At 66.5% G+C, this 94,509-nt stretch carries 84 protein-coding genes and 10 pseudogenes; 54 read left to right on the top strand and 40 right to left on the bottom strand.

Features of this window, described 5'->3' with window-relative positions; all coding sequences use genetic code 11:
- Positions 1-360, bottom strand: a 360-nt coding sequence (locus ACIBG0_RS26800; RefSeq protein WP_397035853.1) for an alpha/beta fold hydrolase, incomplete at its 3' end; no start/stop codon positions are given.
- A gap of 359 nt (positions 361-719) precedes the next feature.
- Between ACIBG0_RS26800 and ACIBG0_RS26795 the strand changes: the two genes are divergently transcribed.
- Positions 720-1,136, top strand: coding sequence for a hypothetical protein (locus tag ACIBG0_RS26795; protein ID WP_397035851.1), 417 nt, complete (start codon positions 720-722; stop codon positions 1,134-1,136).
- Between the two features lie 387 nt (positions 1,137-1,523).
- Here ACIBG0_RS26795 and ACIBG0_RS26790 read toward each other — a convergent pair whose 3' ends face one another.
- A complete protein-coding gene (locus ACIBG0_RS26790) occupies positions 1,524-3,398 on the bottom strand; it encodes a potassium transporter Kup (RefSeq protein ID WP_397035875.1) in 1,875 nt (624 codons plus the stop codon).
- A gap of 645 nt (positions 3,399-4,043) precedes the next feature.
- Between ACIBG0_RS26790 and ACIBG0_RS26785 the strand changes: the two genes are divergently transcribed.
- From ACIBG0_RS26785 to ACIBG0_RS26745, 9 genes and pseudogenes are all read left to right on the top strand, one after another.
- Positions 4,044-4,193 carry a hypothetical protein gene (locus tag ACIBG0_RS26785; RefSeq protein ID WP_397035849.1) on the top strand — a complete coding sequence of 50 codons (150 nt, stop codon included), beginning with the start codon at positions 4,044-4,046 and terminating at the stop codon, positions 4,191-4,193.
- A 796-nt stretch (positions 4,194-4,989) separates the two neighbouring features.
- Positions 4,990-5,298: a PadR family transcriptional regulator gene (locus tag ACIBG0_RS26780; RefSeq protein WP_397035848.1), complete on the top strand. Its 309-nt coding sequence runs from the start codon at positions 4,990-4,992 to the stop codon at positions 5,296-5,298.
- On the top strand, positions 5,295-5,651 hold the full coding sequence (locus ACIBG0_RS26775; RefSeq protein WP_397035846.1) for a DUF1048 domain-containing protein: 357 nt from the start codon (positions 5,295-5,297) through the stop codon (positions 5,649-5,651). Before ACIBG0_RS26780 ends, ACIBG0_RS26775 begins: the two co-directional genes overlap by 4 nt.
- A gap of 1 nt (position 5,652) precedes the next feature.
- Positions 5,653-5,976 carry a DUF1048 domain-containing protein gene (locus ACIBG0_RS26770; protein ID WP_397035844.1) on the top strand — a complete coding sequence of 108 codons (324 nt, stop codon included), beginning with the start codon at positions 5,653-5,655 and terminating at the stop codon, positions 5,974-5,976.
- Positions 5,977-6,502: 526 nt separating this feature from the next.
- Complete coding sequence (locus ACIBG0_RS26765) at positions 6,503-6,955, top strand: CBS domain-containing protein (protein WP_397035843.1); 453 nt, start codon at positions 6,503-6,505, stop codon at positions 6,953-6,955.
- A 12-nt stretch (positions 6,956-6,967) separates the two neighbouring features.
- Positions 6,968-7,225, top strand: a pseudogene (locus ACIBG0_RS26760) (hypothetical protein); the annotation flags it as partial.
- Between the two features lie 28 nt (positions 7,226-7,253).
- On the top strand, positions 7,254-7,796 hold the full coding sequence (locus ACIBG0_RS26755) for a TerD family protein (protein ID WP_397035873.1): 543 nt from the start codon (positions 7,254-7,256) through the stop codon (positions 7,794-7,796).
- 575 nt (positions 7,797-8,371) lie between these two features.
- Entirely contained in the window at positions 8,372-9,052 is a 681-nt protein-coding gene (locus ACIBG0_RS26750; RefSeq protein WP_397035841.1) for a hypothetical protein, read from the top strand.
- Positions 9,025-9,669, top strand: coding sequence for a hypothetical protein (locus ACIBG0_RS26745; RefSeq protein ID WP_397035839.1), 645 nt, complete (start codon positions 9,025-9,027; stop codon positions 9,667-9,669). Before ACIBG0_RS26750 ends, ACIBG0_RS26745 begins: the two co-directional genes overlap by 28 nt.
- A gap of 311 nt (positions 9,670-9,980) precedes the next feature.
- On the opposite strand, the gene ACIBG0_RS26740 is transcribed toward ACIBG0_RS26745, so the two are convergent.
- The 3 genes and pseudogenes from ACIBG0_RS26740 to ACIBG0_RS26730 all read right to left on the bottom strand — a co-directional run bounded on the left by ACIBG0_RS26740 (position 9,981) and on the right by ACIBG0_RS26730 (position 11,498).
- Complete coding sequence (locus ACIBG0_RS26740) at positions 9,981-10,922, bottom strand: RNA polymerase sigma factor (protein WP_397035838.1); 942 nt, start codon at positions 10,920-10,922, stop codon at positions 9,981-9,983.
- Between the two features lie 103 nt (positions 10,923-11,025).
- A pseudogene (locus tag ACIBG0_RS26735) lies at positions 11,026-11,163 on the bottom strand (RNA polymerase subunit sigma-24); the annotation flags it as partial.
- Positions 11,160-11,498, bottom strand: coding sequence for a YciI family protein (locus ACIBG0_RS26730; RefSeq protein ID WP_364359915.1), 339 nt, complete (start codon positions 11,496-11,498; stop codon positions 11,160-11,162). The gene ACIBG0_RS26730 and the pseudogene ACIBG0_RS26735, both read right to left, overlap by 4 nt.
- A gap of 334 nt (positions 11,499-11,832) precedes the next feature.
- Between ACIBG0_RS26730 and ACIBG0_RS26725 the strand changes: the two genes are divergently transcribed.
- The 7 genes and pseudogenes from ACIBG0_RS26725 to ACIBG0_RS26695 all read left to right on the top strand — a co-directional run bounded on the left by ACIBG0_RS26725 (position 11,833) and on the right by ACIBG0_RS26695 (position 23,472).
- Positions 11,833-12,276 carry a CocE/NonD family hydrolase gene (locus ACIBG0_RS26725; RefSeq protein ID WP_397035871.1) on the top strand — a complete coding sequence of 148 codons (444 nt, stop codon included), beginning with the start codon at positions 11,833-11,835 and terminating at the stop codon, positions 12,274-12,276.
- A gap of 760 nt (positions 12,277-13,036) precedes the next feature.
- Positions 13,037-16,324, top strand: coding sequence for a protein kinase (locus tag ACIBG0_RS26720; RefSeq protein ID WP_397035869.1), 3,288 nt, complete (start codon positions 13,037-13,039; stop codon positions 16,322-16,324).
- Positions 16,325-16,865: 541 nt separating this feature from the next.
- Positions 16,866-17,106, top strand: a pseudogene (locus ACIBG0_RS26715) (helix-turn-helix transcriptional regulator); the annotation flags it as partial.
- 57 nt (positions 17,107-17,163) lie between these two features.
- Positions 17,164-18,849, top strand: a complete 1,686-nt coding sequence (locus tag ACIBG0_RS26710; RefSeq protein WP_397035836.1) for a sigma-54-dependent Fis family transcriptional regulator — start codon at positions 17,164-17,166, stop codon at positions 18,847-18,849.
- Between the two features lie 85 nt (positions 18,850-18,934).
- Positions 18,935-20,035, top strand: a complete 1,101-nt coding sequence (locus tag ACIBG0_RS26705) for an NAD(P)-dependent alcohol dehydrogenase (RefSeq protein ID WP_397035834.1) — start codon at positions 18,935-18,937, stop codon at positions 20,033-20,035.
- 48 nt (positions 20,036-20,083) lie between these two features.
- Positions 20,084-21,553, top strand: coding sequence for an aldehyde dehydrogenase (locus ACIBG0_RS26700; RefSeq protein ID WP_397035832.1), 1,470 nt, complete (start codon positions 20,084-20,086; stop codon positions 21,551-21,553).
- 392 nt (positions 21,554-21,945) lie between these two features.
- Entirely contained in the window at positions 21,946-23,472 is a 1,527-nt protein-coding gene (locus ACIBG0_RS26695; RefSeq protein ID WP_397035830.1) for a carboxylesterase/lipase family protein, read from the top strand.
- A gap of 143 nt (positions 23,473-23,615) precedes the next feature.
- Here ACIBG0_RS26695 and ACIBG0_RS26690 read toward each other — a convergent pair whose 3' ends face one another.
- Genes ACIBG0_RS26690 through ACIBG0_RS26680 form a run of 3 tightly spaced genes read right to left on the bottom strand, consistent with a single transcriptional unit; the run spans position 23,616 to position 26,466 of the window.
- Positions 23,616-24,668: a maleylacetate reductase gene (locus ACIBG0_RS26690; protein WP_397035828.1), complete on the bottom strand. Its 1,053-nt coding sequence runs from the start codon at positions 24,666-24,668 to the stop codon at positions 23,616-23,618.
- Positions 24,658-25,527 (bottom strand): dioxygenase, encoded by an 870-nt coding sequence (locus ACIBG0_RS26685; RefSeq protein ID WP_397035826.1) that lies wholly within the window; start codon positions 25,525-25,527, stop codon positions 24,658-24,660. Before ACIBG0_RS26685 ends, ACIBG0_RS26690 begins: the two co-directional genes overlap by 11 nt.
- Before the next feature lie 9 nt (positions 25,528-25,536).
- Positions 25,537-26,466: an amidohydrolase family protein gene (locus ACIBG0_RS26680; RefSeq protein ID WP_397035824.1), complete on the bottom strand. Its 930-nt coding sequence runs from the start codon at positions 26,464-26,466 to the stop codon at positions 25,537-25,539.
- A gap of 90 nt (positions 26,467-26,556) precedes the next feature.
- Between ACIBG0_RS26680 and ACIBG0_RS26675 the strand changes: the two genes are divergently transcribed.
- From ACIBG0_RS26675 to ACIBG0_RS26665, 3 genes are read left to right on the top strand one after another with little or no spacing between them, the layout of a single operon-like run.
- A complete protein-coding gene (locus ACIBG0_RS26675; RefSeq protein WP_397035822.1) occupies positions 26,557-28,074 on the top strand; it encodes a bifunctional 3-(3-hydroxy-phenyl)propionate/3-hydroxycinnamic acid hydroxylase in 1,518 nt (505 codons plus the stop codon).
- Between the two features lie 42 nt (positions 28,075-28,116).
- Positions 28,117-29,346, top strand: a complete 1,230-nt coding sequence (locus ACIBG0_RS26670; RefSeq protein ID WP_397035820.1) for an MFS transporter — start codon at positions 28,117-28,119, stop codon at positions 29,344-29,346.
- 7 nt (positions 29,347-29,353) lie between these two features.
- The gene (locus tag ACIBG0_RS26665) at positions 29,354-30,148 is read left to right on the top strand and encodes an IclR family transcriptional regulator (protein WP_397035818.1); all 795 of its coding nucleotides are present in this window, start codon (positions 29,354-29,356) and stop codon (positions 30,146-30,148) included.
- 112 nt (positions 30,149-30,260) lie between these two features.
- On the opposite strand, the gene ACIBG0_RS26660 is transcribed toward ACIBG0_RS26665, so the two are convergent.
- Positions 30,261-30,992, bottom strand: a complete 732-nt coding sequence (locus tag ACIBG0_RS26660; RefSeq protein WP_397035816.1) for an alpha/beta fold hydrolase — start codon at positions 30,990-30,992, stop codon at positions 30,261-30,263.
- Between the two features lie 206 nt (positions 30,993-31,198).
- Between ACIBG0_RS26660 and ACIBG0_RS26655 the strand changes: the two genes are divergently transcribed.
- The 9 genes and pseudogenes from ACIBG0_RS26655 to ACIBG0_RS26615 all read left to right on the top strand — a co-directional run bounded on the left by ACIBG0_RS26655 (position 31,199) and on the right by ACIBG0_RS26615 (position 41,225).
- Positions 31,199-32,008, top strand: coding sequence for a PaaX family transcriptional regulator C-terminal domain-containing protein (locus ACIBG0_RS26655; protein WP_397035814.1), 810 nt, complete (start codon positions 31,199-31,201; stop codon positions 32,006-32,008).
- Between the two features lie 90 nt (positions 32,009-32,098).
- The gene (locus tag ACIBG0_RS26650) at positions 32,099-33,784 is read left to right on the top strand and encodes an FAD-dependent monooxygenase (RefSeq protein WP_397035812.1); all 1,686 of its coding nucleotides are present in this window, start codon (positions 32,099-32,101) and stop codon (positions 33,782-33,784) included.
- The gene (locus ACIBG0_RS26645) at positions 33,781-35,886 is read left to right on the top strand and encodes an acetate--CoA ligase family protein (RefSeq protein ID WP_397035810.1); all 2,106 of its coding nucleotides are present in this window, start codon (positions 33,781-33,783) and stop codon (positions 35,884-35,886) included. The genes ACIBG0_RS26650 and ACIBG0_RS26645 overlap by 4 nt, the downstream gene beginning before the upstream one ends.
- Positions 35,883-37,601 carry a (2,3-dihydroxybenzoyl)adenylate synthase gene (locus ACIBG0_RS26640; RefSeq protein ID WP_397035808.1) on the top strand — a complete coding sequence of 573 codons (1,719 nt, stop codon included), beginning with the start codon at positions 35,883-35,885 and terminating at the stop codon, positions 37,599-37,601. Before ACIBG0_RS26645 ends, ACIBG0_RS26640 begins: the two co-directional genes overlap by 4 nt.
- A gap of 36 nt (positions 37,602-37,637) precedes the next feature.
- The gene (locus tag ACIBG0_RS26635) at positions 37,638-38,714 is read left to right on the top strand and encodes a cupin domain-containing protein (protein ID WP_397035807.1); all 1,077 of its coding nucleotides are present in this window, start codon (positions 37,638-37,640) and stop codon (positions 38,712-38,714) included.
- Between the two features lie 6 nt (positions 38,715-38,720).
- Complete coding sequence (locus tag ACIBG0_RS26630; RefSeq protein WP_397035805.1) at positions 38,721-39,542, top strand: fumarylacetoacetate hydrolase family protein; 822 nt, start codon at positions 38,721-38,723, stop codon at positions 39,540-39,542.
- Between the two features lie 11 nt (positions 39,543-39,553).
- Positions 39,554-39,775, top strand: a pseudogene (locus ACIBG0_RS26625) (maleylpyruvate isomerase N-terminal domain-containing protein); the annotation flags it as partial.
- Positions 39,776-39,857: 82 nt separating this feature from the next.
- Positions 39,858-40,460: a TetR family transcriptional regulator gene (locus ACIBG0_RS26620; protein ID WP_397035803.1), complete on the top strand. Its 603-nt coding sequence runs from the start codon at positions 39,858-39,860 to the stop codon at positions 40,458-40,460.
- A 507-nt stretch (positions 40,461-40,967) separates the two neighbouring features.
- A complete protein-coding gene (locus ACIBG0_RS26615; protein ID WP_397035801.1) occupies positions 40,968-41,225 on the top strand; it encodes a hypothetical protein in 258 nt (85 codons plus the stop codon).
- Between the two features lie 79 nt (positions 41,226-41,304).
- Here the strand turns inward: ACIBG0_RS26615 and ACIBG0_RS26610 are convergent, their stop codons facing one another.
- The gene (locus tag ACIBG0_RS26610; RefSeq protein WP_397035799.1) at positions 41,305-41,868 is read right to left on the bottom strand and encodes a PadR family transcriptional regulator; all 564 of its coding nucleotides are present in this window, start codon (positions 41,866-41,868) and stop codon (positions 41,305-41,307) included.
- A 125-nt stretch (positions 41,869-41,993) separates the two neighbouring features.
- Between ACIBG0_RS26610 and ACIBG0_RS26605 the strand changes: the two genes are divergently transcribed.
- The 5 genes and pseudogenes from ACIBG0_RS26605 (at position 41,994) to ACIBG0_RS26585 (ending at position 46,981) form a co-directional block, all read left to right on the top strand.
- Entirely contained in the window at positions 41,994-42,413 is a 420-nt protein-coding gene (locus ACIBG0_RS26605; RefSeq protein ID WP_397035797.1) for a nuclear transport factor 2 family protein, read from the top strand.
- Positions 42,406-43,893: a phytoene desaturase family protein gene (locus ACIBG0_RS26600; protein WP_397035795.1), complete on the top strand. Its 1,488-nt coding sequence runs from the start codon at positions 42,406-42,408 to the stop codon at positions 43,891-43,893. The genes ACIBG0_RS26605 and ACIBG0_RS26600 overlap by 8 nt, the downstream gene beginning before the upstream one ends.
- A gap of 12 nt (positions 43,894-43,905) precedes the next feature.
- On the top strand, positions 43,906-45,042 hold the full coding sequence (locus tag ACIBG0_RS26595; protein ID WP_397035793.1) for a 2Fe-2S iron-sulfur cluster-binding protein: 1,137 nt from the start codon (positions 43,906-43,908) through the stop codon (positions 45,040-45,042).
- Positions 45,039-46,478: pseudogene (locus ACIBG0_RS26590) on the top strand (acyl-CoA dehydrogenase family protein); the annotation flags it as partial. The gene ACIBG0_RS26595 and the pseudogene ACIBG0_RS26590, both read left to right, overlap by 4 nt.
- Positions 46,479-46,492: 14 nt before the next feature.
- The gene (locus ACIBG0_RS26585; protein WP_397035791.1) at positions 46,493-46,981 is read left to right on the top strand and encodes an SGNH/GDSL hydrolase family protein; all 489 of its coding nucleotides are present in this window, start codon (positions 46,493-46,495) and stop codon (positions 46,979-46,981) included.
- Between the two features lie 102 nt (positions 46,982-47,083).
- Here ACIBG0_RS26585 and ACIBG0_RS26580 read toward each other — a convergent pair whose 3' ends face one another.
- Genes ACIBG0_RS26580 through ACIBG0_RS26570 form a run of 3 tightly spaced genes read right to left on the bottom strand, consistent with a single transcriptional unit; the run spans position 47,084 to position 48,563 of the window.
- The gene (locus tag ACIBG0_RS26580; RefSeq protein ID WP_397035789.1) at positions 47,084-47,752 is read right to left on the bottom strand and encodes a GPP34 family phosphoprotein; all 669 of its coding nucleotides are present in this window, start codon (positions 47,750-47,752) and stop codon (positions 47,084-47,086) included.
- Positions 47,752-48,288, bottom strand: a complete 537-nt coding sequence (locus ACIBG0_RS26575) for a hypothetical protein (protein WP_397035787.1) — start codon at positions 48,286-48,288, stop codon at positions 47,752-47,754. Before ACIBG0_RS26575 ends, ACIBG0_RS26580 begins: the two co-directional genes overlap by 1 nt.
- Positions 48,285-48,563 (bottom strand): helix-turn-helix transcriptional regulator, encoded by a 279-nt coding sequence (locus tag ACIBG0_RS26570; RefSeq protein WP_397035785.1) that lies wholly within the window; start codon positions 48,561-48,563, stop codon positions 48,285-48,287. Before ACIBG0_RS26570 ends, ACIBG0_RS26575 begins: the two co-directional genes overlap by 4 nt.
- Before the next feature lie 120 nt (positions 48,564-48,683).
- Here ACIBG0_RS26570 and ACIBG0_RS26565 point away from each other — a divergent pair, with 120 nt between their 5' ends.
- The gene (locus ACIBG0_RS26565) at positions 48,684-48,950 is read left to right on the top strand and encodes a lipopolysaccharide assembly LapA domain-containing protein (RefSeq protein ID WP_397035784.1); all 267 of its coding nucleotides are present in this window, start codon (positions 48,684-48,686) and stop codon (positions 48,948-48,950) included.
- A gap of 11 nt (positions 48,951-48,961) precedes the next feature.
- Here ACIBG0_RS26565 and ACIBG0_RS26560 read toward each other — a convergent pair whose 3' ends face one another.
- Together ACIBG0_RS26560 and ACIBG0_RS26555 are read right to left on the bottom strand one after the other, a co-directional pair.
- Positions 48,962-49,906: a YihY/virulence factor BrkB family protein gene (locus tag ACIBG0_RS26560; protein ID WP_397035782.1), complete on the bottom strand. Its 945-nt coding sequence runs from the start codon at positions 49,904-49,906 to the stop codon at positions 48,962-48,964.
- Between the two features lie 199 nt (positions 49,907-50,105).
- The gene (locus tag ACIBG0_RS26555) at positions 50,106-50,537 is read right to left on the bottom strand and encodes a hypothetical protein (RefSeq protein WP_397035780.1); all 432 of its coding nucleotides are present in this window, start codon (positions 50,535-50,537) and stop codon (positions 50,106-50,108) included.
- A 57-nt stretch (positions 50,538-50,594) separates the two neighbouring features.
- Here ACIBG0_RS26555 and ACIBG0_RS26550 point away from each other — a divergent pair, with 57 nt between their 5' ends.
- Entirely contained in the window at positions 50,595-50,963 is a 369-nt protein-coding gene (locus ACIBG0_RS26550; protein WP_397035778.1) for a hypothetical protein, read from the top strand.
- A gap of 82 nt (positions 50,964-51,045) precedes the next feature.
- Here the strand turns inward: ACIBG0_RS26550 and ACIBG0_RS26545 are convergent, their stop codons facing one another.
- The 9 genes and pseudogenes from ACIBG0_RS26545 to ACIBG0_RS26505 form a co-directional block, all read right to left on the bottom strand.
- A complete protein-coding gene (locus tag ACIBG0_RS26545) occupies positions 51,046-52,293 on the bottom strand; it encodes an FAD-dependent oxidoreductase (RefSeq protein WP_397035776.1) in 1,248 nt (415 codons plus the stop codon).
- A gap of 43 nt (positions 52,294-52,336) precedes the next feature.
- Entirely contained in the window at positions 52,337-53,041 is a 705-nt protein-coding gene (locus tag ACIBG0_RS26540) for a maleylpyruvate isomerase family mycothiol-dependent enzyme (protein WP_397035774.1), read from the bottom strand.
- A complete protein-coding gene (locus ACIBG0_RS26535) occupies positions 53,041-53,871 on the bottom strand; it encodes a fumarylacetoacetate hydrolase family protein (RefSeq protein WP_397035772.1) in 831 nt (276 codons plus the stop codon). The genes ACIBG0_RS26540 and ACIBG0_RS26535 overlap by 1 nt, the downstream gene beginning before the upstream one ends.
- The gene (locus tag ACIBG0_RS26530; RefSeq protein ID WP_397035770.1) at positions 53,868-55,004 is read right to left on the bottom strand and encodes a cupin domain-containing protein; all 1,137 of its coding nucleotides are present in this window, start codon (positions 55,002-55,004) and stop codon (positions 53,868-53,870) included. Before ACIBG0_RS26530 ends, ACIBG0_RS26535 begins: the two co-directional genes overlap by 4 nt.
- 84 nt (positions 55,005-55,088) lie before the next feature.
- A complete protein-coding gene (locus ACIBG0_RS26525) occupies positions 55,089-55,748 on the bottom strand; it encodes a PadR family transcriptional regulator (protein WP_397035768.1) in 660 nt (219 codons plus the stop codon).
- Between the two features lie 37 nt (positions 55,749-55,785).
- Positions 55,786-56,490, bottom strand: coding sequence for a flavin reductase family protein (locus tag ACIBG0_RS26520; RefSeq protein ID WP_397035766.1), 705 nt, complete (start codon positions 56,488-56,490; stop codon positions 55,786-55,788).
- Positions 56,491-56,530: 40 nt separating this feature from the next.
- Positions 56,531-57,076, bottom strand: a pseudogene (locus ACIBG0_RS26515) (Rieske 2Fe-2S domain-containing protein); the annotation flags it as partial.
- A 101-nt stretch (positions 57,077-57,177) separates the two neighbouring features.
- Entirely contained in the window at positions 57,178-57,912 is a 735-nt protein-coding gene (locus ACIBG0_RS26510) for an IclR family transcriptional regulator (protein WP_397035764.1), read from the bottom strand.
- A 9-nt stretch (positions 57,913-57,921) separates the two neighbouring features.
- Positions 57,922-58,878 (bottom strand): amidohydrolase family protein, encoded by a 957-nt coding sequence (locus ACIBG0_RS26505; RefSeq protein WP_397035762.1) that lies wholly within the window; start codon positions 58,876-58,878, stop codon positions 57,922-57,924.
- A 266-nt stretch (positions 58,879-59,144) separates the two neighbouring features.
- Between ACIBG0_RS26505 and ACIBG0_RS26500 the strand changes: the two genes are divergently transcribed.
- Entirely contained in the window at positions 59,145-60,134 is a 990-nt protein-coding gene (locus tag ACIBG0_RS26500; protein ID WP_397035760.1) for a response regulator transcription factor, read from the top strand.
- Positions 60,135-60,224: 90 nt separating this feature from the next.
- Here ACIBG0_RS26500 and ACIBG0_RS26495 read toward each other — a convergent pair whose 3' ends face one another.
- The 7 genes from ACIBG0_RS26495 to ACIBG0_RS26465 form a co-directional block, all read right to left on the bottom strand.
- Positions 60,225-60,605 carry a YybH family protein gene (locus ACIBG0_RS26495; protein WP_397035758.1) on the bottom strand — a complete coding sequence of 127 codons (381 nt, stop codon included), beginning with the start codon at positions 60,603-60,605 and terminating at the stop codon, positions 60,225-60,227.
- A gap of 74 nt (positions 60,606-60,679) precedes the next feature.
- Positions 60,680-62,113, bottom strand: coding sequence for an amidase (locus ACIBG0_RS26490; RefSeq protein ID WP_397035757.1), 1,434 nt, complete (start codon positions 62,111-62,113; stop codon positions 60,680-60,682).
- Positions 62,114-62,541: 428 nt separating this feature from the next.
- Entirely contained in the window at positions 62,542-63,384 is an 843-nt protein-coding gene (locus ACIBG0_RS26485) for an alpha/beta fold hydrolase (RefSeq protein WP_397035755.1), read from the bottom strand.
- A gap of 19 nt (positions 63,385-63,403) precedes the next feature.
- Positions 63,404-63,679, bottom strand: coding sequence for a muconolactone Delta-isomerase (catC, locus tag ACIBG0_RS26480; protein WP_397035753.1), 276 nt, complete (start codon positions 63,677-63,679; stop codon positions 63,404-63,406).
- Between the two features lie 44 nt (positions 63,680-63,723).
- Entirely contained in the window at positions 63,724-64,575 is an 852-nt protein-coding gene (gene catA, locus ACIBG0_RS26475) for a catechol 1,2-dioxygenase (protein WP_397035751.1), read from the bottom strand.
- Positions 64,576-64,624: 49 nt separating this feature from the next.
- A complete protein-coding gene (locus ACIBG0_RS26470; RefSeq protein WP_397035749.1) occupies positions 64,625-65,728 on the bottom strand; it encodes a mandelate racemase/muconate lactonizing enzyme family protein in 1,104 nt (367 codons plus the stop codon).
- Positions 65,725-66,633 (bottom strand): LysR substrate-binding domain-containing protein, encoded by a 909-nt coding sequence (locus ACIBG0_RS26465; RefSeq protein WP_397035747.1) that lies wholly within the window; start codon positions 66,631-66,633, stop codon positions 65,725-65,727. Before ACIBG0_RS26465 ends, ACIBG0_RS26470 begins: the two co-directional genes overlap by 4 nt.
- Positions 66,634-66,898: 265 nt before the next feature.
- Between ACIBG0_RS26465 and benA the strand changes: the two genes are divergently transcribed.
- The 4 genes from benA to ACIBG0_RS26445 all read left to right on the top strand — a co-directional run bounded on the left by benA (position 66,899) and on the right by ACIBG0_RS26445 (position 73,827).
- Positions 66,899-68,290: a benzoate 1,2-dioxygenase large subunit gene (gene benA, locus ACIBG0_RS26460; protein ID WP_397035746.1), complete on the top strand. Its 1,392-nt coding sequence runs from the start codon at positions 66,899-66,901 to the stop codon at positions 68,288-68,290.
- Positions 68,291-68,302: 12 nt separating this feature from the next.
- The gene (gene benB / locus ACIBG0_RS26455; RefSeq protein WP_397035744.1) at positions 68,303-68,824 is read left to right on the top strand and encodes a benzoate 1,2-dioxygenase small subunit; all 522 of its coding nucleotides are present in this window, start codon (positions 68,303-68,305) and stop codon (positions 68,822-68,824) included.
- Between the two features lie 20 nt (positions 68,825-68,844).
- Positions 68,845-71,037, top strand: a complete 2,193-nt coding sequence (benC, locus tag ACIBG0_RS26450; protein ID WP_397035742.1) for a benzoate 1,2-dioxygenase electron transfer component BenC — start codon at positions 68,845-68,847, stop codon at positions 71,035-71,037.
- Between the two features lie 108 nt (positions 71,038-71,145).
- Positions 71,146-73,827, top strand: coding sequence for a LuxR C-terminal-related transcriptional regulator (locus ACIBG0_RS26445; RefSeq protein ID WP_397035740.1), 2,682 nt, complete (start codon positions 71,146-71,148; stop codon positions 73,825-73,827).
- A 10-nt stretch (positions 73,828-73,837) separates the two neighbouring features.
- Here the strand turns inward: ACIBG0_RS26445 and ACIBG0_RS26440 are convergent, their stop codons facing one another.
- The 3 genes and pseudogenes from ACIBG0_RS26440 to ACIBG0_RS26430 all read right to left on the bottom strand — a co-directional run.
- Complete coding sequence (locus ACIBG0_RS26440; RefSeq protein ID WP_397035739.1) at positions 73,838-74,287, bottom strand: LysR substrate-binding domain-containing protein; 450 nt, start codon at positions 74,285-74,287, stop codon at positions 73,838-73,840.
- Positions 74,284-74,427 (bottom strand): annotated as a pseudogene (locus ACIBG0_RS26435) (fumarylacetoacetase); the annotation flags it as partial. The pseudogene ACIBG0_RS26435 and the gene ACIBG0_RS26440, both read right to left, overlap by 4 nt.
- A 93-nt stretch (positions 74,428-74,520) precedes the next feature.
- Positions 74,521-74,697 (bottom strand): annotated as a pseudogene (locus ACIBG0_RS26430) (homogentisate 1,2-dioxygenase); the annotation flags it as partial.
- A 1-nt stretch (position 74,698) separates the two neighbouring features.
- Here ACIBG0_RS26430 and ACIBG0_RS26425 point away from each other — a divergent pair.
- The 3 genes and pseudogenes from ACIBG0_RS26425 to ACIBG0_RS26415 all read left to right on the top strand — a co-directional run.
- A pseudogene (locus tag ACIBG0_RS26425) lies at positions 74,699-76,033 on the top strand (cytochrome P450); the annotation flags it as partial.
- Positions 76,034-76,157: 124 nt separating this feature from the next.
- Positions 76,158-76,817 carry an IclR family transcriptional regulator gene (locus ACIBG0_RS26420; RefSeq protein ID WP_397035737.1) on the top strand — a complete coding sequence of 220 codons (660 nt, stop codon included), beginning with the start codon at positions 76,158-76,160 and terminating at the stop codon, positions 76,815-76,817.
- 54 nt (positions 76,818-76,871) lie between these two features.
- A pseudogene (locus ACIBG0_RS26415) lies at positions 76,872-77,075 on the top strand (amidohydrolase family protein); the annotation flags it as partial.
- Positions 77,076-77,111: 36 nt separating this feature from the next.
- Here ACIBG0_RS26415 and ACIBG0_RS26410 read toward each other — a convergent pair.
- Positions 77,112-77,762: a GntR family transcriptional regulator gene (locus ACIBG0_RS26410; RefSeq protein WP_397035735.1), complete on the bottom strand. Its 651-nt coding sequence runs from the start codon at positions 77,760-77,762 to the stop codon at positions 77,112-77,114.
- Positions 77,763-77,917: 155 nt separating this feature from the next.
- On the opposite strand from ACIBG0_RS26410, the gene ACIBG0_RS26405 reads away from it, so the two are divergent.
- Both ACIBG0_RS26405 and ACIBG0_RS26400 read left to right on the top strand, forming a co-directional pair.
- Positions 77,918-78,844 (top strand): malate dehydrogenase, encoded by a 927-nt coding sequence (locus tag ACIBG0_RS26405; protein ID WP_397035734.1) that lies wholly within the window; start codon positions 77,918-77,920, stop codon positions 78,842-78,844.
- A 34-nt stretch (positions 78,845-78,878) separates the two neighbouring features.
- Complete coding sequence (locus tag ACIBG0_RS26400) at positions 78,879-80,048, top strand: alpha-hydroxy-acid oxidizing protein (protein ID WP_397035732.1); 1,170 nt, start codon at positions 78,879-78,881, stop codon at positions 80,046-80,048.
- 439 nt (positions 80,049-80,487) lie between these two features.
- Here ACIBG0_RS26400 and ACIBG0_RS26395 read toward each other — a convergent pair whose 3' ends face one another.
- Positions 80,488-82,239, bottom strand: coding sequence for an FUSC family protein (locus ACIBG0_RS26395; protein ID WP_397035731.1), 1,752 nt, complete (start codon positions 82,237-82,239; stop codon positions 80,488-80,490).
- A gap of 251 nt (positions 82,240-82,490) precedes the next feature.
- Complete coding sequence (locus tag ACIBG0_RS26390; RefSeq protein ID WP_397035730.1) at positions 82,491-85,280, bottom strand: AAA family ATPase; 2,790 nt, start codon at positions 85,278-85,280, stop codon at positions 82,491-82,493.
- Positions 85,281-85,459: 179 nt separating this feature from the next.
- Between ACIBG0_RS26390 and ACIBG0_RS26385 the strand changes: the two genes are divergently transcribed.
- From ACIBG0_RS26385 to ACIBG0_RS26360, 6 genes are all read left to right on the top strand, one after another.
- Positions 85,460-86,374, top strand: a complete 915-nt coding sequence (locus tag ACIBG0_RS26385; RefSeq protein ID WP_397035728.1) for an MBL fold metallo-hydrolase — start codon at positions 85,460-85,462, stop codon at positions 86,372-86,374.
- A 22-nt stretch (positions 86,375-86,396) separates the two neighbouring features.
- Complete coding sequence (locus ACIBG0_RS26380) at positions 86,397-87,890, top strand: carboxylesterase/lipase family protein (RefSeq protein WP_397035726.1); 1,494 nt, start codon at positions 86,397-86,399, stop codon at positions 87,888-87,890.
- Positions 87,891-87,951: 61 nt separating this feature from the next.
- Entirely contained in the window at positions 87,952-88,335 is a 384-nt protein-coding gene (locus ACIBG0_RS26375) for a RidA family protein (RefSeq protein WP_397035724.1), read from the top strand.
- 161 nt (positions 88,336-88,496) lie between these two features.
- Positions 88,497-89,192 carry a hypothetical protein gene (locus ACIBG0_RS26370; protein ID WP_397035722.1) on the top strand — a complete coding sequence of 232 codons (696 nt, stop codon included), beginning with the start codon at positions 88,497-88,499 and terminating at the stop codon, positions 89,190-89,192.
- A gap of 58 nt (positions 89,193-89,250) precedes the next feature.
- Positions 89,251-89,367 (top strand): Tn3 family transposase, encoded by a 117-nt coding sequence (locus ACIBG0_RS26365; RefSeq protein WP_397035720.1) that lies wholly within the window; start codon positions 89,251-89,253, stop codon positions 89,365-89,367.
- The gene (locus tag ACIBG0_RS26360) at positions 89,364-89,555 is read left to right on the top strand and encodes a hypothetical protein (protein ID WP_397035719.1); all 192 of its coding nucleotides are present in this window, start codon (positions 89,364-89,366) and stop codon (positions 89,553-89,555) included. The genes ACIBG0_RS26365 and ACIBG0_RS26360 overlap by 4 nt, the downstream gene beginning before the upstream one ends.
- A gap of 250 nt (positions 89,556-89,805) precedes the next feature.
- Here ACIBG0_RS26360 and ACIBG0_RS26355 read toward each other — a convergent pair whose 3' ends face one another.
- The gene (locus tag ACIBG0_RS26355; protein WP_397035717.1) at positions 89,806-90,213 is read right to left on the bottom strand and encodes a PaaI family thioesterase; all 408 of its coding nucleotides are present in this window, start codon (positions 90,211-90,213) and stop codon (positions 89,806-89,808) included.
- A gap of 65 nt (positions 90,214-90,278) precedes the next feature.
- Between ACIBG0_RS26355 and ACIBG0_RS26350 the strand changes: the two genes are divergently transcribed.
- Positions 90,279-90,887 (top strand): TetR/AcrR family transcriptional regulator, encoded by a 609-nt coding sequence (locus ACIBG0_RS26350; RefSeq protein WP_397035715.1) that lies wholly within the window; start codon positions 90,279-90,281, stop codon positions 90,885-90,887.
- A 97-nt stretch (positions 90,888-90,984) separates the two neighbouring features.
- Here ACIBG0_RS26350 and ACIBG0_RS26345 read toward each other — a convergent pair whose 3' ends face one another.
- A complete protein-coding gene (locus tag ACIBG0_RS26345; RefSeq protein WP_397035714.1) occupies positions 90,985-92,142 on the bottom strand; it encodes a hypothetical protein in 1,158 nt (385 codons plus the stop codon).
- Positions 92,143-92,652: 510 nt separating this feature from the next.
- Positions 92,653-93,219, bottom strand: coding sequence for a nicotinamidase (locus tag ACIBG0_RS26340; protein WP_397035712.1), 567 nt, complete (start codon positions 93,217-93,219; stop codon positions 92,653-92,655).
- Between the two features lie 632 nt (positions 93,220-93,851).
- On the opposite strand from ACIBG0_RS26340, the gene ACIBG0_RS26335 reads away from it, so the two are divergent.
- Positions 93,852-94,472 carry a hypothetical protein gene (locus ACIBG0_RS26335; protein WP_397035711.1) on the top strand — a complete coding sequence of 207 codons (621 nt, stop codon included), beginning with the start codon at positions 93,852-93,854 and terminating at the stop codon, positions 94,470-94,472.
- Positions 94,473-94,509 lie beyond the last annotated feature (37 nt).

The following is a 94,509-nucleotide window of genomic DNA, read 5'->3' as shown; positions in this document are numbered from 1 at the left end:
ATTGCGGTCGGCCCAATGCCACCCCAGCACGCCACCGTAGGACCAGCCCACCACGATCGCCGGCTGCTGCACCCCCCGCGCCGCGAGGACGGCATCGACATCGCGCAAGCACGCCTCGAAGGAGTAGTCCGCGGACTGCTTGGATTTCCCGCGGGCCCGCTCGTCGTAGGTGATGTGCCGGAACCCAGGGCCAAGGTCGGCGATCACCCGCCGCCAGTGCGACTGATCAGCGTAGGCGCCGTTGAGATAGACCACAGGCTGGCCAGGACCACCGGTGTCGGTCACAGCCAGGGCCGTGTCATCCACCGCCACCATGCCGGTCCAAGTCGAAGTGGTCGAAGAGGTGCTGTTGTTCGTCATGGCAACCACTTTGGCCGTCTGACCTGACACCACCCTGACACCTGCCTGACACGGCCACTGATACGGTGTTCCACCTGCTCGCACAGGGCCACGGGGCGCAGCGGCGCCTCCTGACGGCCACCCAAGACCGTCTCATGTCGCCGATTTCGCCTTCGCCACCTGCCTGCGCCCTGCGGGCGCGGGGTGAACTTCGGCAGCAACGGCTCGGTCAGTGCCCACAGCTCGTCCGGCACAAGACGTGACGGCAGTTCATCGGTCACGAGTCGAACATCGTGGAGCACAAACGATTCCGGCGCGCCGCAAACGAATCACAGCCACGGACGAGGCGGTCTCGGGGCCGAGGTGGTATGAATTTGTGAGTGACGAGCAGCCCCGAACCGGATCGTCCGGCGCCATTCGAACCGCGGCAGGACCTGGTAGAGCGTTCGGCACCGCTACTTCCCGCAGGCAGTGAAATCCGGCAGGTGTTCATCTGTCAGACCGCGCCGAGCTTCATCTTCTTCCTCATCACATATCTCACTGGTCTCACGATGTTCTGGAACAAGTATCGGTGCGTGGCAGTCACTGCGAACGCCATATACGTGCTGGAGAGCAGCAAGCTGTCGGGCGGCGCCAAGCCGCAGCAGCTGGTGGGCACCATGCCACGACACACCCGGCTCGGTCCGGTCTCCGGCCGATGGGGGCAGGTGAACATCCTGGGCCAGCGCCATTGGGTCCACAAGCGTTTTCACGACGCAATCGCTGCCGCCGACCATGAGGCTGGCCTTACCCGCTGAAGCGCGGGGCCGGTCAACCAGTTCCCGTACTCGACCTGTTCGGACACCCGCCAGTGACACGAGCCTCACTCGCCGCCACACTCACCTGCTACCAGAAAGAAGGTCGCGGAGGCGAAATCAGCGACAGGAGACGCTGTCTAAAGTACTGCGAGCGGTGCGGAGTTGATCATCAATTGGTCCGGGAAGGAACCCAGAAATGGGCCCACTACGCCCGAGCCAGTTGGGCCGAATACCTCGCCCACGCCCGCCCGTGCCCCGATCCAGACTCACCAACCTCACCCAATATTGCAGACGCTAACGCACGAACGTGCTGGGGTTCGGCAGGCTCAATATTGATGGCGTCCTTACGGTTTCGACGGATGTCGGCGAGGGCAGATTCGATCGTGTTCACACCTCGACGCGCGAACCCATGATCACTGTCCGCTCGCCCGGCAGGCCGAAGTATTCGGCGGCGTCGGCGGTGATGTAGGAGGTGGCGATGAACAGTCGCTTGCGCCATGCCGCCATGGTCGGTGCCGCGCCCTTCTTCAACTCGATCTTCGATAGGTAGTAGGAGGCACCATCGACCGAGATCCGGCCTTCGGTTTGCGTCGGATTGAGCAGCCGCAGCGTGTGCGGGACGTTCGGTGTCTCCATATACCCGAAATGCGCTGTCACGTGGATGATTCCGTCGTCGCCGTAGCCGAGGGAATCGATCTCGGTGCGCTCAGCGTCCGGGACACGCGGCACCGGCACCGTGTCGATCGCCAGGATGACCACGTGCTCATGCAGCACCAGATTGTGTTCGACATTGGCGCGCATCGCCAGCGGCGTGGTCTGTTTGCCGCGGTTCAAAAACACCGCGGTACCGGGGATCCGCAGCAGCGGTGGCCGCTGATCACGCAATTGATCGATGAAGCCGCGCAGGGGCCCCTCCTTCTCCTCCCGCGCCCGAGTGACGACCGCACGCCCCCGCGCCCACGTGGTCATCACGGTGAACGCCGTGACCCCGATCAACAGCGGCAACCACGCCCCGTGCACCAGCTTGGTCATATTCGCCGCCAAAAACAGCAGGTCAACCGCCAGCAACGGAACGGCACCGAGCAGGACCAGCCACAGCGGGGCACCCCACTTGACCCGAGCGATGTAGAAGAACAACAGCGTCGTGATCGTAATCGTCGCGACCACCGCCATACCGAACGCATACGCCAACGCCGCCGAACTCCGGAACGCGAACACCAGAGTGATCACCGAAACCATCAGCACCCAGTTGATCCATGGGACATAGATCTGCCCGATCGTCGACTCCGAGGTGTGCGCCACCCGCAACCGCGGCAGATAACCGAGCTGAGCGGCCTGCGACGCCACCGAATACGCACCCGTGATCACCGCCTGGGAAGCGATCACCGTGGCAACGGTCGCGATCAACACCATCGGCAGCCGCGCCCACCCAGGCGCCAACAGGAAGAACGGACTACTCACCGCACTCTCATCACCGAGCAGCAACGCGCCCTGCCCGAGATAGCTCAGCGTGCACGCCGGCAGCACCAACCCCAACCAGCCGCGCGTGATCGCCTTGCGACCGAAATGGCCCATATCCGCGTACAACGCCTCCGCGCCGGTGACCGCGAGCACCACAGCCGCCAACGCGAAGAAAGCGATACCGAAATGCCCGACCATGAAACTCACCGCATACGTCGGCGAGAGCGCGCGCAGGATTTCCGGATGCCCGGCGATGCCACCTACCCCGCAAGCACCGATCGAGACGAACCAGACGATCATCACCGGCCCGAATAACCGACCGACCACCGCGGTCCCATGGCGCTGCACCGCGAACAGACCCACGATGATCACGACCGTGAGCGGCACGATCAGATCTTCCAACCCCGACTCGACGACCTTCACACCTTCCACCGCCGACAGCACCGAAATCGCGGGGGTGATCATGCTGTCACCGAAAAACAGTGCGGCACCGAAGATCCCGAGTGCCGCCAGCGCCGTAGCGGCACGACCACGCGCCCCACCCATCCGGCGCAGCAGCGTGATCAACGCCATGATCCCGCCTTCACCGTCGTTGTCGGCGCGCATCACCAGGATCACGTAGGTCAGCGTGACGATCAGCATCACCGACCAGAAAATCAGCGACACGATGCCGTACACATTCGCCGAACTGATCGGCACCGGATGCGGATCATCCGGGTTGAACACCGTCTGCAGGGTGTAGATCGGGCTAGTACCGATATCACCGAAAACCACCCCGAGAGCACCGACCACCACCGCCATCCCAGCCGAATGCGGACCATTCGCTGCGCGCGCCGACTCGGCGACCAGAGACTCCGTGCTCATGCCCTAACTCCTCGTTTGCTGGTCCGCACCCGATCACGGCGGGGACCACGGCGATGCCACGGTAACCGACTCGGTGGTCTGTCACATCTCATCGATCACAGGCGTGTGTCGCCACGTTATCGGGCGGTTTGGGTTGCCAGTTAAGAGAGCCTGAGCCTCTGCGCAGCGAAGTCGCTGCGGATCCGCCGGATGGCCGTATTTCACGCGAGGCTGGACCCGGCGCAGGCTGAGGTCGTCGTAGTTCGGGACCCTTCATCGACCTGTGCACGCGCACACCCCTGTGCTATCGGGTTCGGCCGCGGCCCTGGCGATTCCGAGCGGGACCCATTGATCAACCGCGCGGCCGCGGTGAGCGCCCACAGTCCGGCGGCGGAATTCGGGACCAGCGTCTTCCCCACCCGCGGACCTCACCCATACGATCATTTTCCCCGCCGCGTCGGATCGACGCATCGCCGCCGTGGCAACACCGGCGCTCGACGCCGCCCGGCTCTGACCTCGGGCTTCGAAGGTTTCTTAGCGATATCTCAACGGCCGAGCCCGCTAACAGCGGCCTACGCTCGAAATATCGCAAAGGGGGAAGCAATGAACATCGGACGCGTGGTGCTGCTCGCCACCGAATCGGGGGATCTCCCCAGCTACAGCACGAACGCGGTCATGATCGGCTCCGCCATCCTGGTGATGATCATCCTCGTGGTCACCGCCTACGTGATCCTCAGCCGATGGCGAGGCTGACCCTTGGCAGCTTCCACGTGCAGAAGTCCCTAGCCACTTGTTGCGGCGGAGATTCACCACCGACCGGTGCAGATTGTCACCATCACGATCGGGACCTGCGGATACCCCCCACTATCCACGGCGGATTCGGCATGTGCTCGAAATTCATCTTGCAGTAGTACGGCGAAGACCTGCTCCGCCCGCGCATGGGGTCGGGAGTGCTTCCGAACCCTCCACCCCCAGCCTGATCCGCTAACCCACGACCTCGACGACCCACGTGCGCCGAGCATCAAAACAATCAGTTACCAGGTGTTTTCGCAGCATTCCAACCGGAAGGGAACATTCGCACCTTGGCCGAAAGCGATTGTCAACGCCAACCGACGATCCCGGTCAACATCGGAAACCGATTGAGGGTAGCTATTCGGTCCTTGCGCTATTCCTCCGCATGATCGGAGATGCCTGACGAGCGCCGGTCGGTGCAACCACTGGAAGCACTCCGGCTGGCGCGGTCTCGGAGGTATGCGGGCCGCAAGCGCTGTTCCGGGCTGATCTTTGGAGGCTGGAAGGTGTTTGGCCGGCACGCCGATCGGGGTGTGGGATCGAGCTCGCCCAGGGTGCCCGATGAGTGCTGTCCCGACGACTGTCGCGAGCATCGCTGCCCACACGCGACCGCGACCCACGGCCGCTCCGCGACGACCTCTCCGATCCGGGCGCGAGGTGTCTCGGCACCTACTCTGTGATACAGTCTAGTGGTAGTCAGTATCACTGAGTAGCCTACTTCTATCGAAAGGGGGCTTCTACGGACAATTTGACGGAAATGCTGAAAGGCACGCTCGAAGGCTGCGTCCTCGAGATCATCGGGGCCGAGGAGACATATGGTTATGCCATCACGCGTCGGCTGAATGAACTCGGTTTCGCGGACGTCATCGAAGGGACAGTCTACGCCATCCTGCTGCGGTTGGAGAAAAATAGACTGGTCGATGTTTCGAAAAGACCTTCCGACGTCGGTCCACCGCGCAAATTTTACGCACTCAACGACGCGGGACGCAAAGAGCTCGCGACATTCTGGACGAAATGGGAATACGTCTCATCACGCATCAATGAGCTCAAGGGAAGCGAGAAATGAACTTCTGGGAGACGATCACAGGCAGCGATCTCACCAAGGAATACACGGCCTTCGAAGTTCGAGCCAAGGCTCTCCCGCCAGAGTATGCAGCGGCGTGGGAGGAGATCAAGATTCATATCTCCCCCTATGCGGGCTTCACGGGTCGCAACTTGATGCCGATCCTCGACGGCGCGCTAGGACTGCTCGAGGAAACGGCGTCGGATGGTCAGAGTGTCCACGAGGCGCTGGGCAACGACATCAAAGGCTTCTGTGCGGCGATTGCTGGCGAAGAAGGAGCCAAGAGTTATCGCGACAAGTGGCGCGACCAGCTGAACAAGAACGTTGCAAGGAAACTGGGCCGGCTAGGAGGATAAAGTGGGCATCCGCGACATTATCGAAGGTAAGAGAGAGTGGCGGGCGCACATGGCGCGGGTCAAAGCGCTCCCAACCGATTACCAGATTGTATACAAGGAAATTCAAAAATACTTTTTCAAGATCGGGCCAGTCGAGCTGGTCGACGGGAGCTTGCTCTCGGGGCTTCTCGATTTCCTCGAGGAAGGGGTCGCATCCGACAAAGGAGTCATGGAACTCATCGGCAATGATGTCGCGGCTTTCTGCGATCACCTGATAAAAGACTCACGGACCTATGCCGATATCTATCAAGAGTCTGTCGCAGCAAGGAAGTCGATAAGGGAGTGAAATGATCTCCGTTGTCTCGCTGACCGTCTGTGATCGAGAGAAAGCCTGCCCCTGACCGCGAATTTTTCCCGTTGGTGCGGTTCGCCTCACCCATCGCTCACCTCCCGGTCGGCATCCAACATCACCGCCATCCACGGCGATATCGACTGCACCGTTTCCCCGGACCAGAGTCGCCGCTACATCACCGCGGCTACTCCGGCTCCGGCTTGATCCGAGCAACCTCACCGGCCCTTCACAGCGACCGCCGCACCCACACCACGGCACCGTTCACCGCCCGATCCGCCACCACACAGGCCGAGCAACGACATATCCCCGGTTTGCCCAACCGACGTTTTTACGGCATCTTTACCGGTGGTGCGCCGGGAAGTCTGGGTCGGCAACCCGACCCGGTCGGCGAGTCGGGCGGTCCGGCGAAGGGGTGGCTCAATGGTGCTCACACAGGCATGCGCTACGACAATGGTTGGTCGTGGCGATGTCGTCGGCAAATACGTGACGGTGGGGGCTCGGGCAGTCGTATCGTGCTGGTGTGCACGCAAGTCAAAGGGCGGAGGACTATCCGTCGGTGACCAAGGATTCCGAGGCGTTGGCCGCGGCGAGGCTGCTGGCCGAGCATCGGCTGCCGGGCATCGTGGTGACCGACGCCGCCCAAGTGCCCCTTGCGGTGCTACCGGCGGCGCAGGTGGTGTGGTTCCTGGTGCCGGGATATGTTCAAGACGACCCGTCGCTGGCCGGGGTATTGTCGGAATCGGTGGCCGATCGGGTCGCGGAAGCGTTGCGCGGCAAGACCGTCGGCGGACTGCTCCCGGAATCGAAACCCAAGCCCATCCTGCCGGTGGCCAGCGCCGACGACACCGTGATCGAAGTCGCCGCGCTGATGGCCCGCTGCCGATGCCCGTTGATCGCGGTGGTCGACGGAACCCGGATGATCGGCGTGATCACCGCCTCGCGGTTACTACAGGTGGCGCTCGCCACAATCTGATCGGTGAGCCGGGTCGCCGACCTCGCGGCCGGAATCGACAACCCCGGGCACACCGGCGCCCTGTGGTGGTCGCTGACCCTGGGTTCGGGCTTCGGCGGCAACCTGACCGCGGTCGGCGCCAGCGCGAACGTGGTGATGCTCGGCATCGCCGCTCGCGCCGGGGCGCCGATCTCGTTCTGGGAGTTCACCCGCAAGGGTGCGGTCGTCACCGCGATCACCATCGCGGTCGCCGCACCGTATCTGTGGCTGCGCTACTTCGTATTCGCCTGACAACACCAGGGAGAAACCATTGTTCGCAATGTTGCGCGACGAGAGTGGAGCGGCGCTCGCCCATGTCACCATGGCGCTGGGTTGGGATCCGGTCCGCGCCCGTCGCTGGCTGCGGTCGCGGTCGGACGACATCGACCTGAACGCGGCGGCACTGCTGTTCGCCGCCGACCAGATCGTCGATGTCGTCTACCACGAACAACTCAGCTCCCGCGACGGATCGGTACGACACCTCGGCGACAGCACAACCGGAGAAGGCAAGGGCGACAACGAAATAATCACCGTCGACCTGACCCGACTACCCCCGGAGGTCACCACCGTCGTCTTCATCGTCACCTCCTACTCCGGCCAGACCTTCGACCAGATCGAGAACGCGTTCTGCCGCCTGGTCGACGGCGTGTCCGGTACTGAAATCGCCCGCTACGACCTGACCGGCGGTGGAACGCACACCGGACTGGTCATGGGCAAACTGTCCCGCATGAATGGGGTGTGGCAGTTCGACCCGATCGGCGAAGCCATCCGCGCACAACATCCCGTCGAGGCCATCCCCCAACTGCGGGCGTTCTTGACATAGTCGCGAACACCGGACGAGGCGTTTGGCAGTTCGAGTCGATCAGCGAAGGCGTCCGGGCACGGCCTCTCGTCGAGGAGATCCCACTACTCAGAGCTTTGTTGACCTAACAGCTCAGGCGAGTTCGTGGACGCATCGACGATGGCAGGGTTTGATGCCAGGTAACCACCGGTCCCGCAACCGAATAGGCGAATCCCGACAGGACCAGGGGCCCATCCCGGCCGCTGCGAGCACGGCGGTCACTACGCGAAGAGGCCGGTGGAAATCACCCACCAACAATGCCCATCGTATCCACACAGCCACTGCTCGCTGGCGTCCGCGCGGTCCGCACCTCGACCGACCGTAGCGTGCAACGTCCTTCGATATCGGCAGCAGGGCGTCATGCACTGGGGTAATTTGGGTTCTGGTGTGCCGGGAAGATCTGGTCGGCGATCCCGCAGTGCTGTCGACCGGAGGGAACCGCGCTCGTGCCCGTATCACAGGACCTGCCCGCAGCACCGCCTCGATCCGCGACCGCCCGATTCCGGTCGTTGTTTCATTCGCGGCCAGTATTGTTGACGGCTTTCGCCTTTGCTGTGATGGCCGACCCGGTGTCATCGGTCGCCTACGCCATCGAAGCCGCCCTGCGCGCACTGCACGGTGATCTCGGGTTGCTGCTGGTCACGATGGGCTTGGTCGTCGCCATCATCGGGGTGATCATCGTCAACTACCAGCAGCTGGTGGCCCGCTACCCCCAAGGCGGAGGCGCCGCCGCGGCAGCCGGTGAGGCGTTCGGAGAGGCGTGGGCGTTCATCCCGATCGGCGCACTGATCGTCGATTTCGTGTTGACCATCGCGATCAGCGTGTCCGCGGGGTCCTCTGCGGTAATCGCCTACATCCCCGGCCTCACGCACTGGCGGATACCCCTAGCTCTGGGGTTGCTGATGTTCGTCGCCGCCATCACCTGGTTCGGGCACCTCGGTCGCACCCTCTTCGCAGTGCTGACCATGTTGTTCATCATCGGCGGCACCATCGTCATCATCGACGGCTTCACCACCGGAACACCGCACATACCGCCATCACCGACCACACCGACCGCGCTCCGGTGCTGGCTGTCGCCTTGGCGTTCCCGGTCGCCATGGCGCTGGCCACCGGTGTCGAAGCCCCCTCCTCCGCAATCGCCCAACTCGGCCAACTCGACGATCGAGGACGACGCCGGTTCGGGCGAATCACCCTGTGGCTCACCCTCGGTGTGGTCGGCGGACTCACCCTCGGGCTGACCGGTGCCGCAGTCCACCTGCACATCGGTGTCCCCAGCACCGACTCCACCCAACTCGCCGACCTCGCCCAAGCCGCCACCTCACCGGCCGTCTACGCCTTCTTCCAAGCCGCCACCGCCCTACTACTGCTGTCTGCGGCATCGTCATCATTCCAAGCCGGACCCGGGCTCCTCAAAGCCCTCGCCCGATACATCGACACGACTGGCCGCGAAGGCGGGATCCTGCCCGCAGTGCTGGGCCATATCAACACCCACCACACCCCCTACTGGGGAGTCGCTGTGTTCACCACCGTCTCGGCAGCAGTCACCGTGGCCGCCGACGGCCAAGACCAGCGCCTCGTGCTGTTCTACGCCGTCGCGGTCTTCGTCAGCTTCCTCACCGGCCTGATCGCCATGGCCCACTTCTCCCATCAAGCCAGGCAACGAAAGTGGCTCACCGTCAACCTCTTCGGCGCCACCGTCGTCACCTTCACCCTCATCGTCAACCTCGCCCGCGGCGAACCGCTCGCCTCCCTCGCCGCGGCCCTGCTCCTCGCCGCGCTGCTCTACTGGGGCTGGACCCGAGCCGGACGACCCCGCGGCATCGCCCACGCAACCATCGAAGCCGAGGCCGCATAAACCGACACACGCGCAGCGGCCGAACTCCTCGGGCAACTCATACACAACCAGCCTGAATGCGATGACGCCGAGACCGCCGACGAGGCACGCGAAATGCCAGCACCCACCCCCGTCCCTCGAGCCACCGTGCAGGTGCCGCGTACGGCGACGGCTTGTAGGAAGTCGGTGCCGATGCCCGGTGGTGGCCCGAGTGTTGTGCCGGTCGTGTCGGTGTCGTCGGCAGGCGGGTGTCCGACAGCGTGATCGCCATTGCCGGTCCCAGGTCGGTGAGCAGGATGACCACCATGTGCGGCCAACAGACGATGCAATCCTCATTGCTCCAGGTCGGCTATGCGTCTACGCAGGAGGCGGCGTTCCGGCTCGGTGGTGAGGAGTTCGAGTGCTCGCCGGTAGGCGGCGATGGCCTCCTCGGGATGACCGAGCCGACGCAGTAGTTCGGCACGTGTCGAATGCAGGTACGGGTAGTTGTCCAGACCCAACGCCTCGGTGATGCGTAATGCTGCCTGTGGTGCGCCTGCCTGTGCGACCGCGACCGCACGGTTGAGCTCGGCCACCGGTGAACCCGTGAGCCGGACCAATTCGAGGTAGAGGGCGGCCACTTGCGCCCAATCGGTTTCGGGTTCGGTGTGCAGGACAGCAATCGCGGCTTGTACGACGTAGGGACCGCAGGACCGCGCGATGGCCCGATCGAGCAAAGCTCGACCTTCCGCGATCAGCGCACTGTCCCACTCGGTACGGTCCTGCTGGTCCAGCAGAACGATCTCGCCCTCGCGGTGACGTGCGGAGCGCCGGGCGTGGTGGCACACCATGAGCGCAAGCAACCCGAGCACTTCCGGCTCGTCGGGCATCAGCGTGGCCAGCATCCTGCCTAATCGCACGGCCTCATCGGCCAGTTCGTCCCGTCCGCCGTATCCTTCGTTGAAGATCAGGTAGATCACCTTCAGCACCGCGCCGACGCGCTCGGGCAGTGCATGATCCGGTGGCACCCGGAACGGAATTCCCGCCAGCTTGATCTTGGCTTTGGCCCGGGTCAATCGCCGTTTCATGGCGCTCGGTGCGACCAGGAAAGCCTGGGCGATCTCCTCGGTGGACAGGCCACCCAGTGCCCGCAGTGTCAGTGCCACCTGCGCATCGACCGCGAACGCAGGGTGGCAGCACATGAACACCAGCTCGAGTCGTTCGTCGCCGATCGCAGTCTCGACCATGTCGACCTCCTCGGCCTCGGGGGCGGCGAACAGGGTCGCCTTGGCCACAAAGGCACGGTCGCGGCGCAGCCGGTCGATTGCCCGGCGGCGGGCGGTCGATTGCCCGGCGGCGGGCGGGCGTGGTCAACCACGCGCCCGGGTTGTCCGGCACGCCATCGACCGGCCATTTCTCCGCAGCAATCGCGAAAGCCTCCTGAGTGGCTTCCTCGGCGAGATCGACATCGCCGAGGAAGCCACTCGAGTAGGCCCATACGCGCCCCCACTCGGCGCGGAATACCTCGTCGATCACGCCTTCACGATCGGCCGGATCTCCACCGACCCACCGAGCCGCGCAGCCGGGATCTTCGTGGCGACCTCGATCGCGGCGTCTAGATCATCGGCCTCGACCAGGAAATACCCACCGAACACCTCCTTGGTGTCGGCGAACGGCCCGTCGGTCACCAGCGCATCACCCTCCTTCACCCGCACTGTCGACGCGGTGTGTGCGGGCGCGAGATGAGCACCGTCCACCACCCGCGGGTCCGACCTGATCGCGATGTACTCGGCGGACACCGACTCCTGCTCGGCGGCACCTAGGGCCTCGAACACACCGGGCAACTCGTTGATCAGCAATGCGTACCGCATGACTCTCCTCCAAGCTCGAATTTCACCGACACCTACCCGACGAACACGACTGGCCTGAGGGGACACGCAACCGCGAAACCGTGCAAGATTTCGCGCCGAGAACCATCGCAAGCACCTGCGCCCCTGGCAGTCGCTACGAGACCGCTCAGGATAACTGCAGGTCGGCGGCGAATGCGAGGTTGGGGATGTGGGTCAGCTCCCCCTCCGGACACCTAACTGTGGCATTTATGCCCCAAAAATCGGGTCCGGGCATCGCCTGGACACCCTGTCCTGGCCGTACACCCCTACCTGCGGGTTTGCTCCGTTCGGCGGTGGTCGATGTAACCGATGACACATTACCTCCGCTGATCCCTTCCTTCTCCACCATCGGGCTCGTCGGCGACGATGGCTGCGGAATCGGTGCCGGTCTGCCGATGGCGAGCATCGAGCAACCACCAGCACACACCGCTGTGTACAGGTGCGCCTCTGCGACGTCGACATCCAAGGCATCTCACGCAACATCGTCGACGGCATCGTGCGCGCGGTGGCGACCCCGGGCGAATTCACCGAACAGGTCATCGACCTGTGGTCGACCAGTCACGTGTTCTGCGCCGGTCACCGCATCCGAGTGCACGTCACATCCAGCAACTTCCCGCGCTGGGACCGGAACCTGAACACGGGCGAACCCATCGAGCAGGGCACGCGCTCACGCCCGGCCCGGCAGGAAATCGCCCACAACGCCACCCAGCCGTCCCGCATCGTGCTCCCCGTGATTCCGGCTCCCACGAAGGGGCAGTAAGCGTGAATGGCAGCCAACACACCCCGGCAGCGCCGGTGCGGTCGTCCTACGCCTCCGGCACCTGCGATGTGCCATTGCTGATTACCAGCCATTTCGCCACTTTCGATGTCAGCGATCAGTGTGCCGAGAGCTCAGTTCCCGTACTTCTGCGGAATCAGATCATCGGAAACCGTTGATCTCGTTGCTCTTCACATCGGAACTTTCGTAGCCGCCGCAGTCAAATACGGCGGCTCATCGAGTGCCTGACCGGCGACGTAAGCGATCGTTCACAAGATCTCCACCTGCGGCTTGGTGACACTGTGCCGATTCCGTCTCGCAGATGACGCCTCCACATTGTTTTTGAAAGGTCCATAGCTGCGTTATTGATGTGTAATCAATAACGGGCGCCAATTGCCATGAAATGACATGAAATGGCGCGAAACGGGGTGAAATTCGAATGAACCGTCCCCATCGAGATGCGTGGGCGTTGTAGGACATTATCTCGGCGGGCGACCACCGTACGGTTATCTTCTCGCCGACGCCGGTCCTCATCCCGACCCCGGCAAGGCCACCGAGGGAAGACGGCTTCATCGACTCGAAGCCGACCCACAAACGGCTCCGGTCGTACGACGCATCTACAGCGACTTCCTCTCCGGTATAAGCATCTTCGCCATCGGTCAGGACAGACCCTCAGTTGGCTCCGGATACGGGGGCCAAGGACGAGGCCACCGCACTGGTACGGCGCTATATGCTGAGGTACACCATCAAGCAGGACCTGTATATGGGCGAAATCGACTCGTTCAAAACTCAGCGCGACCCGATCTCCACGGTCCCGATGGAGCTGGCGGAAGCTGGATTCGCCGAAGCCGAGGAGATCGGTCGCGGCGGATTCGGCGTGGTGTATCGGTGCACCCAGACGGCCTTGGATCGGACTGTGGCGGTAAAAGTTCTGACCGCCGACCTCGCCGAGGATAACCGGGAACGGTTTGTTCGGGAGCAGCGGGCGATGGGCCGGCTGACCGGGCACCCGAACATCGTGGAAGTACTGCAGGTAGGCACCACCGCATCCGGTCTGCCCTATCTGGTGATGCCCTACTACCCACAGGATTCCCTCGACGCCCGAATCCGTCGTCACGGTCCCCTGTCGGTGGCCGAGACCCTGCGAGTGGGAGTGAAACTCGCCGGGGCGCTGGAGACCGCGCATCGGCTCGGCATCGTGCACCGGGACGTCAAACCCGCCAACATCCTGATCACCGATTACGGTGAGCCGGCACTGACCGATTTCGGGATCGCGCGTATCGCCGACGGATTCCGCACCACCACCGGCACGATAACGGGTTCGCCGGCATTCACCGCACCGGAGGTGCTCGCGGGAGAACAGCCGACCGCGGCGGCCGATGTCTATGGTCTGGGCGCTACCTTGTTCGCGGCGTTGACCGGGCATGCGGCGTTCGAGCGACGCAGCGGCGAGCAGATGGTGGCCCAGTTTCTGCGGATCACCACGCAGCCGACTCCGAATCTGTGCGAGCAGGGCATCGATGAGGACCTCTCGCAGGTGATCGAACGTGCCATGGCCAGCGTTCGGGAGCAGCGGCCCGCCATGGCGGCCTTGGGCGAGCAGCTGCAGCAGTTGCAGGTCAGGCACGGGTGGCCGGTCGATGAGATGGCGGTGCGGGCCGCAGCGGGTTCCGAGCAGCAAGAGAGCACCCCGGTTCCATTGACCACCGGCCCCTCGCCGGTGCGGGGGCCCGTGCCGTCCGGTTCTTCGGCCAGCGAACAGACGTCTCTTCCTCTGGAGCTGACAAGCTTCGTCGGTCGCCGTGTCGAATTGACCGAGGCCAAGAGTCTGCTGGCGAGCTGGCGGCTGGTGACACTGACCGGGATCGGTGGGGTGGGCAAGACCCGACTGGCGTTGCGGGTCGCGACCGGTGTGCGACGCGACTTCACTGACGGGGTGTGGCTGGTCGAGCTCAGCGAACTACACGACGGTGGCCTGCTGCCGGGGGTGATCGCTGCCGCTGTGGGGTTGCGTCCGCGGGGACAGTCGGTGCTCGACGTACTGATCGAATATCTGGCGCCAAAGCAGTTGCTGCTGGTGCTCGACAATTGCGAACAAATCGTGGATGCGGCAGCGAAGGTCGCCGACACTCTGCTGCGCGCGTGCCCGGGACTGCGGATCCTCGCCACCAGCCGCGAGCCTCTGGGCATCGGCGGGGAATCCGCGTTGCGGGTGCGGCCGCTGGCCGTTCCCGATCCAGATCGAGAACCGTCGCTGCGGGGTGCGCCCCGCTATGACGCGGTCACCCTGTTCGTCGAACGGGCCGCCGCCGCGGTGCCCGGCTTTGCGCTCACCGAGGACAACCTCGCCACGGTAGCCGAGATCTGCCGCCACCTCGACGGGCTGCCGCTGGCCATCGAGTTGGCGGCAGCCCGGCTGCGCGCACTGTCACCCGAACAGATCCTGCAACGGCTCACCGACCGGTACGCACTGCTGACCCGCGGCAGCCGCAACGCGCCGAGCCGCCAGCAGACCCTGCGGTGGTGCATCGACTGGAGTTACTCGCTGTGCACCCCGGCCGAACAAGCGGTCTGGGTACAGCTGTCGGTGTTCGCCGGCAGCTTCGAACTCGACGCCGCCGAGCAGGTGTGCCGAGACGACCTCGGAGCGGAGGATCTGCTCAATGTGCTCACCGCGCTGGTCGACAAGTCCATCCTGATCCGCGAAGAGTCGGACTCGGTGGTGCGGTTCCGGCTGCTCGAGACGGTCCGTGACTACGGCCGCGACAAACTCGACGAAGCCGGCGAATACCTGGAATTGCGGCGCCGGCACCGGGACTGGTACCGGCAGCTCGCCGAGGACGCCGAGGGCGACTGGATCAGCCCTCGACAACTCGACTGGATCGCCCGCCTCGACCGCGAACAACCGAACCTGCGCGAGGCATTGGACTTCTGCCTGACCGACACCCGAGCAGGATCCGACGCCGCGTTGTCGTTCGCGGCAGCCCTGCAACTGTTCTGGTTCTCCCGAAGCCAGCTCGGTGAGGCTCGGCACTGGCTCGACCGCGCCCTCGCCAGCGCACCCGCCACTGCCACGCCGGCACGCGCCAAGGCACTGTGGCGAGCCAGTCTGGTGACCGAATCCCAGGACGATCTCCCCGCGGCATCCGCACTGGTCAGGCAGGCGCGGGCGCTCGCCGAACAGACCGAGCATCCGATCGTGCACGCGTTCGCGAACCTCACCCAAGGTCTGCACGCGGTCCGCATCGCCGATGCTGCGCGCGCCTGCGCTCCCCTGGAGGCCGCCCTCGAGACGTTCGATGCGCAGGGCGACGTCTACGGGCAGGTCTGGGCCCTGCTCGGGCTCGGCTGGGTGCACGCATTGCGGGAGGACAGCGCACCAGCTTTCTCCTACTTCGAGAAGGCCCTCGCGATAATCGAATCCCACGGCGAAGCCGTGCATCGGTCAATCGCCTTGTGGGGGGCGGCGGTCGCCGCGTTGCTTCGGGGTGATCGCGATCGTGCGCTAGGGCTGCTGCGGCAGCAGTTGCAGCTGGCCAGGCGACAGAAAGATCTGCTCCTGGCTGCGTTAGCCCTGGAAGCACTGGCATGGATTGTGGGAATCGAGGGCAGCGCGCGGCGCGCCGCCGTCTTGTTGGGCGCCGCGCACGCACTGGCTCAGGCGATCGGCGGCTCTGCCATATTGTTCCCGGACCTGGCCGTCCACCATGAGGACTGCGAGCGAGCCGTCCGTCGCACGCTTGGCCAGCGATCCTTCGAGGCTGCCTACCGCGAAGGCGTCGCACTGGATCTCGACGCCGCGACCGACTACGCCCTAGGAGAGCAACCAAAGGCCACGGCTGTCGGCCCGGCGGAGCTGACCAGACGGGAGCAGGAGGTCGCCGACCTCGTCGCCGACGGCCTGACCAACAGGGCAATCGCCACCCGCCTGAGCATCTCGCTGCGCACCGCTGAGGGACACATCGAACACATCCTGACCAAACTCGGATTCACCTCGCGTGCCCAGATCGCCGCCTGGGTCGCCGAGCGGAGCCGACTCGCACACAGTTGAAGGTGTCAGACCGGGTCATCCCTTTGATCGATCGGCGAGATCGCCCCACGCCGCCCAGGTGATCCGGCCACTCTGTACGCGTCCTTGGAGCAGGCGAAGCGCGAGGTTGGGTCCCGGAGAAGACGGCCATCATCGATATTGTGCGATGCTTGGAGATTCCACGAACAGCACTCAGTTGTTGTGTCTCGCAATGACATTGATCGATCAGCCCGTGAAGCGGGTAGCTCCTGCGTCCTGTCGCCGTGGCGACTCCAACAGGTGATCGGTGGCAGAGTCAGCTGCTGGGGAAGTGGCAGACTCCCACCGATTCCGGCCGACCGTTGCACGACGCCGCCACCGGTTCGGAGATAGTCCGCATCTCCAATATCGAGTCTGTACAAATACTATTTTCGCTCCTATTGATACCTAGGACTTATCAATAAGGCCTGGGTGGGGACTAGGCATTTGTCTGGGGTGATCGGCGTCACAGGCTGACACCATCGACGGATATGCCAAGGCGGCGAGTGCCCGCCGCACGCCGGAGCGTAGGCGCTCGACGCGGCGGTGCGATCGAGAACTCGAGGCCGGCGGGGTGCGCATCCCGCGGGTGGACCGTCGGGACAACGAATTGACCCCGCAGGAGGACGCCGTCGCGCAACTGGTGGCCCAGGGTTTGTCGACCCGCGAGGTCGCGGCCTAGCTCATCTCCCCCGAAGACCGTCCAATATCACCTGACCCGTATCTACACCAAACGCGGCATCCGTTCGCGGGCCGAGCTGGCCGCCAAGCGCGGCCCACGCTGAAGCTGCATCCGCGGGGTCGACGGATACGCCGCCACCGCAACGACATCGGAGCAAGCAATGACCGCCACCGAAAACGCCGTCACGGCGCTGGACATCGAATACGGGTCCGGCCGCTCCACGCACGACCGTGTCGCCGATCCGTTGCGTCCGGAGATCGCCCTGTCCTGGCGGCGTTCCCGGGTCAGCGGCTTGGATCCCGGCGCACCGAACATGCGTTTCGAGGCCGATGCCGTCCGCCGGCGCACACGCATGCTTGCTGCGGCGGCGCCGGTGCTGGCCCGGTTGGCCGATGAGCTGTCCGACACCCCCTACTGCGTGCTGCTCGCCGACCGGGAGGCGCGCATTGCCGAGGATCCGGCAGGCTCGGCCGTACTGCGAAAACGGCTGGCGGGCATCGGCGTAATCGCCGGTGGGGTGTTCCTGGAGGAGACCACCGGCACGAATTCCCTTGCCACCGCGCACGAATTGCGGCATGGCGTCGTTGTCCACGGCGACGAGCACTATCTCGAGCCGTTCAAGGCGTTCAGCTGCTACGGCCATCCGGTCATCCACCCGGTCACCCACCGGCTCGAGGGCGTACTCGATATCACCTGCCTGTCCGAGAACGCTTCCCCACTGCTGAAACCGCTGGTGGCGCAGGCGGTCCGGGATATCGAGTCCAATCTCCTCGAGATCGGCCGCCGGACCGAGCGGCGGCTACTGGCCGAGTTCCAGATCGCCACGAGCGGGCACGACCGGCCGGTGGTCGGGCTTGCGGCCGGAGCGGTGCTAGCGAACCGGGCCGCGACCGAACTGCTCGCCCCCGCCGATCACCTGCGGCTGGGCGAACTTGCCGCCGAACTTACCGTCCGCCGTGGCCGCCGGGTGATCGAGCGGACGGAGACGATCACCCTCGCGACGGGGTCGACAATCATCGCGCGTATGCGAGTCGTGGAGCCCGGATTGGACGCGGTGCTCGTCGAACTCGCCCCGGAAGCGCTAGGCGCACAATCGAACCGGATGGCGTCGGTGGGCGGGGAACTGGTGGCGGGCCGACCGGTGTATGTCGGCGGAGCGCCGGGCACCGGCCGTAGCAGCACCGCACGCGCATTGACCGGCGACGGTCCGGTCGTCGTCTTGGACGGCGCGGGCGACGACCGGGCATGGTCGGCGCTGCCGCGAATGCTCGCCGTCGAGCGCGCCTCTGTGCTGATCGCCGAGAACATCCATCTGCTGCCGGAATCACGCGCCGTGCAGCTACACCGCATCCTGGAATCGACCCAGGTGCGCGCCGTACTTACCGGCCCGGCGCCGGATAATCTGAGCTGCTATCCGGCCATACTCGCCGCCTCGTGCGCCACCCACATCGAACTTCGAGATCTGGCGGAGCGACCAGCGGAGATTCCTGATCTGGTGCACGGCATACTCGACAAGCTCGGCCTCGCCGGGCACGTCCGCTTCACCGCAGCCGCACTGGCCGCGCTCGCCCAGCAGCCGTGGCCGGGCAACCTGCGCGAACTCGAGACGGTTGTGGGCACGGCGGTCGAACACCGCTCGGTCGGCGACATCGTGCCGAGCGACCTGCCCGAGCGATATCGCATCGGTCAACGGCGTTCGCTGAATCCGTTGGAGCGCGCGGAATTCGACGCGATCGTCGGCACCCTGCGAGCGTGCGGCGGCAACAAACAGCGGGCCGCCCAGCAGCTCGGCATCAGCCGGACAACGCTCTACAACCGAATGCGGACACTGCGCATCCCTGGATGAGCGGTGTCCAGGATTTGAACACAGTTCCATAGCGACCGGTCCCTACCGTGACCTGTGCAACATTCACAGGCGAAGGAGCCGTAGCATGCAGATCACCGCAGCCCTGACCGAAGACAAGGGCGCAGAATTCACTCTCACCCCGCTCGAGCTGGACGCGCCGCGGCCGGGTGAAGTCCTGGTCCGGTTGGTCGGTTCGGGCGTTTGCCATACCGATCTCATCGTCCGCGATCAGTGGTACCCCGTGCCGCTGCCGGCGGTGCTCGGGCACGAGGGCGCAGGTGTCGTCGAGGCGGTCGGCGCGAACGTCACCGCTGTCGCACCCGGCGATCACGTCGTGATGACATTCAACTCCTGCGGCGGCTGCCGGACGTGTGTGTCGGGCCGGCCGGCATACTGCGACCAGTTCTTCGCCTACAACTTCGCCGGTACCCGCATCGACGGCAGCACCCCCTTGCACCGCGACTCCGCGGATATACACGCTGTGTTCTTCGGGCAGTCCGCCTTCGCCACGCACGCGGTGGCCACCGAAACCAATGTGGTGAAGGTGGATCGGTCGGTTCCGCTGGAGCTGCTCGGCCCGCTCGGCTGCGGCATCCAGACCGGCGCCGGGGCCGTGCTCAACACCTTGCACCCGCCCGCCGGCAGCAGCCTTGCCATCTTCGGCGCCGGGTCGGTGGGCCTGAGCGCCGTTATGGCCGCGGTAGTCGCGGGGTGCACCACCATCATCGCCGTCGACCTCAACCCACAGCGCCTCGAGCTGGCCCGGGAACTGGGCGCCACCCATATGATCAACGGCGGTGAGGGCGACACCGTGGCCCGCATCCAGGAGCTCACCAGCGGCCTCGGCGTGGACTATTCAATCGAAACCACCGCTGTCCCAACGGTTCTGCGGCAGGCGGTGGACGCGCTCAACCAAGGCGGCACCTGCGGGCTCATCGGCGCGGCCGCGGTCGGTACCGAGGCCGCGATCGACATGTCGGTGCTGCTGTTCGGGCGCACCGTGCGCGGCATCGTCGAGGGCGACAGCGTCCCGCGAACCTTCATCCCGAAGCTCGTTGAGCTGTACAAGCAGGGCCGGTTCCCGTTCGACAAGCTGATCAAGACCTACCCGTTCAGCGAAATCAATACCGCCGTCGCCGATTCGGAGAAGGGCGTCACGCTCAAGCCCGTGCTCACTTTCGACTGAGCCGACTGAGCCGACCCTCACTCCCCGTCAAAGAATCCGGAGCCACTGATGACTACGACCGTCGATACCGACACCTTCCTGACCTACGACACCTTCTTCATCGGCGGTGGCTGGGTCCGCCCCAGCACGGGGCGCGTGATCACCCCGATAAACGCCAGCACCGAACAGCCCCTCGGCCGCGTGCCCGAAGGCGCCGAACCCGATATCGACGCCGCCGTGGCCGCCGCGCGCGCCGCCTTCGACACTCCGGATGGCTGGTCGGGCTGGGCGCCGGCCCGCCGCGCCGAGGTGATGGATCGGCTCGCGGACGCCATCGACAAGCGTGCCACCGAGTTCATCGCTCGGGTGGGTGCTCAGAACGGCATGCCGGCAGCAGTGGCGCAGCAGCTCGAAACCGGTTATCCCACAGCGGTTTTGCGGTACTACGCCGGGCTGGCGCGCGAGCTCTCGCTGGTCGAGACTCGAGAAGGCTTGTTCGGCGGGCCGATCGACGTGCGCAGGACGCCCGTCGGTGTGGTGGCCGCCATTGTGCCGTGGAACTTCCCGCAGGCGCTGACCATGTTCAAGGTCGCCCCCGCCCTGGCCGCCGGGTGCACCATGGTGATCAAGCCGTCACCGGAGACGGTGCTGGACGCCTATCTGCTGGCGGAGGCTATCGAGGAAGCCCAAGTGCCCGCAGGCGTAATCAATATCGTCCCGGCCGGACGGGAGGTGGGCGCGTATCTGGTGGCGCATCCGGGCGTCGACAAGGTCGCCTTCACCGGTTCGACCCCTGCCGGCCGCTCGATCGCGGAGGTGTGCGGGCGGCTGCTGCGGCCGGTCACTTTGGAACTCGGTGGCAAGTCGGCGGCGATCGTACTCGATGACGCAGAGCTGGATCTGGCGAAAATCGGCGCGGGACTGTTCACCTCGACGCTGCTCAACAACGGCCAGACCTGTTTCCTCGGTACCCGGGTATTGGCGCCGCGCAGCCGCTACTTCGAAGTGGTGGACGCGTTCACCGCCTTCGCGGGGTCGCTGGCCGTCGGCGCCGCCGCCGATCCGACCACTCAGATCGGCCCGATGGCCACTGCGCGGCAACGAGATCGGGTCGAGTCCTACATCGCCAAGGGCCGTGCCGAAGGCGCCCGGCTGACCGTCGGCGGTGGTCGGCCCGCCGACCTCGACAAGGGCTGGTTCGTGCAGCCCACGGTATTCGCCGACGTGGACAACGACACCACCATCGCGCGGGAGGAGATCTTCGGCCCGGTGCTGTCTGTCATCGCCTACGACGACCTCGACCACGCGATCCGCATCGCCAATGACACCGACTACGGTCTCGGCGGCACGGTCTGGACATCCGATCCGAACCGCGGCGCGGCGGTGGCCGCTCGCGTCCGCACCGGAACCATCGGCGTCAACCGCTACATCCCGGATCCCGCCGCGCCGTTCGGCGGTGTGAAAGCCAGCGGCCTCGGCCGGGAACTCGGTCCGGAGGGTCTCGCGAGCTACCTACAGTTCCAAACCATCTACCGCTGATCGCCACCCCACCTTCAGCGAACGCCAGCTCGGCTCGCGCAGCGGTCGATGCGGTCATGGGCGGCATCGCCGACACCACCGATTCCCGTGTACGCGAGCTGATCACCGGCCTGGTGCGGCACCTCCACGCGAGGTGCGCCCGGCCGCCGCGGAGCGGGAACGCGCGATCGGATCCCGGACCGCCTTCGGGCAGAAAAGCGACGACACCCGCCAGGGTTCGCGCTGCTGTCCGACATCCCTCGGACTCCAATAGAGGCCACGCACATCTGGGACGTGGTGTCCCGGAGGCCTGCCGTGCCGCGCGTGCACAGACCCGGCAGCGCCGATCACAGCGTCCCCGACAGCGGGCTGAGCACTCGCCAGATCTGAGAAGTAGAACCTAGGAGCAACAGATGACCACAACTGAATTTCCGGAGACCCGCACGGCCACAGGCTTAGTGCGCGGTCGCCGGGAGGAAGGGCTCGCGGTCTTCCGCGGCATTCCGTTCGCGCAGCCGCCGGTGGGCGAGCTGCGCTTCACCGCGCCGAAGCCGGTCGAGGGCTGGGACGGGGTGCGGGAGGCGTTCGCGTTCGGGCCGCCGCCCCCGCAGGAACCGATGCTGCCGCCGACCGACGCTCCCGCCGATGTGCCGGCCGGTGACGACTGGCTGACCATCAACGTCTGGTCGCCGGAGGCCGACCCGGCCGCGCGCCGCCCGGTAATGGTGTGGATCCACGGCGGTGCCTGCAAGTTCGGCTCCGCCGATGACCCCACTTACGACGCCAGCCGCCTCGCCCGTGACGGCGAGCTGGTCGTCGTGACCTTCAACTATCGCGTCGGCATGGAGGGCTTCGCGCAGCTGGAGGGCGCACCGGCCAACCGCGGCCTGCTCGATCAGGTCGCTGCCCTGGAGTGGGTGCGGGAGAACATCGCCGCCTTCGGTGGCGATCCCAACCAGGTCACCCTCTTCGGCGAGTCCGCCGGCGCCGCGACCATCGCCGCGCTGATGGCCATGCCGCGCGCCCGGGGCCTGTTCAGCCGCGCCATCGCGCAGAGCGTGCCCGGCACCTTCCTCTCCCCGGAGCTGGCCGCCGACATCGCCGGTGTGCTGGCGGGCGAGCTCGGGCTGGGCCCGACGGTGTCCGGCCTGGCCGGCGTGGATCCGCACAAGCTAGCCGCCGGGGTGGCCGCCGTGAGCACCCGGATGCCCCAGTACGCCGGCCGCTGGGGCACGCTGGCGCACACTCCCACGGCATACGCGCACGTTATCGACGGCGACGTCCTGCCCGTCGCGCCCTGGCAGGCCCTCGCCGAGGGTGCCGCTCGCGAGGTGGACCTACTCGTCGGGCACACCCGGGACGAGTTCCGCACCTTCCTCGGCCTCGGCGGGCTGTTCGGCCAGATCGGCGACGACCTCGCGGCCATGGCACTGAACGCCCTGGCGCCGGTGCCCGATGCCGTACAGGCGTACCGTGCCGCCTACCCGGGGGTCTCGGCGGAGGGCCTGTTCGAACTCGTGCACTCCGACTGGCTCTTCCGCATGCCGTCGCTGCACCTCGCCCAGGCCCACGCGGCCGGCGGCGGACGCGCTCACCTCTACGAGATCACCTGGTCCACCCCGGTGAGCGGCGGTGCCCTGGGCGCCTGCCACGGCGTGGACCTGCCCCTGGTCTTCGGCAGCTACAGCGGTGGTTTCGGACAGCTGCTGATCGGGGAGCCCACGCCTGAGACCGAAGCCCTTTCCTCCCGCTTCCGCTCCATCTGGACCACCTTCGCCGCCACAGGCGATCCGGGCTGGCCCGCATACGACGCCGAAAGCCGCCTCACGCAGCTAATCGACACGGATCTGACGGTCACCCGCTACCCGGAGGAGGCCTCCCACCGGCTCTGGCAGAACCACACCTTTGCCGCCCTGCCCCTGGTGGCGGACGCCGGGTAGGCCGATCCGACACCTTTACAACACGCACCGAACCATAAAATCAACGATCCTCGGCTGGAGTACTTCACGAGCGGCACGGTCCCGCTCGGCTGTAACCGCACTGGGCTGGGCAACCGGTACGTAGCCCCGACAGCACCAGCGCATCAGGGGCGGTCGCCGTGCTGGGCCTTGGCGAGCAGTGTCTGCAACGCCTCCGCCTCCACCGGGCGCGGGTTGGCGTAGGGGGCACCCAGTACCGCCTCGACGACCTTCGGCAGATCGCGCTCGTCCATCCCGAGGTCGGCGAGCGCCGTCGGGGCGCCCAGTGATCCGGCCAGGTCCCACAACGCGCCCGCCGGGTCGCCCGTGCCGAGCACCCGTTCGAGCGCGTCGCGCATCGCTTCCGCGGCGGGGGCGTTGAACGCCACCACATGCGGCAGCACAACGGTGTGCACCTCCGCGTGCGGCAGGTCGAACGTGCCGCCGAGTACGTGACAAAGCTTGTGGTGCAACGACATTGTCGTCGCACCCAGCACCGCGCCGCACAGCCACGAACCGTACAGCGCACGGGTACGCGCCTCGTGCCCATCGGTGCCCAGTCTGGGCAGCGCGTCCACCATCGCTCGCGCGCCTTCCTCCGCCATCAGCGACACGATCGGCGACGCGTCCGGCGCGTATAAACCCTCCACGGCATGTGCGAGCGCGTTCATCCCGCTCGTCACCGCCAGCCCGACCGGCAGTGTCGCCGTCAGCTCCGGGTCGTACACCACACTCCGCGGCAGGACCGCCGCATCCCGCCCGGTGCGTTTCACCCCGTTCTCGGTCAGGCCCCACACGGGCGTCATCTCCGACCCGGCGTATGTCGTCGGCACGGCGACAACCGGCAGTCCGTGCGCCAACGCGATCGCCTTGCCCAGGCCGATCGTCGAACCACCACCGACCGCCACGCACCCGTCCGCGCCCCGCTCCCGCGCCGTCGCACGAGCCGCGTGCGCGACCTCGACCGGCACGTGCATTCGGGCTTTCGGGTACACCCCGGCCGAACGCTCGCCCAGCATCCCGGCGACGCGCATGGCCAGCTCCTCCTGCCCGGGTGTGGACAACACCAGCACACGCCCCAGCCCCAGCGCCTCGACCTCGCCGGCCAGCTGCCGCACCCGACCCGGGCCGAACGTGACGCGCATGGGCTGTGCCTGGTACGCGAACTCAGTCCACATGTGCTGCCTCCATGGGTTCGACGACAAGATCGAAGGTCGCCAGGCGGAACGGTTCCGCCAGGCCATAGCGCCCGGCAATGTCCATGTCGGACACCCACGCGAAGTCCGCCACCAGCGACCGCTTGACCGCGAACACCGCGTCCGAGTCGATATGGGGACTGTCCGCGACGAAGATATGCGTGGTCAGTTCCCGGTACCCCGGAGCCGCCACGATGAAATGGATGTGCGCGGGCCGGTACGGATGCCGCCCCAGCGCCGCGAGCAATTCCCCCACCGGCCCGTCCGTGGGGATCGGATAGTGGCTCGGCACGACGGTCCGGAACCACACCCGCCCGTCGTCATCCGCGTGGAAAAGACCGCGTCCGTTGCCCGTGGGCTGCAGGTCCGGCTGCTGCACGTCGTAGAAGCCGTCCTCGGTGCACTGCCACACATCGACCACCGCGCCCGGCAGCGCCCGGCCGTCCGGATCGAGCACCCGCAGGTCCACCACGCACGGCGCCCCACCGAGCGCGTCGATCGACGCGCCGATCGCGCGTTCGGGTGAGGCGGTCATATGGAAGGGACCCAGCACGGTGCTCTCGGTGCCGGTGCCCTGCCCGTTGATCGTCTCGACAAGCATCGACACGCCCAGCACGTCCGACAGCAGCACGAACTCCTGGCGCGTGTCGTCGCATTTCTGCCCCACCGCGGTCAGGAACCCGATCGCCCGCTCCCATTCCGCGACGGTGAGACGCGTCTCGCGTACATATCTGTGCAGGTGCCCGACAAGCCCGGTGACGAGCTCCCGCAACCGCGGATCGGTCTCGGCACCAATACTGTCGACGACGGCTTCGGCCGCCGACTCTTCCGTGAAATCCATGACCGGCTCTCAGAAGTGCAGCAGCTTCTCGGCATTGAGGTGGCTGATTTTAGCCCGGTCGGCCTGGCTCAACGGAGCCGAGGCGAGGAACTCCGTCGCCGTCCCCATCTCCTCGAACGGGTAGTCGGTGCCGAACAGGATGTGGTCGGCTCCCAGCGCCAGGAGCGCGCACAGCAGCGGCGGCGCGTCACAGACCCCGCTGGTCGTGATGTAGAGGTTGTGCCGCAGGTATTCCGATGGGTTGCCACGCTTCAGTTCGATGCCGTGATGGTTGTGGAAACCCCACCGGGAATCCAGCCGCCACAGCGCGTACGGCAGCCCCTCGCCCATGTGGCCGAGCAGGAGTTTGGCGTCCGGGAAGTCGTCGAACACGCCGCCGAAGATCAGCCGCAGCGCGTGTGTGGCTGTGTCGGTGCCCCAGCTCCACATCGGCCCGGTCAACTCGGGGTGACCGGATAGGACGTGCGAGGCATCGAACCCGTTCGCCGGGTGCAGATACAGCGGCACATCGAGCCCTTCGGCGTACTCCCACACCACCCGCAACGAGGGGTCATCGAGGTATTTTCCCTGGGTGTGGGCATTGACGAGCGCGCCGCGCAGGCCGAGCTGACGCACCGCCCGATCGAGCTCCTTGGCTGCGGCTTCACCGTCTTGCAGCGGTAGCGCGGCGAACCCGGAGTACCGGTCGGGATGCTCAGCGATCAACCCGGCGAGCAGGTCGTTGACCGCCGCCGCCCGGGCCACTGCGAGCTGCGGATCGGGCTCGGCCTGGATACCGGGCGAGTTCAGCGACAGCACCGCGACGTCGACGCCCGCCGCGTCCATCTCGGGAAGGCGCTGCTCCGCCAGGTCGGCCAGCCGCCTGCTCGCCTCCGCCCACACGTGCGGCTGCGCGATGGTGCTGGTTGAGGCGCCGTAGCCGGCCAGCTCGGCGGTCACGAAGTGCTCTTCCAACGCGATGGTCCGCATCAACATCTCCATTTCACTAATATGCATTGACTTCACTCATAGTGGAAGCTAGCGTTTCCGATGTCAAGGAAAGGGGTTGAATCGCCAATGGATGCCGATGTCGCCGTTGTGGGATACGGACCAGTCGGGATGAGCACGGCCGCACTACTGGCCGCCGGGGGTCACCGGGTCGTCGTGCTGGAGCGCTACCCGGGGCTGTACAGCCTGCCGCGGGCCGCGATCTTCGACGACGAGACAATGCGCACGTTCGCCCGCCTGGGCATCGCCGAGCGCCTGCTGCCGAAGCTGCACGTGCAGCGCAATTACGAATGGCGCAACGGCGCCGGGGATCTACTCATCGACGTCGAGTACGCCGAGAGGGGCCGCAGCGGCTGGGCCGAGTGGTACATGATGTACCAGCCGGATCTGGAGGACGCGCTCCACGAGGTATGCAGCGAATCGTCCCTGGTGGACGTCCGATTGGGACACGCGGTGACCGGTATCGCCGAGGACCGGGACGGGGTCGAACTCACCCTCGACGGGGCCGCCCCGGTGCGAGCCCGCTACGTCGTCGCATGCGACGGCGGAAACAGCTTCGTCCGCCAGGCACTGGACATCGGCCAGTTCGACTACGGCTTCTCCGAGCCCTGGCTGGTGTGCGACTTCCGGTTCCGTCGCGAGGTTTTCGTGCCGCCCGCGCTGCAGGTCGGCGATCCGCGCCAGCCGGTCTCGATCATCTCGCTGGGCCCGGACCACCACCGGTTCAGCTTCATGCTCGACTCAGCCGAGGACTTCGCGACCGAGCGCCAGCCCGACCGCGTTTGGCGGCGCGTCGCGAAGTACCTCAGCCCCGACGACGCCGAGCTGATCCGCCCCGCGACGTACACGTTCCGCTCGCTCATCGCCGACCACTGGCGCCTCGGCCGGGTCCTGCTCGCGGGCGACGCGGCACATCAGATGCCGCCCTTTCTCGGGCAGGGCATGTGCTCCGGCGTGCGCGACGCACAGAACCTCGCCTTCAAACTCGATCTCGTGCTCACCGGCCGCGCGGGCGACGAGCTACTCGACACGTACCAGACCGAGCGCGAGCCGCACGTGCGCGCGGTCACCGAGAAGGGCATCGAACTCGGACAGGTGCAGACCCTGCGCGATCCGGCCGCCGCGGCCGAACGCGACCGGCGCCTGCTCGCCCAGCGGGCCGCGAGCCAGGCGCCGGAGAAGATCCGTTTTCCCGGTCTGGGCCCCGGTTTCCACGCGAACGGCCCCGGGCACGGCGAGCTGTCACCGCAGGGCGTGGTCGGCGAGGGGGCGCGGCGTGGACTGCTCGACGAGGTCATCGGCGGTGGATTCCATTTGCTGACAACGGAAACCGACGTGGCCGACCTATCCGTCGCGGACGTGCGGGTCGCGGTGCTGAGTCGCACCCCCGGCGCCGGGCTGCTCCACGACGTGGACGGCACCTACCACGACTGGCTCGCCGGCCTCGGCTGCACGGCCGCGCTCGTGCGCCCCGACTTCTACGTCTACGGCACCGGCACGGCCCGCGAACTCGTGGCCGCGTTCCACGAAAACCTCGAAACCACAACAGTTTCCGTCTGAAGCCCCACCGTGGGGTGTTTCTGCAACGAGGCATGAATAGCAATGCACACCAACCTTCCCCAAGCCCAGGCGGGCACCCGTCCCAGACTGCCCGAACGGCGTATGCTCGTCCTCGCGGGCTTCTTCGCCGCGCTCGAGGGCTACGACCTCGCTTGCTACGGCGCGACCGTGCCGTCCCTGCTGCACGACCACGCGATGGCCGCGACCAAGGCCAGCGCCGGCACCGTCGGTTCGCTGGTCGCGGTCGGCATGATGGTCGGCGCGGGACTCGCCGGGGCGCTGGTCAACCGGTTCGGCGCGCGGAAACTGTTGCTCGCCGGGACGATCGCGTTCTCGGCCGGGATGCTGGTCTGCGCGGTCGTGCTATCGATCGCGGTGTTCGGCACGGCCCGGCTGATCGTCGGCGTCGGGCTCGGTGCGGTGCTGCCCACGTTGACCACCTACGTCGCGGAACTGTCCGCGCCGACGCGCCGTAGCCGCAATATCGGACTCATGATGGCCGGGTACGCGATGGGTGCACTGGCCGCTCCGCTGCTCGCGACGGTGCTCCTGCCCGTCGCGAGCTGGCGGTGGATCTACGTCATCGGCGCGGCCCCGGCGCTGGTGATCCTGCCCATCGCGGCACGGCGACTGAGCGAAAGCCCCGTCCAGCGGCCCGAATCGCGGCCGGGCCGCGAACTATTCGGGCTGCGGCCACTGCTCTCGCGCGGTGTGTTCGCCGCGACGCTGCTGTTCTGGTGTATGTCGTTCTGCGGGCTGCTGCTCGTGTTCGCGGTCGGCACCTGGCTGCCGACGATCATGCAGGCCAACGGGTATTCGCTCGGCTCATCGCTGCTGCAGACCGCGGCGATGTGGCTGGGCGCGGGACTCGGCATGGTCGTGGGCGGGCGGATCGGCGACAAGATCGGCGTGCAGCGGGTCGTCGTCGTGGCCTTCGCGGTCGGTGCGCTGAGCCTGCTCGGCATGAGCGTGCGGCCGCCGCTGGTGTTGCTATTCCTGCTGATGTTCGCCAGCGGCCTCGGATTCATCGGCTCGCAAGTCCTCACCAACGCGCTGGTCGTCACGCGCTATCCGGACGAGTTGCGCGGCCCCGGCATCGGCTGGGCGCTGTCGGTCGGGCGGCTCGGCGCGATCGTCGGCCCATCGCTGGGTGGCGTGATCCTGTCGTCGCAACTGGACGCGCGCTGGAACTTCTACCTGTTCGCGATCCCCGGCGTGCTCGGCGCGGTGCTGGCCGCGTGCGTGCCAGCGATCCGCCGACGGTCCGTATAGTGCATCCGTGTCAGCAGAACCAGGTGAGACGCCCGCGCGGCAAGGCATCCAGTCGGTCGAGATCGCGATGACGGTGCTGCGGGCCATGGAGCAGTTCGCCGGGCCGGCCAGCCTGACCCAACTCGCCGCGGCGTCGGGCATGCAGCCCAGCAAGATCCACCGCTATCTGGTGAGCCTCGGCCGGATCGGGCTGCTGTCGCAGTCGCCCAGCTCCGGCCTGTACGACTTCGGCCCCGCCATGCGGCGTCTCGGAGCGGAAGCGCTGCGCCGCATGGACGAGGTCGGGCTGGCCTCGGAATACCTGCCCGGCCTGCGAGATCGCACGCGCCATGCGGTCAACCTCGCGGTATGGGGAGATCATGGGCCGGTCGTGGTGCGTTGGGACTACGGGTCCTACGCCCTACCGATCACCGTCCGCATCGGGGCGACACTGCCACTGCTGACCTCGTCGGTCGGACGCGTCTACCTCGCGCACCTGCCGGCCACGCTGACCGACCCGATCGCCGCCACCCAGCCCGCCGCCCTCACGGCCGCGGAAATCGAACAGATAAAACAGGACGTGCACCGCGACGGCTACGCCGTCACATCCGGCGGCGTCATCCCCGGCGTCACATCGGTGGCCGCCCCGGTGTTCACCACCGGCGAATCGCTGCCGCTGGCCGTCGCGCTCGCCCTGCCCGAGCAGCACGCGACCCCAGACGTGCTACGAGACATCTCCGCCGAACTGCTCGAAACGACGAAGGCCATGTCGGCCGAGATCGGGCACCAGCCCGAGCCAGCCCGGCCGCGGCGGCGTCGGTAACTTCGGTCGGCATCGCCGGTCCTTGCCTACGCGCTAGCGCTCGGTGGCGAACACGGCGCGATCCGATCCGAGATCCACTGCACCCCAGTGGATCTCGGCTCAGGCGTTGGCGTTATCCGTTCGCCGCTTGGATGAGTGCGTCGGCCAAGGCCTCGGGCTGAGTGAGTTGTGATTCGTGGCTGCCCGGGGTGTAGATGAGCGGGGCATCGGGCAGGCGCTCGGGAAAGCGTGGCGCCCAAGCGAATTCGCCGGGCGGAAGCGCGAGGTCGTCCTTGGACAGGACGTAGGTCGAGGGCAGTCGCAGGTGTGCCCATTCGTCCAGGTCGAGGGATTCGTTCATGGTGTGGAAGGGCTGACGCTCCAGCAATGGGTAGAAGAGGCGCTGGGTTTCGGGTGACGCGTCCTGCATGAATCCGGCGCTGAAGACGTCGAATGGGAACATGACCGAGTTGTCGCTCGACGCTGCGGCGGAGGCGCGGAACATCTCGCCGTAGGCGGGCGGGCACAGATCGATCAACGTTTCGCCGCTGTGGGGGACGAAGGCGCTCCAATACACCAGCCGGGCGATGCGGGTGGCCAGCCGGACCGACGCGCCCGACACCGGGAAGCCGCCCCAGCTGTGGCCGACCAGCACGATGTTCGTCAGACCGGCCCGCTCGACGTAGTCGACCAGATAGTCGACCACGTCGGACAGGTGCACATCGGCGCGCTGGTCATCGGGATTCAGTCCGGGCAGCGTGGGCGTGTAGACGGCGTGGCCGCGGGTGCGCAGGTGTTCGGCGACCGGGCGCCAGGTCCACCCGCCGTGGCAGGCACCGTGTACGAGGACGAAGGTGTGGGACATCGCTGTCTCCTCCTTGGTTTGGTGATGAATGACCGGCGGGCACGGCGGGAGAATTCCGGCGGCCGGTTTACTGGATCTCGGTGCAGACGACAGACTGACCGACTGGTTGACAACGCTCCACGTGAGCCCAGTCACTATGTGACATTTCAAGGTACGATGTCAATAGATTTGAAACATTTATCCGGCGACGAGGCAGGAGGAGCGGGATGAGACCACGCGCTCTGGTGTTCGACCTCTACGGCGAGTACTTCCGCTACACCGGCGGGGCCGCCAAGCTCGGCGCCCTGACTAGCCTGATGGGTGTCTTCGGTGTCGAAGCGGCCACGGTTCGGGTGGTGATGACCCGGCTGCGCAAGGAGGGCTGGTTCGACTCGGAGAAGTCCGGGCGCGAGGTCACCTACCTGCTCAACGACAAGAGCTGGCGACTGCTCGACGACGGCCGCACCCGCATCTTCGGCCGGCATTTCGACGAGTGGGAGCGCGGTTGGATCCAGGCACTCGTCGACGATTCGGTGTTGGACCGAGACCAGCGCAAGCGCATCGACAAGGCGCTGACCTGGTGGGGTTTCGGAAATTACGGTGGTCCGGTCTGGTTCTCGCCGCACGACCGGGAGAAACAGCTGCGCGAGATGCTCTCCGGCGACGACGAGCGGTGCATCCAGTTTCTGCGCAGCGCCAGCGCGGGACTGTCGAGTGATCGGCTGATCGCGGAGCGCTGCTGGGATCTGCGCGAACTCGGCGCCGACTATCAGGGCTTCATCGAGGAATATCGGCCGCGGCTGGCCCGGTTCCGTCGCGAGCGGGACGGCGCTAACGCGCTGATCGAGCGCATGCGGCTGATTCAGCACTACCGACGCTATCCATTCCGCGATCCCGACCTGCCCGAGATGCTGTTGCCTGCCGGATGGCGCGGCCGCGACGCCCATGCGGTGTTCACCGAGTGTCACGACATTCTGCGTGCGCCCGCCGAAGCCTTCGTCGCCTCGGTCGCGGCCGAGGGATCGACTGATATGTAACAGACATATTGACTTCCTTGTCATTTCTGTCACATACTTTCGGCAGTTCGCCCGAGATCCGGGTCATAGTCACCAAAAGGGCCGGCCACGATGTCACTCCCAGATCCCCAGCACACCCCGCCACGACCGTTGCGCGTCGCCTGTATCGGCGGCGGGCCTGGCGGGTTGTTCGCCGCGATCGCGCTGGCGCACACGACGCCGGGCACGGTCATCGATGTGTTCGAACGCAACAGCGCCGAGGACGTGTTCGGTTTCGGGGTGGTGTTCTCCGACGCGACACTGGACAACGTCGACGCGATCGATCCGGTGCTGCGGGATACCCTGGCCGAGCACGGTCGACGCTGGGACGCGATCGAAGTTCACCTCAAGGGCGCCACCGTGGCGGCGGGCGGCAACGGGATGTCGGCGGTGCATCGGCGGGTGCTGCTGGACGCACTGCGACGGCGCGCGGCCGAACTCGGTGCCCGGCTGCACTTTTCGGCCAGCGTGACCGTCGACGAACTCGACGCCCGCGGCGACTACGACCTGATCATCGCCGCGGACGGCACGAATTCGGCGGTGCGGCAGCGCTTTCTGGATGAGCTTGGGCATTCGGTGGAGACGGCGGCGGTCAAATTCATCTGGTTCGGCACCACCTACCAGTTCGACCGGCTGACCTTCCTGCACGAGCGGTCCGACCACGGCAATTTCGCCGTGCACGGGTATCCGATCGGGTCCGGGCTGAGCACCTTCATCGTCGAGGCCGACGAATCAACGTGGCGCCGTGCGGGTCTGGACGGGTTCGACACCACTGCCGCACCGGGTACATCCGATCTGGTCACCCAGCAGTACCTCGAGAGCCTGTTCAAGGAGCGGATCGACGGGCACCCGCTGGTCGCCAACAACTCGCGCTGGTCCAACTTCCGCACTCGCCGCACGCGGCGCTGGCACGCCCGGACTGCGAACGGCACGCCGGTGGTGCTGCTCGGCGACGCCGTGCATACCGCGCATTTCTCGGTGGGCTCGGGCACCAAGATGGCGATGGAGGATGCCGCGGTCCTGGCCACGGAGGTGGCCAAGGATCCCCGCGACCTGGACGCGGCACTGCGACGCTTCGAGCAGGTGCGAATCCCTCAGGTAGCCAAGATTCAGAATTCGTCGCAGCCGAGCCTGTCATGGTGGGACCACTTCGGTGAGTACTACCAGGCCTTCGAGCCGTGGCAGTTCGGATTCCACTTCTTCAGCCGCGCGATCTCGGCGGAGAAGATCCGGGTACGCGATCCGCGATTCATGGCCGACACCGAATCGGCCTGGTACGCGAAATATGGCGCGGCACCACTTGATACGCCATTGCAGATAGGCGATCGCGTCCTGCGGTCACGGCTGGTGCGGGTACTCGACCATGATGCCGACCGGCTTCGGTTCGGCGATGACGTCACGGTGCTGACCGCCGCGGTCGACACGCACGCGCTTCCTCTGGTGGCCGCGCCGGACACCGACGGCACCGCACTCACCGCCGCTGTCCGCGAGCAGCTCGATGAGGTGTGCGCGCGGCGACCGGATGCGGTCGTGGTGCGCGGGGGCACCTCGTTGTCTCGTGCCCTGTGCTCGGAGTACACGCGGTTGCGCCACGGCACGGCGACCGTCCTCCTCGAACAGCCCGCCGCCGTGCGGGCCCGCCGCGCGGTCGATGAAAATGACTGCGCCGCAACACTTGTCCTGTCCGGCCGAGCCGACGCCGTGGCGTTCGAACCGGCCCGAGCCCCCGCCCGAACCGACGCGGAGGTCTCGCGATGAACCGGCCAGCCCTGAACTCCGATGCCTTGCCCGGCGTGCGTCCGCGGCTCGATCGGTTGTTCCGCCCGTCTTCGATCGCCGTCGTCGGCGCGTCGGAATCTCCCGGCAAGCTCGGGGCGGTGATGCTGCAGGCGGTCCGCCGCGGTGCCGCGCATGCGGTATACGGCATCAACCCCAAGGCCGGCGGCGATGGTTTCCTCCCCACGCTGCGTGCCGCCACCGACGCTCACGGCGACGCCATCGACCTTGCGGTGCTGTGCGTTCCGGCCGCGACCACCCCGGACGCACTCAGCGAGGCCGCCGAGTACGGCGTCGGTGCCGCCGTGATCTGCTCCGGCGGTTTCGCCGAGATCGGCGGCGACGGACTCGGATTGCAGGAGCAGGTGGCGAAAATCGTTGCCACCGCCGGCATTCGGGTGCTGGGTCCGAATACCTCCGGATTCTTCCGGCCCGGTGTCACCACGGTGAGCTTCGTGCCGACCGTCACCGAGCTTCGCCGCGGTTCCGTCGCCGTGGTGGCGGCCAGCGGCGGCATGAACCACGCGCTGTCGTTCCTGCTGTCCGAGCGCGGGGTCGGCGTGGGCTTCGGTGTGGGACTGGGCAACTGTGTGGATGTGAGCACGATCGACGTGCTCACCTATCTGAGCGGCGATCCAGGGATCTCGGCCATCGCCCTGCATATCGAATCCGTCGACGAGGGGGAGGCGCTGCTGTCGGCGGTGCGGACGGTGAGCGCGACCAAGCCGATCGTGGCGATCGTGGTCGGGCGTAGTGACGTATCAGCCTTCGCCGCCTCACATACCGGCGCATTGGCGACCTCGTGGCGGACCACACGGGCACTGCTGGCCCAAGCCGGTGCGGTCGTGGTGGAATCGGAAACCGAACTCGTCGACGCCCTCGCCGCGCTCAGCCGGACCCGGCTGCCCGCGCGCGCCAACCCGGGCATCGGGGTGGTCACCGCACAGGCCGGTCCCGGACTGATGCTGCTGGATCACCTACTGGCGCACGGGCTTCAGGTACCGGCGCTGACGTCTGGAACCCAGGATCGCCTCGGTGAATTGCTACCGCCGATGACCTTCCAGGCCAATCCCGTCGATACCGGCCGCCCAGGTCCCGGCTTCGCCGAGGTGCTCGCCGCGACCGCCGCCGATCCCGGTATCGACGCCCTGGCGGTGTACGCGCTCGCCGAACCCGACGCCGTCGATCTGGCCGATGCCGTACACCGTTCCGGTGTCAGCGGGAAGTTGCCCGTGCTGCTCGGTATCAGCGGTCCCGCCGCCGCGGTCGGTGAAACGTATACCACCGCAGACGAACTCGGTATCCCGGTCCTACCCGGCCCGAGCGCGGTCGGTACCGCGATCCGGGCGCTGGTCCTCGACGCGAAGTCCCGGTACCTGAACATCGGCGACGGGGACTGGGACCCGGTCGAAGCGTCGTCGATCGCCTTGCCCGCCGACGAGGCCGCCGCGAAAGATCTGCTGGACCTGCTCGGCATCGCGACTCCGCCGCGGCGAGCGTGCGCCGATCGCGCCGCCGCCCACCAGGCTCTCGCTGAGCTGCCGACGCCGGTGGCGGTCAAGATCCTCGACCCCGCGGTGCTGCACAAAACCGAGATCGGCGGCGTGCATCTGAATGTGCGCACCGCTGAGGAACTCGATCACGCGCTGCATGCGCTCGATGCCATTGGTGCCCCGGCGTATCTGGTCGAGTCCATGGCCACCGCAGGTGTCGACCTGTTCCTTGGCGTGCGTCGTGACCCGGTGTTCGGCCCGATCGTGGTCGCAGGACTCGGCGGCACAGCGGCCGAGGCGATCGGCGATGTAGCGATCCGCGGTCACCACCTCACCCCCGCGGGCGCCGCCGCCATGCTGGACGACCTGCAATGCGCGCCACTGCTCGACGGATGGCGCGGCGGGCCGGTGCTCGACCGGACCGAATTCGCCCGTATCGCACTCGCACTCACGGCCTACCTCACCGACCACCCGGAGATCGGGGACCTCGAGATCAACCCGCTACGCCTCACCGCTACCGGACTCATAGCCCTCGACGCGGTCATCGTCGCGCAGCCCGCACCTCTCGCGCTCGAAGGAGAGCCCCAATGACAGCACCGCACACCGACTCCATCGGGGGTCGCAGGCAGGCGCGGACACCGGTGCCCATCGACGGCGTCGTGCCCTGGCCCGAGGACGTCGCCGACCGGTATTGCAAGGCTGGGTACTGGCAGGGCAGGTCGCTGACCTCCTATATCGCCGACCAGGTGGCCCGCCGCCCGGACGACGAGGCCATCATCGATGGAACCACCCGGCTCACCTATCGGCAACTATGGAGCCGCGCCCGGGCGAGCGCGCAGGCCCTGCTCGATCAGGGGATCGGACCCGGCGACCGGATCGTGCTGCAACTGCCCAACGGTTGGGAGTTCGTCGCATTGACGCTGGGCTGTATGCGTATCGGCGTCGTCCCGGTGATGGCGTTGCCCGCGCACCGCAAGCACGAACTCACCCACCTGGCGGCGCTGTCGGAGGCGGTGGCGATCGTGGTCACCGACCTCGACCGCGACACCGATCTGCGCCAGATCGCCCAGCAGGTGTCCGCCGCGGTGCCCAGCATCCGATCTGTGCTCGTGCACGGCGAATTATCTTCCGGCCCCACCGAATACGCGCGAGAGCACAGCCTCGCCGCGAGCCTGGAGACCGTCGCCCGCTTCGCCGACGCCGACTACGAGCCCGGCGGCTCCGACGTCGCCTGCCTGCTGCTCTCCGGCGGCACCACCGGACTGCCGAAACTGATCGTACGAACCAACGACGACTACGCCTACAACATACTGCGCTGCAACGAAGTCTCCGAATTCGATTCCAGCACCGTGTATCTGGGCACGCTGCCGAGCAGCCACAATTTCCCGCTGGCCTGTCCCGGCATCCTGGGAGCACTGTTCGCCGGTGGCCGTGCGGTGATGCTGCCCAGCCCCGCCGCCGAACGCGCGCTGCGCACCATCGACGCCGAGGGCGTGACCGTGGCCGCGGTCGTGCCCGCGGTCGCGCAGAGCTGGATCGAGCACCAGCGTGAGCACCACACCTTGCGCGGCAGCACCCTGCGCGCCCTGCAAGTGGGTGGCTCCCGCATGCCCGACGAGCTGGCCGCGCGAGTCGAACCCGTGCTGGGCGCACGACTGCAACAGGTGTTCGGCATGGCCGAGGGACTGATCAACATGACCCGCCTCAACGACACACCCGAGATCATCCTCAATACCCAGGGCCGTCCAGTCAGTCCCGCCGACGAGATCTTGGTGGTGGACGAATACGGAATCCCCGTGCCCGACGGCACCCCGGGCGCGCTACTGACCCGCGGGCCCTACACCCCGCGCGGGTACTTCCGTGCGCCGGAACACAATACGCGCGCCTTCACCGCCGATGGCTGGTACGCCAGCGGCGATATCGTCGTGCGCCGCCCGGACGGCAACCTGATCGTCGCCGGACGCGACAAGGACATGATCAACCGTGGCGGCGAGAAGATCTCCGCCGAGGAGATCGAGAATTTCGCCTACCAGGTCGACGGAGTGGAGATGGCCGCCGCGATCGCCATGCCCGATCCGGTGCTGGGTGAGCGGCTTTGCCTGTATCTCACAGTGGCACATGGTCATTCGGTGTCTCTCAACGATGTTCTCGCTGTCATGAACAGTGCGGGCGTGGCCCGGTTCAAACTGCCCGAACACCTGGTGCTGGTCGACACGATGCCCACCACGAAGGTCGGCAAGATCGACAAGAAGGCCCTCCGCGAAGACATCCGGGCGCGACTGGACAGTGAGCACGAGCCCGCCTGACACCACATCTTCCCTTCCGACGAAAGCGACACGACCATGACCGCCGCCGAATCACATCTCGACGACCAACTGCTCGAACAGCTCTATGCGGATTTCGATACCGCCCACCTGAATCCGCTGTGGACCCAGCTCGGCAGCCTGATGCCGATGGTCCCGACCCCGAAAGCCGTTCCGTTCGTGTGGAAATGGTCCACGCTGTATCCGCTCGCTCAGCGGGCCGGTGACCTGGTTCCGGTCGGGCGCGGCGGGGAGCGGCGCGCCATCGCGCTGGCCAATCCCGGCCTGGGCGGGGTCCCCTACGCCACTCCGACACTGTGGGCGGCGATCCAGTACCTGGGCCCCAAGGAGACCGCGCCCGAACATCGCCACAGCCAGAACGCTTTCCGGTTCGTCGTGGAGGGCGAGGGCGTGTGGACGGTCGTCAACGGCGACCCGGTCGCCATGCGCCGCGGCGATTTCCTGCTAACCCCGGGCTGGCACTTCCATGGCCACCACAATGGAACCCACGAGCCGATGGCATGGATCGACGGCCTGGACATCCCGTTCCAGCACTACACCGACACGTCGTTCTTCGAATTCGGCTCCGACACCGTGACCGACGACGCCACCCCCGATGTGTCGCGGTCGGAGCGGTTGTGGGCGCATCCGGGCCTGCGGCCGCTGGTCGGGCTGGACGCCAAGACCAGCTCTCCCATCGCCGCCTATCGGTGGGAACACACCGATGCCGCACTGCGCGAACAGCTTTCCCTCGAAGACGAGGGCTACCCGGCCACGACCGAACCCGGGCACGCCGCCGTCCGCTACACCAACCCCACCACCGGCGGCGACGTGATGCCGACCATCCGCGCCGAATTCCACCGACTGCGCGCCGGGGCGCACACCCGCCCGCGCCGCGACGTCGGTTCCGCGGTCTACCAAGTCTTCGACGGTGCGGGCCGATTCCGGTCGGGCGACAAGACGTCTCAGGTCGTCAAGGGTGATCTGATCGTGGTCCCGTCCTGGACCGAATGGTCGATCGAGGCCGACACCGAGTTCGACCTGTTCGCCTTCTCCGACGCCCCGATCGTCGAACGCCTGCACCTGCACCGCACCCACCTCAGCGAAGGAGCCTGACCCGCCATGAAACTCGCCACCCTGCGCCTGCACACTTCGACCGCCGCCGTACGAGTCGACGACGACTCGACCGCCACCGTCATCGACGGCTACGCCGACCTATCCGAACTGCTGTCCGATCCCGACTGGAAGACGCTGGCGCAGAACGCGTCCGGAGCCACCGTCGACCTGGCTCGCGCCGACTACGCGCCGGTGGTGCCGCATCCGGGCAAGATCGTCTGCGTCGGCCTCAACTATCGCAGCCACATTCGAGAAATGGGTCGCGACCTGCCCGAATACCCCACCCTGTTCACGAAATTCGCCGACGCCCTGACCGGCCCCTACGACGAGGTGGTCGTCCCCGCGCACGCCGCGTCCGAACTGGACTGGGAAGCGGAACTGGCCGTGATCATCGGCAAGCAGGCCTACCAGGTGCCCGAGCCGGAGGCCGCCGACTACATCGCGGGCTATTCGGTGATCAACGACTACACCATGCGCGACTACCAGTACCGCACCCTGCAATGGGACCAGGGCAAGAATTTCTACCGGACAAGCGGTTTCGGCCCCTTCCTGGTCACCGACTACACCCTCGGCACCCGCATCGAGACCCGTCTCGAAGGCCAGGTCATGCAGAGCGCCACCACCGACGATCTGGTCTTCACCCCCGCCCAGCTCGTCGACTACATCTCCCACATCGTCCCACTGCATCCCGGTGACGTCATCATCACCGGCACCACCGGTGGTGTCGGCCACGCCCGCAAGCCCGCGCGCTACATTCAAGACGGCGAAACCGTCGAGGTCAGCATCGACGGCATCGGCACCCTCGAGAACAAGACAGTCATCAAATAGGCTCGGCGACAGTGACATTCAATAGTCTCGACCTATCCGAGCGGCTGCTGGTCGCCCGGCGTGGCACCGCGTACTTCGCCCAGCGCCTCGCTGAACTGACCGATGGCGAACTCGGCGGCGATACCCTGCTGCCCGACTGGTCCCGCCGCCATCTGCTCGCCCACGTCGGCTACAACGCTGCCGCCCTGTGCCGCCTGCTCGACTGGGCGGCCACCGGCGTCGAAACCCCCATGCCGCCGTGAAGCCGCGCTCAAACTGCGTCTGGACGAGTTGAGCGCAGGCGATTGCACCGTCCTGCTGCATCACAAAGGCGGCGTGGACGCGTGGCATCCTGTGACTCCCCTGCTCATGCGCAGACTCGTCGAACATGTCGAGACCCGAGGCGGAACTTCCGCGAAAGCCAAACACCAGGCCACCACGATCGCGGAGATCGCCGCCGACGCGGGAGTCACCGAAAGGACCTTCTACCGGTACTTCCCGTCCAAAGAGCACATCCTGTTCAGCGATTACGACGCGCGCCTGGACTGGTTCCGGACCGCGTTGCGGGTCCGGCCACCCCGCGAACCAATCACCGTCTCGGTCCGGGCCGCAGCGGAATCCTTTCCTTACAACGAGGCTCTGCCGCAGATCGCGCAGTTGCGTGCCGGGCACCCGGATCGCGACGTCGTCAACGCCCACCTCCATCGAGTGCAGGCCGGCTTCGCCGACGAGATCGAACAACACCTCGTCCGCAACACCGAGCGCGGCGGCGAGCCGGCGACCGACGCCGCCCTGCGAGCCCGACTGCAAGCGCACTGCATCAGCGCGGCGATGTTCGGCGCCCTCGACACCTGGCTGAACACTGCCGACCATCGGATCACCGAGCTCGAACGCCTCATCGACCTCGCCCTGCACATCATCAACGACGGCATCCGCTGACGCCCGGCCGGTAGTGGCCAGGGGCGGTGGCCGGGTTCCGTCTCGCTACGATGACCATGATCAACTTCACCGTCCCGCGTCATTGATCAGACACAGGATGCCCGATGATCACCACGCTCACCGTGACGATGGCCGTGATAGTCGTGTGGTCGTTCGTCTCGAAATCGCTGTCCCAGCGGTCGATCTCGGCTCCGCTGGCAATGATCGCCGCCGGTGCGGTGCCCGGTTGGGTGCGCGACTATTCGCTGTTGTCCTCGCTCAGCCTGGAGGCCGCCCAGCACCCCCGTGGAAATCATCCTTGCGATCTTCCTGTTCGTCGACGCGACCGAGATTCGCGGTGGGCTGTTCGGGCGCACACCGCACGTGGTCGTCCGACTGCTGGTGATCGCCTTCCCGCTGAGCCTGCTGGCCGCCTGGGCGTGCCGGCGACATCGCCGTCGTGGACCACGCCGGTGTCGTCTATCTGGCGGACTGGGCCAAGGAGCTCATAAACACTAGGGCTACCAGGTGCCGTCTGCCGAACTGGAAGTGTTGCTGCTGACCCATCCAATGATCGTCGACGCCGCCATCAGCGTGAAAGATGCTGAAGGGGAAGGGATTCCGAAGGCATTCGTGGTGCGGCAGAGTGACACCGACCTCGACGCGAAGCAGGTCATCGACCACGTGGCCGAACGGGTGGCACCATACAAAGGAGGTCCGTCGCGTCGAATCCGTCTATGCCATCCCCTGAATCCGTCACGGGCAGGATCCCACGCAAAGATCTGAAGGCGCCGGAGGCCGCGCGCTGATGAGCCTCGGTGCTGCCGACCACGGGCCGGGGTCGGCAGCACCGCTTGTGAGATCGCTACGGGTGTGTGGCGAATCGCCGGTCGATCACCGATAGCGCGAGCTCGGCCCAGCGAATGTTCTCCTGTTCGAAGGAGATTCCCCGCAACAGGGTCAGATACGGTCCGACTCGCTCGGTCTCCTCCAGGTACGCCTGTTCGCTGCGGCCGTTCAGCAAACGCGTGCGCAAGCGTTCGTAGCGCGCCAGTTTCGCCTTCGACCACTCCAATTTCTCGACCATCGCGGCTCGCACCGTCGGTGCGTCCTCGGTCTCCATCCCTTGGACCTTCACCATCATCTCGTCGCGGATGGCGGTGGGCTTGGCGGGCTCGGCGATGAACTCGCGCAAGGCCGCCCGCCCGGCCGGGGTGATCGAGTGCAGACGCTTGTTCGGACGCCGCTCCTGCTGCACGACCCGGGTCTCGATGAGGCCCTCCGTAGCCATCCGTTCCAGCTCTTTGTACAGCTGTTGCGGAGTAGCCATCCAGAAGTTGGCGACCGAGGCGTCGAAGCCTTTGGCCATGTCGTAGCCGGACGCCTCACCCTCCAGTAGTGCGGCCAGAACCGCGTTCCGTAGCGCCATCAGCCCACACTACCACCTTTCACGATTATTCAATTTTTTGTCCGAACATCTCTGGACACTGCGAGGCTATGGAGATAGCGTTCATACATTCTAATCAACTAATTGAGTATGAGAGTGTGTGTGACATGCATCGATTCAGGGCAGCTGTGGAGGCCCGCGACGAGGCTGCCATCGAGGCGCTGCTGGCCGACAATGTCGTGTTCACCAGTCCGGTGGCGTTCAAGCCGTACCCAGGCAAGGCCATCACGGCGGCCATCCTGCGCGGGGTGATCCGCGTGTTCGAGGACTTCCACTACGTGCGTGAGATCGCCGACGCGGGCGGCCGCGACCACGCGTTCGTCTTCGAGGCCACCGTGGACGGCAAGAGGCTGACCGGGTGCGACTTCCTGCACTTCGACGAGAACGGCAAGATCGACGACTTCATGGTCATGGTGCGCCCGCTGTCGGCGGCTCAGGCGCTCGCGGCCCGCATGGGCGAGCAGTTCGAGCAGATCAAGGCAGAGGCCACCGCGCAGCTCCAGCGTGAGGCGGCCGAGGGTGAGTGACTACGACGCCATTGTCATCGGCGCGGGCAATGCCGGTCTGACCGCCGCGGCCACGCTGCAGCGCGCGGGCGCGCGAACCCTGTTGCTGGAAAGGCACAATGTGCCCGGCGGCTGCGGAACCTCCTTCCGCCGTGGACGTTTCGAGTTCGAGGTGGCGCTGCACCAGCTCTCCGGCGTGGGTGTCGAAGGCCAGCCGATCTCGTTGCGCGAGGGACTGTTCCAGCAGCTCGGTATCGCCGACAAGCTGGAATTCGTGCAGGAGCACGACCTGTACCGTGCTGTCATTCCTGGCCAGCTGGATCTGACGCTACCCGCGGACTGGGATGCGGCTATCGACGCTATCGAGGCCGAGTTCCCGGGCAATCGGGACCGCACGGCGAGGTTCTTCGAGTTGCTGAAGCAGGTGACGTTCTGGCAGATCGCAGCCATGCGCGGCATGCCGCCCGAGCAGATCGACCCGATGCTGTTCAGGTACGGTCTGCGCTCGCTGCAGGAGGTCCTCGACGAGTTCTTCGACGACGAGCGCCTCAAGACCGCGCTCGGCATCTACTGGACCTATCTCGGGCAGCCGCCGTCCAAGCTGCGGTTCCAGGATCTGGCGCTGACTCTGTTCGCCTATTTCGAATTCAAGCCCTGGCATGTGCGTGGTGGTTCCCAGGCCATGTCCACCGCGATCCTCGACGCCTTTCTGCTGGCCGGCGGTGAAGTTCGGTTCAATACCGGGGTCGAGGCCATCCTCAGCGAGGGAGGGCGAGTGCTGGGCGTACGGCTCGAGGAGGGGTCCGAGGTCACCGCACCCGACGTGGTGTCCAACGCGTCGCTTCCCACCACCTACGCCATGATCGAGGGCGTCGACCTACCGGCCGCGGTGCGAGATGACCTGGCCACCAGGCGAATCGGCGTCTCCGGCTTCGTCCTGCACATGGGTCTGGATGCCACACCGGCCGAGCTCGGGTTCACCACCAGCACCACGTTCGTCAACATGGACACCGACGACGACCGCACCCACAACGCGTGGCGCTCGTTCGAGCCCGCACGCGGAATCTGCGTCAGCGCATACGATGTCGCGCCGATCGGGTTCTCGCCCATGGGTGCCACCCATATCAGCCTGATGACGTTGCAGTACGCCGACATCTGGCGCAACGTCGCGCCCTCGGAATACGCGCGCACCAAGTTCGCCTATGCCGAAACTCTGCTCGACCTCATGGAGAACGTCACCCCCGGTATCCGCGACGCCATCGAAGAGGTCGATGTCGCAACACCATTGACCATGATGCGCTACCTCGGCCACCCCGGCGGCGCCATATACGGCTACGACCAGGACGCCACCGAGGGCTGGTTGTTCCGCAACAGCGAGCGCCAAACCCACATCCCCGGACTACATCTGGCCGGTTCCTGGGCCGGTATCGGCGGATTCCAGCCCACCTTAGAAGGCGGCGCCCGTGTCGCCCGCCGCCTGCTGCGCACCAAGGTCGCCTGAACGGAGCAATTCGTGAAACACCCACTCGCAGAACGATTCGACGGCGCGGCGGAGATCCTCGCCAAGATCGATTCCCGCATTCCCGACACGCGCGACCACACCACCGAAACCCGCGCAACCATCAACGCCTACCACCCCAAGCGGCTTCGGCTCCGGGTCGAGGCGATCATCGACGAGACCGCGACCACCAAGACCTACCGGCTGACAGACTCCGAGAACGGCGCACTACCGCCGTTCCTGGCAGGCCAGTACGTCGACGTGTTCATCGATGGCACCAGCCGCCCCTACGCCATCTCCTCGAGCCCGGCCACGCTAGATCACTACGACCTCACCGTGCGACGGGTTCCGGGCGGGCGCATCAGCAACCTACTCATCGACATCCTGGAAGCCGGGCACGTGCTCACCACTACCGGGCCGATGGGCACCTTCCATCACAACCCGCTCTTCCACGGTGACCGAGTGATCTTCCTAGCGGGCGGCTCCGGCGTCGCCCCGGCCATGAGCATGATCCGCGAGATCGTCGAACGCCGACTTGAACGCTCCTTCCACCTGATCTACGGCTCACGCGACGCCGCCGACGTCATCTTCCGCGCCGAACTCGACGCTCTGGCCGCCCGCCACCCCGGCATCACCGTCGACCATGTCATCGCCGACTCCACGCCCCCATGGACCGGCCGGACCGGGTTCCTCACCGCCGAGACCATCAGTGAATTGGCGGGACCGCTCGACGACCGGATGACCTATGTGTGCGGCCCACAGGCGCTCTACCCCTACGCGCTGGAGCAGCTGACCACACTCGGCCAGCCGCGCAAGCGAATCCGCTTCGAGGCCAACGGCGCACCCAACGACCCGACCGCGCAGCCGCACTGGCCCGCCGACGCCGATCCGGCCGAGGAAGTCTCGGTAACGGTGGGCGACACCAGCTTCCGCACCCGACGCGACCGTCCGCTGCTGGATGCGCTGGAAGACAACGGCATCCGTCCCGAAGCCGGCTGCCGCTCCGGCGAATGCAGCCTGTGCCGGGTACGCATCGTCAAGGGCGAGGTGCACACCGCTTCCGAGGCCAAACTCCGGTTGTCCGACCAGCAGTTCGGCTACACCCACTCCTGCGTCGCCTACCCGATCACCGATGTGGAGATCGATCTATGAGCTCCGGCGCGAGTCACTATCGCAGCAATGTCCGTGATCTCGAGTTCAATCTGTTCGAGGTCCTCGGGGTCGGCACGCTGCTCGACGTCGGCGGTTTCGGCGATCTCGACGCCGACACGGTGCGTGCCATGCTCGACCAGGTGCGGGAGCTGGCCGAAGGACCATTGGGGGCGTCGTTCGCCGACGCCGATCGCAATCCACCGGTCTTCAACTCCGACACCCACTCAGTGACCCTCCCGGAATCGTTCAAGACGAGCTTCCGAGCGCTACGGGATGTGGGATGGGAAAAGATCGGCCTCCCAGCCGAACTGGACGGCATACCGGTCCCGCGAACGGTGTACTGGGCACTGTCCGAAATGGTGCTGGGCGCCCAGCCCGCCGCGTTCATCTACGCGCTGGGCGCCAGCTCGGCCACGCTGTTCCCCGACGTCGACGCCGACCAGCAGCAACGGTTGCACATCGCCGCCGAAAAGGGCTGGGGCGGAACCATGGTGCTCACCGAACCCGACGCCGGATCGGATGTGGGCTCCGCGCGCACCCGCGCGACCCCCCAACCGGACGGCTCCTGGCATCTGGAAGGGGTCAAAAGGTTCATCAGCTCCGCCGACTCCGACGACCTGTTCGACAACATCATCCACCTGGTACTGGCCCGCGCCGACGGCGCGGGTCCGGGCACCAAGGGCCTGTCACTGTTCCTGGTGCCGAAGTACCACTACGACCCGCACAGCGGCGACATCGGTGAACGCAACGGAGTATTCGTCACCGGCCTCGAACACAAGATGGGACTGAAAGTCTCCGCCACGTGTGAGCTGACCTTCGGCGGACACGGCATCCCGGCGAAAGCCTGGCTGATCGGGGAACCGAACACCGGCATCGAGCGCATGTTCCGCATCATCGAACATGCACGAATGATGGTGGGCACCAAGGCGATCGCCACGCTGTCGAGCGGATATCTGCACGCCCTCGAGTACGCGAAGACGCGCGTGCAGGGAGCGGACATGACCCGCGCCAACGACACGACCGCACCACGGGTGCCGATCATCGGCCACCCCGATGTGCGCCGCTCGCTGATGCTGCAGAAGGCGTATACCGAAGGACTGCGCGCGGTATACCTCTACACCGCCGCACACCAGGATGCCGCCCTGGCCCAACAGGTTTCGGGCGCGGACGCCGATATGGCCGCCCGCGTCAACGACCTGCTGCTACCGATCGTCAAGGGCGTCGGCTCCGAACGGGCCTACCGATACCTGGGCGAATCGCTGCAGACCTTCGGCGGCTCCGGCTACCTGCAGGACTACCCCATCGAGCAGTACCTGCGCGATTCGAAGATCGACTCGCTGTACGAGGGCACCACCGCCATCCAGGCCCAGGACTTCTTCTTCCGCAAGATCATTCGCGACAAGGGGACCGCACTGGGCCACATCGCGGCGCCGGTGACGGCGATGACCACATGGGATTGCGCGGCTGGGCCGATCGGCTCGCCGAACGCATCGCGGCCGTCAACCCGGAACTGACCTACGCCAACCTCGCCGTCCGCGGCAGACTCGCCGGACAGGTCTACGCCGAACAGCTCGACGCGGCACTTGCACTCCAGCCGGATCTCGCCACGGTCCTCGCCGGCGTCAATGACCTGCTGCGCCCCGGATTCGACGCCGACGTGGTCAGCGGCCACCTGGACGCGATGTTCTCCGCCCTCACTGCACAAGGCGCTACCGTCGCCACCTTCACCGTCCCCGACATCACCCGGATCATCCCCGCCGCCCGACCGCTTCGCGGCCGGGTCGACGCACTCAACCAGCGCATCCGCACCGCCGCGGCACGACACGGCGTCATCGTCGCAGAGACCGCGACCCATGACGTCGTCACCGACCCCCGGCTGTGGAGTACCGACCGTCTGCACAGCGGTTCCAGGTGCTCATGCGATCGCGGATTACTGTGAGGAGAGCGGGCCGTAAAGCAGCAGACTGCGGTCGAGATGATTGGGCGGCAGCCAGCCGCCGATCGGACTGGCTTCGGCGGTCGCGGTTCCTGTACCCGGAACCTACGCTGAGCCCGTTGCCACGGCACTCACCACGACGGCGGCAGTGAGCGCCGCGTCGACCGCCTGCACCGCGTCCCTGGCCGCCTTCGAGGCCCAGTTCCCGGTGGCGATCTCCTTGGCCCGCTGCGTCACCACTCGGCGGTCGCGGTCGGGGAAGATCTTCGGCACCGCGTCGGCCGCCGACAACAGCGAGATCAAGGCGGCGGCGCGAGGCTCGACAGGGGCGTCAGGGTGTGCGAACGGCGGCGTCAGCCGGTCCCGGAGTTCCTTGCGGTGTCCCCTCGGCATCCAGGCGGTCCGGGGAAAGATGCCCAGTGCCCGGTGGTGTTCGACGCGTACCAGGCCCTCGTCCGCTAGCCGGTGCAATACCTTCGGCTGCAACCCCTTCGACAGTTTCTCAATCGCAGCTCGGGGTTTCATCGAACGAGCCGCCTCGATCCTGGCGAGCGCGTCGCCCAGTATCGGATCGGCAGTCTTGTTCGCGCTCACCACGATCCGGCCCGGTTTCGTCTCGTTGCCCGGCCCGGCCAGCCGGATTGCCCCGGCGTCGATCAGGTCCAGTAGCACTGCTCCGGCGAGAATCCTTGGGGTACGGGTGCTGTCGGCCATCGAGTGCCCAGTACGTTCGTCGAGAAGCAGCAGCATCACGTCTCCGGTGAGCAGGTTCATCACTCGTCCTCCGGTTCCGCGTCGGGCCGGGTCCAGGCCAGGATCATTGTCGGGGTGCAGGCGCCGACGAGCAGCGCGGTCAGCAGCATTATCCCGCCCGCGTAGGCCGCCTGGATATTGTCGAGGTCGGTGAATCCGCCCACGACGATCAGCCAGATCGCAGGAATCATCGCCAGCGTCTGTGTGAGGGTGAGCCCCACCGAGCGAGCCGCGTTGCGCTGCTCGATCTCCCATTCGTCCAGAGCGCTGAGGGGCGCGTCGGCTTGGCGTCCCGAGACGAGCTGCAGCGATATCCACAGCGGAAAGAACAGCAGACAGACCGGCGCCCACAGCAGAGGTCCCCGCTCCAGACCGCACGCGATCAGCACCGCGACGACCGCCAGAGCCAGGAACATCGTCGCGAGGACCACCACTAGCAGCCGGCGGCGGCGACGCGTCCGCCACCGCGGCAACATATGGGCCCAGCGCTCGGCGTAGAACTCGAACCGGCGTGTCCGGCGAGCCTGGTAGCGCTCCAGCAGATTCGGGTGCGTCATCGAATATCCCCTCCGTCGTTCCGGTAGACCGCCGTGGACAGCGGCGCGAATTCCTTCCGCGAGAACACCGCCTCGACCGGCAAGCCGAACACATCGCAGATCCGCAGCGCCAAATCGAGGCTCGGATAGTGATCGCCCCGTTCCAGCGCCCCGATCGTCTGCGGATTCACCTCGATCGCCTCGGCAAGCTGGGCCCGGCTCATTCTCCGCTCGGCACGTAATACCCCGATGCGGTTGTAAATGGGAAGATTTTTCCCACGCCTCATGGGAGTCACACAACAAACTGTTGCATAAACCCAACATTTCGTCAATGGTGGAAGCAGCCCGTTGACGCTGAACTGCGAACCCCGCCGCCGCCGACTGGGGTCTCCTGCACCAGAGCGGGCAGCATCTGGGTGAGCCTGGCCGCTGGCGGCGCATTCCTGATCGTGCTCCTGATTTTCGTCGTTCAGAACACGACCAGCGTTCGGCTCGGCTTCCTTGGGAGACATTTCACCCTGCCGATCGGGGTCGCGATCCTGGTCGCCGCCGTCGTCGGGCTACTGGTCATGGCCGTGGCAGGAGGAATCCGAATCATTCAGCTCCGCCAAGCATTCAACAAGCTGGCCCGGTCCCGAAAAAGCGGCGCACGCCTGCAAAAGTGGAGCGCGAACACGCCGTGAACGACTGCTCGTCACGCGGCGGCGTCTCCTGGTTCGGGTTCGTCGCGCGCTGGTAGGAACGGCGTCGCATCCGGTGACCGTCCTTGCTCGATGCCGCGCCCACGCGCTAGTTCGGCATCGAACGCCGCTCCCATCAGCACAGCGAGATTCGTGATCCACACCCACACCAGGAAGACCACCGCGGCGGCCAATGAGCCGTAAACCTTGTTGAAGGAGCCGAAATTCGCGACATAGACCGCGAATCCGGCTGAGGCGATGGCCCAGAGAATTACTGCGAGCACACTTCCCGGTGTCAGCCAACGAAACCCAGGGTGTCTAACATTCGGTGCGGCCCAATAGAGCAGCGCACACACCAAACTCACCAGCACAGCCAACACGGGCCACTTGAGCACATCCCACACGCGGACACCCGCCGAGCCGATACCGAGCCACCCGCCGACCTCGCGAGCCACCGCTCCGGTAGCGACCACCCCCACCGTGCATGCCGCGACAACGACCAGCATCACCACGGTCATTCCCAGCCGTAATAGCAACGTCTTCCACATCGCACGACCCTCATCGATCTCATAGATCGAGTTCGCAGCGCGAATGAAAGCGCCGAGGTAGGCGGAGGCCGTCCACACCGCGACAGCCAACCCCGCCACCGCCAAGGGCCCCGACAGCGAACGCGCACTCTGCAGATTCTTGATCGCATCGACCAAAAGTGCTGTACCACTACCGGGTCCGAGCTGCTCAACGGTGTCGATCAGCGAATCCGTCGAGCTGGAGCCCAGCATGCCGAGAACCGCAATGAGCAGCATCAGCCCCGGAAAAAGCGACAGCACACTGTAATAGGTCAGCGCCGCAGCCCAATCCGTGAGCTTGTCCGACCAGACCGCACCGATCGTGCGCCACAGCGCACCACGCCAAGACCTCCATCGAAGATCCATCGGGCCCGACACCCGCTCAACAGTCATCCACCCACCTCCCGGCCAGCACCGGATACCCAGACACCCTCACCGAAAACACACGGCCGCTTGCTGATACACCCGCTGCACTCCGATCCATCCCCGGTGCGCAGACGTGTACGGGCTCGGCCGCGAACCTTCGAGCCGATCGATCACCACGTTTCTACACAGCTCGCTACCGCGCAGGAGTGTCTGTGACGGTCTTGTATTAACCAATACCGTTGTCCGGCAAGGAATTATCGACGCCTGCGACATCGAGGAGTGTGGTGGCGGTGGCGACGGCGAGGCCGTCGAGGGCATGGGCTCGGACTACCGATCGAGCACTGGCTCCATCGAAAATGAGGGTCAGCTGCCGGGCGAGCAGGCCGGGATGGGGTGCACCACCGGGTTCGGCCTCGTGTTGGAAGAACGAGGTCAGACCGTCCTTCTGTCGGCGAGCGACCCGGCTGGCGGGATGCTGGAGCGATTTGAGTTGAACCGCCGCCGCGACATAGGGGCAGCGGTGCTGATGGCGACCAGCCTGTTCGCGACGACTCTCTCGATTCACAATGTCGCGAGCCGGTACCTGTTCGCCCTGGGACGCCAGCATTGCCTGCCGCGGTCCCTCGGCCGCGTGCACGGCCGGCACGGCAGCCCGCATCTCGCGAGCGCCGTGGTTTCAGCCGTCACCGCGGTGATCGTATTAGCTTGTGCGGCAATGTCTATCGATCCACTGGTCGGACTGGGAACCGTGGGAATCGGCTTCGGCACCGTCGGGATCATCGCCCTGCAATGTCTCGCGAGCCTCGCCGTCTTCGGCTATTTCCGTCGAGTGAAGAGCACCCCCGGTTTCGCCACGGTCGTCGCTCCCCTTGTGGCGTTCGCGGGCCTCGGTTTCGCCCTCTACCTCGCGGTCGAGAAGTTCGAATTGCTCAGTGGCGCAACCAATGCGTTCGTGAATGCGCTTCCGACACTGCTCCTGGTCACCTTCGCCGCCGGAGCCTGCTACGCGGCGTGGCTGCGAACCAAACGTCGAGCGCACTACCTGCGGATCACAGAGCTCATGACCACCACTCCGCAGAGCTGATCCGGCGCCACCCCCACACGCGAGAGGTGCGCTACCCGAAGGTATTCGGGCAGCGCACCGCTCGGCGTTTCAGCTCCTGGGGTCAGCCGACCTCGACAGCGGAGAGCGGGATGGGCTGGAAGATCGCGGGCTCCTCCTCGGGCAGGATCGCGGTCGGGCCGTACAGCCAGTCCACGAACGAGTAGTCGTAGGTGTCGCGGTCCACCAGCAACCTATTGCGCTGCAGGCGCGCGATCCCGTCGAGATGCCAGAGTTCACCCCAGGCACGCGAGGTGTTCAGGACGCGGCGGCAATGTTCGGAGCGCACGGCTTCGTACGCGGCGAGGACGGCCGTCCAGTCGACCGAGCCGTCGGCTCGTTTCCGCCGGGTGACGTGCTCCCCCAGCACCCAACCGTCCTCGATCGCCATAATGGCTCCCTGCGCGATGTACTGCAGGGGCGGATGCGCCGCATCGCCCAGCAGGGCGACGCGGCCGCGGACCCATGTCATGATCGGGTCGCGGTCGAACATCCGCCACCACTTGTCCCGCCACATGAACGGAAGGCCTTGCCGCACTGTCGAACACGTGTGTGCGAAGGCGGTATCCAGTTCATCCGGGGTGCCCCAGTCGTCGACGCCGGCCAGCGCCTTGGGGGATTCGAAGACGGCGACCTGGTTGAGCAGTTCGCCGCCGCGCAGGCCGTAGTGGACGAAGTGGCAGCGCGGCCCGACATAGACCACGACCTCGGATAGGTCGATATCGCGGACGGTGGCCTGTGCTATCGGGACGGTCCCGCGGTACGCCACATAGGCCGAATTGACGGGCTCGTCGTCGACGAATTGTGCGCGGGCGACCGAATGCAGTCCGTCGGCCGCGATCACGAGATCCGCCTGTTCGGTCCGCCCGTCGGCGAGCCGCACCCGCGCTTCGGCGGCGGTGTTCTCGTAAGCGACCACCTTGTGGTCGGTCACCAGGTCGACACCGGCGCGTTGGCAGGCACGCAGCAGCAGACCGTGCAAGTCGCTGCGATGGATCACCAGATAGGGAAAGCCGTAACGCCGCTCCAGATCGGTCAGGTCGAGCCGCGTCAGCTCGCTGCCGTCGACCGCGTCCCGCATGATCATGTTCGCCGGTAGCACGCCGAGGCTCTTCGCCTCGTCGAGCAATCCGTAATCATCCAGGATACGAGTGCAATTAGGAGCGAGCTGAATACCCGCGCCGATTTCGCCGAACGCCGCCGCCTGTTCGAGCACTCGGACGCGCGATCCCTGGCGGGAGAGGGAGTAAGCAGCCGCGAGACCGCCGATCCCGCCGCCGACAATGATCACGTCCTGCTTCAGGTCACCCATCGGGGCCAAATCCTTTCTGCCTGGCCCCATTCGGCCGTACACGTCAGAGCCACGGCCCCAGGGCCGGGGCGTGGGAGAAGCCGCAGGGTCGGCCCGTCAAGTACGCGGCCACGTCTGCGAGCGGCCCCGAGATCCTCGTAGCGGAGCCATCACCCGGGAGTTCCCAGGATCTGTCCACATCGGTGGCCACCAGCAGGAGCGCGGGACCGGATCCCGCGGACCGTTTGGCGACAGCGTCGTCGCACAGGGCCGCCAGATAATCGGCGGGCAGGTCGGCGAAGGTGACGCCGAGCGCGAGCCCGCTCGACAGGTCGACCGCGTGCACCCAGACTTCCCGCGCACGCATCCACGGAATCTCCGTCGCGGCAACGGTACGGCCCTGCGCGGTAACCACTTTCGCCGCCCAGTCGGCGGGCTCGAGGTCGGCCATCGCCGCATCGAGCCGCTCGGCAGACGAGCACAGCGATGCGGTGAGCTCGGTGTCCGGCAACCGAGTGCCCGCTTCGATCCCCGCCGCCCGTTCTTCCGGCGACGCGTACATCGGCGTCCGTTCGCCGGTCGCGGCCCAACGCACGAGATTGCCCAGCGCCTCAGCATTGGCCGCGACATGGGCGGCCACGTGTTTGCGGGTCCAGCCTGGCAGCGGAGTGTCTGCGGCATAGTCGAATTCGCCGAGCTCTATCACGTTGAGCAGGACCTTGGTGCCGTGACGCATCCAGTCGAGCCCGTCTTGGAAACCGCGTGCCACTAGGACTCCTCGACGATCTTGTTGGTGCACGCGCCCACGCCATCGATCTCGGTGGCCAGGGTCTCGCCGCCGACCAGGTAGACCTTCGGGTCGCGGGCGTGCCCGACTCCCGCGGGTGTGCCGGTGGCGATGAGGTCCCCGGGATTGAGGCGAATGATGGTGGAGGCGTACCGCACGAGTTCGACCGGATCGAACAGCAGGGTGCCGGTGTTGTCCTCCTGCATGATTCGGCCGTCGACGATCGTCCGCACCCGCAAGGCGGGGCGCACCCCACCGACCTCGTCGGGAGTGACCAGATACGGCCCGACCGGAGCCGAGGAGTCCCAGATCTTGCCCTGTGTCCATTCGATGGTGCGAAACTGCCAGTCCCGCACGGAGATATCGTTCATCACGGTGAATCCCGCGATCGCTGCGGCGGCTTCCTGCTCGGTCGCCCGGCGAACAGGCTGACCGATCACCACGACGAGCTCGACTTCCCAGTCCAGCGCGCTGGTCTCTCGGGGTTTGCCGATCGGGTCGTTGGCACCGGCAAGCGTGTCGGCGAATTTCGGGAACAGCGTGGGATATTCTGGGAGTTCCCGGCCCATCTCCTTGATGTGGTTCGTGTAGTTGTGGCCTACACACAGGACCTTCGAAGGGTTCGGCACCAGGGGTGCGAAATCGGCCCCGTCGACGGCATAGGTCGGGCCGCTTGCCGTACTGGCCCGCGTCGACCAGTCCAGATGGGCCAGGAACGTACCGAGGTCTGGAGCGCCGAGGTCGACCAGTTTGTCGTTTTCGAGCTTGACGGCGCGCGTTCCGTCGGTGGTGCGAATAGTGGCCAGCCTCATCGGGCTACCTCTTTTCGGTCGAGCTGGAGTGCCTCGAAGATCGGGGAGTCGGAGAAACGAAACAGGTCCAGGGCCCCGGAGTCGGAGTCGGTGGAGCTCGCCTCGGACTTGACGGAGAAGGGCGCCCAGGACGGGACGACGAAGAGGTCTCCGCGAGTCACCGACCACTTCGTGTCTCCTACGGTCACGATGCCCGCACCGTCGAAGACCTGGTAGACCGATGAACCCGTCTCGCGCACCGGTGCGGTGTCGGCGCCGCGCACCACCCGATGGAATTCGGTTCGTATGGTAGGCAGGGCATCTCGGCCGTCGGCGGGGTTGGTGTAGCGGACCGCGGCATGTCCCGGCTCGACAGTGCCGCCGTGCCCTTCCCGCTCGAGAGCGAGCTGGTCGGCGAGAGCCCGATCGGTGAATTCCCACTTGTAGGCGAGCAGTGGGCTGCCAGCGGTGAGATGCTGGGCGGCGAGGGGCCGCAGTCCCGGGTGTCCCCACAGTCTCTCGGAGCGGGAACGCCGCGGGGTGTCGCGTTCCTCCGCGCTGATCTGGTCGCGGCCGAACTCGAAGAACTGTGTCTCGGTCAGGTATTGGAAGGGTATGTCGAGGCCGTCGATCCACGCCATCGGCTCGGCGGTCGCGTTGTGGTGAGCGTGCCAGTTCCACCCGGCCTGGGGCAGGAAGTCGCCGCGGTTCATCGGGACCGGGTCGCCGCCGACGACCGTCCACACACCGGACCCTTCCACGACGAACCGGAAGGCGTGCTGGGTATGGCGGTGCTCGGGGGCGTCTTCACCCGGCAGCAGGTACTGGATGGCGGCCCACAATGTCGGTGTCGCGAAGGGGCGCCCGCCCAGCGCGGGATTCGCCAGTGCGATAGCGCGGCGCTCACCGCCACGGCCCACGGGAACCAGGTCCCCCGCCTGCTCGGCGAGCTTGCGCAGGGCCTCCCACTTCCACAGATGTGGAACTGCCTGTGACCGCGGGTGCGCGGGCATGAGATCGCCGATCTGGGTCCACAACGGGACCAGGAGTTCCTCCTCGAAGCCGCGATAGAGCCGCTCGAGGTCAGGGGTCACATCAGGTTGGTCCGGTGCGGCCACTGCCTGTAGGCGAACCGGGGAGTCGTCAACACTCATGCGACTACGGTGACATTGTTCCTCTCGACAGAACATGAGATTCTGTTTTGCAGAATAGGTCAGCCGACATCGTCCGGGAACCGCTCAGGCTCGCCGCTGGACAGGGGTCGGCGTCGGGTCGGCGGCAAACTTATCGACCAGCTCCAAACCACGCTCTGCCCAAGCGATCTCGGTACGCGCGCGCTCGATCAAGCCGTCGTACGCGAAAGCCTTGAACGCGATGATCCGTTCATGCTGCTCCGGAGAAGAGCTGTCCAGCCGAGCCGCCAGCGTGGGATCGGATCGGTCGAGTATGGCGGCACGAACCGCCGACCACTGTTCGATCTGTTCCTGATGGAACTCGATGTGCCGTTCCATATGCTCGCGTGCGGCTTGCGGCCGCGCCCATTCCAGATACGCGGCCCTGAGCCGGTGGGTATCGCGCTCGCGCTGATACACCCCCGGATCGTTGATCCAGTCACGAAACTGACGAACACCCTCGTCGGTAATCCGGTACTCCCGCTTAGTGCGTCGCCCTTCCGAGGGCATCTCGGTGGCCGCGACCAGACCCTCCTCCTCCATCTGCCGAAGCTGAGGGTAGATCTGCGAGTCCGGGGCGTACCAGACGAAACCGACCGACGTACCGAACTGTTTCGCAATGTCATACGCGCTCAACGGCCGCGCGGTGAGCAGGGCGAGGAGGGCGTAACGCAGGCTCATGACTCCATTCTCATGATCGGCATGGACATTGCCGTCACCGGCCACGTTGGAACCACGCCCGCGTATCGTGACCGGTCGTGCGTCAGGGGATGTCGATGGTCAGCACGGCGGGGGCTCCGGTCGAAGGCGCACGGACCGCGCGGGACACACAGGCGCACATCTTGGGAGATGCCTTCTTCTGCTCGTCACTGAAGAAGACATCACGGTGGTCGATCCGGCCCTCGACACGGACGACTCGAATCTGACACAGTCCACATTCGCCCTTGCGGCAATCCGAGATCACTTCCGCGCCAATGTCTTCCAGCGCTTCGAGCAGGGATCGCCCGCGCCCGACCGTCGTCTCGATACCCAACGCGGGAATCGAGACGACGAACTCCTCAGGTTCGTACCACCCGCTGTTCCCGAAAGTCTCGTAGCGCAGATCCGCGGCGGGCAGGCCTCGGTCGTGCCATCGTCGCCGAACGGCGTCCATGAGCCGGATCGGCCCGCACATGTACAACTCCGTCGGCCCGTCCGCGGCGATCTCGTCGACGAGCGCCCCCGCGTCGAGGGATGTGCCTTCGTCGTCGACGTGGACCCGGATATCGCCGCCGTGAATTTCGGTGAGCTCTTCGAGATAGGCCATCCGATCGCGGCTACGGCCGACGTACACGAGTGTGTACCGTGCCTTCACGCGACGCAGCACCCGTGCCGTCTCTGTGATCGCGGTAATGCCGATTCCGCCCGCCAGCAGGACATGTCGAGGTGCGCCGATACGCAGTGGAAAGTTTTGGAGCGGCTGGGTCATTCGCAGTTCATCCCCTGCTGAAGGGTGTGCATGAAGCGCGACTGCTCGCGTGCACGAATTCCTCGTGGGTCAGGTCCATCAGGTTGTCGAGAACGAGCTGATAGTTGGCCTTGACGGGAATTCTGGACCCACCACCGGCCCAGTCCGGGAAATCCATCTGGTGCATATCGGGCACGGAGTCGGGGGTGGCGAGGGTGGGGTCACCGAGCCAGACCCACCGGAATCGGTACCGCTCGATCACGGGAAACGACGGCACCATGGCGCTCGGGTTGATTGTGTTCTGCGCGGGCATATGGGTGCACCGCCCCGCGGAGTTGAAACGTAGCCCGTGATAGGGGCATTGCACCTCGTCGGAGCCCACCCGCTTGCCCATCGACAGGGGTGCGAGCCGGTGCCAGCAGGCGTCGGCCAGCGCGACGGGCCGGCCGTCGCCGGTCCGATACAGCACGAGCGGACGGTTGGCGACCGTGCGCGAGCGGAGTTCGTTCGCGGTGACCTCGTAATCCCAGGCTGCTACGTACCACGCGTTGCGGGGATGTCCGAGCACCTTGTTCACGGTCGAGGTCTTGATATCGGCGACCGTCATGGGCTACCTCCAGTTGGCGGCTCAGCGAGTGATACCTATGGAGATAGGTATCCGGATGTGACACGCACCATACCTCTGAAGATAGGTATTGCATAGAGGCGCTAGATCCGGACACCCATCCGTTCGAGTTCCGCCGCGAGCTCGGTTGCGGTCGCCGCGAGATCGGTGACCCATTCCGGGATGCGAAGCCGGTCGTAGCGGGCGGTGGGCATGGCGATGGAGAGCGCGAGCCGAGCGCCGGGGAGTGCGCGGCCGAGCGCCGTCAAGCCGGTCTCCGTGCGCTGATTGTTGATGGCGAATCCGTTTCGCCGCACCTTTCTCAGCTCGCGGCGCAGCACCGGCACGTCGACTCCGGTGTCGGCATAGCGCCGGTCGATCTCGGCATCGGTCAATGCGGCCAGCATGGCTTGTCCGCCCGAGGCCAGATGGGCAGGCAGCACGCGCCCTTCGCGGTCGCCGACGCGCAGTACGGCATCACATTCCGCCGAGGCGATGAATCGAATCTCGGTGCCAGCAAGCATCATCAGATGCACCGTCTCGCCGCATCGGTTCATGAGCTTTCGCAGCACCGGCAGCGCGACCTCACGCAGTCTCGCGACCGGCATCCCCGGATCAGCGGGCCGCAGGACCGCGCCCGCGACATAACGGCGCTCGTCATCCTGTTCGGCGAAATCGCGGTAGACCAACATCGCGAGCAGTCGATGGGCCGTCGACCGGGCGACCCCGAGCCGCTCCGCCACCTCCGCGACCCGCATCGGCCCCTCCTGTTGCAGCATCACCGCGAGCCACAGCGCGTGGTCGACCGATTCGATACTGTACGCAGGTTTGTTCTTCACAACAGAATCTTATATTCCATAAAGAAGAATCCTCGAGAGTCGCTCATTCAATGAAAATCTGCTCGTCCGGTCGATCCCGGGTAGCCGATGCTGAGTGGACATTCCACCGATCCCGCCACCGAGTCGTCCGAATGTCTTTCGGCGCCATCGATTTAGACCCACGAGGAGTTTCCATGCGCGAGAGCGCGGTCGAATGCGCCTGCACGGCGGCGTCCATCCCCCGCTGGACAGCCCCGCCGGCACCTGGATGTCGATGGTCGTCGCGCTGCCGAGCAGGTCGATGGAGGCGAGCACCCGCAGGTTCAGTGCCGCCGCCTGGTTCGCGCCGATGTACGCCCCGATCAGCTGTGCGTCCATGGAGTGCGCTTCGTAGATCGTCGTCACGCCGAGGGCGTGCTGCCCCTGGATCGCCTTGGCCAATCCCGCGGGCACCAACGGAGGCTGGATGTAGGGGATCTGGGTCCAGATGCTGCGCCAGAACTGATCCTGGGTGTGGTTGTAGTAGTTGTTCACCGATCCCGACAGCCGCCCGGTGGGCGCACCCCAGTCGTCCTTCTCGACGATGACGCCGACCTGATTGTCTGGCGTGTCCTGGTCGATTCCCAGCAAAGCGAGTGCGGCGGAATTGAATACAGCGATATTCGGGGTCTCGGGGGCCCACGCCTGCACCATAACCGGATGGTCGGTCGTGGCCTCGTCCAGGATCGACGCATCGGGCAGTCTGCCCTCCGTGAGATCACGCAACGAGCGCCGCACGAAGTAGTGCTCCTCGCCGACCGGCGTGGTCATGATCCACTCGCCCGCCGGAGTCGATGCCGCCCGCTCCCGAATCGCCGCCACGATATCCGCCCACGACTCGGCGTTCTTGATACTCACCAACGGCGCTTCGAACAGGCCGTAGTGCAGGGCGTGCGGGTGGGTGTCGATCAGTCCGGGCACGACGACGAGGCCATGCACGTCGATCACGCGCGCGTCGGGACACTGGCTCAGCACGTCTTCCCGTTCGCCGACCGCCACCACCCGGCCGTCACGGACCCCCCAGCGCCGCCGCGGTGGTGGTGGTGTTCTCGTCGACGCGCACCCGGCCGCCGACGAAAACCACATTCTCGAATTCATTGCTCATAGCACCGATACAACAGTTGCGGCGCCGGTCGAGTCCATCGGTAGGATTCCCCATACCCGGCTTGCGAACATATGAGACCGACTGGCCCGAGAAATAAGGAAACACGGCGATGCTGGGTTTGAAAGACATTAGTTTCGCAGCGGAATTGGGTTCGACGATCGTGGCCGGCACACCGTCCGATACGTTGACGGCCTTGGCGTCGCATATGCGGGCCGATATGGCACAGCTGGACGTATGGGACGGTTTCCGCGCCACGTCGATTTCAGCGATCGGCGTCTCGCCGACTATCGCCGCACTTGTTTCCGACGAACTTCCGGTAGATGAAGTTTTCGGACGCTATCTATTCAGCTCGGGCACGGCGTGCCTCGCCACGGATTTCGGCTTCCGCGAATCCGGCTATTACCGCGAATATTTCGAAGCTGCGGGAATCACCGACGGTGTGTCGATGGCGTTGGCGACCCCGCGGGGATCGGTCGTCGGCCTACTCCACTTGGCCAGCGGAGAGGCCGCGCATTTCGATGAAGACCACCGCCAACTGCTCGACGCACTGACTCCCACGCTGGCTCAGGCCGTCACGCGACCGTCGGCCGGTGTACCGATTCCTCTGGGGTACTCCGTCTCTCGCGTCCGCGGCGACGCGGTCGAATCCATCGCCTACCGGCCCGCGGCCACGGTCACCTCGGACCCTGTCGTCCTCGAGATCGCACGACGCTTCGGCCGCCAGGAGATGCGAACCCTCCGATTCCTGTGGCGGATGCCCGACGGCTGGTCCGATGTGCAACTCGTCCGCGAGGACGGACCCGACGAGGCGGTAATAGTCGCCTGCCGCCGCACCGTGCTCCCCTGGCAACTGACGCCCCGCGAGCTGGAGGTACTGACAGCGCTCACGACCGGCGCGACGAACCGCCGGATCGCCAGCACGATGGGCATCAGCGAGCGCACCGTCATGACGCATGTCGAACGGATTCTGCAGAAGCTGAACGTCCCCTGCCGCACCACCGCCGCCGTGCGGGCAGTCCGCGACGGAACCATACTGCCCAGCATCGATCCGAACTCCCCCACATTGATCGAACGCCTGATCGGCGTGGTGTCGACCTGAACCTCCACCGCACCTGTGGCCACCCATACGACCGGCCCACGCCTGACGAGCAAGGGCGCGGGCCGGTCGACCGGGATGCGGTTCAAGCCTTCAGGAGATGATTCCGAATGGGCTGTCGACGGCATAGCGCCACGTACCGCCGGCCTGCCGGCGGGCGACCTCGATCGTCGTTCCGCCCAGCATGAGGGGCTTCCCGTCGGGATCGGTTCCCTCGAGCGACCAATCGGCATGCATGAGCACGACGCCGTCCGTCTCTGCCGCGAAGGTCGGCGTGTAGGTGAAGGACGTGCGCGGAATACCTACGAAACCGGCCAGTGATGCGCGCACGTCCTCGCTTCCCATCAGAGTCTCCCCCGTCTGGGTGACGAACGCTGCCGACACTTCGTACAGCGAAAGCAAACCCTCGAGATCGCTGGCCAGGAAGTGCTCCAGAAACTTCTGCTGAAGCTCACGAGGCGTAGATGTGGTCATGTGTTCTCCTTATTCGAAAGATCCTGATTCCCCAGGAATTCGGCCAGTTTCTCCACGATGGAATCCATGCCGGTTCACAGCGGTTTCGGGTCGATGGGGATGGCGATGTTCGCCCGACCTTCGAGGACCTCACCGACCCGTAGCAGGGTCTCCTCGTCGAACGCGCGTCCGGCGAGTTGCACGCCCAGCGGAGCGCCCTGCGTACTGATCACCGGCAGACCGAGGCCCGGTAAGCCGAGAACCGGGATCGCGGTGTTGGGCCACTGCTGCCGGAGGAGTTCGGCGACTCGCGAAGTGGACTCGAGTTCGCCGTCGAGCGCGTACGCCGGTCCGCCCGAGGCGGGAAGCAACAACACCTGATAGCGATCCATGAACTCCGACACCTGCCGCCGGATCAGCGAGCGCCGCGCGTAGCCGTCGGCGAAGTCCGCCAAGGTGACTTCACCGAACACGTCGTCGTAGACCGAGTACATGTGGTCGTACCAGGCGCGGATGGTCGAATCGCCCACCCGGTGCACCTCGCCGACCATGCCGCCAACCTTGAAGTCGGTCAACGCCAGCTGCCACCACAGGGTGGCCGCCGCGCCGAGCGCGGGCAGCGCGACCTCTTCCACCTCGTATCCGACCTCGGCGAGCCAGGAGCCCGCCGTCCGTACGGCGTCGGTGGTCTCGGAACTACCCGGTCCAGCCAGCGGCTGCTCGCCGGGATCGACGACGATCGCGATCCGGATCGGACCCTCGGAAGGGTGTGCCGGCGGCAGCGGAACTGCCATGGGGTCACGCGGATCCGCCCCCTCCATTGCCCGCAGCCCAAGACGTACGTCGGCGACAGTGCGTCCGAGCGGGCCCTCGACAGCGAACTGCTGCACGCACAGCGGCATGCCGCGGCCCGGCGCCGCATGCCATATCGGCACCCGGCCGTAAGTGGGGCGCAGACCGACCACACCACATACCGCCGCCGGGTAACGGATCGAGCCGCCGAGGTCGTTGCCGTGCGCGATGCTCACCACACCGGTGGCCAGCGCGACGGCCGCGCCGCCGCTGGATCCACCGGGTGTCACGGCGGGATCCCACGGATTGCGGGTGATGCCGAACGGTTCGCTGTGGGTCGACCACATGGTGGAGAACGGCGGACAATTCGTGCGTCCGATCGAAATCGCGCCCGCCGCAGCGAGATTCCGCACCACCGGCGCGGTTTCCGCGGCCGGATACTTCCGATACTCGGCCACCCCGTCAGGAGTCGGCAGCCCCTCGACTTCGGTATTGAGTTTGATCGCCGTGGGCACCCCGTGCAGCGGTCCCACCGCATCCCCGCGCGTTATCGCGGCATCGGCTTCCTTGGCTCGGTCCAGTGCGTCCTCAGCGATCTCACCGAAAGCGTTGGATACCGGATTGGTCTTCTCGAGCCGTGCCAGCGCGGCCGTGACCACCTCGACCGCCGACACGGCACCGACCCGGATTGCTTCCGCTGTCTCCGTCGCGGACCAACGCCACAGTTCTTCGCTCATTCGCCATTCCCGTCACTCGTTGCGACAGCTCTTTTCGCCTGCCATACAGGTGAATTCACGCTTGTAGAACGTGAGATTCGTTTCGGGTAACGTATATCCGCCGCGTCGAGGGCGGTATCGGTAGAATTACCGATTGCCATTTCCCTCAGCAATCGGCTGCGGACCTTCGTGCAGGCACAGGCGACTATCGGCCGACCGACCGAAGACGCCTCGAGTCCGTTTGGGTAGCCAGTCTTTTGCTCACGTCGAGTTCAAGCCTCGCCGACACGCTCCATCGGCCGTAGCTTCGGACGGCGCGGCAATCGAACCGCTTACTCATCTCCAATCAGCCACTACCCGAGAGCAATTCGCGAACCATCAAGAGAGCCATGACCGACACCGCGCCGCCCGTCGACCCCGCGCGGTCGATCGGCGAGCGTGGTTCGAGTTCAGACGCCGGGCACCGTCGTCTTCTCGCCCACGATGTCCAGGGGGAAGGGAATCGAGTGGAGGAATTCCGACAGTGCGGTGTTGAACGCGTAGGGCCGCTCCATGCTCGGAGTGTGACCGGCTTCGGCGATGACCGTCAGCTGGGACTGGGGCAGGTTCTCGGCCAATTCGGTGCCGAGCACACCTCGGTCGAACGCGTCTTCCGCGCCGACCACGACCAGCGCCGCGACACTTACCCGGCGGGCGTTGCCGGTGTAGTCCGGCCGCAGCGCGCGACCGCGCAGTGCGGCGGCTGCGCCCGCCGGGTGGGCATCGACCATCATCTCTCGCGCGCGGTCCGCGACCGCCGCTCGTTCCCGCACACTGCGCTCGCTCAGCACCAAGGGGAGGAATTCCTCCGCGTAGTCGCGCACACCCTCGTACTCCAGCCGATCCGCCAGGGCCAGCCGTGCAGCTCGGCCCTGGTCGGGATCGAGGCTGGCGAAGGTATCGGAAAGAACCACGGCCGCAACCTGTCCCGGACGCCGATCGGCGAAGTCCAGCACGACCTGACCGCCCATCGAGTAGCCGATCAGCACTGCGGAGTCGACTGAGCACGCGTCCACTACCGCGGCCACGGCTCGCGACTGGTCGGCCATCAGCACGATGTTCGCGTCGGTGGCGCTATCGCCGAAACCGACCATATCGACACAGATCACCCGGTATCCCAGTGGGACGAAGTGGTCGATCTGGGGCTGCCACATCCGCTTGTCGAACAGGAAGCCGTGGACGAACACCAGGGCGGGGCCGGTTCCGTGGTCGGAGAATCCGACGGGACCGAACTCGGTGGTGAGAATCGACATGGTCTGTACGGGTCTCGCGTCAGATCTTGGACGGGTGGGTCGCCAGCGGCGTGACCTTGATGGTCATGTACCCGAACAACGGTAGCCCGGAGAGGATCTCGTGCAATTCATCGGTCGAGTCGACGTCGAAGATCGAGTAGTTCGAGTACTCCCCCACGATCCGCCACAGCTGCGGCCATTTTCCGGCGTGCTGTAATCGCTGGCTGTACGCCTTTTCCCTGGCGACGATCTCGGCGCGGGAATCGGCGGGAAGGTCGTGCGGAAGGTGCACGTCCATCCGGACATGGAAGAGCATGGGCTGGTTCTCCTCGAGCGAAAATTGTTCGGGCGCTGGAAATCTCAGGCGGGATCGAGAACGAATCCGTAGGCGACGGTCTCGCCGCCGTCGGCTGCCGGCCGGGGGTCGAGCATGAGCTCGGGCTTGACCGCCGAGGCGATGTCGTCGTCATTGTGCTGGTCGCCGGGGAAGTACAGCTGCGCGGTGAGCAGTTCGTGGCCGGGGGCGGACACCTTCACGTGCAGGTGCGCGGGCCGCCACGCGTGCCAACCGGCGGCGGCGATCAACTTGCCGCACGCGCCGTCGGTCGGAATCTGGTACGGCGCGGGGCGCATGGTGCGGATATCGAAGCGGCCCTCGGCATCGGTGGTGAAGGTGCCGCGCAGATTCCACTCGGGCAGGCCGGGGGCGAACTGAGAGTACAGCCCATCGGAATCAGCGTGCCACAGTTCGATCGTCGCCCCGGCAAGCGCGGTGCCATCGGTCGAGGTGACCGTGCCCGTCCACACCAGCGGCGTGCCGGATTCGTTCTCGCGCATGGGAACCGAACCGCTGGAGCCGATCTCGGGCGCGCCGGGCACATAGTAGGGGCCTTCGATGGTGCCTTTGCTGCCGTGCCGGTGTTCGGTGGCGACCTGCTCGACCACGTGCTCCACCCACACGTCGAGGAACAGCGGCCATTCGCCGTCCTGCCCGACACCGATCAGCCACGCCTTGACCGCGTTGTATTCGGCGTAGGTGAGCTTGTGCTTGCGGATGGTGCCGTACACCGCGTCGAGTACCTCGCGGGCGAGCAGATCCACCCGCTCCTGTGACGTGCCGGCTGCGGCAATGGTCTTGTCGCTCTTGAAGCGCTCGGTGGCGCGGGCTCCCGAGTCGGCGGCCGTCGCGGCGGCGGTAGTACTGGCGTTCATCGGATTCTCCTTTGATTCCTTGCCGTATTCAGTGATGGGGCTGAATGTTTCAATGGTCTTGCCGGTAGCGGGCGAGCTTGTCGGGATCGATGTCGACCCCGAGTCCCGCGCCGGGTCGGATGGTGAGTTCACCGCCGCGGATATCGAGGGGCTCGGTGAGCAGGTCGTCGCTCATATCCAGGAAGTTCGACAGTTCACCGGCCCGGCGCGCGGTGAGCTGGTAGGCGGCGCCGAAGGCGACCGAGCACATCGAACCGAGCTGACCGTCGATCTGATTACCCATGACGATTTCGAGGCCGAGCCCTTCGGCGAGGTGGTGAACGCGTTGGGAGACAGTGAATCCGGTGCGCGCGGTCTTGATGTTGATGGCGGTGGCGGAGCCACTGAGCACCTCGCGGGTGATGTCGGCGGGTGTGGGCACCGACTCGTCGGCGATGAACGGGATATCGAGCTGCGATACCAGCCAGCGGCGTCCCAGTACGTCATCGGCCGGGCAGAGTTCCTCGGCGAACAGCAGATTCAGGTCCGCCATCCGTTTCATGGCCACCGCGGACTCCGAGGCGGTCCATCCGCGGTTGCCGTCGATGTACAGCTCAATGGTGTCGCCGAGGGCTTCGCGCAGGGCGCGCGCCACCGCGATGTCCAGATCGACGGGCCGCCGACCGACCTTTACCTTGAAGGTGGTGATGCCGTGCCGGTCGCGCATCTTCTCCGCTTCGGCCACCATCGCGGCGGGCTCGTCGAAGCCGAGCATGTGCGACACCCGCATGCGGTCGGTGAAACCGCCCAGCAGCTCGGTGACCTGGAGGTCGAGACTGCGGCCGAGCGCATCCCACACGGCCATGTCGATGGCCGACTTGGCGACCGGATTACCGACGGTGCGGGACAGCCGGGCGTGGATGGCTTCGCGCTGGAGCAGGCTCAGGCCGACCAGTTGCGGTGCGAAGATCTTGCGAATCACGGCGATCACCCCGTCCTGGGTTTCGCCGTAGGTGAAGGGGCGGGGCGGTGCCTCGGCGATGCCGACGATCCCGTCGTCGGTGTGGACGCACACCAGCACATGCTCGGCGATATGGACCTCGCCGGAGGCGAACTTCAGCGGTTTGCGATACGGGATGGCGAACGGAATCGCCTCCACACGCGTGATTTTCATGGATGGGCCTCCACGGGTTGTTCGTCGGTTGTGAGGTCGCCGGCCAGGGCATCCAGCACCGAGACGAGTACCGGCGATTCGGCGTCCCGTCGCCAGGCCAAGGCCAGTTCGACCGTCTCAGCATCGGCCAGTTCGCGGAAGACGACGCCCGGTAGCGACAGCACTCGAGTCGAGGCAGGCACGACCGCCACACCGAGACCGCCCGCCACCAGGGCGAGCATGACCGCGGAACCGCGTGCGTCACGAGTCGCGTCCGGGGTGAATCCGGCGGCGCGGCAGCTGCGCATGACCGCCGCGTTGATGACCGAACCGCGCCCCGCGTAGGTGATGAAGTTCTCCGCGCGCAGATCGGCCATGGCGATCACCGGTTCGACGGCCAGCCGGTGGTCTATCGGGAGTGCGAGGATCAGTGGTTCGACCTCGAGCACCCGCAGATCGAGGCCCTCGCCCGAGAGCGGCGGCCGGAGTACTCCCAGGTCCAGGCTTCCCGCACGCAACCGGTCGCACTGCTCGGTGGTGAGCAGGTCGGATTCGATTTCTAATGCGACACTGGGTAATTCGCGTTGCAGCCGACGGACGATCCGCGGCAGATGTGACAGCGCGGCCGTGCCTGTGACGCCGAGGCGAATCATGCCCAGGCTGCCATCGGCGATACGGCGGACACCGCGCACGCCGTCCTCTACGGTGTCGAGGACCCGGCGAGCCTCGCCGAGCAGGAATTCTCCGGCGGGTGTCAGCGCGACCTGTCGAGTCGTCCTGGTGAACAGCGCGGCGCCGAGTTCGGCTTCCAGCTGCCGTATCGCTTGGGACAGCGCGGGCTGGGCCATATGCAGGCGCTCAGCGGCCCGTCCGAAATGTTTGGTGTCGGCGACGGTCGCGAAGTAACGCAGGTGACGTAGCTCCATGTGCGAGTCTCCTTCCGCTTCACCGCGACAGACCGATGCGTATTGAGTCACGGTAGATATGAATATTGAGTCGGAACAAATACTATTTTCCAGCCAATTGATACGCTCTACCAATTAATTGCACCCTTGGTCGACACTGGGCATTCATCCGGGGTGACTGGCGTCACACCCTGTCACGATCGACAGAACATGCCACCGCGGGTATCGGCCGATTTCCGGCCCGACGGCACCGCAGGAGGCAGTCGTCGAGGCCGTTGGAGGACCCATGACCAGTACGTTCGATCATCTGAGCCGCGTGCTCGCCGACGCGATTGTCGATGACCGGGAAGCCGGAATCTTCCGCGCTAACCGGCGGATCTTCACCGACGAGGAGATCTTCGAACTCGAGATGAAGTACATCTTCGAGGGCAACTGGGTGTATCTGGCCCATGAGAGCCAGATTCCGAATCCGGGCGACTACCTCACCACCTACATCGGGCGGCAGCCGGTGATGATCACGCGGGACAAGGACGGGCAACTGCACTGCATGATCAATGCCTGCGCGCATCGCGGGGCGATGATCTGCCGCCGCAAGACCGATAATCGAATGACCCTGACCTGTCCGTTCCACGGCTGGACTTTCCGCAACGACGGCACGCTGCTCAAGGTCAAGGACCCCGAGGACGCGGGCTATCCGGAGTCGTTCAACAAGAACGGTTCACACAATCTGACCAAGGTCGCCCGTTTCGAGAACTACCGCGGATTTCTGTTCGGCAGCCTGAACCCCGACGTCGTGGCTCTCGCCGAGCACCTCGGTGACACCACCGCGGTCATGGACATGCTCATCGATCAGTCACCGGAGGGCCTGGAGGTGGTGCGCGGGTCCTCGACCTACACCTTCGACGGGAACTGGAAAGTCCAGGCGGAGAACGGCGCCGACGGCTATCACGTGACCGCGACGCACTGGAACTACGCGGCCACCACCTCCCGCCGCAACACCGGTGCGTCCAAGAACGACACCAAGACGCTCGACGCGGGCCAGTGGGGCAAATCCGGCGGCGGCTACTGGTCCTTCCCGCACGGACATCTGTGCCTGTGGACCTGGGCGGGCAACCCGCAGGACCGGCCGCTCTGGCCGCGACTCGACGAGCTCAAGGCCCAATTCGGCGAAGCGCGAGGCGATTTCATGGTGAAGGGCTCCCGCAACCTGCTCCTGTATCCCAACGTGTACGTGATGGATCAGTTCAGCACCCAGATCCGCCATCTGCGCCCGATCGCACCGGACAAGACCGAGGTCACGATCTACTGCATCGCACCGAAGGGCGAGAGCGCCGAATCCCGTGCCTGGCGGATCCGGCAGTACGAAGACTTCTTCAACGCCTCCGGTATGGCTACCCCGGACGACCTGGAGGAATTCCGGTCCTGCCAGCTCACCTTCCGCGCCGGTGCGGCCCCCTGGAACGATATGAGCCGCGGCGCCGAACACTGGCTCACCGGCCCCGACCCCGTAGCCGAATCACTCGGTATGCACGGCGTGATCTCCGCCGGTGTGAAGAACGAGGACGAGGGGCTCTTCCCGGTCCAACACGGATACTGGCTGACCCGGATGCACGAGGGCTTCGAGCGCGAGCAGGCACGATCAGCCGACTCGTCCGACCCCGACCGCGCCGAAGTCTGAGGAGCTCCACCAATGACCGCCACCACCGAGTCCACCGGCTCGAAACTCATCACCCACAACGACATCGAGCAGTTCCTCTACCGTGAGGCCCGCTACCTCGACGACCGCGAATTCGAGAAGTGGTTGGAGTGTTACGCCGACGACGTCGTCTATTGGATGCCGTCCTGGGGTGACGACGACCTGCTGACCGAGGACCCGCAGACCGATATCTCGCTGATCTACTACCCGAACAAGGGCGGTCTCGAGGACCGGGTCTTCCGCATTCGCACCGAACGCTCGTCGGCCACGTCGCTCCCGGAGCCACGGACCAGCCACAACATCACTAATGTCGAGGTGATCGAGCGCCGCGGAGATCTCGTGGATGTTCGATTCAATTGGCACACCATGTATTTCCGGTACAAGACCATCGATCCGTACTACGGGACCTCGTTCTACACGATCGACTTCTCCGGTGCCGCTCCGCTGATCCGCCGCAAGACCGTGGTGCTCAAGAACGACTACATCCACCATGTCGTCGACGTCTACCACTTCTGAGAGCCGCGAGAGAGCCTGTTATGAATCACCGGATCGCCTTGTCCTTCGAGGACGGCGTCACCCGCTTCATCACCTGCGCCGCGGACCAGACTGTGGCCGACGCCTCGTATCGGGCGCGCATCAACATTCCGCTGGACTGCCGCGATGGCGCCTGCGGCACCTGCAAGGCATTCTGCGAGTCCGGTGCCTACGACGGTGGCACCTATATCGATGACGCACTGACCGCGGACGAGGCCGCCGCCGGTTACGTACTGCCGTGCAGTATGAAACCGAAATCCGATCTGGTGCTGCAGATTCGCAGTACGTCGGCGGTGGCCAAGACACAATCCGCGACCTATACCGGGTCGATCACCGGATTGGACCGGTTGTCTCCGACCACCGTCGCCTTGACCGTGGAAATCGCCGATCGCGACAAACTGGCGTTCCTGCCGGGCCAGTACGTGAATATCGCGGTGCCCGGCACGGACCAGAGCCGGTCCTATTCGTTCAGCAACGCCCCGGATGACAAGAGCCTGACCTTTCTGATCAAGCTCACGCCCGCCGGCGTGATGAGCGAGTACCTCACCGAGCGGGCGGCGGTGTCGGACGAACTCAGCTTCACCGGCCCCAATGGCAGCTTCTTCCTGCGCGAGAGCGAGAGGCCGGTTCTGCTGCTGGCCGGGGGTACCGGGCTCGCCCCGATCCTCGCGATCCTGCGCACCATGGAAGCCTCCGGATCGACCCGGCCCGCGCATCTGATCTACGGCGTCTCCACCGACGACGATCTTGTCGAAATGCACACCATCGCCGAATTGGGTTCCCGGCTGGCGGGGTTCACCTGGGGCTACTGCGTCGCCGACCCGGCCAGTGCGGCGCCGGACAAGGGGTACGTCACCAGCCTGATCCGGGACGAGCACCTTCATGGCGGCGATGCCGCGGTCTATCTGTGCGGTCCTCCCGCGATGGTCGAATCGGTGCGGAAAGACTTCACCGCTCGCGGTATCCACCCGGCCGGATTCTATTTCGAGAAGTTCGCCCTGTCGGGCACGGCAAGCCCGACCGAGGTAACCGAACCGGCCACTGCCGCACCCGCTCAGGTCGAACCCGCCGCAGCGACAACGGTTGCGCCACAGCCGGTCCCGGTCACCGAACCCGCGAGCGTGGTGACAGAGCCGACCGCGGTGTGGAGCGACGGACGGGCGATCGCGGGCCAGCGGATCTTCGATGTCGGACTCCACGAGTCGCTCGGCGCGGGCGTTCGTTCACCGGAGGACTCGACCGCCATCCGTGCGATCGCGGGTCAGATCATGTGGTCCGCGGGGAATGGCTTGCGCGACATGGATTCCGGTGCGCCGTTGCTGCCGACCGGGTCCGCCCGCGAGATCGCGGGACAGCCGATCTGGCCGACCTTGGACTCCCGCATGCCGCGGGCGCGACGGCCGCGATTCATCAGTCCGGGTCGATTCGACGGCAAGGTCGTTCTGGTGACCGGCGCCGCGCAGGGCATCGGTGAGCACACCGCGCGAAGGATCAGCGCCGAGGGCGGCACGGTGGTGCTCGTCGATCGATCGGACATGGTGCACCAGGTGGCCGACGACCTCACCCGGGACGGCCAGGAGGCGGTCGCGGTCATCGCCGACCTCGAGACATGGGAAGGCGCGCAGCACATGGTGTCTCGCGCGGTGGAGCGATACGGCCGCATCGACGCGCTGATCAACAATGTCGGTGGCGCCATCTGGTTCAAACCGTTCACCGAATTCTCCGCGACCCAGATTCAGGCCGAGATCACCCGGTCGCTCATGACGACACTGTTCTCGTGCCGCGCGACGCTGCCCGCCATGGCGGCCCGTGGCAGTGGCGTCATCGTCAATGTCTCCTCCGCCGCCACCCGTGGCGTGCACCGCATCCCGTACTCCGCGGCGAAGGGCGGCATCAACGCGCTGACCGCATCCCTCGCCCTCGAGTACGCCGACACCGGTATTCGCGTGGTCGCGACCGCCCCGGGCGGGACCGAGGCGCCGCCGCGACGGATTTCGCGGGGCGGGTCGCCGCTGGAGACGGACCAGGAACGGACCTGGTTCCAGGCGCATATCGACCAGACCCTGGACTCCAGCCTGATGAAGCGCTACGGCACCCTCGACGAGCAAGCCGCCGCGATTGCCTTCCTGGCCTCGGACGAGGCGTCCTACATCACCGGTACCGTCCTCCCGGTCGCCGGTGGGGACCTGGGCTGATTCGGCCCACCCGGCCGTACCACGCACGCATGGCGCGGTACGGTCCGGTCGGTCGTGGCGGTGCGCGGGATGCGCGCCGAAGCCGCGCGCGAGGATTACGGTGACGGAGTGACTGGAACGGCCCCGTCGGTGGTGCACCAGGTCGCCCTGGCGACCCTGGTGGATCGCGTACGCCAGGTCGACTCCCTGGGTTCGGGCATCGTGCTGATTACCGGACGGTCCGGGACCGGGAAGACCGTGCTGCTGCGGACGCTCGCCGATACACACGAGGGCCCGGTGCTGTGGTCGACCGCCGCGTCGTGGGAACGGGACTACTCGTATGGGGTGCTGCGGCAACTGATCCCGGGATCGGTGCCCGCAGGAGATCCGGTCGAGGTAGCCGCTGACATCGCGCGACAACTGGCCGCCACATCGAAGGACACCACCCTGGCGATCATCGATGACGCGCACTGGGCCGATGCGCCGACCCTGCAGGCGCTGTCCTCGGTCATCCGACACCATACCGACGCACGCGTGCTCGTCGTCGCGGCGACGGTCGCCGGGGACCCGAGTATTCCACCCTCCACTTTCGATCTTCTGCAACGGGTTGCGGCGAGCGTTGTCCCACTGAAGCCACTCACCGCGGCGGAGGTGATTCGTCTCGCCGCACGGCGCGGCATCGCCCTGCATCCGTCGATGGCGGAGCGCTTGTGCCGCCATACCGGTGGGGGCACCCGCGAGATCGACCAGTTGCTGTCCGAGGTGCCGCCGAAGGTGTGGTCGGACTTCGATCCCGATCTCCCGGCCCCGGCCGCCATTGCCGCCCGGGTCCGCGAATCGCTCGGTTGTTGTTCGCCGACAACCCGCCGAATCATCGAATCGACGGCCGTTCTCGGACCCCAGACGCCCTTGCGGGATGTCGCGGCGCTGGCCGTGGTCGACGACGGCCTGCTCGACGCGGTCGACGAAGCGGTCTCCGCGGAGCTGGTGGAGCTCGGATCCCATGGCCTGACAGCGATCGGCCCGGTGAATCCTATGGTCAGGGCAGCCGTCCTCGCCGATATGGGCCCGGCCGCGACGGCAGCCCTGCGGCGTCGCGCGGCCGACTTGACCGAGGATCCGGTGCGGCGGCTTCGCCTACTGGTGGCCGCCGCGCCGATCCCGGACTCCGGACTCGCCGACCGCCTCGACGCTTTGGCGGCCTCGGCCGCGTCCGAAGGCGCGTGGGGAACCGCCGCGTCACTGTTGCGGGATGCGGGCCGACTCACCGACGACCGGCTGCTCCGTGAAACACGCCTCACCCGAGCCGTCGACGCGCTGGTCGGCGCGGGCGATGTCTTCGATGCCACCGCGCTGATTCCCGAGGTGGAGAGTCTGCGCGAAACTCCGCTCCGCAATGCCGTTCTGGGTTATCTGGCGATTGTCCGAGGGCGTCCCGCGGAGGCGGAGATACGGCTCGCCCGCGCATGGGAGCTGGTCAATGCCGAACGCGACCCGGACGCCGCGGCATCGATCTGCCAAAGGTACGTGCTCCACGCGCTGTGCCGCTGCCGCCCGAGCGAACTCGTGGCATGGGCGGACAGAACGGCGGGGTTGGTCGCGGCGGGCAGCCCGGCCGCCCTCGAGGCGGCGGCGATCCGGGGACTCGGCCTGGCTTACGGCCACACCGAGGAGGCGCGGCGGTCCTATGCCGAACTGTCCGAACGGGTTCGGACCGGGGCGCAGGTGCAGCGCATCGTCATGGGACGCGGCTGGCACCATCTACTCGCCGACGAATTCGACGACGCCCGTTCCGACCTCGAAAGTTCGGTTCCCACAACGTTTCTCGGTGGCTCGACACGAATATCATTGTGGGCCGGCGCCTGGCTGGCCCGAGTTCAGTTCCTCACCGGCGATTGGGACGACGCGCTGCGCACCGTGCACGAGTCCGTACAGCTGGTCGATCGCACCGGAATCGTCCTACCGGACCCGCTCCTGCACTGGACGGCCGCGGCCATACATTCCTCGCGCGGCGATTGGACCGAGGCCCGAACTGCCCTGCGGCGCGCTGATTCCGGCCCGCAGGACTACGAAATCATGCGTGTTGCTTCCTATCTCGCACACGCGCACTGGGCCGAGGCCAGCGTGGACCCGGCGGGTGTCTTGCGCGCGCTGCGCCCGATGACCCAGGCCTGGGCGGCGGGCGAGGTCGACGACCCGGGCCAGTGGCCGTGGGCCGATATGTACACGAATGCCCTTGTCGCCGTGGGTAGATACGACGACGCCGACACCTTCCTGACCCGGCACGAACGCCGCGCCGCCGATCTCGGACGCCGCGCGGCGCAGGCCCGATTGAGCGCCGCGAGAGGCCATCTCCTCGGCGCCCGAGGTGAACTGGATCACGCCCGTCACGCGTTCGACACCGCCCTCGAGCAGCTCGAGGGGCTACCTCTGCGCTACGACCGGGCAAGGGTGAGCTTCACCTATGGTCAAATTCTGCGCCGCGCCGGAAAACGCCGAGAAGCCGACACGGAACTCTCGGTCGCCCGGGATCTCTTCGCCGCTTTGGACGCCCGGACCTACGTCACCCGCTGCGACCGTGAGCTGAAAGCGGGCGGCGTCAATATCCGCCGGGCCGACCGAACGGACAGCCAACTGACCCCGCAGGAGAAGGCCGTCGCGCAATTGGTCGCCCGGGGCCTGCCCAATCGGGAAGTCGCGGCCGAACTCTTCATCTCCGCCAAGACCGTGCAGTACCACCTGACAAATATCTACGCCAAGTTGGGCATTCGCTCGCGAGGAGAGTTGGCGGCATCGCACGGCGATGGCTGATCGAGCATTCCTAGTCCCGCAGGGCGGACCATGCCGGATTGAACGAGGCTCGCAGTGTCTCGGTCTGGCGGCGCTCAGCTCGAGGAAAATCGCCGTTGGTGTTCAAGGAGAACCCGCTGCGCCTGCTCGGCCTGCGAAGCCAGACCCGATAACGAGTCGCTGAATCACCCTCTACCGCACGGACGAGGTGCGGCTCGGTGCGGTCCGGGCGATGGGCGACCTCGAGTTCCATCGTGGTGGGGGGCCCGGCCAGCGGCCGGTAGGTGACGCCTTCGAGGGTCAGCGCCGTGACAGCCTCAGGGACTATCGCGGCGCCGAGTCCACCGGCGACCAAGGTGACCAGGGTCGATGTCTCGCCAACCTCGTGTTCGATCGACGACCTGCGCCAAATGGTCGGCGTACCGCTGATCGTCTCCGAGTCGCTGCCCGCGAACGCGTGAACGTCGGCCGGGCCGGTCACAGTGACGGCGTTATGCATCCGGTCACGGCGCCGAATCCGATGCGTTTCCCCGACGGTCCCGGGGCACTCGCCGAAATCGCCACGGTGTCACCATCTTCGAGGAAGATACGGGTCTGATCGCCGAGGGTGACGGGTTCCTTGTCGAGGGGATGCATCGCGTCGGCGGGCACGGCGTGGGTCTCGATCAGTTCGGTGATGCGCGCGCGTGCCTCGATCCACCGGGCCTGCCCGGAGGCCATGATCTCTTCCTGAAACAGGCTGTGCAACTTCAGGTGTCGCGGCGTGAGTGGATGGTTGGGCGTCGTGCGCTGGTCGGGGATTTGCCACACGGTCGCATCGACGATCGCCGACGGGATGTGGCGGTGATAGAGCAGCGAGGAATCAGACGAGAACCCTTCTTCGCCCATCAGCGTATTCATTCCCGAGGGAGCGAAGTTGCTCATCGTCAACTCCTCCGCCAATCACGACGAGCGGCATTTCGAGCAGCCCGACGACTTCGATATCCGCCGCGAAAATGCCAGCGACCACCTTACTTTCGGGTACGGCAGCCATCAGTGCATGGGGAAGAACCTGGCGCGCATGGAGATGCAGATCTTCCTGGAGGAATTGACCCGGCGGCTGCCGCGTATGCGGCTCATTCCGGATCAGAAGTTCACATATCTCCCCAACACTTCGTTCCGTGGCCCGGATCATGTGTGGGTGCAGTGGGATCCGGCGGCAAACCCGGAACGCGCCGACGCGACAATCCTGCGCGCGAAATATGCGGTGCGGATCGGCGAGCCGTCGAAGAAGGCACTCGCCCGGATGCTGACCGTCACCGCGCTCGACGAGGTCGGCGACGGTATTCGCCGTGTCACTCTCGCCGACACGACCGGACGGCCGGTACCGGCGTGGACGGCGGGCTCACATATCGACATCGAGTGCGGGACGCTGTCCCGCCAGTACTCGCTGTGCGGTGATCCACAGGACCGCTCCGCATGGCAGATCGCGGTGCTGAAGGAGTCGGACAGCCGCGGCGGATCACGGTGGGTGCACGAGACGCTTCGGGTGGGCGACACGGTGCGAGTGCGCGGGCCGCGCAATCATTTCGCGTTGGACCCCACGGCAGCTCGATACATCTTCGTGGCCGGAGGCATCGGAATCACTCCGGTTATCGCGATGGCCGACCAGGTCAAGGCACAGGGTGGTGACTACCACATTCACTATGCCGGGCGTTCGCGCACCTCCATGGCATTTCTCGACCGCCTTGCCCGCGACCACGACGAGCACCTCGTCCTGCATCCGGGCGACGAAGGCGAGAGCGCGCGCATGGACCTGTCGGCGTTGTTCGGAGAACCCCAGGCCGGTACCCACATCTATTCGTGTGGCCCGCGGCGGCTTCTCGATGGACTCGCCGAGGCCACGGCCGACTGGCCCGAGGATGCCCTGCACGTCGAACATTTCACCTCGACGGTCGAAAAACTCGACCCCGACAAAGAACATGCCTTCGATGTGGTGCTGAAGGATTCGGGAATCACCGTGCCGGTCGCCGCCGATCAGACCGTGCTGCAAGCATTGCGGGCCGCCAATATCGATGTGCAGAGCGATTGCGAGGAAGGGATCTGCGGTTCCTGTGAGGTGCCGGTTCTCGACGGCTCACTCGACCATCGCGACCTCGTGCTCACCCACACCGAGCGAGCCGCCGGGAAATCCATGATGACCTGTTGCTCACGCGCCCGCGGTGCCTCCATCACGCTCGCGCTGTAGGTCGCGGCTGTCTCCGCTGCTATAAATAGCCTCGATGCCTGGGAGCCGCTTCGGCGGCGGTGATCCGAGCTGTTGACCGAGGAGGTCCGATGAGCGCGCTGCAAACCCTCGACCGTGGGTGCGGGTGCTCGAGCTCGTATCGCTGCGCCCGCGCGGCATCACCGTCGCGGAACTGGCCAAGGAGCTCGACGCCCATCGGGCGATCTGCTACCGCATCGTCACGACCCTGGAAGAGCACGCGCTGGTGACCCGGCTTCCGGACGGACGCACTCGGCTCGGGCCGGGGTTGGCCGTCCTCGCCTCCCGGTTCGCGCCGCAGTTGCAGGACGAAGCCGGACCGGTGCTGGACGACTTGGCCGCGCGAACGGGTGCCACCGCGTTCCTCTCGACGGCCCACGGTGACGAATGCGTGGTGACCATGGTCGCCTCACCCCCGGGTTCGGCGATACACGTCGGATACCGAGTGGGATTACGGCATCCGCTCAATCGCGGTGCCGCCGGTCTCGCCATCCTGGCTCTGCGCCCGGAGAACGCGCGCGATGCGGCCGCGGTCCAGCAGGCCCGTCGTGAGGGGGTCATCGTGACTCGCGGCGAACTCGAGCGCGGTGCCGTCGGAATCGCGGCCGGTGTCATGCTGCCGCCGGAGGTCGCCCGCGGCACCGGCATCGAATGCAGCGTCGGTGTGGTCGCAATCGACGGTTTGGACACCGAAATGGCGGCGGAACCGGTCCGCAGCGCCGCGCGCCAGCTCGCCGAGATCCTCGGCGCCGCCGACTCGGTATAGGCGAACCGCCACGCCGGGACGACGTATCCGGCACCAACACCCTCGCGTGCCGAAGCCTTCGCGAAGTGGACCGCGAACGGCGCGAAGCTGCTCGGCAGGAACGGCATCGGCACCCTCGCTCCGGGCAGCCACGCCGACCTCGCCATAGTCGACCGCAACCCGATCGCGTGCGATATCGACGCACTCCCGGCGACCCGCGTACTGCGGACCCATATCAGCGGCCGCGTGGTGCACGACGATGGCACGCTCCCCCGCTGACGCGTTGCCGAAAGAGTCATCGGCCGAGGCGGGCGGCTAGGACGCTTCCTCGTGACGACCGGGCAGAGCGTCCAGTACGGCCGAACGACCGATCTTCAGATCGCGCTCCAGCGCGGCGATCGCGGCAGCGCCGCCGCGCTGGAGTTCGGTGAGCAGCGTTGTATGCAGTTGCGCCAGACGAGAAGCCGTGAAGTCCGGGCGGACCGTCGACACGACGTAATGCAGCTCTTCCTCGCACTGCGCGTAGGCCTGTAGCAGCTTGCTGTTTCCTGCCGCGACCACGAGTTCGTGGTGAATCCACTGGTGGGTCACGATCACGTCGACCCAGGACGCGTCGTCGGACAGCTGCTGTAGCGCGCGTGTCGCCTCGACGACGGGGCTGAGATCGGCGCCGTGTCGCTGTGCCAGCCGGAGCGCGCCGATCTCGAGCACCTCTCGATGGTCGTAGAGCTCATCGATACGTTCGCGCGACAGCAGCGGGACGATCGCTCCGCGATTCGGGCGGTGATCGAGCAGACCGGAGGCGACGAGAGACCGCAGTGCCGCCCGAACCGTGTAGCGGCCGGTACCGAAACGTGCCGCCAACTCCTCTTCCCTGAGCCGCTCTCCGGGACGGTGGGAACCGGACAGCAGCTCCTCACGCAGGCGAGCGGCGACCCTCTCCGCAGCGTTCGACTCGGCATTCACAGTGCCCAGTATCGCAAGAAGTCCCGCCCAGTCCCCTTCCTGATTTGTGTCACAATTTTTGTGTCACAATCCATCGATTGTGACACAATCATGCGGCCCGGGCACGCGACTCTCCAACCGGGCATCTCAGTCGGAGAGTGCGGGAGGCGGCAGCTATGAAGATCGTGGTTATCGGAGCGGCGGGCGGGATCGGTTCCGCCGTGGCCTACTCCCTGGCGCTGAACGGGACCGGCGACGAGTTGGTCCTGGTCGACCGGAACGCGGACACCTTGCAGACGCACGTGTGGGATCTGGAGCAGCTGCGCGTCTCGGCCCGCCCCTTCGACGTTCGCGCGGGCACCGTCACCGAGGTGGCCGACGCCGACATCGTGGTGCTCTCGGCCGCCGCGCCACCGCGCAAGGACAGCCCGCGCATCGAATATCTCACCGAGAATCTCGCCATCGCCCGGGAAACCGGGCAGACGCTCGCGGCCGCTCCGGGCTGGCCCGGAGTGCTGATCGTCGCCTCGAACCCGGTGGATCCACTGGTCACCGCGTTGCAGCGAATGACCGGGATCGATCGCCACCGCGTGCTCGGGTACACGGTCAACGACAGTCTGCGACTGCGATACGGGATCGCCGAAGTTCTTGGCGTGCAACCACATCGAGTATCGGCATGGGTGCTCGGCGAGCACGGCGATCACTGTGTGCCGCTGTTCGACCGGGTAGAGATCGACGGTCGGGCGGTGGCACTCGACGACGCGCAACAGCGTGCGGCACGTGCCTACCTGCTCGAGTGGTACCCGCGATGGGTGGCCCTGGGGGTGCCGCGCACCTCGACCTGGACCTCGGGCCATGGCCTTTCCGCGATGGCCAGCGCCATCGCTTCCGACAGTGGCGAGATCTGGCCGGCATCAATGGTTCTCGCCGGAGAGTACGGCATCGACGGCACCGCCATCGGTGTGCCGGTCCGACTCACCCGGACGGGTGCGGCGGAGGTGCTCGACTGGCCGCTACCCGAGCGCGACCGGAATGCGATGCGCGAAGCCGCTGGCTACGTGGACGACGCACTCGCCTACGTCGGCGCTGACCGACTTCGCTGAACCCAAGACAACCCGATCGACAAGGACGCAGCACATGACACAGCAATACGGTGACTTTCAGCTCGAGATCTACCGTGCCGGGACGAAGGGACACCTCCCGCGCTATCCGGTGGACTTTCACACCCTCGAACACCGAGCCGCCGAGATGCTGCCGGAGTGGATTCTGTCGTACGTCGCGGGTGGCTGCGGTACCGAACACACCCAACGGGCCAACATCGCGGCCTTCGAGAAGTGGGGGCTCATCCCTCGCATGTTCAACGGCAAGTATGAGCGCGACCTGTCGGTCGACCTGTTCGGAATGCGCCTTCCCACACCATTGTTCACCGTTCCCATCGGCGTCATCGGCATCTGCGCCCAGGATTTCCACGGCGATCTGCACGTGGCCCGCGCCGCCTCCCGCACCGGTGTGCCGGTGGTGCAGTCCACGCTGTCCACCGATCCGATGGAGCTGTTGGGCCCCGCGCTGGGCGACACCCCTGGCTTCTTCCAGCTGTACACGCCGAAGGATCGCGACCTCGCGCTCAGCCTGATCCACCGCGCCGAGGCTGCCGGATACAAGGCACTCGTCGTCACGCTCGACACCTGGGTCACCGGCTGGCGGCCACGGGATTTGAACAGCGCGAACTTTCCGCAGCTGCGCGGATACTGTCTCGCCAACTACTTCACCGACGACAACTTCCTCCGGCGGCTGACCGGCAAGCCCGAAGACGACATCTCAGCTGCCGCCGCGGAGTGGGCGAGCCAGTTCGGCTATTCACTGTCGTGGGAGGATCTGCGCTGGATCCGGGAGGCGACCAGCCTGCCGATCGTCCTCAAGGGTCTCAGTCATCCCCAGGATGTCCGCAAGGCGATCGATCTCGGGGCCGATGGCATCTACTGCTCCAATCACGGTGGGCGACAAGCCAATGGCGGACTGCCCGCACTGGACACCCTGCCGGATGTCGTAGCCGCGGCCGACGGCACACCGGTGCTGTTCGACTCCGGAGTGCGCAGCGGCACCGACGTCGTCAAGGCCCTGGCACTCGGAGCGACCGCCGTCGGCGTCGGCCGGTCCTACGCCTACGCCCTCGCCTTGGGTGGCGAGGACGGCGTGGTTCACCACATCAGGTCGATCCTCGCCGAGGCCGACCTGCTCATGGCCATCGACGGCTACCCCACCATCGCGGACCTCCGGTCAGAGGGCGCGATTCGCCGCGTGCACTGACCGGGCGCGGCCCCTTTGGTGACTACGACGACGATCGTTCTTTCTCGAGCTGATCGGCCGGATGCCTCCGTCGATCAGGCCCGATCTGGCCGTCCATGCGACCGCCCAAGGCATGGCCGACCGCCGTCCACATCACCGCCTGACACCCGCAGAACGGTCGCCCCGCGGCTGACCTCGAAAGCGCGGCTTAGTTCTCGGTATACCTCCGGCTTGTCGCCGGGATCGGCAGCCCGCAGGATCGCCAGGATTCCACCGAGCATCCACCAGTTGACCGATTTCGTCGCAGCTCATTCGTTGAGCGGGCCCTGCTCCAGGCGGCGGATTTTCTGAGCCGCCCGGTCGGAAGCGCACGGGTTCGCAAAATCCTGAGCGGCGGCGCAGGGGGACCCGTACGCGATGCCCGGACAGGTAGGGCTACGCGCACGGGTTGTGGCTGCTATCAGCTGTCAGGTCGGGCGGTGTATGGGCAGGGAGTACAGGGCTGCGGGGGCAAGATGGCTTGGTTCGTTCGGTCCTGCCGAGCTGTTGACGAGTGCTGAGACGCGGGCCACGCTGCTGCGTCTCGTGCGCGTCCCGTCTCGGTGGCGAGGCTTCGCGCGTGGAAGGAGGTGGCTTCCACGCGTTCGAGAACACGGCGGACCCGGGCGCGCTCGGCGCGGCGGGGATTGAGTGGATGCACCAGGGGACGGCAAGCCGTGCGGAAGGCCTCCAGCGCTTGATCAAGATCACGTGCATCGAGTGCGGGCTTCGGGACGCTGGCCTGCGGCCCGCAGCGCACGAGGTGGTCGAGAAGGAAAAGTAGCTCCCTCAGACGCATTTCGGCGACCGTGCGGACAGCTATGGGTACGACCAGCGCGGCTGCCAGAATCCCGCACCCGGCCCCCAGAACGGTCTCCTGGACGCGAAGTGCGAGCAGCTGCGGGGAGAGCGTATGCAGGACTGCGAGCACCATGCTGAGCGAGCCGGTGATGAAGAAGGTCACCGCCCAGTAGCTGCCGGAGGGGGTGTAGAACATCCCGAAGACGCAGGCGAGGAGAAATGCCAGGGCCAAGGTGGTGTGCCTGTCGGCCAGGGCGGCGAGGCCGTATCCGAACGGCACCCCGGCGACGGTGCCGATCAGCCGCCGGCCGCTCTGCAGCAGGACGTCCCCGGTGTGCTCGGCATTGATGAAGACGACCCATGCCGTGGCCACGGCCCAGTACCACAGGTGTGGGGAGAGAAGATGTCCGCCGAGTACGGCGAGCGCGGCCGCGGCGGTCACCTGGAACGCCTGCCGCGTCGTATGCCGCCACGGGCCTGAAGGCTGTGCTGCCCATGGACGCAGCGCCACACGGTCGCGCTCTGTCCGGTCGGTCGAGTCCGCCGTCTCCGCCTCCCTCATCGTGCTGGCGGAGGACCCGGTCGAATCCTCCGCTGCGCGGATCGCGAGTACGCCGAGGCGTTGTGCGGTCGCGTCCGCATGTGCCGTCCGCTCCAGCTCCGCCGCCGTGTCTCGGAGCAGCCCGACGGGAGCCTCGTACAGGAATTCCTGAAGCAGCACCGCGGAGGTGTGCAGCCGGTCGAGACGTCGTTCGACTCTGCGGACGCCAGCTCCGCCGTCTGCGAGTAGATCTGACGAGGCCTGCTGTGCATCACGAAGCCGTCTGTTGAATGCCGCCCTCAGGCGCCTCACGATTCCGTAGGACGTCGTGGGCACCAGACAGAAGCGAGTGACTGCGGCTGCCGCGAAGGCGACGGCCAACGCCCCCGTCAATTGCGGGAGTTGGTGGGGCTGAATCCTGGCGAACTGGGACAGGAAGTAGGCCATGAAGGCGAAGATCCCGAGGTCCAGGCCCCGTCGTCCGAAGCGGCGCGCATATACCGCGGTGAAGATCAGCAGTAGGAAGGCCAGGTGGGACGCGAAGGGGAAAGGCGCCAGCAGGCCCCCGGCCGTCAAGGCGGCTAGGGTCACGGGAGCCCCGGCGAGCAGAGTGAGGAACTGGTTGCGGGGGTGCAGGTCGCTGCTCGCCAACGAGGTGACCACCGCTGTGAAGCCGCCGGCCAGAAGTACGACCGAGGGCTGATCCCGTACCGTCAGCGCGGCCAGGGTGAGAGTGAGGCCGAGGACGGCACGCAGCCCGGCGGTCAGACGCAGTAGCCCCGGGTCGGCTGCGGCAACCCGGTCCCGTAGCGACGCTGTTTTCGCAGCCACCGTGGATTTCCGTTCCTTCGTCGTGGTCGGCGACTCCGTCCGCCGCGACGAGCGGGGCCGTGTGCAGCCCGGGATCACTGGCTTGGGGCCCGCGTTTTCGCAAGGCCTTGGGGGACAAGTGGGGACCTCGAGGTACCGGGGCGAAGGGGTCGCCTGGCCGGTTACTGCTTCCTCGCTCGTGTGGCCAGTCTGGTCCGGCGGGATGGCGGGCGGTATGCGTCAGGTGACTGCTTCCACGGCCAAGGGTGCCCTTATTCCTGGTGGCCGGCCGTCGCGAGGGTGCCCTCGATGAGGTCGCGCAGCTGGGATCGGGCGGTGATGCCCAGCTTGGGGAAGCTGCGGTAGAGGTGCGAGCTCACCGTGCGCGGGGAGAGGAAGAGCTTTTCGCCGATCTCTCGGTTGGTCAGCCCGCGGGCGGCGAGCCGGATAATCTGCTGCTGTTGCGGGGAGAGTTCGGCGAGCGCGTCGGGGGCCGCATCTGTGACGTCGAGGCCGGCGGCGCGCGATTCGGCCCGGGCGCGCTCGATCCACGGGCGTGCGCCCAGGCGCCGAAAGGTCTCGAGGGCCTCGGTGAGCGGCCCACGCGCCTCTGCGATGCGCCGACGGCGCCGCAGCCACTCGGCGAGGTCGAGCAGGGTCTGTGCGCGTTCGAAGGGCCAGTACCCCAGTACCGGATCCGCCAGAGCCGCCCGGAAGTGCGGTTCGGCGTCGTCGGGGTCCGCCAGCAGGCCACGGGCTCGGCTGATCAGCGCACGCAGACGAGGTGAAGCGTTGTCCGCCAGCGCAGATGCCGAGCGCTCGACGATCGCGACAGCCTCCTCATGGCGGCCGCAGCGCACAGCGGCGGCGGCCAGATCCGCGAGGGCCGGGTAGGAGGCGTGGTAGTGCACGGGCGCGCCGTCTACCGTGAAGACCATGCGGAGTTGGCCGTACGCGGTCTCGTAGGCGCCTTCTGCGGCTGCCGCGGCACCGAGCGCACGACGGGCATAAACGGAGACCGAGCGGCTTTCCAGCGGATCGATCAGGACGAGCGCGTCCTCGGCCCGGGCACGGGCCGAGGACGCATCGCCCTGGAAGGCCAGCACGGTGGCATCCACGGTGGCCGCACAGGCCACGGCGTGGTCGAGGCCGGCCGCCCGGCCGACTGCGGTGGTGCGGGCGCAGGCCTCACGGGCCTGTTCCCACCTTCCTCGCTCCAGGTAGGCCCAGGCCACCGCGCCGCCCAGACCCTCGGGCAGCGCTCCCTGCAACTCCCAGCGGTCGAAGGCCTCGTCGAAGGCGCGGACGGCCTGGGGGGTCTCGTCCAGGAGCCACGCCATGATCCCGACGGCGGTGAGCCGCTCCGGCCGGGCTTCCGCCTCGGCGGCCAACTGCGGGAGCAGGCCGACGAGTTGGGCCCGGTCGTCGAAGGGGTCCGACACAGCCCTCACCCAGGTGCGCAAACCTGCGTGTGAGGCGTTCTCGGGAAGGCGCCGCAGGACGTCCTGGATGCGGTGGCGCTGGGTGTCCTCTCCGGAGTAGAAGCGGACCACGGCGGCGCCGGCCACGAGGTCCAGCCCGGCGTCGGGCTGGGAGGCCGCCAACTGCTCGGCGTCGTCGGCCAGTCGGGAGAAGACCACGGTGTGGCGCACGGTCAGGACCGCCAGCCGTCCGGCCTGCACGGCGGCGGAGGCCAGCAGGGTTGCGTCATCCGTGCGCGCGCGTGCTGCGGCGACCAGTTCCTCCACCCAGGCGATGTCTCCGGTGAACACGGCCGCCGCGGCGGCTTCGACCAGCAGCCGGGCACTGTCCTCGCGTTGCGGTGCGAGTTCCGCGGCGCGCTGCAGGGCCTGGGCCGCCGCCGCATGGCCGCCGCGGCGGCGGGCCCGGCCGGCGGTCCGCTCCAGCTCCGCCGACGCGGCCGCGTCCGGGTGCGGGCAGGCGGCGGCAAGATGCCAGGCACGCCGGTCCGGTTCGTCCCGCAGCATCTCGGCGAGCGCGAGGTGAGCCTCGCGCTGGGCGCTCAACGACGCGGCGTGATACACGGCGGACCGAACCAGTGGGTGGCGGAAGCGGACGTCCCGGCCGGTCCGCCGGACCAGCCCGGCCTGTTCGGCTGGCAGCCAGGCCGCGTCCTCGGCGCGCGGGAGCCCCGCCGAGACGGCGATCGCGGAGTCGGCGCTGTCCATGGCGGCCAGGAGCAGCGGAGTCCGCATGGTGGAGGCGGGGAGACTGTTCAGGCGAGCGGCGAAGATCCGCTCCAGGTGATCGGTGAGCGGAAGCGGACCTGCAGACGGCAGCCCCGCAGCCGTGTCCTGTGCCGAGGCTGTCCTCGTCAGTTCCAACAGCGCCAGCGGGTTGCCGCCTGCCTGGTCGAGGATCCGCGACCTGGTGTGCCCGGTGGGGCTCTTCGGCTGCAGGTCCAGCAGCTGATTGGCCGCAGCTTTGTCGAGCGATCCCAGGGTGAGCATCGGCACATGACGGTCGAATCCCGGAAGGTGATCGCCGCCACGGGCACCGATCAGCATGGTGACCGGTTCACCTTCCAACCGTCTGGCAACGAAGGACAGCGCATCCAGGGAAGCACGATCGAACCACTGCGCATCGTCCAGCACCACGAGCACGGGATGGTGGTCGCCCAGGCCTGACAACAGGCTCAGGACGGCGACCCCGACCAGCATGAGATCGGGTCCCGGCGTGGCCGACCCCTCGCCGAAGGCGTCCTGCAGCGCCGCGCGCTGCCTCCCTGGCAGTGCGTCCACCTCGGCCGGCACCGGCCGCAGCAACTGATGCAGTGCGGAGAACGCCAGGCTCGACTCCGACTCGCTCCCCTCGGCCCGCAGTACGCGAGCGCCGCCGGCTTCAGCCCGGTGCACCGCGTGCTCCAGCAGCGCGCTCTTCCCCGTGCCCATGTCACCGACCAGCATCAGCACCGGGTCGGCCGACACCGAGTCCACCGCACGAAAGAGGCGTGCCAATTCCGCGTCCCGGCCGACGAGCAGCTCCCCCGGATCCGGCTCCGGTCCCATGACCGCACCGCGGTCGCCTGTGTCCTCGTCCACGGAGTCTCCCGGAATTGCGGCTTTCGATCGGAATCGCCTTGCCCTGGCCCGCCCAGGCTACAAGCGGCCGGGCCCAGTGCCCAGGCCATGCGCGCAGGTGCAGTCACGTTACGGATACCGCGCGCGCCGAGGCCGCTCGTACGGTTCCAGGAAAACCTCCACACTGCCAAGGACGCCCCATGGAACAAATCACGCTCGGCAACGTCACCATCACACGGGTATGGGAGTATTTCGGTTCCGTCGAAATGACGCCCGACACCTTCTTCCCGGAAAGCTCGAAGGAAGTCTGGGAGACCGGTACCGACTGGCTAGCCCCGCATTTCCTGGATTCCGAGACCAACATCGTGAATTCGGCGATCCAGACTTGGCTGCTGCGCAGCGAGGGCAAGACGATCCTGGTCGACACCGGCGTGGGCAACCACAAGGAGCGTCCCTACGCCCCGGTCTGGAGCCACCTCGAAACGGACTTCCTGGCCAACCTCGCGCGGGCCGGTGTCCAGCCGGAGGACGTGGACATCGTGATCAACACGCATCTCCACATCGACCACGTCGGCTGGAACACCTACCTGGACGGGCGGCAGTGGGTGCCAACCTTCCCCAACGCCACCTACCTGATGCCGAAGGACGACTTCGACTTCTGGAACCCAGAGAACGGACACCAGCCGCTGCTCGGCCGCGGCAACCAGAACGTCTTCGAGGACAGCGTCGCCCCGGTGCACCAGGCCAGCCTGACACAGCTGTGGGAAAACAGCCTCCAGATCGACGCGAACCTGCGCCTGGACAGTGCTCCCGGGCACACCCCCGGTTCCTCCGTGCTGACTCTCACCTCCGGCACGGACCGTGCGGTGTTCGTCGGCGACATGCTGCACAGCCCGGTGCAGATACTGGAGCCGGACGCCAACAGCTGCTTCTGCGAGAACCCCGCCGAAGCCCGCGCCACCCGCCGCAAGGTGCTGGGCTGGGCGGCCGACAACAACGCGCTCGTGATCCCGGCACACCTGGGCGGGCATGGCGCCACCGAAGTCGTACGCGAGGGAAGCACCTTCGCCGTCAAGGGCTGGGCGCCCTTCACCCCGTACACCGAGCAGGGCTGAAGCCCGCGGAAAGGCACCAGAGATGAACCACCACGCCGAACCCGTCGTGACCACCACGCAGGGAGCCGTCCGCGGTCTGCGCCAGGACGACGGCACCGCCGCCTTCCTGAACATCCCCTACGCCGCCCCGCCCCTGGGCGCCGGCCGCTTCGCGCCGCCCGAGCCGCACGAGCCGTGGGACGGCGTACGGGACGCCACCGTGCCCGGCCCCAACCCGCCGCAGTCCGAGCGCAAGCTCGGCAGCATCGACATGACCCCCTACTTCGGCACCGGCTGGAGCCGGGGCGAGGACTACCTCACCGTCAACGTCTGGACGCCCGCCGTCGCGCAGAGCGACCTGCCGGTCATGGTGTTCGTGCACGGCGGCGGATTCGTCGCCGGTTCGACACGGTCCGCGATGTACGACGGGTCCGCCTTTGCCCGCGACGGCGTGGTCCTCGTCACCCTCAACTACCGGCTCGGCATCGCCGGGTTCCTCGATCTGCCCGGCGCGCCCGCCAACCGCGGCCTGCTCGACGTCGTCGCCGCGCTGCGCTGGGTGCGGGAAAACATCGCCGGCTTCGGCGGTGACCCGGACAACGTCACGCTCTTCGGCCAGTCTGCAGGGGCCACCGTCGTCGGCGGCGTCCTGGCCGCCCCACAGGCCGCGGGCCTGTTCCACAGGGCGATCGTGCAGAGTGGCAGCGGCCTGGGGGCGTTCAGCACCGAGCAGGCCGCCCGCGTCACCTCCGCGGCCGCCGACGTCCTGGGCGTCGAGCCACACGTGGACGCCTTCGCGGGGATCTCCGACGAGCGTCTGGTGGAGGCCGCTTCCAAGCTCGCGGGCATCGATTTGCAGACCGCCACCCACCATGACCCGCTGATCGGGCTCAGCCCCTTCAGCCTGGTCCTGGACACCCAGCCCGCCGAAGCCGTCGCCACCGGACACAGCTCCGACGTCGACCTGCTCGTCGGCACCAACACCGAAGAGGGAAACCTCTACCTGGTCCCGGTGGGCAAGTACGCCACCTCGACCGCCGCCGACGTCGACGAGGCGGCGGCCCGCTCGCACCCGAATCCGGTGCAGCTCGTCGAGACCTACCGCAAGTCCCGCCCCGAGGCGTCCTTCGCGGAGCTGCGCTCCGCCATCATGGCCGACGCGCTGTTCGGCGCGGGCAGCCGCGCTCTGGTCGGCGCCCATGCCGCCCACCCGAAGTCCGCCACCTACGCGTACGAGTTCGCCTGGCGCTCCCAGGCCCTGGACGGAGAGCTCGGCGCCACCCACGCCGTCGAGCTGCCCTTCGTCTTCGACCTCGCGGACCGGCCCGAGCTGAACGGCCCCGCCGCCCTGCTCGGCCCCGACAAGCCCCCGGCGGATCTCGCGGACCGCATGCACGAGACCTGGATCCGGTTCGCCACCACCGGCGACCCCGGCTGGGACCCCTACGACACCGAGCGCAGGGCCACGATGCACATCGACGTCGAGTGGACCCAGATCGACGACCCCCGCAGCCAGGAACGACAGGTCTGGAGCTGACGCCCGTACCGGTCTCGCCTGCGCATCCCCTCCAAGGACCACCACCGCTTCAAGGAACACCATGACCAGAACCGTCATCACTACAGACAACGCACCCTCTCTGCCCGCCCCGCTGTCCCAGGGCATCCGCAAGGGCCCCATCCTGCAGGTCGCCGGACAGCTCCCCTTCGACCCGGACACCGGCGAGGTCGTCGGTACCACCGTCGCCGAGCAGACCGCACAGGTCCTGCGCAACGTGAACGCCGTACTCGAGGCGGGCGGGGCGGGCCTGGAGGACGTCGTCATGCTGCGCGTGTACCTCACCGACCCCGCCCACCTGGCCGATATGAACGAGGCGTACGCGGCAGCCGTCGGCGAGCCCTTCCCCGCCCGCACCACCGTCTACATGCAGCTCCCGCCGGGACTGCTCGTGGAGATCGACGCCCTGGCAGTGTTGGGCGACTGATCAGGATGGCCGGTCATCTGGCAGGAGCGTGCACCAGTCTGAGGGTTCCGCCGGCGTACCTGCTCGAGGCCCTGTGCGCACTGATCGGACGACCGGCACCTCCCCGCGGGCCTCATCCCGTACGCCGCATCCACGAGCAGGTCCTCCAGACAGTGGGTTCGGTGCCGCCGGGCATGCTCGAGCCGGGCGATGTGTGCGCGGCCACGGACGTGCGCGCGGGCCTCTTGAACGCCGAGATCCCGGCCCCCTCGGACACGGCCGCCCTCTGCATCCGGCGCACGGTCGACGACCTGGGACCGGCCGACCTGTGGGAACTGGCACGCTTCTCGGCCGTGACCCGGGACGATCTCTCCTGGGGGGCTGCTGCGGTCCTGGCGGGAGGAGATCCCGGCGCCGGAGCCCTGCTGGACGAACTCGCCGCGCACACCCTCGCGGAGGAGGTCGCCGAACGGTCTCCGTGCCAGTGGGGCCGAGACCACACCGAGGCGGTACGCGCCGCGCTGTACCGGATTCTGGCCGACCTCGCCGACGCCCTCCTTGAAGTGTCGGAGTCGACCCCGACAGCCATGGACTGGACCGTTCACGACAACGGCGGGAGGTATGTCACCACCGCAGTGGGCGACGGGGTCATGTACGACGTGCTGGTCCAGACGGCGCAGAACGCTCCCCCGGCTGCGGCACTTGTCTGGGACCCCCTGTCACCGCCCGCCGCACGTGCCCTCTGGCAGTGGCAGATCACCAGCGGACCGGTCGACCGTGCCTCCCACAGCTGTGCGCCCTTGCCCTCCGCACTCGCGGCACGGCATGCCGCCGAGTGTGCAATCACCGCACTTACCGCCGGCAGATGCGGGCTGTGAGCCACCTCGGCCTGCGCCGGACCCATGCCGCACCGCAGACCTGAGTTCAACGCGGTACATGGACGCTGCGGTGAAGCAGCTGCGCGCGGACGGCTTCGACGTCCGTGACGAGGATGTGGCCCGCCTCTCGCCTTTCGTCAGGCATCACATCAACCTGCGGGGCCGTTCCGCATGATCGATACCGAGTCCAGCCCAGAACACCTTGCCGAGGAACTGCTCGCGCTGACCAAAATGAACTGGAACCAGACCCAACTCGACGGCAGACAACCCATCACCCTGCGCACCGCAGACCGCGTCGGCCAGATCCTGCGACACCTCAGCCCCAAGGATCGTCCGCAAGGCCGTTACGTCTTCTACATGTGAAGCCGCACGACAGTCTGACCTGGCATTTTTGTGGGCCTAACGCTTCACAACCCGGCCTCTGACGGTCGAAGGGCCAGCGATTCGGATCAGGCCGGTAGGCGTTCGGCAGGTGAAACCAGGGCGTGACCTACCGATTTCATCGATCTAGCGATCGGCGCATCGCTGGCGCAGGTCGCCCACGGTAGCCGCGATCCACGCCCTGCTAGTGCTACTGCGCCGTGGCTTGGCTCGGATCGCTGATCTTTCGACCTCAGGCGGCTACGCGCGGAACGTGTATCTGCACTGTCTGGATCACATGGACGCACAGCTCGCCGGATTCGTCGGTGATTCGCACGCCCACCACGACCGCATTGCGGCTGATGCGCATCGGCTCGGCGACCGCATGCGCCGCTCCGCGGACCGGACGCAGGAAGTGCGTCGTCGAATCGGCCGTCGCGGGCAGCGCCCCGGGGGCGGAATTGAGCACCGCGCAGACCGCAGCAGCCGCATCGGCCAACCCCATCAGGGCACCGCCGTGCAGGCCACCCCCTGTTGTCGACAGCTCCACGGTGTGGGTCAGGCCGGCCGCGACTGCGGCGGGGGTGAGTTCAGTGAATTCCACTCCGAGGGTGCGGACGAACGGAGCAAGTCGGTAGACGTCTTCGGTGGTGATGGTCATGGTCGGCCTCTCATCGTTGTAGAGACTTCACTCTACAAGGATGTCTGGAGAGTAATCTCTACAGCGTGGTGAGATTCGTACACGACACCGCGGCGATCCTCGACGCTGCTGCCCGGCTGCTGGCTGCGCAGGGTCCGGCTGGCGTCACGATGTCCGGTGTGATCCGGGAATCCGGTGCACCGAGCGGGTCGGTCTACCATCGCTTCGCCGACCGGCCCTCATTGCTGGCTGCCCTGTGGAACAGGGCCGTCGGGCACCTGCATCGGGACGCCTACGTCCTGTTCGACGTGGACGATCCGGTCGAGGCCGCCGCCGCGATCACAGGCCACATCGTGCGGTGGTGCCGGAGCAGCCCGCTCGATGCGCAGGTTCTGCTCGCGGGTGTCCACCACTTCGCTCCCCAGAGCTGGCCCGCGACCGCGCGTGAGGAGCGCGCCAGCGAAACAGCCCGGTGGGATGCGGCCATTCGCGAACTCGTCCACGCGTTACGCACCGAAACCGGATTGTCCACGGCAACGATCGTTCTCACAGTTGTCGACCTGCCCTACGCCGCGGTGCGGCGATACCTCACAGCCGATCGGCCGATACCCACAGAACTCGACGTCCAGGTACCAACCATGGTGCGCACCCTGCTGAACAGCTTGCCGACCGAATCGGACAGAGCCGCTGTTTGATCGAGCACCGAAGACGACCGCGAGCAACGGCCGCGGCGGCGAACCGATGCTCGACTCCAGCATCTCGGACAATGTCACGCCAGGGCGCGGGGGCCGCTCAGCGGTGCCCGCCGGTGTGATCGTGGGAGCAGGTGTCGGTGCGGCGGCCGTTCACGGTGGTGGCTGCCTGCCCTGCGCCGTGGCCTTCCAGGGCCGCGAACGGTCCGCACTGGTTGGCGGTGATCCAGACATGGACCATCGGATTGCCCGCGCCGGGGTTGATCGAGTTGGGCGGGCAGGTGCCCTGGGCGTCGGTAACACCGGCGACCTGAGGACCGTCGGCGCCGGTCTTCCAGCAGAGGTTGTCGTGGACGTGCCACTGCATCAGTGGCCCGCCGTAGTCCACCAGATCGGTGTCGTCGATCTTCTTGCCCTTGACGATGTACATCGCCGAGACCAGGGTCCGATCGGCGCCGTCGACCCGATAAACCAGTGACTCAGGGTGGGTGGCGTCGAGGAATCGGTCGTCGCGGATGTAGCCGGTGTTGATGTAATGCTCGTAACCGGTGGCCGAGTCGCCGATGGAGCGAAAGCCCAGTGCGCCGAGGGAACTGACGTCGGCGAACGCGGGCAGCTGGTCGAGGGTGCTGCGAATCAGGGCGGTCGCGCGCTGCTCCTGCGCGGCGGTCACGCCCGGCACGCCGGACACATCGACCGGGGTCGCCGGATCCCACGGCCGCGGCCATGCGGTGCCGGTCCCGTGGTCGGTGGGGTCGCCGCCTGCGGCATGGGTGTGGTCGCCGACGTCGTGGCTGTGTACGTGTCCGGCGCCGCCGAGCATCGCCGCGACGGCCAGGGCGCCGGCCAGACCGGCGGCGGTCGCGGTCGGTGCCGTGGGCAGTGTCGCCCTCGGGCGCGCCAGGGTGAGGGCTGCACCGGCGATCGCGAGCAGCCCCAGCGCCGCGCACGTGCTGTCGAGGAACTGCGGCGCCTGCGCCGTGTCGAGGCCGTCGGGCCACGGCAGCCCCGCGAACCGGGTGTACCCCCAGATCGCCACCGCCACGAGGTTCACCCCGATCACTGTGACCGGCATGGCCTTTCGCGTGCTCACCGACGCCAGCAACCCGGCCGCGCATTGTGCTGCCGCGAGCACGACCATCAGCCGGGCGAGGGTGGCGTGCTCGGTATGCAGTCCCGCGGCGAACAGGTGCAACGCGCCCGCCCCGACCGACGCCGCACCACCGAGCAGCAGCAATCCGTTGCGCCCACCAGTCATGTTCGATCTCCTTCGTTCGCCCTGGACGCTACTGGGCCGGGTCAGGCCTCGCTCCCATGACATGTGAGAGATCTCTGTGGTTTAGCGCCCTGTCCCGGCGCCAAGCCGCGGTACACCGATCCCGACACGGCGGCCCTTCTGCGTGCGCGGTCTCGGTATCACCGCGCGTTCGTCGCACGCTTCCGTCGCTGACACGCCGACACGACTTTCACTGACCCGGCCATCCCTCAACGTCCGCTTGGCGACATATGGGCCAGCCGGTGGCCGACGCCGGGGCACACCAGTACGACTTCGCCGGGAATAGCGCATTCCTCGAATACATGACCTTCACCAGTGAATTAGGAACCTTTGACCTTCATCGATGTCTCCCCAGCGGCCACCAAAACGCGCGGTGGGCGGCTACTGGACGTCACCTGGGCGGGACGCCGCCGAAGCGTCGCGCCTCTCGACACCCGCTACGACCATCCTCCAGACCAGGGGCGGCTATGGGACGGCCCGATGAGCGGTCGGTCAACTGTCGGTGTTTGCGACGATTTCCACGCCCGCGGCCTGGAGTTCGTCCAGTGCCCGGTCGATGCTGGCGGGGGAAACGCCTGCGGACAGGTTCACGAGTACTCGGGTGTCGAACCCGGCGGTGCGGGCATCGAGGGCGGTGGCGCGAACGCAGTGGTCGGTGGCGATGCCGCAGACGTCGACGGTGTCGATTCCCTTGGTGCGCAACCAGTCCGCGAGGGCCGTGCCGTCCTTGGTGGCGCCCTGGAATCCGGAGTAAGCGGCGGCGTAGGCGCCTTTGAAGAAGACCTCGTCGATGGGCGCGGTGTCGAGGTTCGGGTGGAAGTCGGCGCCGGGGGTGTCGATCCGGCAGTGCGGCGGCCACGTGTCGACGAAGTTTGGGTTGTCGGAGAAGTGTGCACCGGGGTCGATGTGGTAGTCGCGGGTGGCGGTGATCGCGGTGTAGTCGCTGGCGTGTAGATATTGGCTGATCCGTTCGGCCAGCGCGGCTCCGCCCGTGACGGGCACCGAACCGCCCTCGCAGAAGTCGTTCTGTACGTCGACGATGATCAGAGCTGTGCTCATAACGCCTCCACGAGATAGGTCCCGCAACGTTTTTCGGCCAGCACTTATTGTAGATGGCTATCATCAGTGCACATCGTCGAACGCGCCATCGGACATCCGCGCCCCGGATCTCTTGTGAGGCTCGTCGCTCCCGGCCACCGGGCTCATCCACTTGTGGGAGATCGAAGTCTGCCGACATCAACATCTCAACGGCCGACCGTGCGATAGGCGGCATAGAAAGACGTTCGTTCGGGCGGGATGCCACCGTCGCAGCTCCATACATTTCGACACGTTTTATCGACACCGCTTCGGCGGGGCTGGCCTGGCGGCTGGGCCGCCCGCCGACCATGACCGCCGAGTAGATCCGCCAAGCCCGCGCGATCCTCACCCGGCCAGAGGAAACGGTGTCCTCCGAGACCGGGCGCTGCTGCTGCTCGGATTCGCCATCCCCAGCACCGAGTGTGTGACTCGCAGCGTTCGGTGGCGGTGTTTTTGTGCTGTTAGGTTGCGCCGAAGATGAGGGTATTGCGGGTGGCCGGCACGAACGCCCAAGTCGATTCGACCGCGTGGACCGCGGTCGATGTGCCGGACCAGATGAGTGCGCTTCTGCAGGCGCCTATCCCCCTCGTCGGCGTGCTGAGAGCATTGTCCTGATGGGAACAGACATTGACGGGGTCATCGAGAGCCGCTCGGCCGACGGGTCGTGGAAGATAGAGGTCGGCCTGCTCGACTTACAGCTCGGGCGGGACTACAGAGCGTGGGGCTGCCTCTTCGACGTCCGCGGGATGGAGGGTGTGCGTACGCTCTTCGCCGACAGAGGGTTGCCGAACGACGTCTCGGATCCGGTGCGGGAGATGAGCATTGACCCCGACAGCGACTACCAGCACAGCCACACGTACGCCACGTGGGCTGAGGTCGCTGCAGTCGACTGGGACGCACCGCTTGCCGACGGGCCTGCCTTTTACTATGCAGGCGAGTGGCGGCCAGGTGAGGACGGCGAACTTGTCCTGCACGGCATTGTAGAGGCGGCTTGGGGCGATGTACTCGACGCGGCGTACGACACCTTCGGCGATGATCATCCCGGCACACCGTCGGAGTGGCCGCCGGGTGGTGAGGTGTGTCTGGACGGCGCGGTGTACCGGCCGGTGGTCCTGACTGCGAGGATGCTCGCTCCTCCGGACGAGGGGCGCTGGGCCCGACTCTGGACGGCGATGCGGGACCTCGCTGCCGAGCACGGGGATGACAACGTTCGACTGGTCGTCTGGTTCGGCTGAGGGCTCGCGCACAGACGATCATGCACACCGGAAACTG

The organism is Nocardia sp. NPDC050630 (assembly GCF_044457245.1).
Lineage (GTDB): Bacteria > Actinomycetota > Actinomycetes > Mycobacteriales > Mycobacteriaceae > Nocardia.
Note: the sequence above shows the minus strand (reverse complement) of the source record. Positions and strands in the feature narration are given on the sequence as shown.

What these genes read in the sequence shown, in the direction of transcription:
- ACIBG0_RS26790 (WP_397035875.1), bottom strand. Translation starts at nt 3,398, where the DNA reads ATGGCGGTGGTGGTCGGTGCTCTCGGGGTGGTTTTCGGTGATATCGGT.
- ACIBG0_RS26785 (WP_397035849.1), top strand. Translation starts at nt 4,044, where the DNA reads ATGAACATCGGACGCGTGGTGCTGCTCGCCACCGAATCGGGGGATCTC.
- ACIBG0_RS26780 (WP_397035848.1), top strand. Translation starts at nt 4,990, where the DNA reads ATGCTGAAAGGCACGCTCGAAGGCTGCGTCCTCGAGATCATCGGGGCC.
- ACIBG0_RS26775 (WP_397035846.1), top strand. Translation starts at nt 5,295, where the DNA reads ATGAACTTCTGGGAGACGATCACAGGCAGCGATCTCACCAAGGAATAC.
- ACIBG0_RS26755 (WP_397035873.1), top strand. Translation starts at nt 7,254, where the DNA reads ATGTTGCGCGACGAGAGTGGAGCGGCGCTCGCCCATGTCACCATGGCG.
- ACIBG0_RS26750 (WP_397035841.1), top strand. Translation starts at nt 8,372, where the DNA reads ATGGCCGACCCGGTGTCATCGGTCGCCTACGCCATCGAAGCCGCCCTG.
- ACIBG0_RS26730 (WP_364359915.1), bottom strand. Translation starts at nt 11,498, where the DNA reads ATGCGGTACGCATTGCTGATCAACGAGTTGCCCGGTGTGTTCGAGGCC.
- ACIBG0_RS26720 (WP_397035869.1), top strand. Translation starts at nt 13,037, where the DNA reads ATGGGCGAAATCGACTCGTTCAAAACTCAGCGCGACCCGATCTCCACG.
- ACIBG0_RS26710 (WP_397035836.1), top strand. Translation starts at nt 17,164, where the DNA reads ATGACCGCCACCGAAAACGCCGTCACGGCGCTGGACATCGAATACGGG.
- ACIBG0_RS26705 (WP_397035834.1), top strand. Translation starts at nt 18,935, where the DNA reads ATGCAGATCACCGCAGCCCTGACCGAAGACAAGGGCGCAGAATTCACT.
- ACIBG0_RS26700 (WP_397035832.1), top strand. Translation starts at nt 20,084, where the DNA reads ATGACTACGACCGTCGATACCGACACCTTCCTGACCTACGACACCTTC.
- ACIBG0_RS26695 (WP_397035830.1), top strand. Translation starts at nt 21,946, where the DNA reads ATGACCACAACTGAATTTCCGGAGACCCGCACGGCCACAGGCTTAGTG.
- ACIBG0_RS26690 (WP_397035828.1), bottom strand. Translation starts at nt 24,668, where the DNA reads ATGTGGACTGAGTTCGCGTACCAGGCACAGCCCATGCGCGTCACGTTC.
- ACIBG0_RS26685 (WP_397035826.1), bottom strand. Translation starts at nt 25,527, where the DNA reads ATGGATTTCACGGAAGAGTCGGCGGCCGAAGCCGTCGTCGACAGTATT.
- ACIBG0_RS26675 (WP_397035822.1), top strand. Translation starts at nt 26,557, where the DNA reads ATGTCAAGGAAAGGGGTTGAATCGCCAATGGATGCCGATGTCGCCGTT.
- ACIBG0_RS26670 (WP_397035820.1), top strand. Translation starts at nt 28,117, where the DNA reads ATGCACACCAACCTTCCCCAAGCCCAGGCGGGCACCCGTCCCAGACTG.
- ACIBG0_RS26660 (WP_397035816.1), bottom strand. Translation starts at nt 30,992, where the DNA reads ATGTCCCACACCTTCGTCCTCGTACACGGTGCCTGCCACGGCGGGTGG.
- ACIBG0_RS26655 (WP_397035814.1), top strand. Translation starts at nt 31,199, where the DNA reads ATGAGACCACGCGCTCTGGTGTTCGACCTCTACGGCGAGTACTTCCGC.
- ACIBG0_RS26650 (WP_397035812.1), top strand. Translation starts at nt 32,099, where the DNA reads ATGTCACTCCCAGATCCCCAGCACACCCCGCCACGACCGTTGCGCGTC.
- ACIBG0_RS26645 (WP_397035810.1), top strand. Translation starts at nt 33,781, where the DNA reads ATGAACCGGCCAGCCCTGAACTCCGATGCCTTGCCCGGCGTGCGTCCG.
- ACIBG0_RS26640 (WP_397035808.1), top strand. Translation starts at nt 35,883, where the DNA reads ATGACAGCACCGCACACCGACTCCATCGGGGGTCGCAGGCAGGCGCGG.
- ACIBG0_RS26635 (WP_397035807.1), top strand. Translation starts at nt 37,638, where the DNA reads ATGACCGCCGCCGAATCACATCTCGACGACCAACTGCTCGAACAGCTC.
- ACIBG0_RS26630 (WP_397035805.1), top strand. Translation starts at nt 38,721, where the DNA reads ATGAAACTCGCCACCCTGCGCCTGCACACTTCGACCGCCGCCGTACGA.
- ACIBG0_RS26610 (WP_397035799.1), bottom strand. Translation starts at nt 41,868, where the DNA reads ATGGCGCTACGGAACGCGGTTCTGGCCGCACTACTGGAGGGTGAGGCG.
- ACIBG0_RS26605 (WP_397035797.1), top strand. Translation starts at nt 41,994, where the DNA reads ATGCATCGATTCAGGGCAGCTGTGGAGGCCCGCGACGAGGCTGCCATC.
- ACIBG0_RS26585 (WP_397035791.1), top strand. Translation starts at nt 46,493, where the DNA reads ATGGGATTGCGCGGCTGGGCCGATCGGCTCGCCGAACGCATCGCGGCC.
- ACIBG0_RS26580 (WP_397035789.1), bottom strand. Translation starts at nt 47,752, where the DNA reads ATGAACCTGCTCACCGGAGACGTGATGCTGCTGCTTCTCGACGAACGT.
- ACIBG0_RS26575 (WP_397035787.1), bottom strand. Translation starts at nt 48,288, where the DNA reads ATGACGCACCCGAATCTGCTGGAGCGCTACCAGGCTCGCCGGACACGC.
- ACIBG0_RS26560 (WP_397035782.1), bottom strand. Translation starts at nt 49,906, where the DNA reads ATGACTGTTGAGCGGGTGTCGGGCCCGATGGATCTTCGATGGAGGTCT.
- ACIBG0_RS26555 (WP_397035780.1), bottom strand. Translation starts at nt 50,537, where the DNA reads ATGCGGGCTGCCGTGCCGGCCGTGCACGCGGCCGAGGGACCGCGGCAG.
- ACIBG0_RS26550 (WP_397035778.1), top strand. Translation starts at nt 50,595, where the DNA reads ATGTCTATCGATCCACTGGTCGGACTGGGAACCGTGGGAATCGGCTTC.
- ACIBG0_RS26545 (WP_397035776.1), bottom strand. Translation starts at nt 52,293, where the DNA reads ATGGGTGACCTGAAGCAGGACGTGATCATTGTCGGCGGCGGGATCGGC.
- ACIBG0_RS26535 (WP_397035772.1), bottom strand. Translation starts at nt 53,871, where the DNA reads ATGAGGCTGGCCACTATTCGCACCACCGACGGAACGCGCGCCGTCAAG.
- ACIBG0_RS26530 (WP_397035770.1), bottom strand. Translation starts at nt 55,004, where the DNA reads ATGAGTGTTGACGACTCCCCGGTTCGCCTACAGGCAGTGGCCGCACCG.
- ACIBG0_RS26520 (WP_397035766.1), bottom strand. Translation starts at nt 56,490, where the DNA reads ATGACCCAGCCGCTCCAAAACTTTCCACTGCGTATCGGCGCACCTCGA.
- ACIBG0_RS26500 (WP_397035760.1), top strand. Translation starts at nt 59,145, where the DNA reads ATGCTGGGTTTGAAAGACATTAGTTTCGCAGCGGAATTGGGTTCGACG.
- ACIBG0_RS26495 (WP_397035758.1), bottom strand. Translation starts at nt 60,605, where the DNA reads ATGACCACATCTACGCCTCGTGAGCTTCAGCAGAAGTTTCTGGAGCAC.
- ACIBG0_RS26490 (WP_397035757.1), bottom strand. Translation starts at nt 62,113, where the DNA reads ATGAGCGAAGAACTGTGGCGTTGGTCCGCGACGGAGACAGCGGAAGCA.
- ACIBG0_RS26485 (WP_397035755.1), bottom strand. Translation starts at nt 63,384, where the DNA reads ATGTCGATTCTCACCACCGAGTTCGGTCCCGTCGGATTCTCCGACCAC.
- catC (WP_397035753.1), bottom strand. Translation starts at nt 63,679, where the DNA reads ATGCTCTTCCATGTCCGGATGGACGTGCACCTTCCGCACGACCTTCCC.
- catA (WP_397035751.1), bottom strand. Translation starts at nt 64,575, where the DNA reads ATGAACGCCAGTACTACCGCCGCCGCGACGGCCGCCGACTCGGGAGCC.
- ACIBG0_RS26470 (WP_397035749.1), bottom strand. Translation starts at nt 65,728, where the DNA reads ATGAAAATCACGCGTGTGGAGGCGATTCCGTTCGCCATCCCGTATCGC.
- ACIBG0_RS26465 (WP_397035747.1), bottom strand. Translation starts at nt 66,633, where the DNA reads ATGGAGCTACGTCACCTGCGTTACTTCGCGACCGTCGCCGACACCAAA.
- benA (WP_397035746.1), top strand. Translation starts at nt 66,899, where the DNA reads ATGACCAGTACGTTCGATCATCTGAGCCGCGTGCTCGCCGACGCGATT.
- benB (WP_397035744.1), top strand. Translation starts at nt 68,303, where the DNA reads ATGACCGCCACCACCGAGTCCACCGGCTCGAAACTCATCACCCACAAC.
- benC (WP_397035742.1), top strand. Translation starts at nt 68,845, where the DNA reads ATGAATCACCGGATCGCCTTGTCCTTCGAGGACGGCGTCACCCGCTTC.
- ACIBG0_RS26405 (WP_397035734.1), top strand. Translation starts at nt 77,918, where the DNA reads ATGAAGATCGTGGTTATCGGAGCGGCGGGCGGGATCGGTTCCGCCGTG.
- ACIBG0_RS26400 (WP_397035732.1), top strand. Translation starts at nt 78,879, where the DNA reads ATGACACAGCAATACGGTGACTTTCAGCTCGAGATCTACCGTGCCGGG.
- ACIBG0_RS26385 (WP_397035728.1), top strand. Translation starts at nt 85,460, where the DNA reads ATGGAACAAATCACGCTCGGCAACGTCACCATCACACGGGTATGGGAG.
- ACIBG0_RS26380 (WP_397035726.1), top strand. Translation starts at nt 86,397, where the DNA reads ATGAACCACCACGCCGAACCCGTCGTGACCACCACGCAGGGAGCCGTC.
- ACIBG0_RS26375 (WP_397035724.1), top strand. Translation starts at nt 87,952, where the DNA reads ATGACCAGAACCGTCATCACTACAGACAACGCACCCTCTCTGCCCGCC.
- ACIBG0_RS26365 (WP_397035720.1), top strand. Translation starts at nt 89,251, where the DNA reads ATGGACGCTGCGGTGAAGCAGCTGCGCGCGGACGGCTTCGACGTCCGT.
- ACIBG0_RS26360 (WP_397035719.1), top strand. Translation starts at nt 89,364, where the DNA reads ATGATCGATACCGAGTCCAGCCCAGAACACCTTGCCGAGGAACTGCTC.
- ACIBG0_RS26355 (WP_397035717.1), bottom strand. Translation starts at nt 90,213, where the DNA reads ATGACCATCACCACCGAAGACGTCTACCGACTTGCTCCGTTCGTCCGC.
- ACIBG0_RS26345 (WP_397035714.1), bottom strand. Translation starts at nt 92,142, where the DNA reads ATGACTGGTGGGCGCAACGGATTGCTGCTGCTCGGTGGTGCGGCGTCG.
- ACIBG0_RS26340 (WP_397035712.1), bottom strand. Translation starts at nt 93,219, where the DNA reads ATGAGCACAGCTCTGATCATCGTCGACGTACAGAACGACTTCTGCGAG.
- ACIBG0_RS26335 (WP_397035711.1), top strand. Translation starts at nt 93,852, where the DNA reads ATGGGAACAGACATTGACGGGGTCATCGAGAGCCGCTCGGCCGACGGG.